The following is a 106,509-nucleotide window of genomic DNA, read 5'->3' on the forward strand; positions in this document are numbered from 1 at the left end:
GGCCCTCTGACCCTCGGGACAGGCGAGCGCTGCGGCGACGTGGTCCCCTACGCCTCCGCAGCACCTCCCCGCCCATCGAAGGTTCTCAACACCAAGTCGTGATCACATGTCAGCCGGGGCCACAGCGACACCTCGCCGACGCGGCCCACGCTCCGGACCACGGGGAACACGCTCACGTCCTGGCGGTCGACGAGGTCCCGGGTCAGCATCGCCAGGCGGATCTCCGGCCCCCCGCATGCGCGGGCCTGAGCCAGGCGCGCACAGCGAGATGCCATCGTGACCGCCTGCCGCCGACGCGCTGGAGGAGTACGTCGAAGATGCCCTCGGCGAGTTCCCAGTGGCGTGTGTCGAGGACGGCCCGCACGCGGCCGTCGCCGCCCGTGCCGGGTTGTTCGAGCGGCAGTTGCGGAGTCTCGGCGACGGCGGCGAACGCGTCCTCGACCGGGCCGTTGTCCGGAACCAGGAGACGGTCCTGGCCGTGCGTGATGATCTCGCGGGGCCCGTGGTCGCAGTCGGTGCTCACCACCGGGAGCCCGCAGCTCATGGCTTCCACGACGGACATGCCGGATGGTTCGCCCCTGCTCGGCACCACGGCGAGAGCGCCCTTGGCCCACTCGGGGTGCACGGCGCCACGTGATGGCCCGAGCCCACACCGACTCAGCCCCACGAAGGACTGCACGCTCTGAACAGGCCTTTCACCGATCCCCTTCCGCGTGACGGAAGGGCTATTGCGGCGCAGCAACGCGCTTCCGGACGATGCGACCACAGCAGACAGACGGGAGCCGCAACGATGCCGCACATGACCGCCTTCGCCAGGAACCAGTGGTACGTCGCCGCCTACAGCCATGAGGTCGGGCGCGAGCTGCTCGGCCGGACCATCCTCGGGGAGACGCTCGTCCTCTACCGCACGGAGGAGGAGGGGACGCCGGTCGTGCTGCACGACCGCTGTGTGCACCGCCGCTACCCGCTGTCCGAGGCCCCGACCCGGCTCGACGGCGACCGGATCGTGTGCGGGTACCACGGGTTCACGTACGACACGACCGGTACGTGTGTGTACGTGCCGGGGCAGAAACGCGTCCCGCGCACGGCGCGCGTCGCCTCGTACCCGGTCGTCGAGCAGGACTCCCTGATCTGGGTGTGGATCGGCGACCCGGCGCTCGCCGACCCGCAGAGCATCCCGCGGGCCAGGCACCTCGACTCCCCCGGCTGGGTCACCGTGCGCGGTATGGAGCCGATCGACGCCGACTACGGGCTCCTCGTCGACAACCTCCTGGATCTGTCTCACGAGACCTATCTGCACGGCGGTTACATCGGCACCCCCGAGGTCGCCGAGACGCCCATCACCACCGAGGTCGACGAGGGCGCCGGCATCGTCCGGGTCAGCCGGCACATGGACGACGCCGAGTGCCCGCCGTTCTACGCCCAGTCGACCGGCATCGAGGGCCGGATCACCCGCTGGCAGGACATCGAGTACCACGCGCCCTGCCTGTATCTGCTGCACAGCCGCGTCGCCCCGGTCGGTGTCGTGCCCGAGGCGGACGGCAGCGATCCGAACGGCTTCCACACGGAGGTCACGTACGCCATCACTCCGTCCGGCGACGGCAAGGTGTACGACTTCTGGGCCGTCTCGCGGGACTGGGCGACTGACGACGACGAGGTCACCGAGTACCTGCGCGCCAACAACCACACGGTCGTCATGCAGGACGTCACCGCTCTCAACCTGCTGCAGCGCACGCTCGGTACGGAGCGCTCCGGCTACCAGGAGCTGAGCATCAACATCGACACCGGCGGCCTGGCCGCCCGCCGCATCCTCGCCCGGCTGGTCGAGGAGGGCGCGAAGCCCGTGGAGAAGGTCCAGTGACGTCACCGACCGGCGAGATCTATCGCATCGACTGGCTGCCGGGCACCGACGTCCTGCACGGCACCTGCCACTGCGGTCGCGAGCACACCGCGCAGGACCCGGTGGAGATGTGGGAGTGGATGCTCGCCCACCCCCAAGGACACCACCCCCAAGGACACCAGCCCGAGGGACACCAGCCCCGAGGAAACAGCTCATGACCGTGTACGAAGCCGAACTCGTCGTCGCTGGGCGGGAGTTGGCCGCCGACGGCGTCCTCGCCCTCACTCTGCGCCACCCGCTGGGCGAGCAGCTCCCCGCCTGGGAGCCCGGCGCCCACATCGACGTCGTCCTCGGCCTGGAGCTGGAGCGGCAGTACTCGCTGTGCGGCGATCCGGCGGACCGTTCGGCATGGCGGATCGCGGTGCTGCGGGAGCCTGACGGGCGCGGCGGATCCGCCCATGTGCACGAGCAGTTGGGGCAGGGCGACAAGGTGCGGGTGCGCGGTCCGCGCAATCACTTCCGGCTGGAGCCCGCTGCCCGCTACCGCTTCGTCGCGGGCGGCATCGGCATCACTCCGATCCTGCCGATGCTGGCCGCGGCCGAGGCGGCGGGCGCGGAGTGGACCCTCCTGTACGGCGGGCGGACGCGCCGGTCCATGGCGTTCACCGAGGAGTTGGGGCGCTACGGCGACCGTGTCACCGTCGCCCCGCAGGAGGAGGTCGGGCTGCTGGACCTCGCCCCGGTGCTCGACGGCGTTCCCGACGGCACGCTCGTGTACTGCTGCGGTCCCGGTCCGCTGCTCGACGCGGTGGAGGAGCGCTGCCCGGCCGGGCTGCTGCATGTGGAGCGGTTCACGCCGAAGGAGCAGGAGGACGGCGAGAACACGGAGTTCGAGGTCGAGCTGGCGCAGAGCGGCAAGACCCTCATCGTCCCCGCCGACGCCTCCGTGCTCGACACGGTACGCGCAGCCGGTGTCGAGGTGCTGTTCTCCTGCACCGAGGGCACCTGCGGGACCTGCGAGACCGATGTCCTCGACGGCACTCCGGAACACCGGGACTCCGTCCTCACGGCCGAGGAGCAGGAGAGCGGCGAGACGATGATGATCTGCGTGTCCCGGTGTCGTGGGAAGCGGCTCGTGCTGGACCTGTGATCCTGAGGTCGGCCTCGATCCGGGCCACCGCGGCGAGCAGGTGCGGCAACAGGTCCTCACGCAGGGAATCCAGGGTGCGGCCGGCGTGCACCGCGATGTTCACGCCGGCCACCACCTCGCCGTCCGGTTCCCGCACCGGGGCCGCCACCGACCGCAGCCCCTCCTCCAGTTCCTGATCGACGATGGCGTATCCCTGACGGCGCACCCGGCGCAGTTCGGCGCGCAGCGCGTCCGGCGAGACCAGGGTGCGGGCGGTCAGGGGGCGCAGGTCCGTGCGGGCGAGGCGGGCCTCGATCTCCTCGTCCGAACGGTGGGCGAGGATGACCCGGCCCACCGAGGTGACGTGGGCCGGGAAGCGGGTGCCCACGGTGATGGACGCCGTCATGATGCGACGGGTCGGTACCCGTGCCACGTACACGATGTCGTCGCCGTCCAGGACGCACAGCGACGACGACTCCCGTACCCGGTCGACGAGTTGCTCCAGGTGCGGTTCGGCGATCTGCGGCAGGGTGACGCTGGACAGGTAGGAGTAGCCGAGTTCCAGCACGCGCGGGGTGAGACGGAAGAGGCGGCCGTCCTGGTGGACGTAGCCGAGGTCGGCGAGGGTCAGCAGCAGTCGGCGGGCGGCGGCGCGTGTCAGGTCGCAGGTCTGGGCGACCTCGCTGAGGGTGCGGGCGGGATGTTCGGCGTCGAAGCAGCGGATGACGGCGAGGCCGCGCTCGAAGGACCTCACGAAGTGCGGTGCGCGGGCTTCGGCGGACATCGCCACCTCCAGGAGTGTCAACAATGTTGTCGGCGAACCCTGGCGAACCCATTGACCGGATCCGTCAAGGCTTCTACCTTCCCGCTGAGCAAGTACGCGCACTACTGTGCGCCTTGCGCACAACCTGTCGGAACACCGTTGCACCGTTGTCTGTACAGGAGGAGCCATGCGTCGTCTGTCCGCCGGTCTCACCACCGGCGCCCTGCTACTGATCACGACGGCCTGCGGTACGTCCGACAGCGGTTCGACGGAGGCGGGCGCGTCGTCCGGCGGGGTCACCACCGTCAAGGTCGGTCTCATTCCGATCGTCGATGTCGCGCCGCTGTATCTCGGCCAGCAGAAGGGGTTCTTCGAAAAGCGGGGCCTGAAACTGGAGTTCACCGCCGCACAGGGCGGTGCGGCGATCGTGCCGGGTGTGGCGAGCGGTCAGTTCCAGTTCGGGTTCAGCAATGTGACGTCCCTGATGGTGGCTCAGTCCAACGGCGTGCCCGTGAAGGCCGTGGCCAACGGCATCGCGTCGACCGGTGTGCGGGGCAAGGACTTCAACGGCCTGATGGTCAAGAAGGACAGCCCGGTCAAGTCGGCGAAGCAGTTGGAGGGCAAGAAGGTTGCCATCAACACCCTGAAGAACATCAACGAGACGGCGGTCCGGCAGGCGGTACGCACGGCGGGCGGCGACCCGGACAAGGTGAAGCTCGTCGAGATGGCCTTCGACCAGATGCCCGCCGCTCTCGACAGCGGCCAGATCGACGCCGCGTGCGTGGTGGAGCCGGCGACCGCCACGATCCGGAGCCAGGGCGGCCGGGAGATCGCCTCGCCGCTGATCGACATCGCCCCGAAGCTCACGGTCGCGATGTACTTCACCTCGACGCGGTACGCGCAGCAGAACCCGGACGTGGTCAAGAAGTTCCAGGAGGCCACCGCCGAGTCCCTCACCTACGCCGAGGCCCACCCGGACGAGGCCCGGCAGATCGTCACGACGTACACCAAGATCCCGACGTCGGTGCTGGACCAGGTGATCCTGCCGAAGTGGCCGACCGAGGCGAACCGCCCCTCCATCGAGGCCCTGATGAAGCTCGGCGAGGAGGACGGCCTCTTCAAGAAGACGCCCGACCTGGACGCCCTGCTGCCGTGAGGGACGGGGACAAGTGAGGGACGCGGACATATGAGGGGCACGAACGTCGCGCTGGGCACCGCCGGGCTCGTGGCGTTCCTCGCCCTGGGCGAGGCGCTGCCGCGACTCGGCCTGGTCAAGGAGGCGTACTTCCCGCCGACCAGCCGTATCGCCGGCGCGCTCGCGGACGAGGTCGCCGACTCCACCTTCTGGACCGCGCTCGGTGACACCCTCACCGGCTGGGCGCTGGGCGTGGCCATCGCGTCCTGCGCCGGCATCGTGGTGGGCGTGGTCGTCTCGGTCGTCCCCCACTTGCGCGAGGCGACGGCCTCCACCATCGAGTTCCTCCGCCCGATCCCGTCCGTCGCCCTCATCCCGCTGGCGGTCCTGCTCTACGGCAGCGAACTGCGCTCGGTCCTCCTGCTCGTCGTCTACGCCGCCTTCTGGCAGGTGCTGATCCAGGTCCTGTACGGCGTCCAGGACGTCGACCCCGTCGCCGACGAGACGGCGCGGTCGTACGGCCTCGGCACCTGGGCGCGGATCCGGCATGTGCTGTGGCCGACCGCGCTGCCCTATGTGATGACCGGGGTGCGGCTGGCCGCGGCGGTCGCGCTGATCCTCGCCATCACCGCCGAACTCATCATCGGGGCACCGGGGTTGGGCAAGCGCATCGGGGTGGCGCAGGCCTCGCAGGCGGTGCCGGAGATGTATGCGCTGATCGTGGTGACCGGGCTGCTGGGGCTGCTGATCAACGTGGGCGCGCGCACGGTGGAGCGGCATGCGCTGGCCTGGCATCAGTCGGTGCGCGGGGAGGTGGCGGTGTGAGGCGTGTGCTGCTGCGGCTGGTCCTCGTGGTCGCGCTGCCTGCGGTGCTGGTCACGGTCTGGTGGGTGGGGTCGGCGGGCAGCACGGACGTGTACTGGCCTCCGCTGCGGACGATCCTGGAGACCTTCCCGGACGTGTGGACGGCCGAGCGGCTGCGCGCCGACGTGCTGCCCAGCGTCCTGCGGCTGGCAGGCGGTTACGCGCTGGCGGCCGTCGTCGGCGTGGCGCTCGGCACCGTCATCGGCTCCTACCGGCGGGTGCGGGCGGTGTGCGAGCCGGTGCTGGAGTTCCTGCGGGCGGTGCCGCCCCCGGTGCTGGTGCCGGTCATCATGCTGTTCGCGGGCATCGGCGACACGATGAAGGTCACGGTGATCGCGAGTGGCTGCGTTTGGCCGATCCTGCTCAACACCGTGGAGGGCGTGCGGGCGGTGGACCCGGTGATGACGGAGACGGCGCGGTCGTACGGCATCACGGGCGTGGCGCGCCTCAGGCATCTGGTGCTGCGCTCGGCGAGTCCGCAGATCTTCGCGGGCCTGCGCCAGGCGCTGTCCATCGGCATCATCCTGATGGTGATCAGCGAGATGTTCGCCGCCAGTAACGGGCTCGGCTTCACCATCGTCCAGTTCCAGCGCGGTTTCGCGATCCCCGACATGTGGACCGGCATCCTCGTGCTCGGTCTGCTCGGCTTCGTGCTGTCGGTCGTCTTCCAGTCGGTCGAGCGGCGGGTGCTCGGCTGGTACCACGGTCTGCGTGCCTCGACCCGGCGGTCGCCGTGAAACACGAGAAGGGGCGGTCCATGCTCGACGTACGGGGCCTGAAGAAGGTCTACGAGGGGTCGGGGCGGCGTGTGGAGGCGGTCCGCGACCTCACCTTCACCGTCGACGCCGGGGAACTGGTCTGTCTCGTCGGCCCGTCGGGCTGCGGCAAGACGACCCTGCTGAAGTGCATGGGCGGTCTGCTCGCGCCGACGAGCGGTGAAGTGCTCCTGGAGGGGCGCAGGGTGAGCGGGCCGCCGCCCGGGATGGCGTTCGTCTTCCAGGAGTACGGGCGCAGCCTGTTCCCCTGGATGCGAGTCGGCGAGAACGTCGAACTCCCCCTGAAGCAAAAGGACTTGGGCAAGGAGCGGCGCCGGGAACTGGTGCTGGACGCGCTGGAGTCCGTGGGGCTGGCGGATGCCGTGGGGGCGTACCCCTGGCAGCTGTCCGGCGGAATGCAGCAGCGTGTCGCCATCGCCCGCGCGCTGGCGTACGAACCCCGCGTGCTGCTGATGGACGAGCCGTTCGCGGCGGTGGACGCGCAGACGCGGGCCGATCTGGAGGATCTGGTCCGGGGGCTGTGGCGGGAGCGTGGCATCACGATCCTGTTCGTCACCCACGACATCGACGAGGCGGTGTACCTGGGCGAGCGGGTGATCGTCCTGTCCGCCTCCCCCACCGTCGTCCAGGAGCAGCTGAAGGTCGAACTCCCCGCCGAGCGCGACCAGTTGCACACCCGAGTGGACCCGCGCTTCGCCGAGCTGCGGACCCATGTGTACGAGCAGATCCAGGCGGCGAAGCGCGGGGTCGTGCGGGACGCGGTCACGAAGTCCGATACGCCTCCACCTCACTGAACTGGCCTGCGGGCCAGCCGGTGTTGGCGCTGACGGACAGCCGCAGATACCGCAGGCTGGTGGAGTCGGGCAGGGAGACGGTGGCCGTGTTGCCGGTGGCGCTCTCGCCCGAGCGGGTCCCCGAGTGGATCGCCCGCAAGCGGGGGCAGCTCGCCGGCCCTCGGCTGATCGGCTTCTATCTGACCCTGAGCCGGGCGCTGGACCACGCGGAGGACGACCCGCGGCTGGTGGAGCTGGCCGACGAACTGGCTGCCCACCTCACGCGGATGGCCGAGGAACAGGGCGAGAGCTACGTCGACGACACCGATCTCAAGCCCCCGCTCGTCCGGCTCATGGACGACTTGGCGTTCGACACCGTGCCCCCTGCCCGTCGGCTGATCGAGCTCTTGACGGAGCGAGGCTGGAGAGGCTGCCAGGCTTCAGCGCGTGGACCCGCGTCCGCGACCGCCTACTTCGCCGCCCACAGTCCCCGCACATGCCCCAGATGACGGGTCATGACCTCGTGTACGGCCTTCTCGTCGCGGGCGATCAGCGCGTCGAGGAGTTCGAGGTGCTCCTCGGCGGAGGCCAGCAGACGGCCGGCTTCGACGAGTGCGGTGAGGCCGTAGAGGCGGGAGCGTTTACGGAGGTCGCCGACGACCTCCACGAGGTGGGCGTTGCCGGCGAGGGCGAGCAGGCCGAGGTGGAAGCGGGTGTCGGCCTCGACGTAGGCGATGAGGTCGGCGGCGACGGCTGCCTGGACGATCTCCCGGGCGGCGGGGCGCAGCGCCTCCAGGGAGACCTTGTCGGCGGTCCTGGCCAGCTCCACCACCGTGGGGATCTCGACGAGGGCGCGGATGTGCTTGTACTCGTCGAGCTGTTTCTCGGACACGGCGGTGACCCGGAAGCCCTTGTTGGGGACGGTGTCGACCAGGCCCTCCTTGACCAGGTCGAGCATGGCCTCGCGCACCGGGGTCGCCGAGACGCCGAACCGCGCGGCGAGCGTCGGGGCGGAGTACACCTCGCCCGGGAGCAGTTCGCCGGCGATCAGCGCGGCCCGCAGGGCGTCGGCGACCCGCTCCCGGTAGCTGCTCTTCCTTCCGCCCAGGGAGGGCAGCGCCGGGGCGGCTGCGGTGGACGGGGCGCTGGTGCGCTGGGCGGCCATGGGTCTCCTAGCAGGGCGAACAGTGCATTGCCTAGTGCAATGTCACGCGTTACTCACCTCATTATCCTCGACGTTCGCCGGACGCTCACAGCACGAACCCGGCCGGGAACGGGTCGGACGGGTCGAGCAGGTACTGCGCGGTGCCGGTGATCCACGCGCGGCCGGTGAAGCTGGGCAGGACGGCGGGGTGTCCGGCGACTTCGGTGGTGTCCAGGAGCCGGCCGGTGAAGTGGGTGCCGATGAACGACTCGTTCACGAACTCGGTGTGCAGCGGGAGTTCACCGCGCGCGTGCAGCTGGGACATGCGCGCACTCGTGCCCGTGCCGCAGGGTGAGCGGTCGAACCAGCCGGGGTGGATCGCCATGGCGTGCCGGGAGTGACGAGCCGTGGCGCCGGGGGCGATCAGATGGACGTGGTGGCAGCCGCGGATGGACGGGTCCTCCGGGTGGACTGGTTCCTCCTCGGCGTTGATCGCCGCCATGAGGGAGAGGCCCGCCCGCAGGATGTCGTCCTTGCGGGAACGGTCGAAGGGCAGCCCGAACTGCTCCAGCGGCAGGATGGCGTAGAAGTTGCCGCCGTACGCCATGTCGTATGTCACCGTGCGCCCGTCGGGCAGTGCGATCTTGCGGTCGAGGGCGACCGCGAAGGACGGCACGTTGTGCAGGGTGACCGCCTTCGCCGCGCCGTCCTCCACCGCCACCTCGGCGACGACGAGGCCCGCCGGGGTGTCGAGCCGGATCGTGGTGACCGGCTCGACGACCTCGACCATGCCGGTCTCGACGAGCACGGTCGCCACGCCGATGGTGCCGTGCCCGCACATCGGCAGATAGCCGGAGACCTCGATGTAGATCACGCCCCAGTCGCAGTCGGGGCGGGTGGGCGGCTGCAGGACGGCGCCGCTCATCGCCGCGTGGCCGCGCGGCTCGTTCATCAGGAGCTGCTTGATGTGGTCGCGGTGCTCACGGAAGTACAGGCGCCGCTCGTTCATGGTCGCGCCGGGGATCGTGCCGATGCCGCCGGTGATGACGCGGGTGGGCATGCCCTCGGTGTGCGAGTCGACGGCGTGCAGGACGAGTTCGCTGCGCACGGTCCAGTCTCCTTTGCGATCAGCGCGGGTGCGGTTACGCGAGCCCGGCGGCGACGGCCTTCTCGGTGGCGGCACGGACGGCCGCCTCCTGCTCGGGCAGCAGCGGCACCCGCGGTGGACGGCAGCGTCCCCCGTGGCGGCCGACGATGTCCATCGAGAGCTTGATCGCCTGCACGAACTCGACCTTGGAGTCCCAGCGCAGCAGCGGATGCAACTGCTCGTACAGCTTCCTCGCCGTGCCCAGATCACCGCCGACGGCCGCGCGGTACAGCTCGACCGTGGACTTCGGCAGCGCGTTCGGATAGCCGGCCACCCACCCCTTCGCACCGGCGATCGCGAGCTCCAGCAGCACGTCGTCGGCACCGATCAGCAGATCCAGTTCCGGGGCGAGCTCGGCGAGTTGATAGGCGCGGCGGACGTCGCCGGAGAACTCCTTGACCGCGTGGACGTACCCCTCGCCGTGCAGCTTGGCGAGCAGTTCGGGCACGAGGTCGACCTTGGTGTCGATGGGGTTGTTGTACGCCACGACCGGCACGCCCGCCTCGGCGACCTCGGCGTAATGGGCGAGGACGGAACGCTCGTCGGCACGGTAGGCGTTGGGCGGCAGCAGCATCACGGCCCGACAGCCCGCGTCACGCGCCTGCTCGGCCCAGCGACGGGCCTCGCCGGAACCGTAGGCGGCGACGCCGGGCATCACCCGCGCCCCGCCGATCGCGGCGACGGCCGTCTCGACCACCTTGGCGCGCTCCTCGGAGGTGAGGACCTGGTACTCACCGAGCGAGCCGTTCGGTACGACACCGTCGCAGCCGTTCTCGACGAGCCAGGCGCAGTGCTCGGCGAACCTGCCGTGGTCGACGGAGAGGTCGTCGTCGAGCGGAAGGGCGGTGGCGACGAGGACACCTCGCCAGGGTCGGTTCTCGGTGGCGGTCATGTGAGATCCCCTCTTCATCGGGCGTGACATTAGGGCGTGACATCAGGGTGTGACATTTCACTGATGGCGGTCGGACTCGCCGGCCCGGGCCAGCACCCCGAGCGGCACCGGACGGGCGAACGGCCGCCGGGACGAGGTGAGTTCGCACCCGGCGACCCCCGCGACACCGGGTCCGCACACCCGCCCCTGGCACCACCCCATCCCGGCCCGCGTCAGCAGCTTCACGGTCCGCAGATCACCGGCGCCGAGCTCCGCCACGGCCTCCCGGATCACTCGGGCCGTGACCTCCTCGCAGCGGCACACGACGGTGTCGTCGGTGACCTGCTCGGTCCAGCGGGCGGGTGGGGCGTACAGGGAGTCGAGCGCGGTGGAGAACGCGCGCATCCGGGTGCGGACCCTGGCGGCCGCCGCCCAGGCGCCCGGGTCGGGTTCGGTCCCGCGCAGGCGCGCCGCGGCCGAGCGTCCGGCGATGTGGCCCTCGGCGAGGGAGAGGGCGGAGCCGCCGATGCCGGTGGTCTCGCCCGCGGCCCAGACGCCGGGCACGTCGGTGCGCTGTTCGGCGTCGACGCGCACGTCGAGTCCGTCGAGCCGACAGCCCAGAGTCTCGGCCAGGTCACTGTGCGGGAGCATGCCGTGGCCGACGGCGAGGGTGTCGCAGGGGATACGGCGCTCGCTGCCGGGCCTGACCCACCCGTCGCCGTCCAGCGCGGCGACGGTCACGGCTTCGAGCCGCTCGGTGCCGTGCGCCTCGACGACCGTGTGCCGGGCCAGGAGCCTCACCCGGCGGCGCAACAGCCGGGCGGCGTACCCGGCGCCCTCGGCGACCTTGCCGGGCTGCCCCGACAGTGCGCGGGAACGCCGTACGAAGTCCTTGGGGTCGGCGGACTCGACAAGGGCGGCCACCTCGACGCCGGCCGCGGCGAGTCCGGTCGCCACGGGGAGCAGCAGCGGCCCGGTCCCGGCGACCACGGCGGTGCGGCCGGAGACCGCGAGGGCGCCCTTGAGCATGGCCTGCGCGCCACCGGCGGTGACGACGCCGGGGAGTGTCCAGCCCGGAAACGGCAGCACCTTCTCGTAGCCGCCGGTGGCCAGGAGCACTGCGTCGGCGCTCACTTCGGCCGGCTCCTCCTGCTCGGGTCCGATGAGCGCGTGAACGACGAACCCCGGCCCGGACACCGCGCTGGACGCCGCCCCGGACGCCGAGTCCGGCCCCGGTTCCGTCCCCCGCTCGGGCCCCGTCCCCGGCCGCCCGGAACGGCGCTCGACGAGCCAGACATGATGCTCCGTCAAGTGCCGTACGACGCCTGCTCGTACGTACCCGTCCAGCCCGTCCCGCAGCCGCTCCCACGTCCGCCACTGGTGGTGCAGGGCCTGCGGCCGGCGGGCGCGCAGCCCGGCCGCGGGCTGACGGTAGAACTGCCCGCCCGCCTCCGCCGCCGAGTCGACCAGCGTGACCCGGACACCCCGGGCGGCGGCGGCCAGGGTCGCGGCGAGCCCCGCCGGCCCCGCGCCGATCACGGCGAGGTGGGGCACCGCCCCAGGGCTCGGGTCAGTCATCGTGACCAGTCCCCTCCTGTGTGCGGATGGTGTCGCCCGGGTGCAATGGCACAAGGCAGGCCCGTTGGTTCGGGCGGTCGTTGACGGTGACGAGACAGTCGAAGCAGACGCCGATGCCACAGAAGACGCCACGTGGCCGCCCCTCGCCCCGGGTGCTGCGCCACGAGGTGACTCCGGCCGCCCAGAGCGCGGCGGCGACCGTCTGGCCGGGCCGTGCCTCGATCTCACGGTCGTCCAGGGTGACGGTGAACGCGGGGCCCGGCCGGGCCTCGGCCAGCTCCACGGGGCCTCCGCGAGATCCGGGGAGTCTGGGGGATCCGGAGGATCTGGGCGACCTCACACGGCCTCCTCGGCGAAACGGTCGGGGCGGAACGGGGCCAGGTCCAGATCGGGGGTCTTGGCCGTGAGCGCCTGTGCGATCAGGTGCCCGGTCCCGGTGGCGAGCCCGATGCCCGCGCCCTCGTGACCGCAGGCGTGGTACAGCCCGGGAATGCGGGAGTCCGGCCCGACGGCGGGGAGGTGGTCGGGCAGATACGGGCGGAAGCCGAGGTAGGACCGCATCGCGCGCACCCGGTCCAGGAACGGGAACAGCCGGGTCGCCCCCGCTGCCAGCGCCCGTACGACCGGCAGCGAGAACGTCCGGTCGAACCCGACCCGCTCCCGGCTGGCCCCGATGAGGATCGGCCCCGCCGCCGTGCCCTCGACCACCGGCGAGGTCTGCAACGCGGCCGAGTCGCTGGCCACGTCGGCCACATAGTCGGCGGCGTACACCTTGTGACGGACCCGGCGGGGCAGGGGTTCGGTGACGAGGACGAACCCGCGTCTGGGCAGGACGGGCAGGTGCACACCCGCGAGTGCGGCGAGCTCGCCGCCCCAGGTGCCGGCCGCGTTGACGACCGCGGGGGCGTGGATGTCGCCCTTGTCCGTGCGGACCCCGCGCACACTGCCGTCCGGCGCGCGCAGAACGTCCGTCACCGTCCGCCCGGTGAACAGACGGGCGCCCGAGGCGCGGAGAAGGTGGGCGGCGGCCAGGGTGGGCATGACCTGGCAGTCCTGCGGATAGTGGACGCCGCCCGGCAGCCCCGGGGCCAGGTGCGGTTCGAGGTCGTAGAGCCCGTCGCCCGCGACCGACTCGGCGACGACCCCCGCAGCGCGCTGCCCCGCGGCCAACCGCTCCAGCGCGGCGAGCCCCCCGGGCGACGAGGCGACGACCACTCCCCCTTTGGCCTCGTACTCGACGGCCTCCCCGAACTCCCGCGCCAACTCACCCCACAGTCGGCCGGACAGCAGCGCGAGATCGAGCTCGGGTCCGGGCTCCTTGTCGGAGACGAGGAGGTTGCCCTCACCGGCCCCGGTGGTGCCGCCGGCCACGGGTCCACGGTCGACAAGGATCACGTCGAGGCCCGCGCGGCCCGCGTACAGGGCACAGGCCGCACCCACCATTCCGGCTCCGACGACGACGACATCGCAGGTCAGTCGCTTGCTCACACCAGTACTATGTCACATGTCTCTGTTTCGGGGAATGAGGCGAACGTGGCACTCACAGCAAGAGAGACCAGAGGACGAAGCGGCGGCACGGCGGTACTGACGGGACGCCGTCGACGACCTGAACGCCGACGGTGCCCCGATCAGGCCTCGGGGGCGGGCACGACCCTCAGATGGTTCGCGCCACGTCGCGCCCTACGGACCCTGGGCACCCTGGGCCGGTCACGACGCACCTCGCGCAGCACCAGCGTCAGCCGGGTGCAGCCGAGCTCCTGAAGGGTCCTGGGCGTCTCGTCGACGAGGCGGCACTCGGTCGCCCCCACGCGCGGATCGGGGTGCAGCAACGGACGTACGGCACCGTCCTGCACGACGGCCCGTTCGCCGACCGCGCGGATCCAGTGCGGAAGGCCCTGCCGGTAGGCGGCCTCCATGATCGGGTCCTGGGCGATGTCGCGGCGGATGGCCTGCAGTCCGTGGTCGTGGCCGTCCCGCTCCAGGGCGGCCGCGAAGTGGGCGAGCATCGGCAGGCACCAGCTGGACTCGTGCTCGCCGAGGACGGTGCTCGCATCCGGATGGAAGAGCACGAAACGGAGGAAGTTGTCGCCGGGCATGGCCGTCGGATGCGGGCTCATGCCGCGGAAAAGTGACGCGAAAGCGGTGTTCGCCAGAACGACGTCCCAGCGGTGATCGAGGACGACGGAGGGGAAGGGCACGGCCTCCAGGAGAGTGGCGTAGTCCCGGAGATACGCCTGGGCCTCGCAGCTCTCGGGGACGGGTCGCGGCTCGAACCGCTGCCCACCTGCCTGATATGCCATCGGGAGGTCACCCCTCTTGCCTATGCGGCCTTCACGCGGCGCCTTGATCCTGCTGCCCGGGTCCGAGCCATGTCAACTATCGTGGCATTCCACGGCTGTTGACGGCTGAAATTGGCCACAGTTGTGGCGAGACCTGGATGTAAGTTCGAACCAGCGGGTAATCTCCACCAAGTTCACGGCAACCGCTTGTGAGAAGCCTGTGAGAGACGTAGGAGATCTGTCGGTGACGGATGGCTTCGAGGGTCCGAGCGCCATGCCGACGGCCGTGCTGCCGGCCGTCGTCGCTCGCGTCACCGCGCTCGCCGACCGGCTCGGCGTGCCGCACGCGGAGGTCTTCGACACCGGCCGCCTGTCCGTGGCCTCCGGCGTACCGGAGCCCGTGGTCAAGGCCCTGCTGAGCGGCCGCCCGGCGGGTGAGCGCGACGTACAGGCCCGCTTCCTGCAGCGCCTGGATCTCCTGCGCCGCACTCGTCTCAAGCCGAACGGCCGCAAGTACACCCAGCAGGAGATCGCCGACGGCGCGGCCATGTCCCGCCAGCAGGCAGGCGCTCTCATCAACGGCGACCGGCGCCCCACCATGGAGCACTGCGACGCCATCCAGCGCTTCTTCCGGGTGCACGCGGGGTTCCTCACGGCCGAGGACCCCGAGGCACTCGCGAGCGCCCTCCAACGCACCGAGCAGGACCTCCTCCAGAAGCTGGCGGAACGCGAGGCGGCCCAGTCCGCCGAAGACCCGCTGGAGAAGCTCCTCCAGGATCACGGCGTGCGCGGCATCGCCTGGCGGGCCGCCCAACTGCCCACCGACCAGCACCGTGACAAGGTCGCCGAGTGGCTGGACATGCTCCTGGAGAGCGTCAAGCGGCCCGAGTCGTGATGCGGGGAGAACGGGAGACCTGTGGGCATCGGTAGGGAAATGCGCCGCCTGTGCGGCGAGTTGGTCGCGGAACTGACGTTGGTCGCACCCGCGCCGCCCGAGAAGCTGTACGGCGCCCTGTGCGACGCGATGAGCAGACGCCGCGGCCGTCCCGTCCACTTCCGTACGGCCGCCTTCCCGGCCGGTACCGCCAGTGGGCTGTGGCTCGACATGGCCGACCAGGACCTGGTCGTGATCGAGGAGCGCACCGCGCCCGGCCACCAGTTGGTGATCCTCGGCCATGAGCTGTGGCACATGAAGGCCGGCCACTGCAGCCACAGCATCGAGGGCGCCACGGTGGCGGCCCGTCTCCTGGACGACGAGGCCGACCTGCGGTCTACGGTCCTGAAGGTCGCCGCCCGCAGCCACTTCGACCAGGCCGAGGAGAAGGAGGCCGAGGCCTTCGGCCTCCTTCTGGCCAGCAAGTGCCGCGCCTGGCTGGCGGTTTCGTCGGCAAGGGGCCAGCGGGACCACCTGGCGGGCCGGATCGAGGCGTCACTGGGCTACCTCGGACCACAGGGCTGACCTCGGGCACGGCAGCTCAAGTACCGGACGCGCCTCGGGTCATGTCGCGCTGCGCTCGCTCGCCTCACGCAGATCCCGCTCCACCGCGCGGTTGCGGGCCGTGTCGGGCTGCCCTGCCGCCGTGCCGGGCCGGCCCGCCCGCAGCAGCTCACTCCAGGTCTCGCGGCTCCAGTCGGCGGGGGCCGTGCCACTGGTGAACTCCTCGACCAGGGCGACGAACCGGGCCGGGTCGCTGTGGAACGGGAAATGCCCGGCCCCCTCGAAGATCTCCAGCCGGCTGCCCGGCATGGCCTCGTGCGCCCCGTACGCGTGCCGCACCGGAACCACGCTGTCCCGGTCCCCCCACAGCAGCATCGTCGGCATGCCCTCGGTCAGATAGCAGCGGTCCAGCATGGTGACCACCTGTCCGCGCCAGTCGACGACCGCCCTGAGCGTGCGGATGAAGGCGTTGCGCGAGGTCTCGTCGGGCAGCGCGTCGACGAGGGTGAGCAGTTCCGGCGCGTCCTGGCCGAGATCGGTGTCCAGCAGCCGCATCAGCCGCACCGCCAGCCCGACTTGCAGCCGCATGCCGGGCAGCCGCAGTGCCGAAAGCATGAGATGGGCGCCGGGCAGCGAGACCAGCCGCAGCACCGGGTTGACCTCACGGCCCACGCCGCCCGCGCTGACCAGGATGAGCCGCTCCGTGCGCTCGGGGAACTGGTAGGCGAACTGCATCGCCACTCCCCCGCCCAGGGAGTGCCCGACCAGCGTCGCCGACTCGATGCCGAGCGTGGTGAGCAGATCGCGCACACCGTTGGCGTACGCGGCCACCGAGTAGTCGGCGCGCGGCTTGTCCGAGGCGCCGTGGCCGAGGAGGTCGGGGGCGATCACCGTATGCGTGCGGGCGAGGTCGGGGATCAGCTCGGCCCAGGTGTCGGAGGAGTCGCCGATGCCGTGGATCAGCACCAGCGCCGGCCCTTCGCCGGCCATCCGGAACGCGCGCCGGTAGCCGTGTACGACGCGGTACCGCAACGCGAGTTCTCCGTCACCCACCGGGCGCAGCCGTACGGCGCGTGCCTGGTGCGCTCCTGGGACGTCGGCCACGTCACTCGCCCCCGTTCCTGTTCCCGTTTCCTGGCCGCGAGCGCGGCCGAAAGGCCTTCCTTCCAGCGTAGGACGGCTTTCCCACAAGGGATTTCAAGGAGGTTTCACCTCCGCTAAGCGGGCGAACGGACGTGTGCCCGGGCCCGATTGTCAGTGGTGGACGGCAAGCTGGTGGTACGCCCTCATGTGCGGGGCGTGACGTGACTACGCCGACTTGGGGAGAGCCGACCGATGCCCACCGCCGTACTGACCGACCGCGAGCGCACCGCCGTACAGGCCTATCTGCGGCTGTTGCACACCGTACGAGCCGCGTTCGACGGTCCTCCCGGCTCCCGCCGGCCTCCCGTCGTCCCGCCCTCCGTCCTCGCCGAGGCGGAACAGGCGTTGCAGGACGCGGGCCTGAGCGGCAACGAGGAGGAGTTCTTCCGGCTGCTGCAGAACTGGTGCCCCGCGGAGCCGTGACGGCATGGAGGGCTCAGGTGTGCGGCACGCAGACCGCCGTGGCCACCAGCCCCCGCTGGACCGTCCACCGTCCCTCGAAGACGTCGACCCGGTGGTCGCCCACCCACGGGCCCGGTACGAGGAGCCGGGCCCGGAGGCCTCCACTGTGCTGCTCGCCGGGGTCGGCGAAGAGGTCGATGTCGGCCTCGGTGAAGTCGAGCCACTTCCCGGTGAGGGGGAACCACGCCTTGTAGACGGACTCCTTGGCGCTGAACAGGAGCCGGTCCCAGTGGATGCCCGGGTGGTCCCCGGCCAGGCGGCACAGCCGGTCCGTCTCGGCGGGCAGGGCGACGGCGGGCAGGACGCCGTCCGGGAGCTTCTGGTGGGGTTCGGCGTCGATGCCGAGGGAGGCGAGGTCGGCGGCGCGGACCAGGGCGGCGGCGCTGTAGCCGTCGCAGTGGGTCATGCTGCCGACGAGACCGGACGGCCAGCCCGGGGCGCCGCGTTCACCGGGCAGGATCGGCTGCGGGGGCACGCCGAGCTTCTCCATGGCGCGGCGGGCGCAGGAGCGGACGACGGCGAACTCCCGGCGGCGCTTGTCGACGGCCTGGGCGACGACGGCCTCTTCCTCCGGGTACAGGGGCGTCACGGCGAGCTCGTCGTCGCCGTACGCCTCGACGGTGACGACGGAGTCCGGCAGCAGTTCCTCGATCAACGCGCCCCGTCCTCCTTGGGCAGAATCCGGCGCAGCCGACCCGGCGGGTCCGGTCGCTTGCGCCACTCGCGGGGGTACCCCACCGACACCTCCTCGAAGCGGACGCCCTCGTGCCAGGTGGTCCGCGGGATGTGGAGGTGCCCGTACACCATGGTCTCCACGCGGAACCGGCGGTGCCAGTCCGCGGTGAGCCGGGTGCCGCACCACATGGCGAACTCGGGGTACCACAGGACCTCGGTGGGGTGCCGGTCGAGCGGGTAGTGGTTGACGAGGACGGTGGGCAGGTCCTCGGGCAGTGCGGCGAGGCGGCGCTCGGTCTCGGCGACCCGGGCCGCGCACCAGGCCTCGCGGGACGGGTACGGGTCGGGGTGCAGCAGGTACTCGTCGTTGCAGACGACGCCGGTCCCGTGCGCGTACTCCAGTCCCTCCTCCTTGGTGGTGCAGCCGGAGGGGAGGAAGGAGTAGTCGTAGAGCAGGAACAGCGGTGCCACGGCGACGGGGCCGCCGGGGCCGTCCCAGACGGGGTAGGGGTCCTCGGGGGTGATCACACCGAGCTCCCGGCACAGGTCGACCAGGTGCTCGTAGCGGGCGACGCCGCGCAGGGTGGTCGTGTCCTTCGGGTGGGTCCACAGTTCGTGGTTGCCGGGTGCCCACAGGACCTTGCGGAAGCGGCCGGCGAGGGTCTTCAGGGCCCAGCGGATGTCGGCGACGGTCTCCGCCACGTCTCCGGCGACGAGCAGCCAGTCGTCGTCCGAGCCGGGGCGCATGCGTTCGACGAGGGCGCGGTTCTCCTCGTAGCCGATGTGCAGGTCGCTGATGGCCAGCAGCTGTCCGGTACCGGCGACCTTCGACGTCACCCTCGCCCCTTTCCGATCATCCGAATCACTCCACGAGAACACAGGTTGCGTTCACCGTACAAGAGTGGATCACGTCGTCGTCGCGGGGCTGGCGGGAGTGGTCAGGAATGATCCGCAATTCCGTAACACGTACGTTGCACGCGGCACCCCATGAAAGCCGTATGATCGCCCCAACACCACCGCTTTGAAAGCCCCTTCGCACGGGGCGCTTTGGTGTCCCTCCATTCACCCTGCCCGGGCACGGGCCTGCTTTGCCCTGCCCGCGAACCCGAAAGGACGGCCCTGCATGGTCTCTCGCGTACGCGTCTGGCTCAACCGCACGTACGCGGAGAACGTGTTCTTCATGGATCAGCTGCGGAGAAATCCCAGCGATCGGGCGGTCGAGATCCATGCGACGCACGGGGACGCCGACTCGCCCGTGCTGGCCGCCGCCGACACCGCCGAGCTGGAGCCGGAGGGTCTGTCCCCGGCCGGGTATGTGGAGTACGCGCTCGACCAGTGCCAGCGCCGTGGGATCGATGTCTTCGTGCCCCGGATGCACCAGTCGGCGATCGTCGCGCACCGCGCGGAGTTCGAGGCGGTCGGTACGGCCCTGCTGGCGCCACCGCCGGAGGCCGTGGCGGTCTTCCACGACAAGGTGATCGCGTACGAGGCCATGCAGGCGATCGGGGTGCCGGTGCCGCCGTGGTGGCGGGTGCGTACCGCCGACGAGCTCGTGGCCGCCGTCGAGGAGTTGGAGGCGGGCGGGCACAAGGCGTGCTTCAAGCCGGCGTCCGGCGCGGGTGGGGTGGGCTTCCGTATGATCACGCGCTCCCCCTTCTCGCTCATGCACCTCACCGGGTTCCCGACGCCGTATGTGCAGCTGGATCTGGTGCTGGACGCGTTGCGGCAGGCCGAGGAGCCGGTTGACTGGCTGGTGATGCCACGCCTTGAGCAGCCGGAGGTGTCGGTGGACTGCCTCACCGGTCCCGACAACCGGGTGCGGCTGGCGATCGGCCGGATCAAGAACGGCCGGCGGCGCGGGTTCACGTTGCAGGAGCAGTGGCTGGAGCCGGCGCGGCGGATCGCCGAGGGGTTCGGGCTGCACTATCTGTCCAACATCCAGTTCCGGATGTTCGGGGAGACGCCGGTGCTGATGGATGTCAACACGCGGCCGGCCGGCGGGTTGCACCAGCTGTCGTTGTGCGGGGTCAATGTGCCGTGGCTGGCCGTCCAGTTGGCGCTCGGTGAGGATCCGGGAGTGGTGGCTCCGCCGTTCCTGGGGCAGGACTACACGGTGGTCTCGGGACCGCGGCCGGTGCGGCCGGTGTCGCTGCCGCACCAGCGGACCGAGGGATCGGAGGCGTTGCTGCCCGCCGTTCCGGCGCCGGTCGCGTCCGTTGGGGTTTCGGCGCAGGTACTGCCGCTCTAGGCGATCTGCCGGGTGCGGGTGGCGCGTGGCGCGTCGCGCCCACGCGGCGGAGCCGCATATCGACACAGCCCCGCACCCCTTGGGGTGTTGACCAATCCCGGCGTCCGGTCTTGACACCGGGATTGGTCCATACCAACTTGGTTGCGCACCGTTTCGCATGTCTCTGCACTCCCGAACCACCCCACATCCTCAGGGAGATCGCGTGCGCACCTCACCCTTCAGACGTTCCAGACGTCGCATCCTCGCTCTGCTCGGCTCCGCCGCTCTCGCGTTCGCCGGAGCCGTCGCTCTTCCCGGTACCGCTCACGCGGCCAACGTCCTGTCCAACGCCGGCTTCGAGTCGGGCGGGCTCTCCCCCTGGTCCTGCACCGGCAACCTCGGCTCGATCGTCTCCTCCCCCGTGCACGGTGGGTCCAAGGCCCTTGCAGGGGCGGTGAGTTCGAGCGACATCGCCAAGTGCAGTCAGACCGTCTCGGTCCGGCCGAACACCACGTACACACTCGGCGGCTGGGTGCGCGGATCCTACGTCTACCTCGGCGTGGACGGCGGTGCCTCCACCTGGACGTCGTCCCCGTCGGCGTACGGTCAGCTGTCCCTGTCCTTCACGACCGGCGCAGCACAGACCAGCGCCACCGTCTACGTCCACGGCTGGTACGCCCAGGGCACCTACTACGCCGACGACATCAGCCTCGACGGCCCCGGCGGCGGCGGTTCGGACAGTCAGGCGCCGAGTGTGCCGGGCAGCCTGCGGTCCACCGGCAAGACCTCGTCGAGCGTGTCGCTGGCGTGGAACGCCTCGACGGACAACGTCGGCGTGACGGCGTACGACATCTACCAGGGGTCGAGCAAGGTGCTCAGTGTCTCCGGTACGAGTGCCACGGTCAGCGGGCTGTCCCCGAGCACGGGTTACACGTTCACGGTGAAGGCGCGCGACGCGGCCGGGAATGTCTCGGCGGCCTCCAACGCCGTCACGGTGACGACGGACGCGGGCGGCGGTGGCGGTACCGGCTTCAAGCAGGCCGCGCCCTATCTGTACCTGGGCTGGGGCGACCCGCCGAGCGCTCCCTCGGTGATGAGTGCGACCGGGATCAAGTGGTACACGATGGCGTTCATCCTGTCCTCCGGCGGCTGCAACCCCGCCTGGGACGGGTCGCGTCCGCTGACCGGCGGGAACGACCAGAGCGTCATCAACTCGATCCGCTCCGCGGGCGGTGACATCGTGCCGTCGATCGGTGGCTGGAGCGGCAACAAGCTCGGGCCGAACTGTTCGAGCGCCGATGCCCTGGCGGGGGCGTACCAGAAGGTCATCGACGCGTACGGGCTCAAGGCGATCGACGTCGACATCGAGAACACCGACGAGTTCGAGAACGCGACCGTGCAGGACCGGATCCTGAACGCCCTGAAGATCGTCAAGGCGAACAACCCGGGGCTGCGGACCATCCTCACCTTCGGCACCTCGACGACCGGGCCGACCTACTGGGGCAACCGGCTCATCGAGCAGGCCAAAGCGCTCAACGCCGGCATCGACGTGTTCACGATCATGCCGTTCGACTTCGGCGGCGGCGCCGACATGTACGGCAACACCGTGAACGCGACGGACGGGCTGAAGAACAAGCTGAAGGCCACCTTCGGGTGGGACGACGCCACGGCCTACGCCCATGTCGGCATCTCCGGCATGAACGGCCTGTCCGATCAGCAGGAACTCACCTCGCCCGCGATCTGGACCCAGATCCGCGACTGGGCGAACTCCCGGCACATCGCCCGCCTCGCCTTCTGGTCGGTCAACCGTGACCGGCCGTGTCCGGGCGGCGGCGTGACGAGCAACTGTTCCGGGATCAGCCAGAGCAACTGGCAGTTCACGTCGATCACAGCTGGGTTCACCGGCTGAGTGGTCCTCTGCTGTCCCCCGGTCGACGGCGGCCGGGGGACTCGCTCGTCGGGTGTCTTCGGGGGGTCTCGCTCAGTAGGTCTCGCTGCCCGGCGGAAAGTAGTACGTGCGCAGGAAGTCCCGCACGCACAGCGCGGCGAACGCCGAGGAGAGGAACTTCCAGTTGTCCCACTGCCGGGCGTCGCCGTAGTCGCTGATGCCGCGGAAGATCAGCCAGCGGCGCTCGCCGACGGCCCGGACGAATCCGAAGGCCTCCATGTCGGCGGCGCAGATGGTGTTGTCGAAGCGCTCCCTGAGGCCGTTGAGGAACTTGCCGTCCCGCAGGACGTTCTCGCCCGAGGCGATGGTGACGTTGGTGCTGTGCACCTCGGGCACATGGGCGAGGTCCACCGCCTCCGGCAGCAGCTGGCGGGGCAGGCCGCGCAGGAACTGGGTCACCGAGCGCCCGAAGTCCGTGCGACGGGGGTTGTAATAGTAGAGCCCGTAGCCGTAGGCGTCGGTGCCCTGACCGTAGGCCGGGCGTGGCTGCCAGACGTCCGGGCTCGCGAGCCGGCCCGGCTCGTAGTAGTGCACGCTGTGGGTCGCCACCACGTCTCCGAGCCGCACCTTGCCCTGCACTCCGGCCGCCGTGCCGACCAGGAACACGGCCTCGGGGGCGCACCGTTCGACAAGGGCCCGGGTGGGGGCGGCCACCTCCACGTTCCCGGCTCGGGCTGCCGCCGTGACCACGACGGACAGCGGCCGGTCGGGCCGGTGCCGGCTGGACACCTCGGTGAAGTAGAAGCGCTGCCCGCCCGGTCCGGTGTCGAAGAGGCCGTCGTCCAGGCCGAAGACCTCAAGGACGGCCTCCAGTTCCTCGCGGATGACGACCACGATGCCGATGTCGGCCGCCGTGACCGCCTCGGACGCCGTGGGCACGCCCTGCCAGGGCCTGGCCGGGTCCGGCGGCAGGAAGGACTCCACGACCAGCCGGTCGAGGACCGTCTTGCGTTCCGGCGGCAGGCTCAGCGACCTGCGGGCGTAGTCGGCGATCAGCAGGCTGCGCTTCAGCTGGCCGCGCCCGTCGGGGGCGCTGCTCATCGGCTCCCAGTCCCTGCGGCGGGTGTACAGCAGGTGGACGAGCGTCCGGCACGCCTCCTCGGCCGTCTCCGTCCGTGCGCCGGCCGCCTCCCGTGGCCCGTCCCGTTCGGTCATCGGGTGCTCCTCGCCGCCCTGATCCGGTAGAGGGAGTGGACGGGCAGACCGTCCAGGTCCTGCTCCTCGGAGAAGTCGATCACCGGTACGTACGCGCGTGGCTCGATGCCCCAGTGGTCGAGGACGTCCACCATCGTGCGGGCCGTGGTGCCCGAGGCCCGGAACTCGTCGAGGAGTACGACCGGGTCGCCGCGGCCCTTCAGATGGCTGAGCTGCTTCTGCCACAGCTGGCCGTGGGCCTTGTCCAGGACCATCTGGGTCTCGTCGTGTTCCGGGTCCGTGCTGTGGTCCAGCACCTCGCCGGGGATGGTGATCACCATCGGCCGGTCCCCCATCAGGTCGGACAGCCGGGCGACCAGTGTCTTGATGGGGGGCTCGTCTGGGCAGACGATGACGACCCCGGGCGGCACGCCGAGCATCTCGAACAGCGACATGATCTTGGTGGCCAGCCAGTTGCCGTGCTCGGCGAACACCGACTCCAAGTCGGGCGCGTAGTGGAACCGGTGCCCGAACGGCGGCGGGGTGTTCTTCTCCGAACCCCATCGCGACCGCAGGAAGATGTCCCAGACGTCGTAGCTGCGCAGCGTGTGGCCGCGGTCCCGGAGGGGGTCGGTGTGCGGCAGGCCGATGGCGCACTGCTCGCAGTCCTCACGGCGTTTCATGCTCCGCTCCCGCGAGGCCTCGCTGTACACGGGCAGCGACGACTTCGCGAGGGTCAGCTGCGAGCTGGAGTCGGTGATGAGGACGGCCCAGGCCCGCGGCGCGAGCCGGACGCCCTGTCCGCGCAGGGTGTCCACGATGCCCTCGTAGGTGCGGGTGCGGTCGACGACGGAGAAGAACGGCACCACGGTCCCGTCGATCTCGTCGGCGGGCAGCGGGCGGATCCCGGTGGCGTCGAAGATCCGGCCCTCCCTGTCGCATCTGCCGAAGCCGCAGCCCCGGGCGGCGGCGATGCCCGCGATGGCCTCGTGCAGCCCCATCTGGTCGTCCCGGCTCAGCAGGAACAGCTTGGTGCCCTCGGCGGCGGCCCAGGGCACGATCACCCGCTCCAGCCAGGATCCGGCGAGTCGGCTGATCTCGGGGACCGCGTTCTCGACGTGGAAGAAGTACCGCCGGCAGAAGTCTCCCGGCCTGCGGCGGCTCACCCCGTAGTGCCCCAGCCGGCGCACGATCTTGGCCGACAGCGGGGACCGCTCGGGCGCCAGCCTCGCCCGCAGGCCCTTGTACTCGGTGGCGAACACCGGCCCGGGGTCCGGTCCCTGGCCGCGGATCACCTCGCGGCGTCCGTCGTTGGCGAGCACGAGCAGCAGCCGGGACGGCCCGTCCGCGCTCTCCAGGGAGCGCAGCTCGATCCAGAAGGTGGAGGACTCCGGCGGCATCATGGGCACCGTGATCACCAGCGAGCGCTGCGGATGGGCCTTGAACCACTCGCCGGTCAGCCGGGCGACGTCGTACAGCAGTGGCTCGCCCAGCAATTGGTACGGGTTGTCCCCCATGTCGACGATGAGCAGGTGCGGGCCCTCGTCGGCGGGCAGTGCCCGGGCGAGGTAGTCGCGGCTCTCGGACATCGGGGAGTAGAGCTCCTCCGGCCTGACGTAGACGGTCCGTTCGGTCGTCGGCGTCGCCACCTCGGTCCCGGTGAGGCGCTGGCCCAGCCAGCGGTACAGACTGACGCGTTCCTCGGGCACCGACTCGGGTATCTCCCGGCCCACCGCGATCTTCCGCGCGGTGATCCGTATGCCGGGCTCAGGCATCGTGCACCGGCAGCTGTACGGAGAACAGGCACCCGTTCTGCGGCGGGACCCCGGAGGCCAGGTCGACCTCGTAGCGGGAGCCGGCGCCTTCGGCGGCCCTGATCCGCAGGCGGTGCCGGCCGGAGTCGATGCGCAGGCTGCCCTGGAACGTGTCCACAGCGCACTTGTAGAGCGTGTACATACGATGGCTTCCTTCCCCGTCCCCGACCGCGCCCCGGTCGCGCGGATTGCTCGCGATCAGGCTCGCCAGGAGCATCTCGGCGTCGCCGCCGTCCTGCCGTGGCGGTTGCTGAGCGTGGTACGTCTCCTCGGCGTCGCGCCCCTCGCGGCGCACGACGAACCTGTCCGTCCCGCGTGGACCCGTCCAGATCTGTTTGCTGAGCATGTCCGCGCGCAGCCCGCCGTCGTCCCACTCGCTGATCGTGAGGGTGCCGGTGCCGCCGGCCGTGCCGGGCAGTTCGAGCTGGGCTCCGATGACGGCCGTCTGGGCGCCGGTCCGCTGCAGCGCGCCGGACACCAGCTCCTGCACCAGGACGCGCAGTACGTCGGCGGCCGGGCCGCACAGGATGTGCTCAAGGAGCCGGCTGAGCGCGTGCCCGCCCCAGTGCGCGACCTCGCTCTCCAGCATGTGCCGGCGGGTCAGGCTGTCCTTGAGTTCGTAGGGGCGCAGTCCGAAGCACTGCTGGGAGGTGAGGTAGGCGTGCACCGAGGAACGGGGGCTGTCGGCCGCGCCGGACAGCGGGTCGGTGGGCCATGCCTCACCGAAGTAGGCGTAGTCCTCGGGGACCACGAGGAGCCGGAACGGCATGCCGGTGACGGCGGAGACGGCGGTCGGGAACCGCCATTGGCGCAGCTGGTGGCGGGGCGCCGGCCCGGCGGGTAAGCGAAAGCAGGTCTCCAGCCGTTTGCGGTCCCGCGCCGCCACCGCGGACAGCAGCTGCTGCAGGGCGACCACGTCGAAGGACTCCGCCTCGGTGAGGTCGACCAGAACCGTTCTGGCGGACAGCCCGAAGGAGGCCATCTCCACGAGGGCCGCGTCCACCGTGGGCGTCGAGACATGTCCACCGACGCGCAGGCTCGGCATGTTCCGTGCGCGTGGTGCTCCCCGTTGTGCCATGCCGCCTCCCGGAACGGGTGACGCCGAGTGACAGAAATCCGGCTGTCGGTCACGTTGAGGGTCCAGCCTCGGCGACGCGGCTGGCAAGCCCCGTGCACCGGGCAATTGCCACGCGGCGCGCGCTCCGCATTCCGGTCAAATCACCGGCCCGCCAAGTCGGTTGAGATTTTTTCACGGAGAGGTGTATCAGGCGGTCGGGGGCGCGCTCATAAGAGTGAAGGACAACGGGGGACGCAGAAATACAACGGGGGACACACGGGGGAGCAACCGAGGAGGACGGGGGGACCAACGGGGGAGCAACGGGGGAAACGCACCAGCCACGGGGGAATGCACGGGGGCTTCGGATCGGCCGGCGCTGTCACGGGGGCAGCAGTCGGCCGGTCCGAAGGTGCGTGTGGGGTCAGAAACGCCCTGCGCCGCGGTACAGCTCCAGCTCACCGTCCAGTTCGACGGCGAGCACCGTGGCATGCGGGTCGAGGTCCGGGGCGGCGGGCGGCTCGATCCACAGCACGCCCGGCGTCTCGTGCAGTCCGCCGGTGATGCGGTGGGCGAGTTCGGTGCCGCTGCCGAGCACCGTGACCCGGCGTACCGAACCGAGCAGTCCGCGTACGTTGATCTCGGCGCGGGGGGCGTCGAAGAGGATCAGGTACAGGGTGCGGCGGTCCTTGGAGAGGGTGCTCGGGCCGTAGTGGTGCCCGGCCGGGAGGCCGCGCCCGGTGCCGTACACCGCCTCCGCGTGCCGGGCGATCCAGGCGCCGAGCCCCTCCAGTCGCTCGGCCTGTTCGGCCGGGATCGTGCCGTCCTCGCGCGGGCCGACGCTGAGCAGCAGGTTGCCGCCTCCGCCGATCGTCTCGGTGAAGTAGCGGATCAGCTGGTCGACCGACTTGTGGTTGTGGTCGTGGTGCTGGTGGCCCCAGGAGTCGTTGATGGTCAGGCACAGCTCCCAGGGGCCCTCGGGCGGGACGACGGGGGCGCCCTGCTCGGGTGTCGCGTAGTCGCCCTCGCTGAGCATGCGGGCGTTGAAGACGACGTCCGGCACCTCGGAGCGGATCAGCGCGGCCAGTTCGGGGATGCGCCACTGCTCCTCACTGCGGTCCCACTCGCCGTCGAACCACAGCAGGTCCGGCTTGTAGCGGGCCGTCAACTCCCGTATCTGACCGTCCCGGTAGGCGAGGAAGCGGTCCCAGGCGGCCAGGTCCTCGAACTCCACGGCGACTTCGGAGTACCGGTTGTCCTCCAGCTCCGGCGGGCGGCCGGGCTTGCGGGTGGAGGCGTAGTCGGGGTGGCTCCAGTCCGAGTGGGAGTAGTACAGGCCGACCTTGAGGCCCTGCTCGCGCAGGGCGTCGGCGTAACCGGCGATCAGGTCGCGGCCCACGTTCAGGTCGCCGTGGGCGGAGTCCCAGAGGGCGACGCCGTCGTGGTGGCGGCTGGTCAGGACGGCGTACCTGGCGCCGGCCCGCGCGAAGAGCTTCGCCCAGTCGCGCGGGTCGTAGCGGTCGGCGGTGAAACGGTCGAACTGGGACATGTACGCGTCGTACGGAACGATGTCGTCGTAGAACGACCAGGACTCCTGGACGCCGTCGACGGCGTAGATCCCCCAGTGGATGAAGATCCCCAACTTGGCGTCGGTGAACCAGGGTTGCATCGGCACCGGCTCAGCTCCCCTCGGCGCGCCGCAGGCGGAGGGTGAGGACCTGGAAGGGGCGCAGGGTCACGGTCACGCCGCCGTCACCGGTGAGATCCGCCCTCTCCTCCTCCAGCGGGCGCTCCAGCAGGTCGGTGACCTGGGCGCCGCCGAGCGGGAAGCCGGTGCGCAGGACGCCGGTCGCACGGCCGCCGCGGGACTCGTAGAGACGTACGACGACGTCGCCGGACCGGTCGTCGGCCAGCTTGACCGCCTCGACGGTCACGCCGTCGCCGTCCACGGAGACGACCGGCTCGGGCGCGCCCGCCGCGTCCGCGACCCGCAGCGGGAGGTTGAGGGCGTAGCCCTCGGCGACGGCGTCCGCGATGCTCGCGCCGGGGAGGAGCGAGTAGGTGAAGCGGTGCTTGCCCTGGTCGGCCTCGGGGTCCGGGACGCGCGGGGCGCGGACCAGGCTGAGGCTGACCCTGGTGGTGGTACCGCCGTCCTCGCGGACCGTACGGGAGACGTCGTGGCCGTAAGTCGAGTCGTTGATGACCGCGACGCCGTAGCCGGGCTCGGCGATGTGCACCCAGCGGTGGCCGGAGACCTCGAAGCGGGCCGCCTCCCAGCTGGTGTTGGTGTGGGTGGGGCGCTGGATGTGGCCGAACTGGATCTCGGCGGAGGAGTGCGGGGCGCGGAGGTCCACCGGGAAGCCTGCCTTGAGGATCTTCTCGGCCTCGTGCCAGTCGATCTCGGTCTCGAAATCGATCCGGGGGCTGCCGGCGCGCAGGGTGATCGTCTGAGTGAGCTTCGAGCCCTTGCCGAAGGTGCGCTCGACGCGGATCGCCGCGACGAGCGGGCTCTGCTCGACGACCGTGACGGACTCGGCGTCCAGCAGGTCGGTGAAGCGGTTCTTGTAGTGCTTGTCGATGTCCCAGGCGTCCCAGTAGTTGGGGAGGTCGGTGTGCAGACGGAGCAGGTTGCCCCGGTCGGCGAGGACTTCACGGTCGGCCCGCAGGTCCCGTACCGAGGCCAGGGTGCCGTCCTGCGCCACCTCGACCCGGATCAGGCCGTTGTCGAGGATCCGTCCGGAGACCGTCACCGGCTGGGCGGGCTCGGCCGCCGCGAGGGGCGCGCTGCCGTTCGCGGGCACCTCCACGTACGCGGGTGCGCCCTCGGACGTACGGACCACCTCGGCGCGGCCGAACGGGCTCGTGTTGAAGACCCGGGCCTCTCCCCCGCCCAGCGCGGCGACCGCCTCGGCCGTCAGCGCCTCCAGTTCCTCGGCGACACGGGCGTACTCGGCCTCCGCCTCGCGGTGCACCCAGGCGATCGAGGAGCCCGGCAGGATGTCGTGGAACTGGTGCAGCAGGACCGTCTTCCACAGCCGGTCCAGCTTCTCGTACGGGTAGGCGTAGCCCGGCGCGTGCAGGGCGGCGGTCGTCGCCCACAGCTCGGCCTCGCGCAGCCGGTGTTCGCTGCGCCGGTTGCCCTGTTTGGTGCGGGCCTGTGAGGTGTACGTCGCCCGGTGCAGCTCCAGGTAGAGCTCGCCGACCCAGACGGGGGCGTCCTCGTACTCCGCGCGGGCCTGGGCGAAGAACTCGTCGGGGTGTTCGATGACGACCTTGGGCGAGCCCTCCAGGTCGGCCAGCCGGCGCGCCCGCTCCATGATCTCGCGGGTGGGGCCGCCACCGCCGTCGCCCCAGCCGAAGGGGGCGAGGGAGCGCGTGCCGCCGCCCTTCTCCGAGTAGTTGCGGACGGCGCGGTCCATCTCCTCGCCGCTGAAGCGGGCGTTGTAGGTGTCGATGGGCGGGAAGTGGGTGAAGATGCGGGTGCCGTCGATGCCCTCCCACCAGAAGGTGTGGTGGGGGAACTTGTTGGTCTGGTTCCAGGAGATCTTCTGGGTCAGGAACCATTCGTTGCCGGCGAGCTTGGCGAGCTGCGGATAGGCCGCGGTGTAGCCGAAGGAGTCGGGCAGCCAAACGCCCTTGGTCTCGACGCCGAAGTGCTCGATGAAGAACCGCTTGCCGTGGATCAGCTGGCGGGCGATGGCCTCGCCACCGGGCAGGTTGCCGTCGGCCTCGACCCACATGCCGCCGACCGGCGCCCACTGGCCCTTCTTCACCGACTCCTGGATGCGGGCCCACACGTGCGGGTAGTTGTCGCGCACCCACTCGTACTGCTGGGCCTGTGAGCAGGCGAAGATGAAGTCGTCGTACTCGTCCGCGAGGGACGTCACGTTGGAGAAGGTGCGGGACGTCTTGCGCTTGGTCTCGCGGATGGGCCACAGCCAGGCCGAGTCGATGTGGGCGTGGCCGACACCGGAGACCGTGTGCGCGCTGGCGTGCGCGGGGCGGGCCAGGACGGGGGCCAGGACCTCGCGTACGGCGGTGGCGCTGCCGGAGATGTCGTCCAGGTCCAGGGTGTCCATGGCCTTGTCGAGGGTGTGCATGATCTCGTGGCGGCGGGGCTCGTGCTCACCGAGGTGGACCATGAGCCCGCGCAGCACCTGGAGGTCCAGGTCGAGGTGCCAGACCTCCTCGTCCAGGACGGCCAGGTCGGCGCGCCGGAAGGTGTACAGCGGCTTGTCGCCCGCCGTGCGGACGTCGCCGAGCGGGGTGGGCGCCGCGAAGTCGTTCGCCAGGATGTCGGGGTTGGAGGCGGCCTCGACCAGGTAGTCGATCTCCTCGCCGCCGGAGACCGGGTTGCCGATCGGCACGTACTGGTTGAGCGGGTTGACCGCCTTCAGCGGACGGCCGTCGGGCAGGTGGACCAGGGCCTCGGCCTGGTTGCCGGGCCAGTCACCGACGAAGCCGAGGTCGATGACCGCCTCGACGCGCCGCCCGGCCCACTCCGCGGGCACCCGGCCGCGCATCCGGAACCAGGTCGTGCCCCAGGGCGGGCCCCACGGGGTGTCCATCGCGAAGGGCGCGTAGCGGGCGGCCGCGGCCTCCTCGAAGGGGACCGGCTCACCCGGCGCCTGCCACGCCTCGACCTCGAAGGGCACGGTGGCCGAGTAGATCGCGGGCTTGATGCGCTGGTTGTGGAGGCGCTCGACGCGCTCTTCGATCCGGCGGCGTTCGTCGTGCATCAGGTTCTCCAGGGAGGGAGCAAGCGGAGGGGAAGCGAGCGGCGACTGGGAGGGAAGCCGGGTGGGGAAGCGCTTTCCGGCGCGAATGCTACTTAAGGTACGCGAGGCCGGGATGCACCCCGGTGTAGCCGTCGACCAGTCTGCGGGCGACGCCCACCGAGTCGACCAGCGGGTGCAGCGCGAAGGCCTTCACGGCCGTCGTACGGGAGCCGGACTCGGCGGCGGCCAGCACCTCGCGCTCGACCGCCTTGACCGAGCAGACGAGGCCGGTGGCGTGGTCGGGCAGCGGGGCGACGGCGACCGGGTGGGCTCCGTTGGCGTCGACCAGGCAGGGCACCTCGATGACGGCGTCGGTGTCGAGGACGGACAGGGTGGCCTGGTTGCGGACGTTGAGGATCAGGGTGGTGCGCTCGTCTCGGGCGATGGCCCGCATCAGGGCGAGCGCCACCTTCTCATAGCCGCCGGACAGGTCGTCGGCGTCGCGCTCGCCGGCGCCGGCCGTCTCCCGGTTCTCGGACATGTAGGTGGCCTCGCGCTCGGCGCGGGTGCGGTCCCAGACCTCCAGCGCGGAGACGTCGGAGCGGCGGGCCTCGTCGTAGAAGGCGGCCTGCTGGTCGCGCAGGAAGGCGCCGCGGGTCTTCTCGGCCTCCTGGTAGGCGCGGACGGCTTCGCGGTTGAAGTAGTAGTAGTGCAGGTATTCGTTGGGGATGGCGCCGAGCGAGCGGAGCCAGTCGACACCGAAGAGCTTGCCCTCCTCGAAGGAGCCGAGCAGGTCGGGGTCGGCGAGCAGGCGCGGGAGCTTGTCCCGGCCGGCGACACGCAGGCCGCGGACCCAGCCGAGGTGGTTGAGGCCGACGTAGTCGATCCACGCCTCGCCGGGGTTCTTCACGCCGAGCACGCGGGCGATACGGCGGCCTAGGCCGACCGGCGAGTCGCAGATGCCGATGACGCGGTCGCCGAGGTGGCGGGACATGGCCTCGGTGACCAGGCCCGCGGGGTTGGTGAAGTTGATGACCCAGGCGTCCGGCGCGAGGCGCGCCACCCGCTGGGCGATGTCGACGGCGACCGGGACCGTGCGCAGGCCGTAGGCGATGCCGCCCGCGCCGACCGTCTCCTGGCCGAGGACGCCCTCGGCGAGCGCGACCCGCTCGTCGTTCGCCCGGCCTTCGAGGCCGCCGACGCGGATCGCGGAGAACACGAAGTCGGCGCCGCGCAGGGCCTCGTCGAGGTCAGTGGTGGCCGTCACCACGGGCGCGTCGGGCACCCCGGCCGCCTGCTCGGCGAGCACCCGGGTCACCGCGGAGAGTCGCCCGGCGTCCAGGTCGTGCAGCACGACTTGGGTGACCCGGCCCTCGGCGCGGTCCGTCAGGAGCGCCCCGTACACCAGCGGCACCCGGAACCCGCCGCCGCCCAGAATCGTCAGTTTCACGCCTGCACCTTTCCTGCCACGACGACCTCGACGCCCGCCTCCTCCAGGGAGGACCGCGTCGCCCCGTCGACGGGCGCGTTCGTCACCACCACGTCCAGGTCCTCCGGGCCGCAGACCTTCGCCATGCCCGTGCCCGGGAACTTCGCCGCGTCGGCGAGCAGCACGACCTTCTCGCCGGCCTTGATCATGGCCCGCTTGACCGGCACCTCGACGACCGTCGTGTCCATCACCTGCCCGCCCGGCCGCACTCCACTGGTGCCCAGGAACAGCCAGTCGGCATGCAGCTGGCGCAGATTGTCCTCGGTGAGGAAGCCGACCAGGGAGCGGTACTCGCGGCGGACCATGCCGCCGAGCAGCACCAGTTCGATGCCCTCGTCGTCGGCGAGCTCCTCGTAGACCACCAGGTTGCTGGTGATCACGGTGAGGCGGCGGCCGTGCAGCTGGCGGGCCAGCCGGAAGGCGGTGGTGCCGATGTCGAGCAGCACCGACTGACCGTCCTCGATCATCGCGGCGGCGTGCGCGGCTATCGCGTCCTTCTCGGGCACGCGCATCTCGGCGACCTCGGCGAAGGGCTGGTCGCCCTCCTCCACGACCGCACCGCCGTGCACCCGCGTGAGCAGGCCGTCCTCCTCCAGTTTGAGCAGGTCACGCCTGATCGTGGCGGGGCTCACACCCAGCTGCTCGGAGAGATCGGTCACGGCCGCGGGGCCGCCGGAGCGCAGGGCCCGCAGGATGAGTTGGTGTCGTCGTTCTGCCAGCACGACGTGAACACTACTCGTCATCTTCAATCATCGCCATGCTCATTTCTGCTCAGGTATTGACCAATCTCGCGGAGCGGCGCACGATTCCGGTCATCGAAAATGACGAGTTTTGACGAGAGGGTGCACGCGTGGACGACGACAGGCCCGATGTGCTCCTGACCGGGCTGCTCTTCTACGACCTCGTCCTCACGGGGCTCGGGAAACCGCCGACACCGGGTGAGGAGATCTGGACCGGCGGGATGGGCTGCGGTCCGGGCGGCATCGCGAACCTCGCGGTGGCCGCCGCCCGCTTCGGCCTGAGGACCTCGCTGGCCACGGTGTTCGGCGACGACCTGTACGGCGAGTACTGCCGGGACGTCCTGTGCGACCAGGAGGACATCGACCTCTCGCTCTCCCGCACCGCGGACGGCTGGCCCACCCCCGTCACCGTCTCCCTGGCCCACGGCCACGACCGGGCCCTCGTCACCCACGGCCAGGAGCCCCCGTACTCGCAGGACGTGCTGATGGGCGACCCGCCCGAGGCGCGCACCGCCCTCGTACACATCGAGGCCGAGCCCCGCGAGTGGCTCGCCAAGGCCGCCGCGAACGGCACCCACATCTACGCCGACGTCGGCTGGGACCCCACCCAGCAGTGGTCCACCGACCTGCTCGACCAGCTCCGCCTGTGCCATGCCTTCCTCCCCAACGAGACCGAGGCCATGGCCTACACCCGCACCGACAGCGCGGTCGCGGCCCTCGGCACGCTCAGCGAGCTCGTGCCGGTGGCCGTGGTGACACGCGGCGGTGACGGCGCGGTCGCCGTCGACCAGACGACCGGCGAGTACGCGCAGGTGCCCGCCCTGGACGTCGACGTCCTCGACGCGACGGGCGCCGGGGACGTGTTCGGGGCCAGCTTCGTCGCGGCCTCGCTCGGCGGCTGGCCGCTGGAGGAGCGGCTGAGGTTCGCCGTGCTGGCGGCCGGTCTGTCCGTCGGACGGCACGGCGGTGCCCTCGCGGCCCCCGGCTGGTACGGCGTCGACCGCTGGTGGCGCTCCCTGACCGACCCCGAGCTGCGCCGGACGTACGGCTTCCTCGCGGACCGGCTGCCCGCGGATCCCGGTCCCCCGGTCGCGTACGCCCCGGTCACCCCGCCCGCACGGCAGCCCTGACTCCCCCCCCCCACTTGCCCCTCTCATGCGAAGTCCCGAACAGATCCGAAAGGCGGTGGGAGCTGTGCGGCTCTCACGAAGAGGCCTGCTGCGCGCGGGCCTGGCCGGTACGGCCGCCACGGCGCTCGGCGGCCTGGCGTCCGGCTGCGCCGTACCGACCGGCTCGACCGGCCGGAACATGGTCCTGTGGTACTGGAGCGGCGGCCTGAGCGACACGGTCGTCAAGAACGCCAAGGCGCGTTACGGCAGCTCCGTGGAGCTCGACGCCATCCAGATCGGCGGCCAGTACCGCTCGAAGCTCATCACCACCATCACCGGCCGGGCCCACATCCCCGACATCGCGGGGCTCAAGGGCGAGGACATGGCCGCCTATCTGCCGAACGCGGACCAGTTCATCGATCTGCGGACGCTGGGAGCCGAGAAGTACAGGAGCCGGTACCTGTCCTGGAAGTGGGACCAGGGCATCGCCGACGACGGCACGATGGTCGGCTTCCCGATCGACTGCGGGCCGGTCGCGCACTACTACCAGTTCGAGATCTTCCGCAAGGCAGGGCTTCCCTACGAACCGGCCGACGTGTCCAAGGAGTTGAACACCTGGGAGAAGTTCTTCGACGCGGGTGAGCAGCTCAGGAAGCGGATCCCGGGGACCATGCTCCTCACCGACGTGAACTCCGTCTTCGAGAACGTCGTACAGCAGGGTTCCAAGCGGTACGTCGACAAGGACCGCCACTTCATCGGCGACCAGGAACACGTGCGCCAGGCCTGGGCACTCGCCGTGGAGGCCAAGCGGCGCGGGATCGTCTCGGATCTGGTCAGCGGTACCCCGGACCAGCTGTCGGCCAAGCAGGACGGCAAGCTGCCCAGCGAACTGGGCGCGTCCTGGGCGGCCTTCGACATCAAGAACGGCGTGCCGAAGGCCAAGGGCCGGTACCGGGTCGCCGACATGCCCGTGCGGCCCGCCAACAACGGCGGCTCGTTCCTGTCGATCACCAAGGCGTGCCGGGAACCCGAGCAGGCCTTCGAGATCATCACCTGGATCCTCAACGCGGCCAACCAGGCGCAGGGTTATGTCGACGCGGGCCTCTTCCCCTCCACGCCCGCCTCGTACGGCCTGAAGCAGATGCAGGAACCGGACGACTTCTTCGGCGGCCAGGTCACGACCGACGTCTTCGGGCCCGCCGCGCAGAAGATCGCGGTCGCCTACAACAGCCCGTACGACGTCGCGCTCGGGCAGCCCCTCAAGGACGAGATCAAGAACGTCGGCGTCCTCGGCAAGGACCCAGAGAAGGCCTGGAGTGACGCCATGAGCAAGTGCCGTCGCATCGCGAAGCACCTGGGGGTGAGCTACTGATGGCCGTCCTGGAGCAGACCCCGCCCGCGGTGGCACAGCCCTCGCCCACGCAGCCCAAGAAGGGCTGGCGCAAGTACTGGCACCTCTACGCCGCCATCTCCCCCTTCTACCTGATCTTCCTCGGATTCGGCCTGTTCCCGGTCGGCTTCTCGCTCTATCTGTCCCTCCACCGCTGGGACGGCCTCGGCTCGATGGAGTGGGCCGGGCTCTCGCAGTACCAGTACCTGCTGAGCGACAGCGACTTCTGGAACTCGATCGGCAACACGATCATCATCTGGGCGCTGGCCACCTTCCCCATGATCTTCCTGGCGATGGTGACGGCCGTGATGCTCAACTCGGCGGTCCGGTTCAAGGGCCTGTACCGGGTCGCGTACTTCCTGCCGAACGTCACCTCGGTCGTCGCGATCGCCATCGTCTTCGGCTCGATCTTCTCGACCAACTCCGGCCTGGTGAACGCCGTCCTCAACGCGGTGGGGCTCGACCAGGTGGCCTGGCTGAACACTCCGTGGGGCATCAAGGTCACCATCGCGGCGCTGATGACCTGGCAGTGGACCGGCTACAACGCCATCATCTTCCTCGCCGGACTCCAGACCATCCCGAGCGACCTGTACGAGGCGGCGCGGATGGACGGGGCCGGCCCGATCCAGACCTTCTCGCGGATCACGCTCCCGCTGCTGCGCCCCACCCTGCTGTTCGTGCTCGTCGTCTCCACGGTCACCGGCCTGCAGAGCTTCTCCGAACCGCAGGTCCTGCTCCAGACCTCGTCCAACGACTCGACGTTCGCGGGCGGTCCGGGCCACTCGGGTCAGACGATGGTCCTCTACTTCTTCCAGCAGACCTTCGACAACAACGACTTCGGGTACGGAGCCGCGGTGGCCTGGGGCATCTTCCTGGTCGTCGTGCTCTTCTCGATCATCAACTGGCGCCTCGTGCAGCGCCGGGGCGAGTAGGAAGGGCCCATCATGTCTTCCATCAAGGGGTCCCGCCGCAGAGGGATCGCGCTGCACCTCCCGCTGATCATCGGCACGCTGTTCTCGGCCTTCCCGTTCTACTGGGCCGTGATCATGTCGACGCACAGCTCGTCGGAGATCTTCTCCTACCCGCCGAAGCTGCTGCCGGGCACGCACTTCCTGGAGAACCTCCGAGGCCTCTTCGACGCCGTCGACTTCTTCGGGTCGATGTGGAACTCGCTGCTGGTCGCCGTGTCGGTGACCTTCCTGGTCCTGCTCTTCGACTCCCTCGCCGCCTTCGTCTTCGCCAAGTTCGAGTTCCCGGGCAAGAACGTGCTGTTCGGGCTGCTCATGGTCATCTTCATGGTGCCGGCGCAGCTGTCGGTCATCCCGCAGTTCGTCCTCATGGCGAAGATCGGCTGGATCGGCTCGATGACCGCGCTGATCGTGCCGGCCGCGGCCAACGCCTTCGGCATCTTCTGGATGCGCCAGTACATGAAGACGGCCATCCACGACGAACTGCTGGACGCCTCCAAGCTCGACGGTGCGAACTTCCTGCGCCAGTACTGGCACGTGGCGCTTCCGGTGGTCCGCCCCGGCCTCGCCTTCCTCGGCATCTTCACCTTCATGGGCCAGTGGAACGACTTCGCCTGGCCCCTGATCGCCCTCACCAACCCGGACAACGTGACCCTCCAGGTCGCGCTGTCCCAGCTCAACGGCACCCACGGCACCACCGACTACGGCATCGTGATGACCGGCGCCCTGCTCGCCCTCATCCCGCTGCTGATCGTCTTCGCGATCGGCGCCCGCCAGATCATCGGCGACCTCGCGAAGGGGGCCGTCCGCGGATGACGAGCGACCCTTTGCTCGCCCTGCGCCCCTGGGAGGCACCCGAGGTGACCTCCTGGGGACGACTCCCCATGAACGCCGTCGACCGGCGCCCCGGAGCACTCCCCCTGGACGGCGACTGGCGCTTCCAGCTGCTGTCCGCTCCGGACGCGCCGGTCGGCGGTCCCTGGTCGACGACGCACGTCCCCGGCGTCTGGACCCTGCAGGGCACGGACGACCTGCCGCAGTACACCAACGTCCGCATGCCCTTCCCCGACTTCCCGCCGCGCTCCCCTTCGGCGAATCCGACAGGCGTGTACGAGCGTGAGGTGGACGTCCCCGCCGACTGGGCCGGACGCCGGATCGTGCTCCAGGTCGGGGCCGCCGAGAGCGTGCTGCTGGTGCACGTGGACGGACGGCCCGTCGGCATCTCCAAGGACTCCCACCTCGCCGCCGAGTTCGACCTGACGGGACTGCTGCGCCCCGGCGGGCGGGCCACCGTACGGCTGACCGTGGTGAAGTGGTCGGACGCCTCGCACATCGAGGACCAGGACCAGTGGTGGCACGGCGGCGTCACGCGGTCGGTGCTGCTGTACGCGACGGACCCGCTGCATCTCGCGGACGTGACCGTGCGGGCCCGGTACAGCGGTGAGCTGCGCGTCGACTGCCGGGTGCGGGACGCGGGCGGTGCGCTGCCGGAGGGCTGGTACCTCACCGGTGACCTGGACGGAAAGCCGCTCGCGCAGGACGCGGAGTTCGACCGCGCGAACGTCGACGACGAGCGCGTCTCCGACTTCCTCGGCGAGGCCCGGCTGCTGACCAGCGTCCCCGAAGTCCGCACCTGGAACGCGGAGACGCCCGAGCTGTACGACCTCGCGGTCCGCCTGCACCGCGCCGACGGCACGGTCGCCGACACCTCCCGCCACCGGATCGGCTTCCGCGACGTCGAGATCGTCGGCCGGGACCTGCTGGTCAACGGCGAGCGCGTGTTCATCCGGGGCGTCAACCGGCACGACTTCCATCCACTGACCGGGCGGACGGTGTCGTACGACGACATGCGCGCCGATCTGGTGCTGCTGAAGCGGTTCGGCTTCAACGCGATCCGCACCGCCCATTACCCGGGCGACCCGACGCTGTACGACCTCGCCGACGAACTCGGCTTCTACGTCGTCGACGAGGCGGACATCGAGTCCCACGACCACGCGCATGAGATCGCCGACGACCCGCGCTATCTGAACGCCTTCGTGGACCGTGTCTCGCGGATGGTGCTGCGCGACAAGAACCACCCGTCGGTCATCGTCTGGTCGCTGGGCAACGAGTCCGACTACGGCGCCAACCACGACGCGGCGGCCGGCTGGCTGCGCCGGCACGACCCGACCCGGCCGATCCAGTACGAGGGCGCCGCCAAGCTCGGCTGGGCGGACCCGGATCTGGCCTCCGACATCGCCTGCCCGATGTACGCGCCGCTGGAGGACTGCGTCGCCCACGCGCTCTCCGGCGAGCAGACCAAACCGCTCATCCAGTGCGAGTACTCGCATGCCATGGGCAACAGCAACGGCACGCTGGCCGACCACTGGGCTGCCATCGAGGCCACCCCAGGTCTTCAGGGCGGGTTCATCTGGGAGTTCTGGGACCACGGAATTCTTCAACGCGTGAGCGACGGAAGACCGGCCGGGCGTGGGGGCGCCGGGCTCCATGACAACGGTGTCACCGCGCCCGGGTACCGATGGGCGTACGGCGGCGACTTCGGCGAGCCCCTGCATGACGGCGCCTTCATCGCGGACGGCGTGGTGTTTCCCGACCGCACGCCCAAGCCGGCGATGTACGAGCACCGGGAGATCGCGGCGCCGGTGCGCATCGAGTGCTACCGGCACGAGGGCATCGTGCTCGGCAACCACCAGCACTTCCGCGGCCTGGACTGGCTGGCCGGCGAGTGGCGGCTGGAACTCGCCGACGGCACGACGCTGACCGCACCGGCCGAACTGCCCGGCCTGTGCCCGGGCGAGACGGCCGCCGTACCGCTGCCCTTCGAGGTGCCGCGCGACGGCGGCGAGGCCTGGCTGACGCTGCGGGTGACGGTGGCCGAGGACCAGCCGTGGGCGCCGCGCGGCACCGAGGTGTGCGTACCGCAGGTGCGGCTGCGCGGGCCGGCGCCGGTCCAGGACACTCCGGTGGAGCGGCGGGTCCGGACCGACGACGAGGGTCTCCTCGTCCACCCGCTGCTGACGGCCGCGCCCACGCTCTCACTGTGGCGGGCGCCCACCGACAACGACGAGTTGGGCGGCATGGCCGGGCGCTGGCGGAGCTGGGGGCTCGACGCACTGGTGCGCAAGGTCGTGGCGGTGCGTGAGGACGCCGAGCGAAGCGAGATGGGGGTCCCCCCGGCCGAAGGCTGGGGGAGTGTGCGGGTGGAGGCCGAGTACGCGGGCACGACCGGTGTCGTACGGCACCGGCAGGTGCTCACGCCCGTCGAGGGCGGCGTCCGGGTCGAGGAGGAGGCCGAGCTGCCGGAGGCGTTCGACGACGTGGCGCGGGTCGGCACGGTCTTCGAGACGGTCGCCGGACTCGACCTGCTGGAGTGGTTCGGGCAGGGCCCCTGGGAGTCGTACCCCGATCGCGGTGCGGGCGCGCCGGTCGGCCATCACCGCGTCCCCGTCGAGGAGTTGTTCACCCCCTATCTGCGTCCGCAGGAGAGCGGCGGCCGGCACGGCGTGCGGCGGTTCACGCTGTCGGCGCCGGACGCCACCGGGCTCTCCGTCACGTTGGACGAACCGCGCCAGGTCTCCGTGACCCGCTACCGCGCCGAGGACCTGACCGCCGCCGCGCACCACGACGAACTGGTGCCGCGGCCCGGCTGTGTGGTGCACATCGACGCCGCGCACCGGGGACTCGGCACGGCGTCGTGCGGCCCCGACACCTTCCCCTCCTATCGCGTCGCACCGGGCATCCACCGCTGGAGCTGGACCCTGCGCGTTCTCTGACTCCCCCCACGTCTCCTCTCCCCTGTCACCCTTCACGGAGCACACGTGTGCACTTCGCATGACCATGCCCAGGGCGAGGCCGCGCAGGCCGGCGCCGGACGACGCGGTTTCCTCCGGGCCACCGCGCTGCTCGGCGCCGCCGCGACGGCCTCGGTCGCCGTCCCGTCGATGGCCGAGGCCGCGCCCGCCGAGGCCGTGTCCACCGACTGGCGGCCCGACTCGAACAGCCGTCGCTTCACGCTCGCCGTGATGCCCGACACCCAGTACCTCTTCGACGGGCCGAGCATCAACGCCGCCCCGGTCCAGGCGTCCCTGCGCTATCTGCTGGAACACGGCCGGGACGAGAACATCGTGTTCCTGTCCCACCTCGGGGACCTCACCGAGAACGGCGCGAAGAACGAGTTCGCCGCGGTCGGCGAGGCGTTCGAGCTGCTCGACCGGCGCGGCGTCGGCTACAGCGTCCTGGCCGGCAACCACGACGTGAAGTCGTCCACGGACGACCAGCGTGGCCCGACGCCGTACCTGGACACGTTCGGACCCCGCCGCTTCCGGGGCAAGTCCACCTTCGGGGGCGCCTCTTCGGACGGCTACAACACCTACCACCTGTTCCGGGCGGCCGGCCGCGAGTGGATGGTGCTCGCGCTGGACTGGCGGCTGTCGGCGCAGGGCTACTCCTGGGCGAAGGACGTCCTGGCCCGGCATCCGAAGACGCCCGTCATCCTCACCACGCACGAACTGGTCGTCGAGGACGACACGCTGTCGTCCTACGGTCAGCAGCTGTGGGACCAGCTGGTCAAGGACCACGACCAGATCTTCCTCACCCTCAACGGCCACTACTGGCCGGCGGGCCGGGCGGTCCGCAAGAACGCGGCGGGCAACGAGGTCCACCTCCACCTGACGAACTACCAGAACCGCTACTTCGGCGGCGCGGCGATGATCCGCCTCTACCACTTCGACCTCGACCGCGGCGTCATCGACGTCGAGACGGTCTCCCCGTGGATCCTGGGCCGGGCCACCAAGGGCCTCAACGAGCTGGAGCGGCAGGAGATCGAGCTCAGCGGCGACGCCGACCGGTTCTCGGTCGACATCGACTTCGCGGACCGCTTCTCCGGCTTCGACCCGGTGCCGGCCCGCCCGGCGCGCCCCGCCTCGCAGATGCTGATCCGGGGCACGGCCGCCTACTGGCGCTTCGACTCCGCCGTCTCCGGCACCGTCCGCGACCTGTCCGGCCGGGGCAACGACCTCACCGTCGTCTCGGTGGGCGGTGGCAAGCTCGGCTGGTCGGACGACCACCACCCCGACCAGCCGGGACACGGCAGCCTGGAGTTCACCGGCTTCAAGTCGCCGCTGAAGGGGGCGTATCTGCGCACGGTCGACGGTGCCCCGCTCAACTCGGCCACCTTCAGGAACGGTTACACCATCGAGGCGTTCTACCGGCTCCCCGCCGACTGGGACGCCTCCCACCACGCCTGGGCCGGACTGGTGGGCCGTACGGGCACGGGCGGCGCCGCCGGCAAGACCGACGGCGACCCCGACGAGCCGCTCGCCACGCTGTCCCTGTCCGACGGGCCCGGCCCGCAGTGGGCGGTGCGGCCGCTCAACCAGCAGGGCATCGCCACCAACTGGGGCGACGAGACCGCGCGGGAGACCTGGTGGCACGTCGCCGTCGTCAACGACGGCCGGCACACCACGATGTACGTCCAGGGCTGCCCCGTCGCCCGCAACCCGCACGCCACCGCGATCGGCCTCACCTCGGTCGGCCTGCCGTGGCTGCTCGGCGGCTATGAGTACGGCGGCAGGATCGACCAGATCCTGCACGGCCGCCTCGGCGACGTCCGCATCGTCGAACGGGCGCTGCCCGTCACGTCCTTCATGACTCACTGACCCCTGCCGAGGATGACCATGACCGAGCAGCAGCTGCCCACCTGGGCCGATCCCTCCGTCTCCCCCGCCGACCTCGACCCGCAGGGCGTCTCCAGACGCGGACTCCTGCGCCGCGCGGGCCTGTTCGGCGCCGCCTTCGCGCTGGGCGGCGCGGCCGTGCCCGCGGCGGCGTCGTCCGCCTCGGCCGCGTCCGACCGGCGGCCGGGCGGCGACGACCCCCGCCTCGCCTACCTCGTCGGCGACCACCACATCCACAGCGTGTACAGCCACGATGCCAAGTACACGTTCTCCCAGCTGGCCGCCGCGGGCGCCAAGTACGGCCTGGACTGGATGGTGTTCACCGAGCACTCCAACTTCGGGCACGCCAAGTACGGCGCCCGACTGGAGCACGAGGAGATCCTCAGTGCGCGGGCCGAGAACCCGCGCCAGCTGATCTTCCAGGGCCTGGAGTGGTACATCCCGGCCGCCGAGCACTGCACGGTCTTCACGGCGCCCGGCCCGAACGAGGTCGATGTGCTCACGAGGTTCGAGAGCGCCTACGACGGCAAGCTGCTCGGCTACACCGAGGGCGCCGCCGGGGCCGCGGACACCGCCCGCAACGAGGCGCACGCCGTCAAGGCCATCCAGTGGCTGGCCGAACAGCGCCGCACCGGCCAGGTCGACGACGTGCTCGTGCTCGCCAACCACCCGCTGCGCCTGGGCATCGACTCCCCGCACGAGATGCGGGCCTGGCGGGACGCGGCCCCCGAGATCATGATCGGCATGGAGGGCGCGCCCGGCGCCCAGGGCGCGGCGATCCCCGGCTGGCGCGGCGCGACGTCGATGCGCGGCGAGTACGAGAACAAGCCGTCGGCGCAGTCCTGGCCGGGCTACCCGGCGGAGGCGTTCCTGACCTACGGCGGCTTCGACTGGGCGACCGCGACGGTCGGCGGTCTGTGGGACTCGATGCTGGCCGAGGGCAGGCTGTTCTCGATCACCACCAACTCCGACGCCCACCGCATCGTCTTCGACACCTGGAAGAACGGCGACTGGCCGGCCGGGCAGAACTTCGACAACACCGGCAGGCTCCCCGACCCGGTCGACACCACGTCCCCGCAGCCGGGCAGCGACTTCTGGCCGGGCCAGTTCAGCCGGACGCACGTCGGTGTGACCCGGTACGGGTACCGGGCGGTGATGGCGGGCCTGCGCGCGGGCCGGGTCTGGCTCGACCACGGGCATCTGCTGGACGGCCTCGACGTGCGCCTCAAGCGGGACTGCGACTTCGGCCGGGGCGTCACTTTGGGCGGCAGGCTGCGGGTGCGCAAGGGCGAGAAGCTCACGCTGTACGTGACGGTCACGACCGCGTCCCGTCCCAACGCCCAGGGAATCGTCCCGGAGTTGGCGCACGTGGACGTCATCCGGGGCGCGGTGCGCGGTCCGGTGGCGGACCGGGACGTCTGGAGGGCGCCCGACACGAAGGTCGTGCAGACGAGGGACGTGAGCGGCCGCAAGGGGACGTACACCCTGCGCATCCCGCTGACCGCCGGAAGCGAGCCGTTCTACGTGCGGCTGCGCGGCAGCGACGGCAAGCGGCACGGTGCGGGCTACCTCGGCGCGTCGGTGGACCCGCACGGCCCGATCCCGCACGAGCCCGGGAACGGTGACCCGTGGGCGGACACGTGGTTCTACTCGAACCCCGTGTTCGTCGACGTGACAGGCGCCTGACGAAGCGTCATCTCCTCATCCTGGCCTGGACAGGGCCTGGCCAGGGCCTGGCGAGCCGCGCGGACGGCACCCTGCTGTACCGCGGGCTCGCCACCGTCTCGCCCGACGGGCAGTGGCTGGCGTCGGGCGAGTGGGGGGGGGGAGCAGCGAAGACTCCTGGTCTTCCCCGCTCCCCCCTGCCGCAACGCAGCGTGTGCACGGGCACCTTCGAGACGGCCGTCGACTCCTACGAACAGAGCTGAGGGCAGGTCAGGCGTAGAACCGCGACAGGCTCTGCAGGACGGCGGCGGGCTTTCCGGCGCCGTCGATCTCTATCGTGCCGTCGACGGTGATCTGGACCCCGCCCGGTACGTCCTCGACCTCCGCCAGCCTTCCGACCAGCCGGATGCGGGAGCCGACCTTGACCGGCGAGGGGAAACGCACCTTGTTCAGGCCGTAGTTGACCTTGGTGGTGACGCCCTGGACGTCGAGCAGCTCGGTGAACAGGGGGATGAAGAGGGAGAGGGTGAGGTAGCCGTGGGCGATGGGAGCGCCGAAGGGGCCCTCGCCGGCCTTCTCGGGGTCCACGTGGATCCACTGGTGGTCGCCCGTGGCGTCGGCGAAGGTGTTGATCCGCTCCTGGGTGACCTCGATCCACTCACTGGCGCCGAGGTCGCCGCCGGCGAGCTTCTTCAGTTCGTCGAGGCCGTTCACGGTGATGCTCATGCGGTTCCTTACTTGCTGCCGTACCGGGTACGGACACGGGACTTGAGGAGTTTCCCGGAGGCCGTGCGCGGGAGTTCGTCCGCGAGGACCACCGACTTGGGGATCTTGTACTTGGCGAGGCGGCCGGAGAGGGACGCGAGGATCTCGTCCGGGTCGGGGGTGGTTCCCTCGCGGGGGACGACGACGGCGCGCGGCACCTCGCCCCACTTGTCGTCGGGCACCCCGATCACCGCGCACTCGGCGATGTCCGGGTGGGCGAGGAGCAGGTCCTCGATCTCGGCGGGGTAGATGTTCTCGCCGCCGGAGATGATCATGTCCTTGATGCGGTCGACGATGTAGATGTAGCCGTCCTCGTCGACACGGGCCGCGTCCCCGCTGCGGAACCAGCCGTCCACGAAGGAGGCGGCCGTCTCCTCGGGCAGCCCCCAGTAGCCGCGCATCACGCTGGGCCCGCGCACCAGCACCTCACCGTTCTCCCCCGGCACGACCTGGCCGAGGTCGGGTCCGACGACCCGTACGTCGCTGAAGAAGTGCGGGACGCCGGCCGAGCCCGCCTTGCTGACCGAGTGCTCCCCGTCGAGGAAGAGCACCCCGAGCGCCTCGGTCATGCCGTAGCCCTGCAGGAAGGTCAGACCGCGGGTCTGGTAGGCCTCGATGAGCGGCGTCGGCACCGGGGCGCCGCCGCAGCTGAGCATGCGCAGACTGGACAGGTCCGCGGCCGCCCAGTGCGGATGGCGGGCGACCTGTTCGAACATCGCCGGCACCCCGAACATGTAGGTGATCCGGTGCCGTTCGATCAGCTCCAGGGTCCCGCCGGGGTCGAAGGCCTCGACGAGGACACAGGTGCCGCCCTTGAGCAGTACGGGCAGGGTGAGCACGGTGAGGCCCGCGATGTGGAACAGCGGGGCCGAGACCAGGGCCCGCTCGTCGGCGTGGAGGTCCTTGTCGATCAGGAAGTTGACGGCGTTCCAGGTGGCGTTGGCATGCGTCAGCATCGCGCCCTTGGGGCGGCCCGTCGTCCCGGAGGTGTACAGGATGAGGCAGGTGTCGTCGGCCGCGACGGGCTCGTCGATCGGCTCGTCCACGGCGCCCGCGACCGCGTCGTCGTACTCGGCGCCGACCTCCAGATACGTACGGACGTCGGTGTGGCCCGGCAGCCCGGCGACGAGTCCCGCGTGCGAGGGGCCGTAGACGAGGGCCTTGGCGCCGGAGTCGGCGAGCTGGTAGGCGATCTCGGGCCCGGCGAGGCGGGTGTTGAGCGGGACGAAGACCGCGCCGAGCGTGCCGGCCGCGAACAGGGTCTCCAGGAAGGAGGGGTGGTTCGGGCCGAGGTAGGCGATGCGGTCGCCGCGCCGGACGCCGCGCTCGCGCAGGGCGTGTGCGAGGCGGGTGGTGCGGTCGTACAGCGTGGCGTAGTCGACGGACGTCCCGCCGTGGATCAGGGCCGTGCGATGCGGGGTCTTGCGGGCCCGGCGTGCGGGCCACGACCCCAGTCCCTCGTTGCGCATGTCACGCCCCTTACGGTTTCGTCAGCCCGAGCAGCCGGGCGGCGTTCTCCTTGAGGATCTTCGGCCTGACCTCGTCCTTGATCGACAGCTTCGCGAAGTCGGCGAGCCAGCGGTCGGGGGTGAGGACGGGGAAGTCGGAGCCGAAGAGGACCTTGTCCTTGAGCAGGGTGTTCGCGTACTGCACCAGCTGGGGCGGGAAGTACTTCGGCGACCAACCGGAGAGGTCGATGTGCACGCCGGGCTTGTGCGTGGCGACGGCGAGGGCCTCGTCCTGCCAGGGGAAGGACGGGTGCGCCAGGATGATCTTCAGATGCGGGAAGTCGGCCGCCACGTCGTCCACGTGCAGGGGGTTGGAGTACTTCAGGCGGATCCCGCCGCCTCCCGGCACTCCCGCCCCGATACCCGTCTGACCGGTGTGGAACAGGGCGATGGTGCCGGTCTCCTCGATCACCTCGTAGAGGTCGTACGCCACCGAGCGGTCGTTGGGGAAGAAGCCCTGGATGCTGGGGTGGAACTTGAAGCCCTTCACCCCGTACTCCTCGACCAGGCGCCGGGCCTGCTTCACTCCCGCCCGGCCGCGGAAGGGGTCGATGGACGCGAAGGGGATGAGGACGTCCGCGTTGGCGGCGGCCGCCTCGGCGACCTCCTCGTTGGGGACCGGGGGTGTACCGGTCGCGGACTCGGCGTCGACCGTGAAGATCACGGCGGCCATCTTCCGTTCGCGGTAGTGCGCAGCGGTCTCCTCCAAAGTCGGCTTCCGCTTGCCCTCGACCTTGAAGTAGGCGGAGGAGGCGTCGTGCAGATCGTCGTCCAGGGAGGAGTGGCCCTTGGAGGAGACCTCCGCGTGGGTGTGGACGTCGATCGCGACGAGTTCGTCGAGGTTCAGCGAGGGGGCCATCACGCCTCCGGGAACTTGGGCGCCGGAACGCCTACCGACTGGAGTTCGGCGCCGACCGAGGTGGGCCAGACGTCCGCCAGCGCCTCGGGGCTCCAGCCGCCGTCCGCGAACGCCGCCGCGATCTCCTGCGGATGCGACCAGAGTGCCACCTTGTCGCCGCCGATGCCGATGGCCTGACCGGTGATGCCCCGGGCCGCCTCGGAGGCGAGGAACGGCACGAGGGCCGCGCAGTCCTCGGGGGTGCCGAAGCCCTCTCCCTTGCGCAGGAAGTCGGGCAGCGGCTCGCCGTTCTTCATGGCCTCGATGTGCGGGGCGAAGGCGGGGATGGTCTCGGTCATGGCGGTCGCGGCGACCGGCACGATCGCGTTGACGGTGATGTTCGCGCGGCCGAGCTCCATCGACCAGGTGCGGGCGAAGGCGGCGATGCCTGCCTTGGCGGCGGAGTAGTTCGTCTGCCCGAAGTTGCCGCGCTGCCCGGCCGGCGAGCCGACCAGGATCAGGGTGCCGCCCTCGCCCTGCTCGCGCATCCGGACGGCGGCGGCGCGGGCGCAGGTGAAGGTGCCCTTGAGGTGGGTGGCGATCACCGCGTCGAAGTCGTCGTCGGTCATCTTCCACAGCACCTTGTCGCGCAGGATGCCGGCGTTGGTGACCAGGACGTCGAGCCGCCCGAACTCCTCGACCGCGCGGTTCACCAGCCGGTCCGCGGCCTCGGTGGTGCCGACCGGGACGACCTCGGCGACGGCCGTGCCGCCCGCCTCGGCGATGGACTTCACGGCCGCCTCGGCCACGGCCTCGTCGACGTCGTTGACGACCACGGAGGCGCCGTGGGCGGCCAGGGCGTGCGCGTAGGCGAGGCCGAGGCCCCGGCCGCTGCCGGTGACGACGGCGGCCTTGCCGGTGAGATCGATGCTGGGCACGGGCGGGTCCCTTCACATGGGGGGGCGGATCACATGGGGGGTCGGACTGGGTGCGACTTCGAGATCGAAGTTAAGAGCAATAATTGTCGACGTCAATAGTTGTTGGAGACCCGAAGGTGCGTCATGCTGGAATCACCGGAGCGCACCACCCCGCAGAGAACCGAGACCAGGGAGTCCGCCATCACCGGCCAGCACACGAAGAACCCGAACCCGATCGACGCGGACGAGCCGTGGATGCGGGGCCTGCACGCGGACACCGGCTATCTGCTGTACCGCCTCGGCCTGCGCTCGGGTCAGTTGTTCAACACCTTCCTGCAGGAGTCGGGGCTGCGGCTGCGCCACTACGCGGTGCTGCGCTTCCTCGCCGGCTCCGAGGGCGCCCTGCAGCGCGAGCTCAGCGCCCGGCTCGGCTATGACCCGAGCGCGATCGTCGGCCTGGTCGACGACCTGGAGAAGCAGGGTTTCGCCGAGCGCCGCCCCTCCCCCGACGACCGCCGCAGCCGGATCGTCGTCCTGACCGAGGACGGCAGTGCCTTTCTGCGCGACACCGACGAGGCGGGCCTGCGCGTGACGAACGACCTGCTGGGCCCGCTCGACGCGGCCGAGCGGCAGACGCTGCACACGCTGCTGCTGCGGATCGCGGAGGACGGGCTCGGCTGAGGACGCCATGACCACCCGCTCCGCGCCCGAACGGCTGCTGTCCGTGCTCGGGGCCTTCGACCTCGCCCATCCGTCGCTCAGCCTGACGGACATCGGCCGGCGCGCCGGGCTGAGCCTGAGCACCGCGCACCGTCTGGTGGCCGCCCTGACGGAGTGGGGCGCCCTGGAACGGGACGACTCCGGCCTCTACCACGTCGGGCTACGGCTGTGGGAGCTCGCGGCGCTGGCCCCGCGCGGGCTCGCCCTGCGGCAGGTCGCGCTGCCGTATCTGGAGGACCTGTACGAAGCGACGCACGAAAACGTGCAGTTGGCGGTACAGGACGGGCCCGAGGTCGTCTACATCGAGTGGCTGTCGGGACGCTCGGCGGTCGGCGTGCACATCCGCGTCGGCGCGCGCTGGCCCCTGCACGCCACCGGGGTCGGGCTCGCGCTGCTCGCACACAGCGCCCCCGACGCCCAGGAGGAGTACTGCGCCAGACCGCTCGCCTCCTTCACGCCGTACACAGTCACCGACCCGGCCCGGCTGCGCCGCATGCTGGCCGAGGTGCGCCGCACCGGGGTCGCGGTGAGCAGCCGCCAGGTCACCGACGACGCACTGTCGGTCGCCGCCCCGGTGCGCGGGCCGGGCGGGGCGGTCGTCGCCGCCGTATCCGTGGTCGTGCCGCAGGCCGATGCGCAGGTGCCGGTGCTGGTGCCGGCGGTGAGGCTGGCGGCGCGGGGGATTTCGCGGGGGCTGGGGTGGCAGCCGGAGACGCGGACCTAGGGGATCGTTGCTGCGGGCCGCGGATATCCCTCTCGTCGGTGAGGACGGGCGTGAGGTGGCTCGCGATACTGAAAGGGCCCTTGCCCCGAGGAGCCGCCCGTGTCCGCTCGTTCCTGGATCTCCCCCGTAGCCGAGCGCCTGCGCACGACCAACCCGTACGTCGTCGACTCGGCGCTCGCCGCGCTGGTGCTGTTCGCCGTCTCGCTCCAGTGGATCTTCCCCGACGAGGGCGACGACCGCCTGACCTGGCAGGGCTGGCTGATCGGCGCCGCGACGGCACTGCCGCTGCTGTGGCGGCGCAAGGCCCCCTTCGTGACCGCGTGCGCGGTGTCGGTGGCCACCCCGGCCCAGGCGGTCTACCACGCGCCGCCACCCGACGTGATGTACGGCGGCATGGTCGCCCTGTACACGATCGCCACCCTCGGCAAGCCCTGGCAGCGGCGCGCGATGCTGGCCGGCTGGCTGGCCGGGGTCTCCCTCACGATGATGCACAAGGAGGACCCGCAGCCCTTCGAGTACGCCTTCCAGCTGCTCAGCGTGGTCTGCGCGTACGGCTTCGGCGTGCTCGCCCGGGTGCAGCGGGCCTACACCGCCGAACTGGAGGACCGGGCCCGGCGCCTGGAACGGGAGCGGGCCGCCGACACCGCGCGGGCCATCGCGCAGGAGCGCTCCCGGATCGCCCGGGACATGCACGACATCCTCGCGCACGCGGTGAGCCTGATGGTGGTGCAGGCCGAGGCCGGTCCGGTGGTGGTGCGCAGCGACCCGGCGCGCGCGGAGGCCTCCTTCGACGCGATCGCGGCGGCCGGGCGGGACGCGATGGCGCAGCTGCGCCGGATCCTCGGCGTGCTCAAGGAGCCGCAGGCGGGCGACGGTTCCCGGCGGTTGCCGCAGCCGGGCGTGGCCGAGCTGCCCGGCCTGGTCCGCCAGGTCGGCGAGTCCACCGGTCTGCACGTGGAGCTGCACACTTCCGGCACACCCCGCCCGCTGCCCCCGGACACCGAGGTCGCCGTCTTCCGTGTGGTCCAGGAGTCCCTCACCAACACCGTCAAGCACGCGCACGCCACCTCCGCTACCGTCGAACTCGACTGGACGGAAGGCGAGTTGACAGTGACGGTGACCGATGACGGACGGGGGCCGGTGACCGGCCAGGGCGGGCACGGGCTGATCGGCATCCGGGAGCGGGCCGCCGCGTGCGGGGGCAGCGCGCAGGCAGGGCGCGGACCGGAGGGCGGCTTCCGGGTGGTCGTACGGCTGCCCGCGGCCGTCGACCGGGAGGCGGCCCTGGGATGAGCATCCGGGTGGTCGTCGCCGACGACCAGGAACTGGTGCGGGCCGGGTTCAGCATGATCCTGGAGGCGCAGCCGGACATCGAGGTGGTCGCCGAGGCCGGGGACGGGGCCGAGGCGGTCGCGGCGGTGCAGCGGCACACGCCCGACGTGCTGCTCCTCGACATCCGGATGCCGGTCATGGACGGCCTGGACGCGGCACGGCGGGTGTGCGGGCAGTCGAGCTGCAAGGTGGTCATGCTGACCACGTTCGACCTGGACGAGTACGTGTACGAGGCGCTGTGCGCCGGAGCCAGCGGTTTCCTGCTGAAGGACGTGCGGCGCGACGACCTGGTGCACGCCGTACGGGTCGTCGCGGCCGGGGACTCCCTGCTCGCGCCGACGGTGACTCGGCGACTGGTCGCGGACCTCGTGCGGCGCCGCCGTCAGGAGGCCGCGGCCGAGGTCACCCCGCAGCGGCTGGACGTGCTGACGGCACGCGAGGTGGAGACGCTGCGGCTGCTGGCGCGCGGGCTGTCCAACGCGGAGATCGCCACGACCCTGTTCGTCAGCGAGCACACGGTGAAGACCCATGTCAGCAACGTGCTGAGCAAGCTCGCTCTGAGGGACCGGGTGCAGGCGGTGATCTGCGCCTACGAGAGCGGGCTCGTGACTCCCGGATCCCCCTAAGGCCCTGTCGTCAAATCCCGTCTGCCCGGCGACGCCTGGCACGCACTCCCCCAGAGGGGGGACCCCAGCCGCGTTGCCGAACCTCGCACGGGGGGACCCCCATCGCCGCCGGGCCCGCCCCCCGGGCGGACGACGGGAATTTGACGACAGGGCCCAGCGAGGGAGATCGAGCCACCTCTCCCCCGAGCGACGGAGGCCGCAAACCGCTCCCACCGGCGATCCGGTGACCACCCCCGCGGCATGAGTCTGGGGGCGATGGCAATCCACCGTCCTGCCGGGAGGGACCGTGCTCTCCACGCTCGCCCGGGCGGCGACCCGCCGCCCGCTCACCGTCATCGCCCTCTGGGTGCTCTTCCTGCTGCTCGGCTTCGGTCTCGGGACGGGCGTCTTCAGCCGCCTCTCGGACAACGTGGCCGACATCCCGGGCACCGAGTCCGAGGCCGCCGCGCAGTACCTCGACCGCACCGACCCGACCGGCGAGTCGATCACCGGCGTGGTCGAGGGCGCCGCCGTCTCCGACCCCGCCCTGCGGGCCCAGGTCGAGCGGGCCGTCGCCGACGTGCGGGCCGTCGCCGGAGTGGCCGCCGTGCCCGACCCGTACGCCACCCGTGGCCTGACCGCCGAGGACGGGCGGGCCCTGATCATCCCGGTCACCCTCGAAGGCGGCCTGGACGACGAGGCCGAGGAGACGGCCGTGGACGCGGCGGCCGACCGGATCCGGCAGATCGACGCGCCCGAAGTACACGTCAGCGGCGGCCCGTTGCTCGGCACCCAGATCGCCGAGCGGGCACAGGAGGACGTACGGAACGCGGAGTTGATCTCACTGCCGGTCGTGCTCGCCCTGCTGCTGGTGGTGTTCGGCGGGCTGCGCGCGGCGACGCTGCCGCTGGTGATCGCGATCAGCGGCATCGCGGGGGCCTTCCTCGCACTGTTCCTGTTCAGCGGGGTCACCGACATCTCGGTGTACGCGATCCAGGTGACCACGATGCTGGGGCTCGGGCTCGCCGTGGACTACGCCCTGTTGATGGTGGTCCGCTTCCGCGAGGAGCGGCGGAACACCGAGGACGTGGCGGTGGCCGTGCAGCGCACGGTCGCGGCGGCCGGCCGTACCGTGCTCTTCTCCGGGCTGACGGTCGCGGTCAGTCTGACCGGACTGCTCGTGTTCCCGAGCGTGTTCCTGCGCAGCATGGGCCTGGCGGTGGCCGCCGTGGTGGTCGTCGACATGCTGGCCGCGCTGACGCTGCTGCCCGCGCTGCTGGCGAGGTTCGGAGGCAGGATCGCCCCGGCGAAGAATCGGCCGGAGGCCGAGGAGGGCCGCGTCTTCGCCCGCCTGGCCCGCTTCTCGGCCCGCCGCCGGGTCGCCGTGGTGGCCGCCGTCGTCCCCGTCCTGCTGGTCCTGGCGCTGCCCGTCACCGGCATGACGATCAACCTCGGCGACGCCGAGCAACTGCCGTCGAGCACCGAGGCACGGCAGTTGTACGACACCGTGGACGCCCACTTCCCGCCCGGGACCGGTGTCTCCCCCATCACCGTGGTCCTCGGGCCCGGCACGGACGCCGCGACCGCCGACCGGATCGGGGCCCTGTCCCCGACGGCCGAGTCCCGCGAACTGCCGGGCGGCACAACCGTCGTCAGCATCCGGCCGCCGGGCAGTGTGGACGGCAAGGAGGCCACCGACCTGGTCGAGCGGATACGGGATGTCCGCGCCGATGAGCCCGTCGAGGTCACCGGACCGGCCGCCCGTCTGGTCGACTTCCGGCAGATGCTCGCCGAGCGGGCGCCCTGGGCCGCGGTCACCGTCCTGGCCGGCATCTTCGCCCTGCTGTTCGCCTTCACCGGCTCGCTGCTGATCCCGCTGCGCACCATCCTCACCACCCTGCTCAGCCTGGGCGCCGCGCTAGGTGTGGTGGTGTGGGTCTTCCAGGACGGCCACCTGGCCGGACTGCTGGGCGGGGAGGGACTCGACGCGCTGAGCCTGACCGCGCCGCCGCTGATCGTGGCGATCGCCTTCGGACTGGCCATGGACTACGAACTGTTCATCCTGGCCCGGATGCGCGAGGCCCGGCAGCTCACCGGGGACGACCAGGAAGCCGTGGTCACCGGCCTGCGCCGCTCCGGCCGCGTCGTCACCTGCGCTGCGCTGCTTCTCGCGGTGGTCTTCGGCGCCTTCATGACGGGCGGCTTCGCACCGATCCTCCAGATCGGCCTGGGGCTCACACTGGCCGTGCTGATCGACGCGACGGTCGTACGGATGCTGCTGGTCCCGGCGACGATGGCCCTGCTCGGCCGCCGCGCCTGGTGGGCACCGAAACCGCTGCGCCGGGTGCACGACCGGTTCGGGTTGCGGGAGGAGACTCCGATACCCGCACCACCCGTGACGACGAAGGCCTGACGCCTCCCGGACACCGGCACCGGTACGTGACCGGTGCCGGTGCCTAGAGGCTCACGGTCATCTCCACGGCCACGTCGTCGCCCGACCCCAGCCGCCCCCGCACCGCCTTCTTCAGCGGCAGCAGATAGCCGCCGTCCTTGGGAAAGAGCGACGTCTCGAAGGCGACCTCACCGATCCTGACCTCGACCGGGATCACACCCCAGCCGTAGGTGGCCATCGCGGCCACCTCCCGGATGTCGGCGGACTCCTCGTCCGGCACCCGGACGAAGTAGTACGGCGCCGGGCCGCGCCATTCGATCACCGGGCCGGTGAAGACGAGTTCCATGCGATCGGGGCCCCTTCTCTCGCGCTCACGCCTTCATAGAGTGAACTTCCTCGTGACGCAAGGGATTTCTCTGCTTCACCTCTTGACGACCGGAACGACGGAGAGCACATTGGCGACACTTTGAGAGCGCTCTCAGACGCACGTGCACCCACTCCCGCTCCGTACACCGAGAGGCAGCACCCCATGAGTGACCCCTCCGGCATACACCGCAGACGCCGCTCCCCCCGGCGCGTGGTGCTCGCCGTACTCGGCACGCTCGGCCTGATGGCAGCGGCCGCCACCGCGGCCGTCCCCTCCGCGAACGCCGCCGCGCCGCCACCCCCGTCGGGCTGGACGCAGGTCTTCCTGGACGACTTCAACGGCGCCGCGAACACCGGCGTCAACACCTCCAACTGGCAGTACGACATCGGCACCTCGTATCCGGGCGGCCCCGCCAACTGGGGCACCGGCGAGGTCGAGACGATGACGAACAGCACCGGCAACGTCTCGCTCGACGGCAACGGCAACCTGCGCATCACCCCGCTGCGCGACTCCGCCGGCAGATGGACCTCGGGCCGTATCGAGACCGTGCGCACCGACTTCCAGCCCCCGGCGGGCGGCAAGCTGCGCATCGAGGGCCGCATCCAGATGCCGAACGTCACCGGCACCGCCGCCGAGGGCTATTGGCCGGCGTTCTGGACGCTGGGCGCGCCCTACCGCGGCAACTACCAGAACTGGCCGAGCGTCGGCGAGCTGGACATCATGGAGAACGTCCAGGGCATGAACCGGGTGTGGGCCACGATGCACTGCGGCACCAACCCGGGCGGCCCGTGCAACGAGACCACGGGCCTCGGCAGCTACACCGCCTGCCCCGGCTCGACGTGCCAGTCGGGCTTCCACACCTACACGATGGAGTGGGACCGCTCGGTGAGCCCCGAGACGATCCGCTTCTACGTCGACGGCACCCAGTTCCACTCGGTCAACGCGGGCCAGATGGACGCGGCGACCTGGTCCAACGCCACCAACCACGGCTTCTTCATCATCCTGAACGTGGCGATGGGCGGCGCCTTCCCGGACGCGCTTGGCGGCGGCCTGGACGGCGACACGCAGCCCGGTCACCCCATGGTCGTGGACTACGTCCAGGTGCTGTCCAGTGGGAGCGGTACCACGCCCCCGCCGACGGGCAACCGTGACGCCTACAGCGCCATCCAGGCCGAGTCGTTCGACAGCCAGGGCGGCGTGAGCACCGAGTCCACCGCGGACTCGGGCGGCGGACAGAACATCGGTGCCGTCGCAAACGGTGACTGGGCGCTGTACCGGGGTGTCGACTTCGGTTCCTCGGCGGCCACTCAGTTCGCCGCCCGGGTTGCGAGCGGTGCGGCCGGCGGCGTCAGCGGTCTGGTGGAGGTGCGCCTGGACAGCCGTAGCAACGCGCCCGTCGGCAGCTTCGCGGTGGCCAACACCGGGGGCTGGCAGTCGTGGCGGACGATCCCGGCGAACATCAGCGGGGTGACCGGCACGCATGACGTGTATCTGACCTTCAGCAGCGGTCAGCCTGCGGACTTCGTGAACGTGAACTGGTTCAACTTCGGCCGCTAGGCGCGTTGCTGGGGAGCCGTGATGGGCCGTCGCTCGTCTGCGGGTTCGTTGTGGCTGGTCGCGCCCACGCGGCGGAGCCGCACATTGATACAGCCCCGCGCCCCTCAAGGGGCGCGGGCCCCGGCGCCTGTGTGTTCAGCTGCGGCGTCGGAGTGTCCGGATCGCCTTTGGGAGGGCGGTGCCGAGGAGGAGGGCTGTCAGGGGGAGGACTATGTCGCCCCAGGTGTCCCGGATGGGGCGGTAGGTGGAGGTGCCGTTGCGGATCTCGATGTAGCCGAGGGGCTTGGCCTCGACGCCTCCCCCGCCGCCTCCGCCGTCGCCGGCCTTGCCGCCCCCGCCGCCGTCGGCCGCGCGTCCGGCTCCCCCGCCGAGGCCGAAGGCGACCTTGGCCACGGGTATGACGGTGACGCCGTCGGTGGTGACGGGTTCGCCGTAGACGGCGGTGACCGTGGCGCTGCTGCCGAGCCTTTCGGCGAGGCGCTCCAGGAGGGTGACGGAGGCGTGGGCCGCTGTGATGTCCGGGTCCGGCAGGTGCACCGGTGCGACCTCTTCTTTGTCTTCTTTCTGTTCTTTGTGGGTGGTCATGCAGGTTTCGTAGACACATGGGATCCCCCTGTCAAGGGAGCCCGTCGGTTCACGCCGCTGTCTCGACCGGCAGGTCGGCCAGTCGCCACTCCAGCATCCCGTCGGTGAGGCGTACGGCGCGGCGGCCGCGGTCCCGCAGGAGGCGTACGGCGTCGTGGGCCAGGACGCAGTAGGCGCCGCGACAGTAGGCGACCACCTCGGTGTCGTGCGGCAACTCGGCGATGCGGTCGGCGAGTTGGTCGACGGGGAGGGAAAGGGCGCCCGGGATGTGTCCGGCGGCGTACTCCTCGGCGGGGCGTACGTCCAGGACGACGATCTCGCCGGCCGCCGCACGGGAGAGGAGTTCCTCGCGGTCGACCGCTGTCGTGTCGTCGGTGCCGAGGTAGGCGGTGCGGGCGGGTTCGACGGCGGGCTGGTGGGTCCGGGCGACCTGGCGGAGCAGGGCGTAGAGGGCGGCGACGTCGTCGCCGGCCAGGCGGTAGTGGATGCGGACGCCGTCGCGGCGGGTGGCGACCAGGCCGGCCTGTCTGAGGGTCTGGAGGTGCGCCGAGGCGGTGGTCAGGTTCAGGCCGGCGGCCTTGGCGAGGGCGTCGACGGTGCGCTCGCCCTGGGCCAGCAGATCGAGCAGTTCCAGGCGTTTTCCGCTGCTCAGCGCCTTGCCGGTGCGGGCGAAGGCGTCGTACAGGGCGGCTTTGCGCGTTGCGTCTCCCATGGCATCCTCCATAATTCCATGGAATATTGTAAGTGAAGGGTGGGCGGATGGGCCACCCGGCTCGTACCGTGGCAGTGGAGGACCCCATGGGCTTCGCCGACGATCATCTGATTCCGCTGGTCGACACCGGCCTCGGCAACAGCGCCTATCTCGTCGACCTGGGCGACGGCCGCGCCCTGGCGGTGGACGCGAGCCGTGATCTGCGGGCCCTGCGCGCCGAGGCCGGGCGGCGGGGGCTGACCGTCGCCTTCGCCGCCGACACGCATCTGCACGCCGACTTCCTCACCGGCGCGCTCCAGCTCGCCGCCGACGACGGGGCGACGGTGCTGGCCTCCGCCGCCGGGCGGCGCGCCTTCGAGCACCGGGCCCTGTCGGACGGCGACGAGGTGGACCTGGGCGGCCTGACCCTGCGCGCGCTGGCCACCCCCGGTCACACGGACGAGCACCTGTCGTTCCTGCTCCTGGACGGCGCACGGGAGTTGGGGGTCTTCACCGGCGGTTCGCTGATCGTCGGCTCGGCCGCCCGCACCGATCTGCTGGGCGCCGCCCGCGCGCAGGAGCTCGCCCGCGCCCAGTACCGCTCCCTGCGGCGGCTGGCCGAGCTCCCGGACGGGACGGCCGTCTGGCCCACGCACGGCGCCGGTTCCTTCTGCTCCGCCCCGCCGGGCGCCGAGCGCACCACGACCATCGGCGCCCAGAAGCGGGCCAACGCCCTGCTCGCCGCGCCGGACGAGGACAGCTTCGTACGGGAACTGCTCGGCAGCCTCGGGTCCTACCCCGCGTACTTCGACCGGCTGGCCGAGGTCAACCGGCTGGGTCCTGCGGTCCTCGGCGCGACGCCCGCGCTACCCGCGCTGCCGCCCGCCGAAGTGCGTCGGCTGCTCGGCGAGGGTGCGCAGATCGTCGATGTCCGACGCGTCCGGGACTTCGCCGCCGGTCACATACCCGGCGCCCTCTCGGTCCATCTGCGGGACCAGTTCGCCACCTGGCTGGGCTGGCTGCTGCCCGGCGACAGCCCGCTCGTCTTCGTCACGGCGCCCGGCCAGGATCTCGCCGAACTCACCTGGCAGGCCCTGAAGATCGGGTACGAGCGGCTGTGCGGGCACCTGACCATGGACGCCTGGACGGCCGACGGCGGCGCCCAGGAGACCGTCGACCTCGTGGCGGCCGACCGCGTCGGCGACCGCCGCGTGCTCGACGTGCGCCAGCGGTCCGAGTGGGACTCCGGGCACATTCCCGGCGCCGTCGGCATCGAGCTGGGCGATCTGGAAGGCCGTACGGACGAGGCGCCGTCGAGCGCCCTGGTGCACTGCGCCCACGGGGAGCGGGCGATGACCGCCGCCAGCCTCCTGCAGCGCACCGGCCACCATGACGTCGCCGTCCTCAAGGGCGGCCCCGACGACTGGGCCCGGGTCACCGGCCACCGCCTCCAGGAGGGTGCGTGACCCCGCACGCCGACGCCCGGGCCGTACGGCTCGGGCTGCGCGCCAACCTGGCCCAGTTCGCTCTGCTCGTCCTCGTCAACGCGCTGGTCGGCGGCATGCTCGGCCAGGAGCGCACGGTGCTGCCGCTGCTCGCCGACCAGGTCTTCCGGCTGTCCGCCTACACGGCCGCCCTCACCTACATCCTGGCGTTCGGCGCGACGAAGGCGGTGACCAACTTCTTCGCGGGCACCCTCTGCGACCGGTACGGCCGCAGACCGGTGCTGATCGCCGGGTGGCTGGTCGCGCTGCCCGTGCCGGCGATGCTGGCGTGGGGTCCGTCCTGGGGATGGATCGTCGCCGCGAACGTCCTGCTGGGTGTCAACCAGGGCCTGACCTGGTCCACCACGGTCATCATGAAGATCGACCTGGCCGGCCCGGAGCGGCGGGGCCTGGCGATGGGCCTCAACGAGGCCGCCGGATACGGCGCGGTGGCGGCCACGGCGATGGCCACGGGCGCGATCGCCGAGCACGCCGGGCTGCGCCCCGAGCCGTTCCTGCTGGGCGCCGCGTATCTCGTCGTAGGCCTGGGCCTGTCCGTGTTCGCCGTCCGCGAGACCCGCGGGCACGCCCGCGCGGAGGCCGCGCTGCATCCCGTACAGGCGCCGGAGGAACGGGAGTTGACGACGGCCCGGATCGCCCGCCGCACCAGTCTGACCGACAAGGCGCTCTCGGCCGCCAGCCAGGCGGGCCTGGTCAACAACCTCAACGACGCGCTCGCCTGGGGCGTCTTCCCGCTGCTGTTCGCCGCGCATGGTTTGTCGGTGGCGGAGATCGGCGTGCTGGCGGCGCTGTATCCGGCGGTGTGGGGTGCGGGCCAGTTGGTCACCGGCTGGTGGTCGGACCACATCGGCCGGAAACCGCTGATCACGGCGGGCATGCTGCTCCAGGCGGCCGCGATCGGCCTGGTCGCCGAGGGGACCACGTTCACGGTGTGGGCCGTCGCTCAGATCCTTCTCGGTATCGGAACGGCGCTGGTCTATCCGACGCTGCTCGCAGTCATCGGCGATGTCGCCCATCCGGCCTGGCGGGCCCGCGCGGTCGGCGTGTACCGCCTGTGGCGCGACGGGGGCTTCGCGGTCGGGGCGCTGCTCTCGGGAGTCCTGGCCGACACGTACGGGCTGACCCCGGCGATCTGGACGGTCGCGGCACTGACGGCCGCTTCGGGCCTGGTGGTGGCGGTGCGCATGTACGAGACGCGGGGTTCGGTGACGCCCCGGACCGAAGCGGCGCCTTAGGCCAGGTCCAGGTCGGCACGGAACAGGTCGTGGTCCGAGGCCTCGGTCTGATGCACGGCGTGCTCAAGCGGGGCGATGCCGCGCAGGAACACGTAGTCGAACTTGGTCTGCCAGTCGGTGGTCGTCTCGCAGGTGCCGGTCTGCGAGGAACGGCACTGGGGGTCCGCGTCCGTGGCCAGTGCCCACATCCCGTCGAGTTCGGGGGCGTCGGGCACGGCGTTGAAGTCGCCGAGGACGATCGCGCGGTCCTGCCGGGCGACTTCCTTGGCGAGTACGCCGACCTGCCGTGCTCGGACCGCCTCTTGACGTCGATGGGCGAGGTGCGTGTTGAAGACGCGGACGGACTGTCCGCCCACCTTGGTGGTGACCGCCATGTACCCGCGGTCCTCGGATCCGCCGTCGGGGTATTCCGCGGCCACATGGCCGGTCATCGGTGCCGCCGAGAGGATGGCCTGGCCGTAGGCCCCGGGATTCCACGGCACTCCCCCGCAGCGGCCCCAATTCCGCAGAACCGTCCCGTACTCGACGTGGTAGACGAGCCCGTGCAGGTTCTCCAGATGGTCCCGGATCCTCTCGACGTCCCGCACGCACGCTTCCTGCAGGCCGATGACCTGGGGCGCGTACCGGGCGATCTCCGCCGCCCGGTCGACGTTGCTCGTCTCGCAGGGGTTGCAGATGTTCCACGTCATGACCCGGTTCGGTACGACGTCCTTGACGGCTTCGACGGACCGTGACCGGCCGAAGAGGGGACCCCCCGGTGTACTGGGGCCGACCAGCACCACGCAGGCCACGATCACGGCGCCCGCGAGCAATCGCGTGCCACTTCCGAGCACCATCGCCTCCTCACCGCGGACGACGTCCGCCGCCTCCAGGCACGAGATTATGGGACGGGGCTGTCGGCGCCGCGTGAGGGCGGCCGGATCCCGGCGGCCTCGGGCGTCAGCGAAGCTCCGCACGGAACGCCGCCGGTGTCGTCTCGGTGTGCTGGTGAAAGAACTTGGAGAAGTTCGCGGCGTCCGGGAACCCGATCGCCGCTCCCACCCGCCCGATCGGCAGGTCCGTGTGGGCGAGCAGCCGCTTCGCCTCCAGGACCACCCGCTTGTCGATGAACCCCTTGGGGGTCTCGCCGGTGGCGGCGCGGACCGCGCGGACGAGGGTGCGGCGCGAGTAGCCGAGTTGGTCGGCATAGGCGCTGACGCTGTGGTTGGTGGCGAAGCCCTGCTCCACCGCGTCCCGGAACAGGGTGAACGTCGTGTCGCCCTGCCGGCGCGCGGCCTCCGCCGAGCTCGCGGCGAGATGAGCCAGGCGCAGCAGGAACGCCGTCAGCGAGTGGCGCAGGACGGCGGTGTGCAGGCTCAGGGGGAGGGTCGTCGTGTCCTCGTACTCGCTTCGGAGTTGGGCCAGCGACGACCGCAGAGCGCTGAGCTGGGCCTCGTCGGGGCGGAGCAGGGGTGGGAGGTCGTAGCGGTAGAGGCCGGTGGCCTCGACCGTGGCGCGCGGCAGGAAACCCGGCTGCATGGCCAGGACGATCCCCCGGTACTCGCTCGTCCGTGAGAAGCGATGGACCTGGCCGGGGCGGATCCACAGCAGGTCGCCGACGCCCGCCTCGTACTCCGTGAAGTCGATCATGTGGCGTACGGGGCCCGCACCGAAGAGCATCACGACGTGGAAGTCGATGCGGTGCACGCGTTCGAGCGGCGCCTCGTCGGCGTGCCAGGTGTGACCGGTGCCGCCCATCGGGCCGATCTGCATGCCGACGCCGCCGACGCTCAGCTCGACGGGAAAGGGGAAGGTCCTGATCCCTCCGTCGCCGGCTTCGACCCTTGTGTCCACCATGTCCGTCTCGCGCCGTCTCAGTCGTGCGTGGCCCGCGCTCAGCCGTGCGCCGCGCTCCTCGCCGTGTCCCACTTTCACCACAGCCTGACACACGTGGACCTTCCCTCGTAAAAGTCAGACTTTTACTTTTGAACGCGTTGGACCAGCCACTTCGCTCCGATCGAGGACTTTTTGAAGATGAGCACGCAGACACCGGACAGCTTCGAATGGACCGAACTCGACCGGCGTGCCGTCGACACGGCCCGCCTTCTCGCGGCCGATGCCGTGCAGAAGGTCGGCAACGGGCACCCGGGCACCGCGATGAGCCTCGCCCCGGCCGCGTACACGATCTTTCAGAAGGTGATGCGTCACGATCCCGCCGATCCCGAGTGGACCGGACGGGATCGTTTCGTTCTCTCCCCCGGCCACACCTCGCTGACCCTCTACACCCAACTGTTCCTCGCCGGGTACGAGCTGGAGCTCGACGACCTCAAGGCCTTCCGGACGCACGGTTCGAAGACGCCGGGTCACCCCGAGTACGGGCACACCGCGGGCGTGGAGACCACCACCGGCCCGCTCGGGCAGGGCGTCGCCAACGCCGTCGGCATGGCGATGGCCGCCCGCTACGAGCGCGGTCTGTTCGACCCGGAGGCGCCGGAGGGCGAGTCCCCGTTCGACCACACCATCTGGGCGATCGTCTCCGACGGCGACCTGGAGGAGGGCGTCTCCGCCGAGGCCTCCTCGCTGGCCGGCCACCAGAAGCTCGGCAACCTGGTCTTCCTGTACGACGACAACCACATCTCCATCGAGGGCGACACGGCGACGGCGTTCTCCGAGGACGTGCTGAAGCGGTACGAGGCGTACGGCTGGCACGTGCAGCGGATCGAGCCCGCGCTGGGCGGCGACATCGACGTCGCCGAGCTGTACGGGGCGCTGCGGGCGGCGCAGGCCGAGACCGAGCGGCCCTCCATCATCGCGATGCGCACGATCATCGCCTGGCCCGCCCCCAACGCGCAGAACACCGAGGCCTCCCACGGCTCCGCCCTCGGCGCCGAGGAGATCGCCGCCACCAAGCGCATCCTCGGCTTCGACCCGGAGCGGTCCTTCGAGGTCGCCGACGAGGTCCTCGCGCACAGCCGCCGTGCCCTGGACCGGGGCGCCGAGGCGCACGCCGCCTGGGACAAGCAGCTCGGCATCTGGCGCGCCGCCAACCCCGAGCGCGCCCAGCTGTTCGACCGGATCGTCGCCGGTCAGCTGCCCGAGGGCTGGGAGTCCTCGATCCCGGTGTTCGAGGAGGGCAAGTCGGTCGCCACCCGCGCCGCCTCCGGCAAGGTGCTCCAGGCACTCGGCCCGGTCGTCCCCGAGCTGTGGGGCGGCTCGGCCGACCTGGCCGGCTCCAACAACACCACCATCGACAAGACGAGTTCGTTCCTGCCGAAGGGCAACCCGCTGCCGGAGGCCGACCCGTACGGCCGCACCGTCCACTTCGGCATCCGCGAGTTCTCGATGGCCGCGGAGATGAACGGCATCGCGCTGCACGGCAACACCCGTGTCTACGGCGGCACCTTCCTGGTGTTCTCCGACTACATGCGCAACGCCGTGCGCATGTCCGCGCTGATGCAGCTGCCGGTGACGTACGTCTGGACGCACGACTCCGTGGGCCTCGGCGAGGACGGCCCGACCCACCAGCCGGTCGAGCATCTGGCCGCCCTGCGCGCCATCCCGGGACTGAACATCGTCCGCCCCGCCGACGCCAACGAGACGGCTATCGTCTGGGCCGAGATCCTCAAGCGGCACTCCACCGACCCCGCCCCGCACGGCCTCGCGCTCACCCGCCAGGGTGTGCCGACGTACGCGCCCAACCCGGATGCGGCGAAGGGCGGTTACGTCCTTCGGGACTCGTCCACCGGGACGCCCGAGGTCGTTCTCATCGCGACCGGCTCCGAGGTTCAGCTCGCCGTCGCCGCGCGGGAGCGGCTGGAGGCCGAGGGGATCGGCACCCGGGTGGTGTCGATGCCGTCCGTGGAGTGGTTCGAGGAGCAGCCGCGCGAGTACCGCGAGAGCGTGCTGCCGCCCGCCGTGAAGGCGCGGGTCGCCGTCGAGGCCGGGATCGGGCTGACCTGGTACCGGTTCGTGGGCGACGCCGGACGCATCGTCTCCCTGGAGCACTTCGGCGCCTCGGCCGACGCGAAGACCCTGTTCGCCGAGTACGGCTTCACCCCCGAGAACGTGGCCGCCGCCGCCCGGGCTGCATTGAATTCGACTACGAGGCTTGCCGCCGCCCGCGGTTGACCTGAACGCAGAAAGAAGATGATCACTGTGACCACCGAAGCAACCGCGACCTCGGGCACGCTGAAGCGCCTCGCCGACGAGGGCGTATCGATCTGGCTGGACGACCTGTCGCGCAGGCGGATCGAGTCCGGCAACCTCGCCGAACTCGTCGCGGACAAGAACGTCGTGGGCGTCACCACCAACCCGTCCATCTTCCAGGCCGCCATCGGCTCCGGCGAGGGCTACGAGGAGCAGCTCGCCGACCTCGCCGTGCGGGGCGTCACGGTCGACGAGGCCGTGCGCATGATGACCACCGCCGACGTGCGGGCCGCCGCCGACATCCTGCGGCCCGTGTACGACGCGACCGGCGGCCGGGACGGCCGGGTCTCCATCGAGGTCGACCCGCGGCTCGCGCACCACACGGCGGCCACGATCGCCGAGGCCAAGCAGCTGGCCTGGCTGGTCGACCGCCCCAACGTGATGATCAAGATCCCGGCGACCAAGGCCGGCCTGCCCGCCATCACCGAGGTCATCGGCCAGGGCATCAGCGTCAACGTCACGCTGATCTTCTCCCTGGAGCGCTACCGCGAGGTCATGGACGCCTACCTCTCCGGCCTGGAGAAGGCCGCGGCGCAGGGCCTGGACCTGTCCGGCATCCACTCCGTGGCGTCCTTCTTCGTCTCCCGCGTCGACAGCGAGATCGACAAGCGACTGACCGGGATCGGCACGGACGAGGCCCTCGCGCTCAAGGGGAGGGCCGCGCTCGCCAACGCCCGCCTGGCCTACGAGGCCTACGAGGATGGGTTCGGCTCTGCCGACAATTCGACACGCGAGGGCGCCCGCTGGACCGCCCTCGCCGGCGCCAAGGCCAACAAGCAGCGCCCGCTGTGGGCCTCGACCGGTGTCAAGGACCCGGCGTACAAGTCCACCCTGTACGTGGACGAGCTGGTCGCGCCGGGCACGGTCAACACGATGCCCGAGGCCACGCTGAACGCCACCGCCGACCACGGGGAGATCACCGGCGACACGGTGACCGGCGGCTACGCGCAGGCCCGCGCCGACCTGGCCGCCGTGGAGGGGCTGGGTATCTCGTACGACGAGGTCGTCACCCGGTTGGAGGACGAGGGCGTCGCCAAGTTCGAGGTCGCGTGGCAGGACCTGTTGAAGGCCGTTGCGAAGTCGCTCGGCAGCAAGGGAGCTGACGCAGCATGACCCCCGACTGGGACAACCCCCTGCGCGATGCGCGCGACCGCCGTCTCCCGCGGATCGCGGGCCCGTCCGGGCTCGTCATCTTCGGCGTCACCGGCGACCTGTCCCGCAAGAAGCTGATGCCGGCGGTGTACGACCTCGCCAACCGCGGGATGCTGCCGCCGGGCTTCTCGCTCGTCGGTTTCGCCCGCCGGGACTGGGAGGACGAGGACTTCGCGCAGATCGTGCACGACTCGGTGCGCGAGCACGCCCGTACGGAGTTCCGCGAGGAGGTCTGGCAACAGCTCTCCGAGGGCATGCGGTTCATCCCGGGCGACTTCGACGACGACACGGCGTTCGACCAGCTGCGCCGGACGGTCCAGGAGCTGGACAAGGCGCGCGGCACGAGCGGCAACTACGCCTTCTACCTCTCCGTACCGCCGAAGTTCTTCCCGAAGGTCGTCCAGCAGCTGAAGAAGCACGGTCTGGCGGACGCCCCCGAGGGTTCCTGGCGGCGGGCCGTCATCGAGAAGCCGTTCGGGCGCGACCTCGCGAGCGCCCGGGAGCTGAACGCGATCGTGCACGACGTCTTCGACCCGGAGCAGGTCTTCCGGATCGACCACTATCTGGGCAAGGAGACCGTCCAGAACATCCTGGCGCTGCGGTTCGCGAACCAGATGTTCGAGCCGATCTGGAACCGGTCCTACGTCGACCATGTGCAGATCACGATGGCCGAGGACATCGGCATCGGTGGCCGTGCGGGCTACTACGACGGCATCGGCTCGGCCCGTGATGTCATCCAGAACCACCTCCTCCAGCTGATGGCGCTCACCGCGATGGAGGAGCCGGCGGCCTTCGACGCCGGGTCGCTGCTCACCGAGAAGCTGAAGGTGCTCAAGGCGGTCAAGCTGCCGGAGAACCTCGGCGAGCACACCGTGCGCGGACAGTACGCGGGCGGCTGGCAGGGTGGCGAGCAGGTTCTCGGGTACCTGGACGAGGACGGCATCGACCCCGGGTCGAAGACCGACACGTACGCCGCCGTCAAGCTGAACGTCGACAACCGGCGCTGGGCGGGCGTGCCGTTCTATCTGCGCACCGGCAAGCGGCTCGGACGGCGGGTGACGGAGATCGCCGTCGTCTTCCAGCGGGCGCCGCACTCCCCGTTCGACTCCACCGCCACCGAGGAACTCGGCCAGAACGCCATCGTCATCCGCGTCCAGCCGGACGAGGGCGTGACGGTGCGGTTCGGCTCCAAGGTGCCGGGCACCTCGATGGAGATCCGGGACGTGACGATGGACTTCGCCTACGGCGAGTCGTTCACGGAGTCCAGCCCGGAGGCCTACGAGCGGCTCATCCTGGATGTCCTGCTCGGGGACGCCAATCTGTTCCCCCGTCACCAGGAAGTGGAAGAGTCCTGGAAGATCCTCGACCCGATCGAGGACTACTGGGACCGGCACGGCAAACCGGCGCGGTACGCGTCCGGCAGCTGGGGACCCGAGGAAGCCGACGAGATGCTCGCACGAGACGGACGGAGCTGGCGCAGGCCATGAAGATCGACCTGAGCGACACCACGGCAAGCAAGATCAACAAGGCGCTGGTGCAGGGCCGCCGCGCGATCGGCACGCCGGCCGTGGGCATGGTCCTGACGATGGTGATCGTCACGGACGAGGAGAACGCGTACGACTCGATCAAGGCGGCCGAGGAGGCCTCGCACGAGCACCCCTCGCGCACCCTGGTCGTCATCAAGCGGCACGCCCGGACCCCGCGCGACCGCACCCGCTCCCACCTCGACGCCGAGGTCCGGGTGGGCGCCGACGCCGGCACCGGCGAGACGGTGATCCTGCGGATGTACGGCGAGGTCTCCGACCACGCCGACTCGGTGGTGCTGCCGCTGCTGCTGCCGGACGCGCCGGTCGTGGTGTGGTGGCCGGTGGAAGCGCCGGAGAACCCCTCGAAGGATCCGCTGGGCGCGCTGGCCCAGCGCCGGATCACCGATCTGTACACCACCGAGACCCCGCTGGCGGACCTGGAGGTGCGCGCCCGCTCCTACGCGCCCGGCGACACCGACCTCGCCTGGACCCGGCTCACCCCGTGGCGTTCGATGCTGGCCGCGGCCCTGGACCAGGCGCGGGTGCCGATCGTCTCGGCGGTCGTGGAGGCCGAGGCCGACAACCCGGCCGCCGAACTGCTGGCCCGCTGGCTGGAGGCCCGGCTGCACGTCACCGCCGAGCGGGTCGTCACCGCCGGACCGGTCGTCACGGGTGTGCGGCTGGGCACCGAGAACGGCGAGATCGTCATCGACCGTCCCGAGGGCCCGCTGGCCACGCTGTCCCTGCCGGGCCAGCCGTCCCGCACCCTCGCGCTGAAGGTCCGCACCACCTCCGAACTCATCGCCGAGGAGCTGCGGCGCCTCGACCAGGACGAGATGTACGCCGTCGCCCTGCGGGGCGAGGCCACCAAGGAGACCCCCGACCATGTCTGACCCGCTGTCCGACACCCCCAGGCTCACCCGGCGCCCCGAGTGGACGGCCCTCGAAGACCACCGCGCGGACACGCTGCGGCGCCCGCGGCTGCGTGAGCTGTTCGCGGCCGACCCCTCACGCGCCGAGCGGTACGTGGTACGCGTCGGCGATCTGCGCATCGACTACTCCAAGCACCTGATCAACGACGAGACCCTTGCCCTGCTGCAGGAACTCGCCGCCGCCACCGACGTGTTCGGGCTGCGTGACGCGATGTTCCGCGGCGAGCGGATCAACGTCACCGAGGACCGGGCGGTGCTGCACACCGCGCTGCGGGCGCCGGCCGACGCGGTGATCGAGGTGGACGGCGAGAACGTCGTGCCCAAGGTGCACGCGGTGCTGGACAAGATGAGCGACTTCGCCGAGCGGGTCCGCTCGGGTGCGTGGACCGGCCACACGGGCCGCCGTATCCGCAACGTCGTCAACATCGGCATCGGCGGCTCCGACCTCGGCCCCGCCATGGCGTACGAGGCGCTTCGCCCGTTCACCGCACGGGAGTTGACGTTCCGGTTCGTCTCCAACGTCGACGGTGCCGACCTGCACGAGGCGGTGCGGGACCTGGATCCGGCGGAGACGCTGTTCATCGTCGCGTCCAAGACGTTCACCACCATCGAGACGATCACCAACGCCACGTCGGCCCGCTCCTGGCTGCTGGCCGGGCTCGGCGGCGAGGACAAGGCGGTCGCCAGGCACTTCGTGGCGCTGTCGACCAACGCCGAGAAGGTCACGGACTTCGGCATCGACCCGGACAACATGTTCGAGTTCTGGGACTGGGTCGGCGGGCGGTACTCGTACGACTCGGCGATCGGGCTCTCGCTGATGATCGCCATCGGCCCGGACCGTTTCCGGGAGATGCTCGACGGCTTCCGCAGCGTCGACGAGCACTTCAAGAGCGCGCCCGCCGAGGCCAACGCCCCGCTGATCATGGGCCTGTTGGGCATCTGGTACGGCAACTTCTGCAGCGCCGAGTCGCATGCGGTGCTGCCGTACTCGCACTACCTGTCGAAGTTCACGGCGTATCTGCAGCAGCTGGACATGGAGTCCAACGGCAAGTCGGTGGACCGTGACGGGCACGTCGTCGGCTGGGAGACCGGTCCCGTGGTGTGGGGCACGCCCGGCACCAACGGGCAGCACGCCTACTACCAGCTGATCCACCAGGGCACCCGGCTCATCCCGGCCGACCTGATCGGCTTCGCCCGCCCGGTCGACGAGCTGAGCGACGAACTCAAGGCGCAGCACGACCTGTTGATGGCGAACCTCTTCGCCCAGGGGCAGGCGCTCGCCTTCGGCAAGACCGCGGACGAGGTCCGCGCGGAGGGCGTGCCCGAGGAGCAGGTCCCGCACCGCACCTTCCAGGGCAACCACCCCACCACCACGATCCTCGCCCGCGAGCTGACCCCGTCGGTCCTCGGCCAGCTGGTCGCCCTCTACGAGCACAAGGTGTTCGTGCAGGGCGCCGTCTGGAACATCGACTCCTTCGACCAGTGGGGCGTCGAGCTGGGCAAGGTCCTCGCCAAGCGGGTCGAGCCCGCGCTGACCGAAGGCGCGGACGTCCCGGGTCTCGATGCCTCCACCGCCGCTCTCGTGGCCGCCTACCGTGAACTCAAGGAAGTGAATCTGACATGACAGCCATGCAGTTGGGCCTCATCGGTCTCGGCAAGATGGGCGGCAACATGCGCGAGCGGATCCGCCGCGCCGGCCACACCGTCATCGGCTACGACCGCAACCCCGAGGTCTCCGACGTCAAGAGCCTCGAAGAGCTGGTCCAGCAGCTCGACGCGCCGCGCACGGTGTGGGTGATGGTCCCGGCCGGCACCGCCACCCAGGGCGTCGTCGACGAGCTCAAGGACCTGCTGTCCCCGGGCGACACGGTGGTCGACGGCGGCAACTCCCGCTGGACGGACGACGAGAAGCACGCCGCCGAACTCGGCATCAAGGGCATCGGCTTCGTCGACGCGGGCGTCTCCGGCGGTGTGTGGGGCCTGCAGAACGGCTACGCGCTGATGGTCGGCGGCAACAAGGAGCACGTGGAGCGGCTCCAGCCGATCTTCGATGCGCTCAAGCCGGAGGGGCCGTACGGCTATGTCCACGCCGGCCGGGTCGGTGCCGGGCACTTCTCGAAGATGGTCCACAACGGCATCGAGTACGCCATGATGCAGGCCTACGCCGAGGGCTGGGAACTCCTTGAGAAGGTCAACTCGGTGGACAACGTCCGCGAGGTGTTCCGCTCCTGGCAGGAGGGCACCGTCATCCGCTCCTGGCTGCTGGACCTGGCGGTGAACGCCCTCGACGAGGACGAGCACCTGGGCAAGCTGCGCGGCTACGCGGAGGACTCCGGTGAGGGCCGGTGGACCGTCGAGGCGGCCATCGACAACGCCGTACCGTTGCCCGCGATCACCGCCTCCCTCTTCGCCCGGTTCGCGTCCCGCCAGGACGACTCCCCGCAGATGAAGATGATCGCGGCGCTGCGCAACCAGTTCGGCGGCCACGCCGTCGAGTCGAAGTAGCCCACCGTGGGGGATCTCCTACTGGTCCGCCACGGGGAGACGGAGTGGAGCAGGTCGGGACAGCACACCAGCTGGACCGACCTGCCCCTCACCGGAACCGGCGAGCAACAGGCCAAGTCCCTGTCCCCGCTCCTGTCCGGCCGGACCTTCGCCCTGGCCCTCACCAGCCCACTGCACCGCGCGCTGCGCACCGCCGAACTGGCGGGCGTGGCAGGGGTCGTACCCGACCCGGACCTGCATGAGTGGGACTACGGCGGCTACGAGGGCGTCACCACCGTCGACATCCACCGCACCCGCCCCGACTGGTACCTGTGGACCGACGGCGTGGCTCCCGGCCCGGCCGACCACCCCGGTGAGTCACCTGCCGAGGTGGGCGCACGCGCCGACCGGGTGCTGTCCCGGGTCGAGTCGGCCCTTCCCGACGGCGACGTCATCCTCGTGGCCCACGGCCACTTCCTGCGTGTCGTCACGGCCCGCCGGCTGGGGCTGGCCCCGGCGGACGGGCGGCTGTTCCAGCTGGCGACGGGCACGGTGAGCCGTCTGTCGACGGAACATGGCCGGGCCGTGATCGCGGAGTGGAACGCCAGGCCCTGAATTCCTCGGCCCGGGCTACAGCACGTCTCCGAACTCGCTCAACACCCCTGGTGGGGCAAGCGCGTTGACGTAGTGGCCCGGGCCGTGGTCGTCGAAGGAGTACTTGAAGGGGATCGTGCGGGTCAGGGCGAGGCGGGTGGCGAAGAAGGCGAGCGGGGCCACCACCGCCAGGCCGGCCAGGCTGTCCATCTGCGGGTAGTGCAGGTCCGGTTCCGTCACCTCCCGCCAGCCCTCGTCGCGGCAGCGCAGCAGTGGTCGTACGGATCGGCGGGCGCCCTCCGTGGCGCGGACCGCCAGGTCGCCCCACCCGCCGGTCGCGACGGTGCGCAGAGCGTCGGTCGGCAGGTTGAGGGCCTCGACGGCCGTGTCCGTGGCCGACGTGAGGAGGGCGTCGGTGAGGCCGTGCCGTCGGCGGTAGTGGAACTCGCGGCCGAAGGGGGCGTACGGGCCGACCGGGCGTGGGGGCAGGGCGGGGACGACGTCCCGGTCGAAGATGTAGCGGATGAGGCGGTCGCGCAGGATGTGCGTCCCGTTCGGGCCGGGCGCCTCGGCGCAGGCGCGGGCCAGGTCGGGGCCGCCGATCATGGGCTGGCCGAAGGTGTAGACGCCCCTGAGCCTGTCGGTGATGTGCCGGTAGCGGGGCTCGTGGACGAGGGTCACCGCCATCAGCGCGGCCATGGCGCCGCCGAGGCTGTGGCCGGTGATGTACAGGGCCTCCAGGCCGCCGCCGCGGGCGCCGGGTTCGTCGGGGATGACGGACTCGCCGCGCAGGGCACCTTCCAGGGCCCGGACGACGAGGTGGCGGGTGGCGCGGACGTTGCGGTAGAAGCCGGCGTGGACCTCGTGCCGGCGGCCCTGAAGTTCGACGGTGAGCATCTCCGGCCGTACGTCGGCGTCGGTGAGGATGCTGATGATGTCCTCGGGCTGGGTGCCGCGGTAGGCGAGGATCGCGACCCGGCGGTCCTTGTCCTGGATCAGATAGGCGGCGGACGCGATGTACATGGCGTCCACGCGCTGCTCGAACACCCGGCAGTCGTTCTCCTCCAGCCCGAGCCTGGCCATGATCACGGACAGGGTCTCCGGGTCGCTCTGGTGCTGGAATCCGGCGTACGCGTATGCCGAGCAGGTCGCCATGACGTGCGGGACGACGCCGTCGGGGTCGGGCTGGCGCGCGTCCTCGACGAGCCGGTCCACCAGGTCTGGGTAGACCGGGAAGTCGCTCGGGTCGGTGGGTGGCTTGGCCGGGCGCAAGGCGGCGAAGCTGGGCCCTTTGACGTATGCGTCCCGCATGTGGGACCTCCCCCGGAACGTCGACGGGTGGTGAGCACACCACCCGCCGCCAGGGCCGTCAATGGAGAGGGCGTCAAGGGGGCGTCGGGGAGGTGTCGTTCCCCGGCCAGCCGCGGATGCGGCCGGATGGGGTTGCTGGGATGCTGGGGTGTGGCGGGATGGACGCCCGATGCCGGCCTGTCTTCAGTCGCCCGTTTGACGTGCTCAAAGACCACTCCGCACCTAATTGTTCACATCGGGAACAAGTAGGAGCACATCGGCGCGAACCCTCGCTGCGGGGGTGGTGTGCCGTGGGTAGCGTGCTGGCCCCCAGCCCCCGTACGCATCCGTACGCATCCGTACGAAAGAAGACCACCGATGGCCGAGTCCGGGCAGCACGAGCAGCGCTACGAACGGTACGAAGGCGGCAGTCCAGAGGCGGAACGGCAGATGTTCGAGCAGCTGGCCCGCGAGCTGATGAAGGTGCAGGTCAGGAATCGGCGGGCCGGCGGCGGCGACATCGCACGGGCCTTCCACGCGAAGGCTCCGGTGGCCGTGGAGAACGCCCGGCTGCGCTTCCACGACGACCTCCCGGCGGCGCTGCGTGTGGGGTTCGCCCAGCCCGGCGCCGAGTATCCGGTGACGGTACGGCTGTCCAACGCGAGCGGTATCCGGCAGGGCGACGGCTCGCCCGATCTGCGCGGTGCGGCCGTGCGGGTGCGGGTGTCGCAGGAGGAGAACCACGATCTGCTGGCGACCAGTTATCCGGTGTCGCATGCTGCGAACGCCCGGGAGTTCGTGGCGTTCGCCAAGGCGATGGCGGGCGCCCGCAGCCCGTTGCAGAAGGCGTTCGGGCTGTTCGTGAAGCTGCCGCTGGCCGTGGGGCTCAGGACCGCGGTCCGGATGCGGCGCAATGTGCAGGCGGCGACCCGGCACACCGTCAACTCGCTTGCCAACGAGACGTACTGGAGCCGCGGCGCGATGCTGTGGGGTGAGGCGGGGCCGGTGCGGTTCCTGTTCCGTCCCACGCCGGGCAGCCCGCCCGCGCCCGCCCCGGACCGCCGGGACCCGGATTTCCTGCATCGTGAGTTCGCGCGCCGGCTGGCGCAGACCGACGTCCACTACGACCTGTGTGTGCAGCGGTTCGTGGACGAGCGGCGCACCCCGGTCGAGAACGCCGCGGTGGAGTGGAGGGACGCGACGTCGCCCGCGCTGCCCGTGGCCAGGCTCACCGTCCCCCGCCAGGACCTGGACACCGCGGAGGCACGGGCGATCGCCCGCCGGATCGAGGACCTCGCCTTCAATCCGTGGTACACGACCGAGGAGTTCCGGCCGCTCGGCAACATCAACCGGGCCCGCAAGGCCGCCTACCAGGCATCGAGTGGGCACCGGCTCGGCCTGCGGTTCCTCACCGAGGAACCGGTGCGCAACAAGGTCCTGGGCCGCCCGATGGAGGCCGTGTTCGCGCTGCTGAACCGGTATGTGCCCTGGCACCGGCTGCCGTTGCAGCTGAGCCTGCTGAACCTGGTGTTCCTGCGCAAGGTGCTGCGCCGGCTGAACCTGATCGACACCGAGCCGCACGAGGCGCCGCCGCGCGCCCAGCGGGTGCCCGAGCCGATCCCGGAGCGGCTGCGCGGCGAGCGGTCGTACGACGGCACGTACAACGATCTGTCGCTGCCGCGGATGGGCGCCGTCGGCTCGGCCTTCGGCCGCAATCTGAAGCCCGCCTACCGTCCCGACCTCTTCGACGTCCCGAACCCGGTCACGGTCAGCCGGCAGCTGCTGTACCGGGAGAGCTTCCTGCCCGCGACCTCGCTGAACGTGCTGGCCGCGGCCTGGATCCAGTTCCAGGTGCACGACTGGGTCAACCACCGCCGCCACAAGCCCGGCGAGCGCGCCGTCGAGGTGCCGCTGCCGCCCGGCAGCGGGCCGTGGCACAACACGCCCGGCGGGCCCGGCGAGAACGTGATGCGGTTCGCGGAGAACGAGGGGCTGGAGGTGCCGGGCCGCCCGCCGATCCTGTTCGGCAACACCGCCTCCCACTGGTGGGACGGCTCCGAGGTGTACGGCGGCGACGAGCAGACCGCCCGCTTCCTGCGCGAGGCCGAGGGCCGTGCCGAACTCCGCCTGGAGGACGGCCACTTGCCGTCCGGGCCGGGCGGCGGCATTCCGCTGACCGGCTTCAGCGACAACTGGTGGATGGGCCTGAGCTCGATGCACACGTTGTTCGCGCGCGAGCACAACGCGGTGTGTGCCGCGCTGCGCGCCGAGTATCCGACGATGAGCGAGGAGCGGATCTACCAGACGGCCCGTCTGGTGGTGTCGGCGCTGATCGCGAAGATCCACACGGTGGAGTGGACACCGGCGATCCTCGCCACCGAGGCGATCGACCTGGCCCTGCACACCAACTGGGAGGGGCCGCCGAGCAATTGGCTGAACCAGCTGGGCCTGTGGCTGTTCGAGGCGCACTCGCTGACCGGCATCCCGAAGACCCTGCCGGATCATCACACTGCCCCGTACTCCCTCACCGAGGACTTCGTCACCGTCTACCGGATGCACCCGCTCATCCCGGACGACTTCGAGCTGCGCGAGCACCACTTCGGTCAGCGTCTGGAGACGGTGGGCTTCCTGGACATCCAGGGCGGCGCGGCGGAGTCCCGTATCCGCAAGACGGGTCTGGCGAACACCCTGTACTCGTTCGGCATCGCCCACCCCGGGGCGATCACCCTGCACAACTTCCCGCGCTCGCTGCAGCAGTTCGAGCGGGACGGCGAGATCATCGACCTGTCGGTGGTGGACCTGGTACGGACCCGGCGGCGTGGCGTCCCCCGCTACAACGACTTCCGTGAGGGGCTGCACAAGCCGCGCATCCGCTCCTTCGAGGAACTGACCGAGAACGCCGAGACGCTGGCCCGGCTGAAGGAGGTCTACCGGTCGGTCGACGAGATCGACACCGTCGTAGGCCTGTTCGGGGAGAACCCGCCGGCCGGGTTCGGCTTCAGCGACACCGCGTTCCGCATCTTCATCCTGATGGCCAGTCGACGTCTGCAGTCCGACCGCTTCCTCAACGTCGACTACCGGCCCGAGGTCTACACCCCGCTGGGCATCGACTGGGTCGAACGGGGCGGCATGAACTCCGTGATCCTGCGGCACTGCCCGGAACTGGCGGCACTGCTGCCGCGCGGGGCGAGCGCGTTCGCGCCCTGGCGGACCGTGCGGCCGACGGAGGGGCCGTCCTGACCAGTACGGCGGCGAGTTGACAGGTTCGACGGCCGGCGTCAGAGTCCCGGCTGATGGAGATCAACGATCTGACGCCGGCCGAACTGCGCGTATGGCACGCCTTCCCACGCGGGGAAGTCGTGGACTTCCGCCCCGAAGCCGAGGAGGACACGGCAACCGGAGGCGGCTGGGGCCCGGAACGCACGCTGCGCGCATCGGTGCTGAAGGCTTTACTCGTCAGCGCGCCCCAGGAGGACGGCGAGATCGCCGCACTCAGAGTCCTGGGCGCCCGGATCACCGGCGCACTCGACCTCACCCACGGCATCGTCGGACACCCGATCCGGCTGGCCCACTGCTACTTCACCGACCCGCCCGACCTCTACGACGCCCAGCTGCGCAGGCTCAGTCTGCGCGGCTCCGTGCTGCCCGCACTGGACCTCGGCGGCGTGCGGGTGGAGGGCGTGGTGCGGTTGACGGACTGCCGGATACGCGGGCCTGTGCACCTGAACGGGGCCCAGATCTCGGGTGCCCTGTTCATGGAGCGTGCCGAACTCACCGCACGGGACGCCGAGGAGCCCGTGCTCAAGCTAACCCAGGCGTCGATCGGCGACGAGTTGTCGGCGACCGGGCTGAGAGCGACGGGCGAGGTACGGCTCAACGGCGCGCACGTCTCGGGCTCGATCAACCTGGACGGGGCGCGGCTCAGCCGCCCCGGCCAGGTGGCCCTGGACGCGGTGACACTGGGTGTGGACGGCGACGTCCTGCTGCGGCGCGTGCACGTCGACGGCTGGATAGGGCTGCGGGGCGCCCGCATCGCGGGACGCCTCGATCTGTCCTACGCACGCCTGTCCAACCCGGGCGACATGACGCTGCGGGCCACCAGTTGCACCGTCGGAGAACTGTGGCTGCGCAGGGGCGATCCACTGGACGGCGGTCTCAACCTGCGCCGGGCCCAGATGGACGTCCTGTTCGTGGAGCCGGAGAAGCTGCCGGACAGGGTCCGTCTCGACGGCCTCGGCTACACGACCCTCACCCCGCACGAGCCCGCCGAGCGCCGCCTGCCCATGCTGGAGCGCGAGATCGACGGCTATGTCCCCCATGTCTACGAGCAGTTGACCGCGGTGTACCGCCGCATCGGTGACGACAACGCGGCCCGGCTCGTCCAGCTCGCCAAGCAACGTCGGCAGCGCACCACCCTGCCCTGGTACGGCCGTCTGTGGGGGCACGTCCAGGACGCCACCGTCGGCTACGGCTTCCGCCCGATGCGCGCACTGGGCTGGCTGCTGTCCCTGCTCGCCGTCGGCTCCCTCTCGTTCGCGCTGCACGCGCCCCCGCCGCTGAAGGCGGACGAGGCACCGGACTTCAACCCGGTCTTCTACACGCTCGACCTGCTGCTGCCGGTGATCTCCTTCGGCCAGGAGCCGGCGTTCGCCCCGGAGGGCGGCCAGCAATGGCTGTCGTACGTCCTCGTCCTCACCGGCTGGATCCTGGCCACGACCGTCATCGCCGGCGTGACCCGGACCGTCAGCCGTCAGTAGGCCCGGTCACCGCACCGGCCGCCCGGCGTGCTGGGCGGCCAGCCGCACCGGCGCGTTCTGGGCGCCGTAACCCCGGTAGCCGTCCCGCTGCACGAGCTCGAAGAAGACCCGGCCGACCGTCACGGTGTAGCAGTGCCGGAACTCGCCGTGTGCGTCACGGTCGTAGAGGATGCCCAGTTCGCGGTACGTCTCCAGCTCGCCGTCCGCGAACTCGTGCCGTGCCGCCAGGTCGTCGTAGTAGTTGGCCGGGATCGGCAGCAGCCGTCCGCCCGCCTTCCGGAAACGGCGTGCGGCGGCGACCACGTCGTCCGTGGCCAGCGCGATGTGCTGCGCGTGCACGGTGTCGTCGGTCGGCGCGGCGCCGACGCTCAGGGCGATCCGCACGCTGCCGTCGGCGTTGGTGACGGCGCGGCTGCGCATCAGGCCGTACGGGTCGGCGACGTCCACGCTCTCCTGGGCGTGCAGGCCAAGGACGCTGCGGTGGAAGAGGGTCGCCTCGTCGTAGTGGTGCCAGGGCTGGGTGAGCGCGAGATGGTCGATGCGGTGCACTCCGGGGATCGCCGGCTCGTGCTCCACGTCCGTGAAGTCGGCACGCCAGTCGGGGAGTTGGGGCTGCGCGTCCGCGGCGCAGAAGAACAGTTCCGTGCCGTCGGGTGCCGCGACCGCGTCCAGCGCGGCGTCCTGCGGGGCGCGGCGCCGGGGCAGTACCGGCGCCAGCAGGGCCTCGGCGCGGCGGGTCGCTCCGGCCGGGTCCGGTGACTCAAGGCCGATGGCGGCGAGTCCGGTGCCGTCCCGACGTGCGGCGCCCGCGGTGTTGACCAGGATGCGGGCCTCGCCCTGCTGCCAGAGGTCGACCGGCTTGCTGCGGTGCCGGGCCGTGCGGGCGAAGCCCAGGGCGCCGAGCAGCGCCGAGACGGGTTCCGCGTCGGGGGTGACCAGCTCGGCGAAGGCGACGCCGGTGGGGACGACGGGGGCGGGCGGGGCGGCGATCCCGACCGTCTCCTGCAGCACGAGCAGCGAGCGATGCGCGTCCACGGCGGTCGGGCCGGCCTCGGCCTGGCGGAAGACGTCGTTGAACACTTCCAGGGAGAGCGGGCCGTCGTATCCGGTGTGCAGTACCCGGCGCACGAGATCCGCCACATCGAAGCCGCCCTGCCCCGGGAAGCAGCGGTAGTGCCGGCTCCACTGCAGGACGTCCATCGCGAGCAGCGGGGCGTCGGCGAGCTGAAGGAAGAAGATCTTCTCGCCGGGGATGTCCGCGATGCCGTCGAGATCCTCGGGCGCGGAGCCGCGGGACAGGATGTGGAAGCTGTCCAGGCAGGTCCCGAGCGCGGGATGGTCGGCGGCCTCGACGATGCGCCAGGCATGGGCGTAGGTACTGACGTGCCGCCCCCAGGCCAGCGCCTCGTACGCCACCCGGATCCCGAACCCCTGGGCCAGATCGGCGAGTTGACGCAGATGGTAGGCGGCGAGCGCGTCGTCGTCCACGGCGAGCGGATGGACGCTGGAGCAGACGAGGACGGTGTCCGCACCGAGCCTGCCCATCAGCTCGAACTTGTGCCGGGCGCGCCGCAGATTGCGGGCGAACTCGTCGGCGGGCACGGCCTCGATGTCCCGCATGGGTTGATAGAGGTCGACGGTGAGCCCGAGATCGGCACACCGGGCGCGGATCTCCTCAGGGGTGAGAGGGCTGGCGAGAAGGTCATTCTCGAAGATCTCGACGCCGCCGAACCCGGCCCGGGAGGCGGCGGTCAGCTTCTCGGTGAGAGATCCGCTGAGGGAGACGGTGGCGATGGATGTACGCATGGTCGAGCCCCTTCAAGGTGCCGTTACTACAGCGCCCCGTCAGGGGCGCGGGACTGTGTCGATTTGCGGCTCCGCCGCGTGGGCGCGACCAGCCACGAACGGCCCGCAGCGAACACACCGGCTAACCCGCCGAGCTCTCCACGACCCCGGCCATCTCAGCAATGTCCGCCAGCATTCGCCCACTGTCAGGCTCACGACCGGTGAACAGCCGAAACGCATCCGCAGCCTGGAAAACAGCCATCCCGCCCCCGTCCAGAGCGGCGCAGCCCACCGCCCGGGCGGCCCGCAGCAGCTCCGTCTCCAGCGGCCGATAGACCACCTCGGCAACCCACAACCCGGGATGAAGCAGTTCCGCGGCGAAGGGCAGACCCGGGTGGGCGGCCATGCCGGTAGGGGTGGCATGCACGATGCCGTCGGCCGAGCCGAGCAACTGGGCCAGCTGATCCGGCGCCGCGGCGGCGGCACGCCCCGCGCCGAAGTGCCGGTTCAACGCCCCGGCGAGACCCACCGCCCGGTCGCCAAGCGCGTCGACGACAGTCACCCGCTCCGCGCCGAGCGTCAGCACGGCATGCGCGACGGCCGCCCCCGCTCCCCCGGCCCCCAGCTGCACGACCCGTTCCAGCGGAGCTTCCGGCAGCCCGCGCGCGAACGACGCGGCGAAGCCGGTGACGTCCGTGTTGTGGCCGACGGCCCGGCCGTCCTCGAAGACGACGGTGTTGACCGCGCCCAGCGCCTCGGCCTGCGGGGCGAGCGCGTCGAGGTGCTCGATGACGAGCTGCTTGCAGGGGTGGGTGATGTTGAGCCCGTCGAAGCCCAGGTCACGGGCGGCCCGCACCAGGTCGCCCACCGCCTCGGGCGGGACGCCGAGCATGTCGATGTCGATGAGCCGGTACAGATAGCGCAGCCCCTGCCGGTCGGCCTCCCGCTCGTGCAGCGCCGGGCTGAGCGAGGGGCCGATGCCGGAACCGATCAGCCCGACGAGATACGAGTCCTTGGCGCCCTTGACCACCGGGAGACCTCCTGAGCGGCTCACTAATGTACGAACTGGTGAGTTAGTCATAGCAGGCGGCACGGAGCTTGGGAAGACCTGCCCCGGCACACGGAACGGCGGGGCTTCTACAATCACCGGCACGCGGGTGGGCCACCGGGGCGCACTCGCCCTCGCCGAAGGAAGCCGATGACCAGCGTCGAAGAGCCGGCACGCGCGAACGGGCGGACCCGTGACGCCGCCCGCACCAGGGCCGAGATCCTCGACGTGGCGACGCAGGAGTTCGCCCGTGCCGGATACGACGGCGCCCGGGTGGACGAGATCGCCGCCCGCACCCGCACCACGAAGCGGATGATCTACTACTACTTCGGCGGCAAGGAGCAGCTGTTCACGGCCGTCCTTGAGCGGGCGTACGGCGTGATCCGGGAGGCCGAGCAGGAGCTCGACGTCGAGCATCTGGACCCGGTCGCAGCCATCCGCCGCCTGGCCGAGCTGACCTTCGACCACCATGAACAGCACCCCGACTTCATCCGCCTGGTCAGCATCGAGAACATCCACGGGGCCGAGCACATCGCCGCCTCCGAGAAGCTCGGCAGGATCGGCTCGCCGGCCCTGGACGTGATCCGCCGGATCCTGGAGTCGGGACAGCGGTCCGGCCTGTTCACGGCCGACGTCGACGCCGTCGACCTGCACGCGATGATCAGCTCCTTCTGCTTCTTCCGGGTCTCCAACCGGCACACCTTCGGCGCCCTGTTCGGCCGCGACCTGGTCGATCCGGCGCAGCGGGAGCACTACCGCGCGATGCTCGGCGACATGGTGATCGCCTATCTGACCGCGGAGCGCGCGGCGGACTGAAGCGGCGGACCAAGTCGTACGGCGTCACCTCTTGACACCCGGGAAACGTGGGCGCAACATCCGTAGCCACCGCTACTAACTACCCAGTGGGTTAATTAGCCGGGATCCGGCCCTTCCCCTTCCTCGCCTTCTTCCTCGCCTTCTCACGTTTCCGCTCACTCCGCCTATGTTGGAGTCCCCTCGAAGGAGCACGCCGTGTCCGTCCCCGTCCCCCAAGCCCCGCCCGGGCAGCCGAGGAAAGCCGCCACCGCCGCCTGGATCGGCAGCGCCCTTGAGTACTACGACTTCTTCATCTACGGCAGCGCGGCGGCGCTGATCTTCCCCGAGGTCTTCTTCGACGAGTCCGACCCGGCGACGGCCACCCTGCTGTCGCTGGCCACGTTCGGTGTGGCGTACGCGGCCCGGCCGATCGGCGCGCTGTTCCTCGGTCACTTCGGCGACCGTATGGGCCGTAAGAAGATCATGGTCTTCACGCTGATCCTGATGGGCATCTCGACGTTCCTGATCGGCTGTCTGCCCACCCGCGACCAGGTCGGCACCCTCGCGCCCGTCCTGCTGGTGCTGTGCCGGGTGCTCCAGGGCATCTCGGCGGCCGGCGAGCAGGCCAGCGCCAACTCGATGACGCTGGAACACGCGCCACCGCATCGGCGCGGCTTCTTCACCAGCTTCACGCTGAGCGGCACACAGGGCGGGCAGCTACTGGCGACGCTGGTCTTCATCCCGGTCGCCGCGCTGCCGGAGGAGCAGCTGCTGTCGTGGGGCTGGCGGGTGCCGTTCTGGATGAGCGTGGCGGTCGCCGTCGTCGGCTACGTCATCCGCCGCAAGCTTGAGGAGACGCCGGCCTTCGAGCAGCAGGCCGCCACCGAGGGCGTCGCCAAGCTGCCGCTCGCGGTGCTGATGCGGGAGCACTGGGCGGATGTGCTGCGGGTGATCGGCGGCGCGCTGATCGCCTCGGTCAGCACGATCTTCACGGTGTGGGCGCTGTCGTACGCCACCAGCGACTCGGTCGGGATGAGCAAGTCGTCGATGCTGTGGGTGGGCGCCTTCGCCAACCTGGTCGCCCTCGCCGCGATCCCGCTGTGGGCCACGCTGTCGGACCGTATCGGCCGCCGCCCGGTGTATCTGATCGGCGCCGCCGGCAGCGCGGTGATGATGTTCCTCTACCTGTGGTCGATCTCCACCGGCTCCTACCCGCTGACCCTGCTGCTCGGCGTCGTCACCTTCGGTGTGGTCTACAGCGCCGCGAACGGCGTGTGGCCCTCCTTCTACGGCGAGATGTTCTCCACCCGGGTCCGGCTGTCCGGCATGGCCATCGGCACCCAGATCGGCTTCGCGGTCGCCGGTTTCGCGGTCACCTTCGCCGCGCAGATCGCGGGCCCGAACGGCGACGACTGGTCCGCGGTGGCCCTCTTCACGGCGGCCCTGTGCGTGCCGCCGGTCGTGGCCGCGCTGTCCGCCCGCGAGACGGCGAAGATCCCGACGGAACAGCTGGGCGAGCGGGCGGCGGGGCAGGCCCCGCAGCCGGCAAAGGTGACCGCCTGACTGTCAGCGGGTCCCCGGACGCCAAGAGGGCTCCGGGGACCCGGGCACCGAACAGCCCACCGCGGTGTCGCGCCCCTCAAGGGGCGTGGGGCTGTATCAATATGCGGCTCCGCCGCGTGGGCGCGACCAGCCCCCACCGGCCCGCAGGTGAATCACTGCGCTTCCGGCGGAGCGCTCAGCAGCTCCGTCCAGGTCTCGGCGACCCGGTCCAGCGAGAAGCCCTCCCGAACCTGGGTGCGGGCCAGGTCACCGGCGGAGCGCCAGTCGTCCTCCGCCAGCGAGGCGATCGCCTCCGCCATCGCCCCGGGGCTGTCATGGATCCACCGCCGGTCGTAGATCTCGTCCGCGCCGGGCCACGGCAGCAGCGAGGGTACGGCGCCGGAGGCCATGCCCTCGGCGGGCGCGAGGTGGAAGCTCTCGTCGTCGCTGGTGGACAGCACATGCCCGACCCGCCGCAGCCAGCCCGCCACGTCCGGCCCGAACGAGTCGAAGACGACGGCCCCTTCGAGCAGTGGTGAGGTCTGCATCCGGCGCAGCACGGCTTCGTAGTGGGCGCGCTCCTCGGGCTTGTTCCAGATCCACCAGTACTCCCACGGCGGCTTGGACTTGACCGACAGATGCCAGCGCGGGTCGTGGGCGCGCAGCGCCTCCAGGACGTCGAGACCGAGGTCGAGGCGTTTACGGCTGGGCGCGATGCCGATCATGCCGAGGCGGTGCTCGGCGCCCGGTGCCTTGGGGCGGTCGAGCTGGTCGGTGTCGACCCAGTTGGGGACGACGACGATCTTCGAGGCGGGCCAGCCGGTGTGCTCCCGGGTGCGGCGGGCGTAGTAGGGGCTGACGCACACCACCCGGTCGACGGCGTCGATGTCGACCTGGCGGGGCCACGGGGCGTCCAGCTCGAAACGGTGCAGCCGTACGACGAGCCGGCTGCCGCGCCGCTTGTGACGGCTGTACCAGACGGCGGCGGGGCCGCACCATTCGACGACCACCACGTCCGCCCAGTCGGCGAGTTCACGACTCGCGTCCGGGTCGTGGCGGGCGAGCGCGGGCCATGCGTCGACCCGTACGTCGAGGCCGGGAGTCGAGCGGAAGTGGTCGAGCAGCCGGGTGAGGAACTTCAGGTCGTGCCCGGCGACGCCCACGCGCAGCGGCCGCTGACGCCTCATCACCTCGACGGGTGCGGCGGGGAAGGCCCGGTCGAGGTGGGTGCGCCAGCGGGCGGCCGCTCCGTCCAGGGTGTACTGGCGGGCGGCGGCGCGGCAGCGGTCGGCCGCGAGGCGCCGCGCTTCCGGCTCACGCACGGCCCGCGCCACGGCTTCGACGGCGTCGTCGAGTCCGGCGCGTCCGGGCACGAACAGCGGATAGTCGGTGCCCAGCAGCGCCTCGTGTGCCGGGGTGCGGTTGAGGACCACGGGCAGGTTCAGCGCCCCGAACTCCAGCACCTTGGTGGACAGTTCGAGGCTGGAGTCGAGCACCGGGTCCCGCCAGCCGAGGCCCAGGTCGCAGTCGGCGGCGATGCGCATGGCCTCCGCACGGGGCTGTCCGCCGTGGTGGTGGACGCCGGGCGAGCCGGCCAGGGCCCGCGCCATGTCCGCCCGGAAGTCGGGGTGGGACGCGTCGTCGTGGATCTTGTCGCCGACGGTGTGCAGTTCGGCGGGGATGCCCCGTTCGGCGAGCAGCTGCGGCAGCCGGGTCATGGGCAGGGTGTTCCAGCGGGGCGCGAACTTGCCGGTGTAGACGAGCCGCAGCGGGTCGTGCGGTCCGTCCCGGTCGGGCATTTCGAAGTCCGGCTCGGGCACGGCGGGCGGACTGAGCACACACTTGCCGCAGGCCTCGGGCACCCAGGTCTCCAGGAAGCAGCGCAACTCCTCGGTCTGGCACAGGAGTCGGTGCGACGCCTCGGCGATCCGGGTGAGTTCCGCGCGGGCCGACTCGGTCATCTCGGCGGCCGACTGCGGGATGTCGGTGAGATAGGCCCAGATCCGCCCGTCGAAGGTGCCGTCGGCGACCACTCGCGAGACCAGTCGCCGGCCGCGCAGCACCAGCAGATCGCAGGGGTCGTCCTCGTCGAGCCGGGTGAGCACCTGTGCCGCCTGCACCGGCGACATCGGCCGGTCGGCCAGACCCGGCAGCCACCGCTCCTCGTGCGGGCGCACCAGGGTGACTCCGGACAGCTCGGCCAGCGGATCGGTCAACCGGCCGGTGCGGACGGGGGACTTGAGGACGAGTCGGCTCTCGCAGCCCGCCCGCGACAGGGCCTGCACCGTCGACTGGGCCCACACGGCGGAGCCGTCGATGAGGTTGAGGTCGACGTCGCCGTAGACGAGGGCCCGCAGCGTACGGCTCATGACGGCTCCTTCCCGCGCACGGCGAACAGACGGTGCCCCCGGCCGGCCCAACTGTCCGGCGCCGTACCGGACATGTGCAGCGCCCGGCGCGTCAGCAGGGGGCGCAGCGACGGTACGAAGACGTAGTCGTCGGCGGCCGGTGTGTGGCCCACGGCGTCGGCGCCGGAGTACTCCTGGGCGCACATCAGGTCCAGCAGCAGGGTGTCGGGCCGGTCCTCGGTGAGGTCCGTCCAGTCGGCGACCCAGGGTGCCAGGGGCTGCCCCTGCCGTACGGTCACCCCGGCGGCGGCGAGTTCGTCGAGCCCCGCCGGGTCGGGCACGACGACCTCGGCCGGGCGGTGCAGCTGGCCGAGCACCTGGCCGACGAGCCGGGCGACCTCGGTACGGTCCCGGGGCGCGGCCAGCACCGCGACGCGCCGCTCGTCCAGCGGATCAGGAGCGCCGGACAGCTTCGCCAGCCGCCCCAGTCGTACCCGGGTGCTGTCCTCCCGGAACACCTCGCGCAGCCGTTCCCGGCCCTCGGTCGCCGGGTCGAGCCGGGCGAGCCGTACGCCGGTGTCGGCGTCGACGACGGCGTCCCAGGCGAACCGGGCCAGCCCGGGTGCGGCGGAGGCGGGAGCGTCCCGCCACAGTACGGCCGACCGGCCCAACACCCTTGCCTCGGCGAGCAGTTCGGCCAGAGTTCGGTCCAGGTCGGGGGCCAGCCCGGTGCCCGTGAGCCACCAGGGGCCGTCGCCCGTGCAGGCGCTCAGCTGTACGAGGAGCACGTCGGGGTCGGTGCGTTGCAGGAGCAGTCGCCCGTCGTGCGGCAGCAGCCGGTTGACGACCACCTCGGCGGCGAAGTCCTCGGCGGTGGCGGTGGTGAGCACTCCGGCGACGACGAGGCGGTCACGGGGCACCGAGGTCAGGGCCCGATGGGCGAGGTGGAAGCGGTCGTTGACGGGCGCGTCCGGCTCGGCCTGAGGCTTCGCCGCCCCGCCGGACACCTGCCCGGCGGACCGACGCCGGCCGCGCCACAGCCCGTACAGCTCCCCCGGCAGCCGCGCCGCCCGCCGCTTCGGCGACCGCGCCGCCGCCACCAGCGCCTTCCCCACCCTGAGCGACGTCGATCCCTCCAGCATGCGCACCCGCGCCTGGAGCACCTCCACCCGCTCCCGCGCCGACCGCAGCGCCGCGGTGACCTGCTCCTTCTCCCGTACGGCGGCGGCGAGCCGGTCGGCGAGCCCGTCCTGCCCGGCGGCGGCCCGGGTCCGCTCCGCCTCCTCGACGCTCGCTTCCAGATCCAGCACCCGCGCGCGCAGGGACCGGGAGGCGAGGTCGGCGAAGACGTACTCGTCGGCGATCCGCAGCGCCGTGGCGTGACCGTCGGACGGGACCGGCCGGCCGAAGAAGTCGTGCGGCGGCAGCAGTTCGTCGGTGCGCGCGATGACCGCGCCCGCGTGCAGCTGGACATAGTCGAGAGGCGCCGCGCGCAGAACCTGGCAGCGGTGGGCGACCAGGTCGTCGAGGAGCCGGTGATAGGGGAGCTCGGAGCCACGGTGACCGAACACGATCAGCCCGCGCGCACCGGGCCTCAGCCGCGCCAGTACGGCACGACAGTCGTCCTCACCGCCGTGCAGCCCGGCGTCGGGGCCGTAGGAGAGAAGCGCCAGCTCCCCCTCGACGACGGGCTGTTCGTCGCCCTCGCCTTCGTCACGCAGGGTGACGCCGGGCGGCAGATGCAGATACGGCTCCAGACGGAGGCGGCCCCGGGTCGTGTCCACCACCGTCGTGACGCCGTCGAGGTGCGGATGGAGCAGGTCGGTCAGACGCATCAGCGGGTCCTCGTGAAGACGTGGAAGCCGACCCGGTCCTCCCGGAAGCCGTACGGGCTGGAGAGGATGTGCCGCAACCCCAGCGGCTCCAGTTCGGCACGGTAGGCGGCGATCGGGCGGTACACGACGAGGGCGTCGCGGTTCAGGGGCTCGGCGGCGACCTCGTCGGGGGCGTGGCCGGGGGCGTGGTCGGTCGGGACCTGGGTCGCGACGTCGGTGACGATCAGGCGGCCGGCGACCCGGACCAGGGAGGCCAGGTTGCGCAGTGCGGCCCGCCACTCCTCGTCGTCGGGCACATGGAACAGGACGTCCACGCAGACAACGATGTCGTACGGCCAGGGACTGCGCCACTCGTCGAGAGCGGCGACGGCACAGCGCGGACCGCCGCCCTCGGCGCGGGCGTGCTCGATCGCGTGCGGGCTGGTGTCGAAGGCGTCGACCCGATGCCCGCAGCGGGCCAGAGCCCGGGCGAAGTACCCCTTGCCGCAGCCTGCGTCCAGCACGAACAACGGGGCGGCCGGGCTGGACAGGTCGCCGATGAGGGAGAGCAGCGTGCCCAGTCGCCGGGCGTAGAAGATCTCGTTGGCGGTACGGTCCAGCCCGAGGTGCGCGCCGGAGGCGAGCTCGTCGTGGTCGGCGTGGCGGGTGTCCCAGTACGTGCGGGTGCTGTTGGCATACGTACCGGTGCTGTCGGCGTACGTGCCGGTGCTGTCGGCATACGTACCGGTGCTGTCGGCGTACGTGCGCGTGTCCTCAGCCATGGCGCTCCAGCCACCCCGTGATGACGTGGGCGATCCGGCCGCCCGCCCGGCCGTCCCACAGGGGCGGCCCCTCCGTGTGCGGTGCTCCTCCGCCCTCCAGCACCTTACGCAGAGCGGGCACCAACTCCCCGTGCGTGACGAGCCTGTTGGTGCCATGGGTGACCGTGACCGGGCGTTCGGTCGTCGTACGCAGGGTCAGACACGGGACGCCCAGCACGGTCGTCTCCTCCTGGACGCCGCCCGAGTCGGTGATCACCGCGGCGGCCCCGCGCACGAGGCTCATGAACTCGACGTAGCCGAGCGGATCGAGCAGATGGACGCCCGGTGCGTCCGCGAGCCCCGCCGCCCGCAGCGCCTGCCTGCCACGCGGGTGCAGCGGTACGACCAGGTCGAGATGGCGGGCGGCCTCGGCCAGGGCACGGGCGGCGGCCGCGGCGGCCTCCGGGTCGTCGACGTTGGCGGGCCGGTGCAGGGTGACGACGCCGTAGCGCTCGGGGAGCCGGTGGGCCGCGCGGGCGGCCGCCGGGTCGAAGTGCTCCATATGGGTGAGCAGGGTGTCGATCATCGGGTTCCCGACGAAGTGCGTCCGCTCGGCGGCGATCCCCTCACGGGCGAGATGCCCGACGGCCTCGGGGCTCGTGACGAACAGCAGCTCCGCCAGCTGGTCGACCAGACGCCGGTTCACCTCCTCCGGCATGGCCATGTCGAAGCTGCGCAGCCCCGCCTCGACATGTGCCACCGGGACACCCAGTTTGGCGGCGACGAGGGCCGCGGCCAGCGTTGAGTTCACATCGCCGTACACCGTGACCAGGGCGGGGGCGCGGGCGGTCAGTTCGGCCTCCAGGGCCATCAGGAGGTCGGCGGTCTGGCGGGCGTGGGTGCCGGAGCCCACGCTCAGGTCGGTGTCGGGTTCGGGCAGGCCGAGTTGCCGGAAGAAGACGTCCGACATCCGGGCGTCGTAATGCTGGCCGGTGTGGACGAGCACCTGGTCGCAGCCTGCCGCGGCGAGGGCGCTGACGACCGGTGCGGCCTTGACGAAGTTGGGGCGGGTGCCTACGACGTGGAGTACGCAGCCGTTCATGGACCATTCTCCTGGCTCGGTCGCCTACGGGGCGCTACATGCCGGTGTTGAGAGACCGACCGTGCTCGGCCCTTCGGGCCTCCGCGCGCTTGACCTCTCAACACCTGCTCGCCCCTTCGGCTCCCTCGCGGCCGGTGTCGTCGGGACAGTGGCTGTTGGTGGGCCGTTGCCCGGCGTTCGGGGTTGGTGGGCCGTTGTCGGCGGGGCGACTTACCTTGGCGATATGTCACAGAATGTTCCTCTTGCCCTCAGTCTGGCTGTCTCCGTCGCCCTTGGCGAGCTGCGCCAGGACCCCCTGCGAGCCGCCCTGCTCGCCGTACGCCTGCTGCCGGAGCGTGCCCGGCGTGGGTTGCGGCCGCTCGAACTGCGGCTTGCCGGGCGGGCGCGTGCCGCGGGGCCGGTCGCCACGCCCTCCGCCGTCCGGGTGCCCGCGCCGGTCGGGCGGCCGTTCCGTCCCGTGCCGGGCCGGGTGCTCCATCTGGTCACCAACGGGCTGCCGTTCCGGCATGCCGGCTACACCGTGCGCACGCAGAAGCTGGCCGAGGCGCAGTCGGCGGCGGGACTGGACCCGCATGTCGTGACCCGGATCGGCTTTCCCGTGACGCAGGGGGTGCTGGACGCCCGCCCGTCGCAGCAGGTGGCCGGGGTGCCACAGCACCGGCTGCTGCCGTTCCGGCTGCCGTACGGACAGGCCCCGGCACTGGCGCGCAACGCCGAACTGGCCGCGCGGCTGGTGGAGCGGCTGCGTCCCGCCGTACTGCATGCCGCGACCGACCACGGCAACGGGCGCGTGGCGCTGGCCCTGCGGGAGACGTACGGGCTGCCGGTGGTCTACGAGGTGCGGGGCTTCCTGGAGGAGACCTGGCTGACCCAGGCGCCGGGTCGTAGCCGGGAGGACGAGACGTACCGGGTCCGGCGCGAACTGGAGACGCACTGCATGCGCGAGGCCGATCTGGTGCTGACGCTGGGTGAGGCGATGAAGGGCGAGATCGTGGCGCGCGGGGTGCCCGAGGAGCGGGTGCTCATCGTGCCGAACGCCGTGGACGACGCCTTCCTGGCCCCGCTGCCGGACGGGGCGCCCGTGCGGGACCGGCTCGGGATCGCGCCGGACGAGTTCGTCGTCGGCACGGTCGGCAGCCTCACTCCGCACGAGGGGATCGGCACATTGCTCCATGCGGGTGAAGAGCTGCGTCGGCGTGGTGTTCCGCTGCGGTTGCTGATCGTCGGGGACGGGCCCGAGCGCCCCGCCCTTGAGGCGCTGGCCGGCCGGCTGGGCCTGGACGACGGGGTCGTACTGTTCACCGGGCGGGTGCCGCACAACCAAGTCCGGGACTACTACGCGGTGTTGGACGTGTTCGCGGTGCCGCGCACCGACGAGCGCGTCTGCCGGCTGGTGACCCCGCTGAAGCCGGTGGAGGCGATGGCGAGCGGCGTACCCGTGGCCGCGAGCGATCTCACCGCGCTACGAGAACTGGTCGAACCGGAGGTTAACGGACGACTAATTCCCAACAAATCGCCAAAATCCTGGGCTGATGAACTTGAATCGCTCATTTACAGTCAAAAGCGGCGGACAGAGTGGGGAGCAGCCGCCCGCGCGATGGTCGCGCGTGACCGCACCTGGAAGCGGGTCGCCGCCACCACTCGTGAGGCGTACGGCGCCCTTGGATGCCTTGAGGCGGGGTGAGTCCCTATGCAGGACGACCAGACCGAACCGCTCGGGGAAGCGAGCGAACCGCTCGGAGAACCCCTCGGAGAAGCAGAACGGCCCGATCACGTGGAACTCGCGGTGATCGGGCTGGGATACGTCGGACTGCCGCTCGCACGCGAGGCGGCGTCGATCGGCCTCAGGGTCGTCGGGCTGGACCGTGACCCCAGGATCGTGGAGGCGCTCAACACCGGGCACTCCCATGTCGACGACGTCTCCGACGAGGACGTCCGCCGGATGCTGACGGCAGGCTTCGCGGCCTGCACGGACGACGCCTGTCTGGCCCGCGCGCAGACGGTGGTGATCTGTGTGCCGACCCCGCTCAGCGAGGACGGCGGGCCCGATCTGAGCGCGGTGAGGTCCGCCGTGCGCACGGTGGCGGGCCGACTGCGGCCCGGGCAGCTCGTCGTACTGGAGTCGACCACCTATCCGGGCACCACGGAGGAGGTCGTGCGGCCGCTCCTGGAGGAGTCCGGGTTCAAGGTCGGCTCGGACTTCGCGCTCGCCTTCTCACCGGAGCGCATCGACCCGGGCAACACCACACACGGCCTGCGCACCACACCCAAGGTGGTCGGCGGCTGCACCCCGTCGTGCGCGGCGCGTGCGGCGGCCTTCTACGGCAAGCTCGTCGACACCGTCGTGCAGGCGAAGGGCACCCGCGAGGCCGAGATGGCCAAGCTGCTGGAGAACACCTACCGGCATGTGAACATCGCCCTGGTCAACGAACTGGCGGTGATCAGCCACGAGTTGCGTGTCGACCTGTGGGACGCGATCCGCTGCGCCGGCACCAAGCCGTTCGGCTTCCAGGCGTTCCGGCCCAGTCCCGGCGTCGGCGGGCACTGCATACCCATCGACCCCAACTACCTGTCGTACAAGGTGCGTTCGTCCCTCGGCTACGAGTTCCGGTTCGTCGAACTCGCCCAGGAGATCAACCGCCGGATGCCGGAGTACGTCGTGCGCCGCGCCCAGGACCTCCTCAACACCGCCGGCCGGCCGTTGCACGGCTCCCGGGTGCTGCTGCTCGGGGTCACCTACAAGCCGGACGTGGCGGACCAGCGGGAGTCGCCCGCGGTGCCGGTGGCGCGGCTGCTGCGGGAGCGGGAGGCCGAGGTCTCCTTCCACGATCCGCATGTGCGGCTGTGGTCTGTGGACGGTGCGGGCGTCCCGCGCGTCGACGACGTCACGCAGGCCGCGCGCGAGCACGACCTGACGATCCTGCTCCAGGACCACTCGGCCTACGACCTGCCGGCCCTCGGCGACGCGGCCCGGCTGCTGTTCGACACACGTGGTCGGATCTTCCGGCCCGACGTCGAGGTGTTGTAGGTCCGCGCCCATGTGAGGCCGTCGTACTCGGGGCAGTCGAAAGGTGCGTGCTCTGATGCGGATACTCGTCGTCACCGTCGTCCATCACCCCGAGGACGCCCGGATCCTGCACCGGGAGATCGCCGCGCTGCGGGAACGCGGGCACCGGGTCGTGTACGCCGCGCCGTTCGCGTCCCGCGAGGTGACACCACGGCGGTACGTCGAGGGCGTCGACCTGCCCCGGGCCGCCGGCCGGGACCGCCGGACGGCACTGCGCGCGGCCCGTAGCCTGCTCGCCGAGCGCGGGCCTCAGGCGGACGTCGTCCTGCTGCACGACCCGGAGTTGCTGCTCGCCCTGCCCGGCACACTGCGCCGTTGGCGGCGCGGCGGGCGGGTTCCGGTCACCGTGTGGGACGTGCACGAGGACACGGCGGCCGCACTGGTGATGAAGCGCTGGCTGCCGAGGCCGCTCCGGCCGCCGCTTCGCCTTGCCGTGCGGGCGGCGGAACGGCTGGCGGAGCGGCATCTGCGGCTGCTGCTCGCCGAGGACGCCTACCAGCAGCGCTTCCGCCGCCCGCACCCCGTCGTCACGAACCTCACCACGGTGCCGCCGGACCGGCCCGAGCCGCCGGGCGACGACCGGGTCGTCTACCTCGGGCACCTCTCCCGGGCGCGGGGCGCGCTGGAACTCATCGAGACGGCACGGCTGCTGGCACCGGACATCCACGTCGAGGTGATCGGCGCGGCGGACCCCGAGGTGCGGGGCGCGCTCACCGAGGCCGACCGGGACGGCGTACTGCGCTGGCACGGCTATCTGCCCAACGACCGCGCCCTCGCCCTGCTCTCCGGCGCCCTGGCCGGCCTCTCCCTCCTCCATGACCAGCCCAACTACCGCCATTCGCGGCCGACGAAGGCCGTGGAGTACATGGCCCACGGCGTTCCCCTCGTCACCACGCCCACCCCGCTCGCGGCCGGCCTGGTCGAGCGCTACGGCTGCGGCCTCGTCGTGCCGTACGGCGACCCGGCCACGGCGGCGGAGGCCGTACGGCGTCTGCGCGCCGACCCGGAGATGCGTCTGCGCGCGGCCACGCGGGGCTGGGAAGCGGCCCTGGCCCACCTCAACTGGGCCGACCGGGCGACCGAGTTCGTGATGTGCCTGGAAACCTGGGTGAAGGAGGCGACCGGCGCATCGAACGCCGGATCCGCCGCTACGGTCGCGGATGCCGCGGCTCGTACAGGCTGACCTCGCCGCCGCCCGGCAACAGGAAGCCGGTCACCCTGCCCCAGGCGGCTTCCTGCACCGGCCGGGTGAATTCCACGCCCTTGCCGGTGAGCTCCGCGGTCGTCGTGTCGAGGTCGTCGCACATCAGCATCAGTTCGTGCCCCGGCTCACCCTCCGCCGGATGGCACGCGACCTCTGTCGGCGGTGCCCCGAAGATGAGCCAACCGTGTCCGGCGTCGACGTGCGGCCAGCCGAGGACGTCCCGGAAGAAAGCGCGGTCCGCCTGGGCGTCGCGCGTGTGGATCACCACATGTGCCCCATTGATCACGGGCGGAGGCTAGGCCCGTCTCCCGGGCGACGGCAAGCGCGGCGCGCTGCCCGTCACGCCGATGCCGCGCCCACGCAGAACTCGTTGCCTTCCGGGTCGGCCATCACGATGTGGTGACCGTCGAACTGCGCCAAGAGGCCGGCACCCGCTTTCACCAGCCGCTCGGACTCGGCGCGGATGCGGGCCCACCGCTCGTCGGGGCTGCCGTGGCCCGGCACCCGGATGTCGATGTGGAGCCGGTTCTTGGCCGTCTTCGGCTCGGGCACCTTCAGTATGGACAGACGGGGGCCGACGCCGTCAGGATCGCAGAGCCAGGCTCCGTCGTCCGCGGAGTCGTCCTCGGGCAGATCGAACTGCGCGAGCCACTCCTCGCGCGTCGCGAAGGGCGGGGGCGGCGGTTCGTCGACATACCCGAGGGCCGTCTTCCAGAATGTGGCGAGGCGCTGTGCGTCCGCGCAGTCAAGCGTGAGATCGAATACGGCTGCCATACCAGGACCGTACTGCCCACCACTGACAACCACCCCGGCTCACGGACCCGCGCAGGGCACCCACGCCCCGTTGACAGGTGACGTTTCACGCAAGAACATCGGCCGCGACGAGCACAAAAGAACAGTACTGCGGCACAGCGACCCCACGACCCCATGGTTCTCCCGTCTCTCGCAGAAGGACGTGAGTGGTGCGCATCCCTTCCCGCAAGTTCGGCTCTCTGCTGGCCGCCACACTCACGGCGGCCCTCCTGCCGGCGACCGCCCTCGGCACCCCCGCACCGGAGTCGCACACCAGGGTCTCGGAGTCGCGCGACGCGGTGACCCTCAGCTCCCGCGGCTACTCGGTCTCCGTGCGCACCGACGGCCAACTGGCCCTGACCACCCGAAGATCGGACCGCACGGTACTGACCACCGGCTCCGAAGCCCTCCGCTTCCACAGCGGCGGCACCTGGCAGCACGCCACACGGCTCACCGACTGGCGCTGGCAGAACGGTGTACTCACCCTGACCGCGGACACGACCCTCCCGGGCGCACACGTCGAGGCCCGCCTGACACCCGCCTCCGACCGCTACCTGCTCGAATGGGACGTCAAGGGCGTCAAGGCCACCGAACTCGGCCTGACCTACGACCTCTCCTCCGCCGGCCACTGGTACGGCCACGGCGAGACCGCCACCCCCGCCGGCGGCCCGTACACCGACCAGCCCTGGCCGCTGGACGCTGGGCGGGTCGACCAGGAGGACTTCAGCGCGGCGTCGTACCAGATGGTCGACCCGTTCTGGTTCACGGCGAGTTCTGCCGGCCTGTACATCGACACCGGCGACACCATGGACGTGTCCCTCAACGCGGGCGGCGACGGGCTCGGCCGCTTCACGGTCGAGTCGGGGGCGACGTACAGGGCGACGGTCTTCGTCGAGTCGACCCCGCGTGCCGTCTACCGCGACTACATCGGCGTCGTCGGCAGGCCGCGCCAGAGCGACGCGACCTACGAGCAGTACGCCAAGCCGCTGTGGAACTCCTGGGCGCAGTTCTACACGAAGGTCGACCAGGGCAAGATCCTGGACTACGCGACCGACCTGCACGACAACGGACTTGACGGCCACACCGTCCAGCTCGACGACAAGTGGGAGTCGAACTACGGCAACATGACCTTCGACCCGAAGGCCTACCCGGACCCCAGGGCCATGTCCGACCGGATCCACGACCTCGGCTACGACTTCGGCCTCTGGGTCACCCTGTGGATCAACCTGGACTCCGCCAACTACCGGTACGCGGCCGACCACGACTATCTGCTGCGGGACGCCGCCGACCCCGCCAAGCCCTGCACGGTCACCTGGTGGAACGGCACGGCGGGCATCGTCGACCTGGCCAACCCCGAGGCGAAGGCCTGGTACCGGAGCAATCTGCGGAAGCTGATGGACACCTACCGGGTCGACGGCCTGAAGTTCGACACCCGCTTCTTCGACGACCACTGCGCCGGACGCGACGGCAACACCCGCACCGACTACCAGCGCCTCGGCTCCGAACTCGCCGACGCCTACGACCTCCAGGGCGCCGGCATCCGCGTGCACTGGGGCAGGCCCGCGCACGAGTCGGGCTTCGTCATCCGGCAGATCGACAAGGGCACCGGCTGGAACTCCCTCAAGGCGTCCGTCACCCAGAACCTCGCCCTGTCCACCATCGGCTACCCGTTCATCGAGACCGACATGATCGGCGGCTCCCTCGGCCAGCCCGCGCCGACGAAGGAGGTACTGGTGCGCTGGGCGCAGTCGGCGTCGTACATGCCGCTGATGTACGCCTCCACGTCCCCCGTGGACACGATCGACCCGACGACCGGCCAGAAGGTCGACTACGACGACGAGACCGTCGCCCTGTACCGGGCGGCGACGGCCCGCCACGAACGGCTGGCGCCCTACATCTGGGACCAGGTGCGCGACACGCTCAGGACCGGGGATCCGATCGTGCGCCCGCTGTTCTTCGACTTCCCTCAGGACAGGGCGGGTTACACGATCGACGACCAGTGGATGCTCGGCCCGGCGGTGCTGGCGGCACCCAATCTCACGTCCTCGCCGTCACGGGACATCCACCTGCCGCCCGGCACGTGGTACGACGTCAACCGCGGTACGACGATCAAGGGCCCGGCGACCCTCAGGTCGTACCCGACCCCGCTGTCCGTCACGCCCGCCTTCGTGAACCTGCGCGCCGAGGGCGCCGATGAGGCGCTGCGGGCGCTGCGCTAGCCAAGGAGGGGCGCTTCGCGCGTACCGGCCGGATTCAGGGGCGGCCGGCACGCGCGAAGCGGGCGCCGACAACCTGATCGGCATCCCCGAGCCCGACGGCCCCGCCCGCCTCGAACCGCTCGCGCTGCCGGGCACGGTCTGCTCCCGCCCGTGTCTGCGCACCGTCCGCACCATCGGCAGTGGATCAACCCTGGCGGCGGGCACGGGAGGTGACGTGGATCAGCGGTTGCCGCCCTTCGGAATCCCGTACACCCGCTCCACCCGCAACCGCAGCACCAGCCTGCCGTCGCGGACCATCGCCGTCCGGAAGTCCGCCCAGTCGGGATGCTCGCCCAGGACGTCCCGGTAGAGCCGGACGAGTTCCTCGACCGTGGCGTCGTACGGGTCCTTCGCTACCGGCGAGAGGTCGGCCGTGCCCTCGGCGACGGTGTATGCCCAGCGGTCGGCGCTCGTGACGTGGTACGACGCCCTGGGGTCGCGGCGCAGGTTGCGGGTCTTGGCGCGGTCGTCGGTGATCGAGACGCGGATGATCCGCTCGTCGGGGTAGTAGGCGTGACCGACGTTCGACAGCTGCGGCCGGCCGTCGCGCTTGAGGGTGACCAGCACCCCGCCGTGGCCCTCGGAGAGCAGCGCGAGCAGTGCGTTCTGGGTGGCGTCCTCAGTCATATCTGGATCAACCCTGACGAGCGGCCCGTGCATTCCCCCGCAGTCCCCTGCCTTCCCTCCTCCCCGGCAAGCTCAGTAGACAGTGTCTACTCGATCATGGTAGACAGCGTCTATGCCTTCTGTGCAGGAATCCGAACCAGGGCTGCGGGCCCGACTGGTCGACGTCGGTGTGGATCTCGTGACCCGGGAGGGCGCCCAGGCCCTCACCCTGCGGGAGATCGCCCGTCGGGCAGGTGTCTCGCACGGCGCCCCGCGCCGCTACTTCCCCACCCACCTGGAGCTGCTGTCGGCCATCGCGCGCCGCGGCTTCGAGGATCTCGCCCGCCGGGCGACGGCCGCCGTCGGCGACGGTACGGCGACTCCACGGGCGCAACTGACCGTGCTGGGGCGCGTCTATCTGGAGTTCGCACTCGGCTACCGCGGCATGTATGAGCTGATGTTCCGTCACGATCTGCTGGAGAGCGGTCACTTGGGACTGCGGGACACCAGCCTCCCCCTCTTCGGCCGGCTCGTGGACCTCGTCGGCCGGGCTCGCCCCGACGCCGACGCCCGACTCGTCGCGGGTGCGCTGTGGGCCAACCTGCACGGAGTCGCCCAGCTGTGGGGCTGGGGCAGTCTTCAACTCGCCACGGGCGCCGACGACTTCGTACCTGTGCTGCGGTCCGTCCTGGACGCGCACCTCGGGCCGGAGGGCGAGTGAATCCTCGGCTCACCCTCGCGAGCAGTATCGCCGGGGCCGTGCTCGTCGCGCTGGACGGGACCGTGCTCACCGTCGCGCAGCCGACCCTGCAACGCGATCTCGGCGCCTCCTTCGCCCAGGTCCAGTGGACCAGCACCGGCTATCTCATCGCGGTGGCCGGCCTGTTGGTGTTCGCCGGGCGGCTCGGCGACCGGTACGGGCACCACCGGGTCTTCGGCATCGGCATGCTCGGCTTCGGGGCCGCGTCGGCGGGTGTCGCGCTGGCGCCCGGCGTCGGCTGGGTGATCGCGCTGCGGATCGTGCAGGGGGTGTTCGGGGCGCTGCTGCAACCGGCCACGCTCGGGATGCTGCGGGCCGCGTTCCCGCCCGACCGGCTGCGGGCGCCGATCGCCGTACGGACCGCCGCGATCGGGGTGGCCGCCGCTGCCGGGCCGGTCATGGGCGGTGCGCTGGTGGCGGGGCCGGGGTGGCGGGCCGTGTTTCTGCTGAACGTCGTCCCCGCCGTCGTCTTCGGCCTGCTCGCCCTCGCCGTACGACCCCCTCGCGACACCTCCCCCGCCCGCCTCGACCTGCCCGGCGCCGTCCTGCTCGCGGTGACCTTGGCCTGTCTGGTCCACGCCCTCGTCGCCCTGCCGGGGTGGGCCCTGACGGCCGCGACCGCCGCGGTCACCGGTGCCGTCCTCGTCCGGCACGAGCGCCGTACCGCGAGCCCTCTGCTGCCGCCCGACGTCATCGGCTCGGCCGTGGTCGGCTCGGCGCTCGGCATGCTGGTGGCCGCGTCGGCGGCGCTGTCCGGCGCCCTGTTCGTCGGCACGTTCCTGTTGCAGGACGCGCTCGGCATGAACCCCTTCCAGATGGCCCTCGTCAGTCTGCCGCTGGCCCTGCTGATGGTGCTCGCGGCGGCCTCGTGCCCGGTACTGCTGCGCCGGGCCGGTGCCCGCCGTACGACCGTGGTGGCGATGGCACTTCTCGCACTGGGCATCCACGCCCTGTCCCTCGCCTCGGCCACCCCTGCCCTGTGCGCGGCGTTCGCGCTGGTGGGGGCCGGGTTCGGCACGGTGATGGTGGCGGCGACCCATGTCGTCGTACGGGAGGCCGCGGTCGAGTCGGCCGGGGTGGCGGGCGGGCTGCAGCAGACCGCGATGAACGTGGGGCCCGTGCTGGGAGTGGCCGTCGCGACCGCGCTCACGGGGACGGGCGGCGGTCCCGGACTGCCGATGACCGCCCTCGCAGCCGTGGCGCTGGCCGGTGCGGTGCCGGGCCGTGCCCTCCCGGGACCGCATACCGCCGCCACGGACGATCATGGGCAATCGAAGGACCGTACACGTGTTCCTGCGGGACGATGAGGTCAGAGGCCGTTCCGGCGGGGTAGGCCGGAGCGCATCCTCGTCGTACGCATTCGGAGGAGAGCGATGGCACTGCTGACACAAGAGGTCGAGCCGGGTGAGGTCGGGCTGGACGCGAAGGCGCTGGACCGCCTCGACCAGCACTTCGCCCACTACGTCGACGAGGGGCGACTGCCCGGCTACCTGGTGTCCGTCGCCCGCGGTGGACGCGTCGCCCACCTCACCGCGCACGGCCACCGCGACCGCGCGGCCGGGCTGCCCGTCGAGGCGGACACGCTGTGGCGGCTCTACTCCATGACCAAGCCGGTCACCTCGGTCGCCGCGCTGCTGCTGGTGGAGGAGGGCAAGCTGTCGCTCGACGACCCGGTCGGCCGCCATCTGCCCGCCTTCGCCGAGCCCCGGGTGTACGTCAGCGGATCCGGCGCCGACACGGTGACCCGCCCCGCCCACGGCCCGATAACCGTCCGGCACCTGATGACACACACCGCCGGGCTGACGTTCGCCTTCTACCACACGCATCCCGTCGACGCCCTGTACCGCGACGCCAACCTGGAGTCGGCGGTGCTGCCGGGCTCCGACCTCGCCGAGACGGTCGGCGTGTACGCGAGCCTGCCGCTGCAGTTCGAGCCAGGCACACAGTGGAACTACTCGGTCGCCAGCAACGTCCTGGGCCGGATCATCGAGGTCGTGTCCGGGCAGCCGCTGGACGAGTTCTTCGCCGAGCGGCTCTTCGGGCCGCTCGGGATGACCGACGCCGGGCTCTTCGTGCGCGACGAACTGCTGGGCAAGCTGGCCGAGATGTACGGCGAGACCGAGGACGGCGGCATCGAGCCGATCCCGGGGCTCCCGCTGCGGGGCCGGCCCCGCTTCCTGTCCGGCAGCGGCGGGTTGGCGGCATCCGCACACGACGTCCACCGCTTCATGGAGCTGCTGCGACGCCGGGGCGAGCTCGACGGCGTCCGTCTGCTGTCGCCGCGGACCGTGGACCTGATGACGTCCAACCAGCTCCCGGGCGGCGTCGACCTGCGTACCTTCGGCAGCCGCCCCGCGCATGACGAGTCCGGCAACGACGGTCTCGGCTTCGGCCTCGGAGTCTCCGTGGTGATCGACCCGACCCGTACGAAAGCTCCGGCCGGCCTCGGGACCTACGGCTGGAGCGGGGTCGCGACCACCACGTTCTGGGTCGACCCGAGCCGTGATCTGACAGTGCAGTTCATGACGCAGGTACGGCCGCGGACCTCGCACACGATGTTCCAGGACCTGAAGCGGCTCGTGCACGAGGCCGTGACCGAGGACTGACGGTGCAGGACTGAGGCCGTGCGGCGGTCTACTGGTCCACGCGCAGGCTGAACTCCACTCCCTCCAGCGCCAGTTCGCGCAGCCACTCCTCCGAGCGGGCCGCGGTCTCGGCGGCGCGGTTCAGGCCCGCCGGCAGGGAGCCGTCCAGGATGTGACGCACGCCGAGGGCGAGAGGGCGGGACACACAGCGGGCCATCGCGCTCTCCTCCTCGTCGCCCACCAGGTCGAGGAGGTAGCCGCCGGACCAGCTCCGCCCTTCCGCACCGCGCACGTCCAGCGACACGACGAGGACGACGCGGTCGCGGTCGGCGTCCGTGGTGGGGTGGGCGGCCGCCAACTTCCCCGCCAGGGCGGCGATTCGGGCGTCGTCACCGGCCTTCAGCTCCTCGAAGACGGCGTCCCAGGCGCGCAGCCAGCCCTCCAGGCGCAGGGTGCCGCGCACGAAGGTCTGCGTCTTCCAGGCAGGCGGCAGCCCGTACTGCTCGACGAACGGAACGCTGTCACGGTTGGGGTACACCTCGAAGGTCTCCCCGTCGACGACATGCCGCCGGGTCACCTCCCACGGCCGCTCGGCGACGGTCTCGGCACCGTCCTGCAGGTAACGCGCCGGTGCCCGCAGGGCGTTGAGGACCCCGGCAGGGGCCCAGCTGAAGCGGTACCTGAAGTCGTTCGGAACGGCGGGGACACCGCCGCAGTAGGACGTCAGGCTGTACGAGGCCGCTGCGTCGTCGCCCACGGCCTCCCTGGCGCGGCCGACCAGACTGTGGGCGAAGAGGTGGTCGATGCCCGGGTCCAGGCCGGCCTCGGTGAGGACGACGAGCCCGGCCGCGGCGGCCGCGGGCACCTGGTCGAGCACCGCGTCCGACACATAGCTGGAGCAGGCGAAGTGGGCCTCCCGCCGGACGCAGGCCGCCAGGATCCCGGCGTGCTCGGGCGCGGGCAGCATCGATACGACGATGTCGCCGGGCGCCAGTTCGGCCGTGAGCGCGGGAAGCGTGAACGCGCGGGGCTCGGCGCGTGCGGTGAGCCCCAGCCGTTGCAGGGCCTCGGCGGCTCGGCTCTCGGTGCGGTGCCACAGCCGTACCCGGTCGGCCGCGCCGCACAGCCGGGCCAGGCCGCTGCCGGTGGAGAGTCCGGCGCCGACCCAGTGGACGGTGCCGGACGCGGGAACCCGTGCCGGGCTGTCAGTCATGGTGGAACTCCCCTTCTGCGATGTCGAGTTCACGGGAGGCCTGGCGGAACCGGTCGATGCAGCGCCCCCACGGGCCGCCCGTCTCGAATTCCAGCAGCTGGGGCAGGAGCGCCGAGGAGAAGTCGGTGCTGGACTCGCGGGGCAGCAGTGAGGGGAGGTTGTCGATGGCGATCAGGTCGAGCGGGGGGTCTTCGCGCAGTCGGCGGACGGGGGCGGTCCAGTCGGTGGTGCGGTCGTAGATCGGGAGGACGTTCAGCGGGGAACCGACGTCGACGGTGACGTCGCACAGGGTGCGGAGCGCCCGGGCGGGGTCGTTCAGGTCCTGCTCGCGGAGGAAGGGCGGGACGGGCGTTGTGGCGAGGACGGCGTTCACGACCACGTCGTGCGCGAGGAGGACGGGGCGGTCCAGGTCGCGGGTCTCTTCGAGGTCCCAGGGTGTCGCCTCGACCCCGGCGGTCAGCAGCGCGAGGCGCGCGCCGCGACCGCTGCGGCCCAGGGCGCCGATCACCAGCGCGGTGAACTCCGGTTCCCCCGGGGCCGGTTGGAGGAGGGCGTCCAGTTCGTCCTTCGAGGTGGGGGTGAGCGGTGCGACGAGCCTGCCCCGGTGCTGGAGGACGGCCAGGGCGGCGCCCAGGTAGCCGGCCCAGAAGCCGAACGCGGCGAGGCGGCGGCCGCTGTCGTCCACCAGGTACTCCAGGTCGAGCAGCGCCCCTCCCCCGGCCGCGAACCGGTGGAGCAGGTCCTTGGCGCCGGGCTGCTGCTTGTAGGCATGCCCGAAGTAGATGTGGCGGTGCGTCAGTTCGGCCGGATCGTCGGGGAGTTCCTTCAGTCCGAGGACGACGGTGTCCGCCGGGGCCGACACCCACGAGCCGCTCAGGGCGATGCGGCAGCCGACCGCCTCGTACTCCTCGGCGGGGAAGATCCGCTGCGCGGACTCCTCGACGGTCAGTGTCACCCCGCTCTCGACCAGCCGTCGTGCGTCCAACGGCACGATCGGTGTGCGTCGCTCGGTGGAACGGACCTCGTGGCGCAGCCACAGATGGAGCTCGGTCATACGCGGTTGGCCTCCGGGCGCGGGGCGTCGGCCGCGAACCGGCCGGCGCTGAGCGGGCTGACGTCCACGAAGGGTACGCGGCCGAGGTACAGGTCGCGGACGACCTCGCCGACGGCCGGGCCCTGGAGAAAGCCGTGGCCGGAGAAGCCGGTCGCGTACAGGAACCGGGACACGGAAGTCGCCTCGCCGATCAGCGCGTTGTGGTCCGGGGTGATCTCGTACAGGCCCGCCCAGCCGCCCGTGCGGCGCAGGTCGAGCAGGGCGGGGGCGCGGTGCTCCATGGCGGCGGCCAGGCGGGGGATCCAGCGGTCGTGGGTGTCGGTGGCGAAGCCGGGCCGTTCGTCGGGGTCGGACATGCCGAGGAGGAGGCCGGGGCCCTCGCTGTGGAAGTAGAGGCTGGTGGTGAAGTCGATGGTCATGGGCAGGTGCGGCGGCAGTCCCTCGACAGGTTCGGTGACCGCGATCTGGCGGCGCAGCGGCACCACGGGCAGTTCCACGCCGGCCATCGCACCGACGGCCCGCGACCAGGCGCCGGCCGCGCAGATCACCGTGTCGGTGGTGATCCGGCCGATGGTCGTGGTCACGGCGGTGATCCGGTCGCCGTGCAGTTCGATGCCGGTGACGTCGGTGTGCCGTAAGATCCGCGCGCCGTACTCGCGGGCGGCGGACGCGTAGCCGTGGACGACGGCTTCGGGGGTGCAGTGGCCGTCGTCCGGGGAGAACGCGGCGGCCAGCAGTCCGTCGGTGGTGATCAGCGGGGACAGTCGCCGCGCCTCGGCGGGGTCGATCATCCGGCTCGGTACGCCGAGGGAGTTCTGCAGCCGGACGCTCGCCTCGAAGCCGGCGACGTCCTCGGGGGTCGAGAGCAGGAACAGATAGCCGACCCGGTGCAGGCCGATGTCGTACCCGGTCTCCTCCTCGAACCGTCCGAACGCCTCCAGACTGCGTGCCCCGAGCCGGATGTTGAGCTCGTCGGAGAACTGTGCGCGCACTCCGCCGGCCGCCTTGGAGGTGGACCCGGAGGCCAGTTCGTCGCGCTCGACGAGGAGGACGTCCCGTACGCCGGCGCGGGCGAGGTGGTAGGCGATGCTGGTGCCCATCACGCCGCCTCCGATGATGACGACGTTCGCGTGCGTGTTCACGGGCCCACCTTCCTGGCGGCCTCGACCACGGCCCATGCAGCGGCCGCGTCCTGGATGCCGAGGCCGACGCTGTTGTAGTAGACGATGTCCCCGGGTCCGGATCTCGGGAAGCTCTGCCCGGTGAGGACGGCGCCGAGCCCGACCAGGTCCTCGGGGGCCAGCAGCCCTTCGCGCAGGGCGTCCACCACGGGCCCGGCGTGCTCGGCCGCGGTCACCGGGTCGTCGACGACGACGCTCGCCGCGTGCAGCAGCACATCCGCGTCCACCTCCCGGCGCCCGGGCTCGAACGACCCGACGCTGACCACCGTGGCCCCGGGCGCCAGCCACTCCCCGCGCACCACGGGCGTCGTGCTGAGCGTGCAGGCCGCGACCAGCGACGCCCCGGTGACGGCCTCCTGCGGGGTGCCGGCCGGCCGGACGGTCAGGCCCAGTTCGGCCGTGAGCTGCTCCGCGGCCCTGGCACGTCTGCGCGCGGTCGGACTCCACAGCCGTACGGACTTCACCTCGCGCACCCGGGCGACGGCCCGGGCGTGGGCGAGGGCCTGGGTGCCTGAGCCGAGGAGGGCGAGGTCCGCGCTGTCGGGGGTGGCCAGGGCGTCGATCGCGACGGCGCTCGCGGCCGCCGTGCGCAGCGTCGTGATCGCCGTGCCGTCCATGACCGCGGCCAGGCGGCCCGTCACCGGGTCGAGCACGGTGATGACGGCGTGGATCGTGGGCAGGCCGGACGCCGCGTTGCCCGGGTTGACGCTGCCGATCTTCGCGACGGCGCCGGTGTCCGCCGACAGCCGGGACACATACGCGAAGACGACACTGTCGTCGAAGCGGCTCGGGTGCATGATCTTCCCGGGCAGGTCGGCCGCGTCGGCGCCGAGCGCCGTGAATGCCGCGCGTTGCGAGGCGATCGCCGCGTCCAGGCCCAGCAGGCCCGTCACCTGTTCTCCGGAGAGGAAGAGGACGTCGTCGGTCATTCCCTCTTCCTGTCCGGACGAGCCTCGCGGCAATCAGGACAGGTGCGCGACCGCGTCCAGATGGGGCAGGTGGTGATCGAGGCGTTCCCGCTTGGTGCGCAGGTAGGTGATGTTGTTCTCGCACGGCGGGATCAGCAGCGGAACCGTCTCGGCGACCTGGATGCCGTGCCGCAGCAGTGCCTCGCGCTTGCGCGGGTTGTTGGACATCAGGCGGACGCTCTGCACGCCCAGGTCGTGCAGCATCTCGGCGGCGACGCCGTAGTCGCGGGCGTCCACCGGCAGTCCGAGCGCGAGGTTGGCCTCGACGGTGTCCAGGCCCTCCGCCTGCAGGGCCATCGCGCGCAGCTTGGCGAGCAGGCCGATGCCGCGGCCCTCGTGGCCCCGCAGATAGACGACTATGCCGGAGCCCTCGGCGACGACCGCGCGCAGCGCGGAGGCGAGCTGGTCGCCGCACTCGCAGTGCTGGGAGCCGAAGGCGTCGCCGGTGAGGCACTCGGAGTGCAGCCGGGTGAGCACGCCCTCGGTGCCGATCTCGCCGTAGACGAGGGCCACTTGTTCGTCGCCGCGGTCGTGGTCGAGGTAACCGATCGCCCGGAATTCCCCGTACACGGTGGGCAGCGGGGCATTCACCACGCGTTCCACGCCGGAACGCTGCGTCCGCTGTGCGGACTTCTTGCCGAGTACGCCAACGTTTTCTGTCATGATTCTTCAGTTCCTATGCAGAGACGAAAGGCCGGAAAAAGATGAGTGATTCGCAGACGCGGCCGACGGCGCACTCGCTGGTGCCGGCGGACACCACCGAGGACGTACGGGCCCGAGGCGCGGGCGTCTCACGACAGGTCGCGGTCCTCCCCGTCGGGAGCTTCGAGCAGCACGGTCCGTTCCTTCCACTGGCGACCGACACGCTCGTGGCCTGCGCAATCGCGCGCGAGATCGCAGCGGTGCACCCGGTGCACCTCCTTCCACCGGTGACGATCTCCTGCTCGCACGAGCACGCGGCCTGGCCGGGGACCGTCAGCATCTCCTCGGTGACCCTTCATGCGGTGATACGGGACATAGCGGCTTCGCTCCGCCGGTCGGGCGTCGACGTCCTGGTGCTGGTCAACGGGCACGGCGGAAACTACGTACTGGGCAATGTCGTTCAGGAGTCCTCCGCGCGCGGCGAGCGAATGGCGCTGTTCCCGGCCCCGGAGGACTGGGAGGCCGCCCGGGAACGGGCGGGGGTAGAGACCTCGCTGCTCACCGACATGCACGCGGGGGAAATTGAGACCTCCATCCTTCTGCACACTCATCCCGAATTGATCCGACCCGGTTATGAGACTTCCGATTTCGTGGCGGACGACCGCCGTCATCTCCTGACCCTCGGTATGTCCGGCTATACCGATTCGGGTGTCATAGGCCGTCCGTCGCTGGGTTCCGCGGAAAAGGGGAAGCGGCTGCTGGCGAGCCTCGCGGATTCCTTCGGCGCGTATGTGTCACTGCTGACCTCCGCGGACGATTCCGTAGCGGACACGGGAGACGCACGAAAATAGTCGCCGGGTTCCGGGTCCGCCACGGTGCGGGCGGATCCGGCACCCGCGCGCAGCCCGGTGTACCAGCGGGCGACCAGGACGAGGGCGCCGGGCAGGGCGGCCACGAGGCTGAGCACGCCGTACACGACGGCGACGGCCAGCCCCATGTCGGCGCCCAGGCCCACGGCGCCGAACGCCCAGGCGGTGACGCCCTCGCGGGGGCCGAAGCCGCCGATGTTCAGGGGCAGTCCCATGGCGAGCAGGGCGAGCACGGCGAGCGGCAGCAGGACGGCCACGGAGGCGGTGGTGCCGGCGATCCTCGCGGCGAGCACGAACATCGCGATGTGACCGGCGAGGACGACGACGGAGGAGACGGCGACGCCGGGCCCGTTGCGGCGGGACAGCAGGGCTTCCCGAGCCTCGGCGAGCGTGGTGCGCAGGGCCGTCGGGTTCGACCGGTCCCGGCGGGAGGGCGCCCGGTTCATGCGCACGGCGGCCACGACGGCGAGCGCGCCCACCGCCGCGAACAGCAGGACGGGCGTGAGGTCCCGGGCCTGGTTCAGCACCGGGGACGGCATGGTCAGCAGGACTCCGGCGCCGACGGCGGTGAGGGCGACCTGGCCGGCCGTCCGCTCCAGCACGACCGCGCGGACCCCGCGGCCCAGGTCACCGGCGCTCTGCCCGTGCCGCACCGCCCGGTGCACATCGCCGAGGACGCCGCCGGGCAGGGCCGCGTTGAGGAACAGGGCACGGTAGTAGTCGGCGACGGCCGGCCGCAGCGGCAGCCGGATCCGCAGCGCGCGCGCCACCAACTGCCAGCGCCACGCGCTGAACACGGTGGTGACAAGCCCGATCCCGAGCGCCGCGCACAACGCCGTCCCGTCGATCCGCCGCAGCCCGTCGAGGAACACACCGGTACCGAGCCGCCAGAACAGCACCACCAGGATGGCGACCCCGACGGCCGTGCCCAGGTGGGTGCGGACGGCAGGGGTGTTGAGGCGGGACAGGACGTTACGCAGTCGGTTGCCGGGGGACTTGGGGGTGGCCGTTTCCGAGCGGGGCTCGGACACGACGACGCCGGCGCGGGAGGACCCGACGGCTGTGGCTTCGGGGACTGCGGCATCCGTGCGGACCGTCAAGGCCGGGGCGCCGGACGCGATCACGCACCCTGCAGGAGCGGCCTCGCCCGCATCCACACCCGTACCCACCGCGGAGGAATCGACGGCGGCCACACCCGCAAGGGCCGGGGCGCCGGCCCCGATCACGCACACCGCCGGTGCCGCCTCACCCGCATCCACACCCGTACCCACCGCCGAGGAATCGACGGCGGCCACACCCGCAAGGGCCGGGGCGCCGGCCCCGATCACGCACACCGCCGGTGCCGCCTCACCCGCATCCACACCCGCACGTGCCTTCGGAACCGCCTCGGACGCGACGGTGTCCGCGGACACGGCCGGGCTCTCGACGACCACGGCACCCGCGTGAACCGCCGGAGCCGCCACGGCGGCAGCGGCGTCCGGGTGTGTCGGCGAGGCCTCGGGGCCG

Annotated in this window: 90 protein-coding genes and 1 pseudogene; 47 read left to right on the forward strand and 44 right to left on the reverse strand. The window is 71.1% G+C overall.

Translation table 11 applies throughout. The features are described 5' to 3' along the window. Positions 1 to 202 precede the first annotated feature (202 nt). The gene (locus POF73_RS46060; RefSeq protein ID WP_443049664.1) at positions 203 to 625 is read right to left on the reverse strand and encodes a glycosyltransferase; all 423 of its coding nucleotides are present in this window, start codon (positions 623 to 625) and stop codon (positions 203 to 205) included. 165 nt (positions 626 to 790) lie between these two features. Between POF73_RS46060 and POF73_RS30530 the strand changes: the two genes are divergently transcribed. Genes POF73_RS30530 through POF73_RS30540 form a run of 3 tightly spaced genes read left to right on the forward strand, consistent with a single transcriptional unit; the run spans position 791 to position 2,990 of the window. Next, positions 791 to 1,861 carry an aromatic ring-hydroxylating dioxygenase subunit alpha gene (locus tag POF73_RS30530; RefSeq protein ID WP_272121938.1) on the forward strand — a complete coding sequence of 357 codons (1,071 nt, stop codon included), beginning with the start codon at positions 791 to 793 and terminating at the stop codon, positions 1,859 to 1,861. Beyond that, positions 1,858 to 2,058, forward strand: coding sequence for a hypothetical protein (locus POF73_RS30535; protein WP_272121940.1), 201 nt, complete (start codon positions 1,858 to 1,860; stop codon positions 2,056 to 2,058). Before POF73_RS30530 ends, POF73_RS30535 begins: the two co-directional genes overlap by 4 nt. Then, positions 2,055 to 2,990, forward strand: coding sequence for a PDR/VanB family oxidoreductase (locus POF73_RS30540; RefSeq protein ID WP_272121942.1), 936 nt, complete (start codon positions 2,055 to 2,057; stop codon positions 2,988 to 2,990). Before POF73_RS30535 ends, POF73_RS30540 begins: the two co-directional genes overlap by 4 nt. On the opposite strand, the gene POF73_RS30545 is transcribed toward POF73_RS30540, so the two are convergent. After that, on the reverse strand, positions 2,905 to 3,753 hold the full coding sequence (locus POF73_RS30545; protein ID WP_272121944.1) for an IclR family transcriptional regulator domain-containing protein: 849 nt from the start codon (positions 3,751 to 3,753) through the stop codon (positions 2,905 to 2,907). The two genes, POF73_RS30540 and POF73_RS30545, sit on opposite strands and share 86 nt — an antisense overlap. A 166-nt stretch (positions 3,754 to 3,919) precedes the next feature. Here POF73_RS30545 and POF73_RS30550 point away from each other — a divergent pair, with 166 nt between their 5' ends. Genes POF73_RS30550 through POF73_RS30570 form a run of 5 tightly spaced genes read left to right on the forward strand, consistent with a single transcriptional unit; the run spans position 3,920 to position 7,789 of the window. Further along, a complete protein-coding gene (locus POF73_RS30550) occupies positions 3,920 to 4,888 on the forward strand; it encodes an ABC transporter substrate-binding protein (RefSeq protein WP_272121946.1) in 969 nt (322 codons plus the stop codon). 30 nt (positions 4,889 to 4,918) lie between these two features. Then, on the forward strand, positions 4,919 to 5,692 hold the full coding sequence (locus tag POF73_RS30555; RefSeq protein WP_272121947.1) for an ABC transporter permease: 774 nt from the start codon (positions 4,919 to 4,921) through the stop codon (positions 5,690 to 5,692). Next, complete coding sequence (locus POF73_RS30560; protein ID WP_272121949.1) at positions 5,689 to 6,468, forward strand: ABC transporter permease; 780 nt, start codon at positions 5,689 to 5,691, stop codon at positions 6,466 to 6,468. Before POF73_RS30555 ends, POF73_RS30560 begins: the two co-directional genes overlap by 4 nt. A 20-nt stretch (positions 6,469 to 6,488) precedes the next feature. Next, complete coding sequence (locus POF73_RS30565; protein WP_272121952.1) at positions 6,489 to 7,301, forward strand: ABC transporter ATP-binding protein; 813 nt, start codon at positions 6,489 to 6,491, stop codon at positions 7,299 to 7,301. A 59-nt stretch (positions 7,302 to 7,360) separates the two neighbouring features. Then, a complete protein-coding gene (locus POF73_RS30570; protein ID WP_272122119.1) occupies positions 7,361 to 7,789 on the forward strand; it encodes a hypothetical protein in 429 nt (142 codons plus the stop codon). Here the strand turns inward: POF73_RS30570 and POF73_RS30575 are convergent. The 7 genes from POF73_RS30575 to POF73_RS30605 form a co-directional block, all read right to left on the reverse strand. After that, positions 7,750 to 8,445, reverse strand: a complete 696-nt coding sequence (locus POF73_RS30575) for a GntR family transcriptional regulator (protein WP_272121954.1) — start codon at positions 8,443 to 8,445, stop codon at positions 7,750 to 7,752. The genes POF73_RS30570 and POF73_RS30575 overlap by 40 nt on opposite strands. Positions 8,446 to 8,530: 85 nt before the next feature. Next, complete coding sequence (locus POF73_RS30580) at positions 8,531 to 9,532, reverse strand: proline racemase family protein (protein ID WP_272121956.1); 1,002 nt, start codon at positions 9,530 to 9,532, stop codon at positions 8,531 to 8,533. A gap of 34 nt (positions 9,533 to 9,566) precedes the next feature. Beyond that, positions 9,567 to 10,463, reverse strand: a complete 897-nt coding sequence (locus tag POF73_RS30585; RefSeq protein WP_272121957.1) for a dihydrodipicolinate synthase family protein — start codon at positions 10,461 to 10,463, stop codon at positions 9,567 to 9,569. Between the two features lie 57 nt (positions 10,464 to 10,520). Further along, a complete protein-coding gene (locus tag POF73_RS30590) occupies positions 10,521 to 12,020 on the reverse strand; it encodes an FAD/NAD(P)-dependent oxidoreductase (RefSeq protein WP_272121959.1) in 1,500 nt (499 codons plus the stop codon). Further along, positions 12,013 to 12,303 carry a (2Fe-2S)-binding protein gene (locus POF73_RS30595; RefSeq protein WP_272121961.1) on the reverse strand — a complete coding sequence of 97 codons (291 nt, stop codon included), beginning with the start codon at positions 12,301 to 12,303 and terminating at the stop codon, positions 12,013 to 12,015. The genes POF73_RS30590 and POF73_RS30595 overlap by 8 nt, the downstream gene beginning before the upstream one ends. 53 nt (positions 12,304 to 12,356) lie before the next feature. After that, positions 12,357 to 13,508, reverse strand: coding sequence for an NAD(P)/FAD-dependent oxidoreductase (locus POF73_RS30600; protein ID WP_272121963.1), 1,152 nt, complete (start codon positions 13,506 to 13,508; stop codon positions 12,357 to 12,359). A gap of 140 nt (positions 13,509 to 13,648) precedes the next feature. After that, the gene (locus POF73_RS30605) at positions 13,649 to 14,320 is read right to left on the reverse strand and encodes an MmyB family transcriptional regulator (RefSeq protein ID WP_272121965.1); all 672 of its coding nucleotides are present in this window, start codon (positions 14,318 to 14,320) and stop codon (positions 13,649 to 13,651) included. 223 nt (positions 14,321 to 14,543) lie between these two features. Between POF73_RS30605 and POF73_RS30610 the strand changes: the two genes are divergently transcribed. Both POF73_RS30610 and POF73_RS30615 read left to right on the forward strand, forming a co-directional pair. Next, positions 14,544 to 15,194 (forward strand): helix-turn-helix domain-containing protein, encoded by a 651-nt coding sequence (locus POF73_RS30610; protein ID WP_272121967.1) that lies wholly within the window; start codon positions 14,544 to 14,546, stop codon positions 15,192 to 15,194. 39 nt (positions 15,195 to 15,233) lie between these two features. Then, positions 15,234 to 15,758, forward strand: coding sequence for a toxin-antitoxin system, toxin component (locus tag POF73_RS30615; protein ID WP_272122108.1), 525 nt, complete (start codon positions 15,234 to 15,236; stop codon positions 15,756 to 15,758). 39 nt (positions 15,759 to 15,797) lie between these two features. On the opposite strand, the gene POF73_RS30620 is transcribed toward POF73_RS30615, so the two are convergent. Further along, entirely contained in the window at positions 15,798 to 16,841 is a 1,044-nt protein-coding gene (locus POF73_RS30620) for an alpha/beta fold hydrolase (protein ID WP_272121969.1), read from the reverse strand. A 231-nt stretch (positions 16,842 to 17,072) separates the two neighbouring features. Between POF73_RS30620 and POF73_RS30625 the strand changes: the two genes are divergently transcribed. Continuing rightward, positions 17,073 to 17,303 (forward strand): hypothetical protein, encoded by a 231-nt coding sequence (locus tag POF73_RS30625; protein WP_272121971.1) that lies wholly within the window; start codon positions 17,073 to 17,075, stop codon positions 17,301 to 17,303. A gap of 13 nt (positions 17,304 to 17,316) precedes the next feature. On the opposite strand, the gene POF73_RS30630 is transcribed toward POF73_RS30625, so the two are convergent. Then, positions 17,317 to 17,997, reverse strand: coding sequence for a 4'-phosphopantetheinyl transferase family protein (locus tag POF73_RS30630; RefSeq protein ID WP_272121973.1), 681 nt, complete (start codon positions 17,995 to 17,997; stop codon positions 17,317 to 17,319). Then, positions 17,994 to 18,854: a metallophosphoesterase family protein gene (locus POF73_RS30635; RefSeq protein WP_272121975.1), complete on the reverse strand. Its 861-nt coding sequence runs from the start codon at positions 18,852 to 18,854 to the stop codon at positions 17,994 to 17,996. Before POF73_RS30635 ends, POF73_RS30630 begins: the two co-directional genes overlap by 4 nt. A 286-nt stretch (positions 18,855 to 19,140) precedes the next feature. Here POF73_RS30635 and POF73_RS30640 point away from each other — a divergent pair, with 286 nt between their 5' ends. Next, on the forward strand, positions 19,141 to 20,265 hold the full coding sequence (locus POF73_RS30640) for an ATP-grasp domain-containing protein (RefSeq protein WP_272121977.1): 1,125 nt from the start codon (positions 19,141 to 19,143) through the stop codon (positions 20,263 to 20,265). 157 nt (positions 20,266 to 20,422) lie between these two features. Further along, on the forward strand, positions 20,423 to 22,153 hold the full coding sequence (locus POF73_RS30645; protein ID WP_272121979.1) for a carbohydrate binding domain-containing protein: 1,731 nt from the start codon (positions 20,423 to 20,425) through the stop codon (positions 22,151 to 22,153). 72 nt (positions 22,154 to 22,225) lie between these two features. Here the strand turns inward: POF73_RS30645 and POF73_RS30650 are convergent, their stop codons facing one another. The 7 genes from POF73_RS30650 to POF73_RS30680 all read right to left on the reverse strand — a co-directional run bounded on the left by POF73_RS30650 (position 22,226) and on the right by POF73_RS30680 (position 33,123). Further along, a complete protein-coding gene (locus tag POF73_RS30650) occupies positions 22,226 to 23,347 on the reverse strand; it encodes a 5'-methylthioadenosine/S-adenosylhomocysteine nucleosidase family protein (protein WP_272121981.1) in 1,122 nt (373 codons plus the stop codon). Next, positions 23,344 to 25,101 (reverse strand): hypothetical protein, encoded by a 1,758-nt coding sequence (locus tag POF73_RS30655; protein WP_272121983.1) that lies wholly within the window; start codon positions 25,099 to 25,101, stop codon positions 23,344 to 23,346. The genes POF73_RS30650 and POF73_RS30655 overlap by 4 nt, the downstream gene beginning before the upstream one ends. Further along, on the reverse strand, positions 25,094 to 26,218 hold the full coding sequence (locus POF73_RS30660) for a hypothetical protein (protein ID WP_272121985.1): 1,125 nt from the start codon (positions 26,216 to 26,218) through the stop codon (positions 25,094 to 25,096). Before POF73_RS30660 ends, POF73_RS30655 begins: the two co-directional genes overlap by 8 nt. A 400-nt stretch (positions 26,219 to 26,618) precedes the next feature. Beyond that, positions 26,619 to 27,869, reverse strand: a complete 1,251-nt coding sequence (locus POF73_RS30665; RefSeq protein WP_272121987.1) for an alpha-L-fucosidase — start codon at positions 27,867 to 27,869, stop codon at positions 26,619 to 26,621. Between the two features lie 4 nt (positions 27,870 to 27,873). Continuing rightward, positions 27,874 to 30,933: an alpha-mannosidase gene (locus POF73_RS30670; protein WP_272121989.1), complete on the reverse strand. Its 3,060-nt coding sequence runs from the start codon at positions 30,931 to 30,933 to the stop codon at positions 27,874 to 27,876. Between the two features lie 88 nt (positions 30,934 to 31,021). Then, the gene (locus POF73_RS30675; protein ID WP_272121991.1) at positions 31,022 to 32,362 is read right to left on the reverse strand and encodes a 6-phospho-beta-glucosidase; all 1,341 of its coding nucleotides are present in this window, start codon (positions 32,360 to 32,362) and stop codon (positions 31,022 to 31,024) included. After that, entirely contained in the window at positions 32,359 to 33,123 is a 765-nt protein-coding gene (locus tag POF73_RS30680; RefSeq protein ID WP_272121993.1) for a DeoR/GlpR family DNA-binding transcription regulator, read from the reverse strand. Before POF73_RS30680 ends, POF73_RS30675 begins: the two co-directional genes overlap by 4 nt. A gap of 128 nt (positions 33,124 to 33,251) precedes the next feature. Here POF73_RS30680 and POF73_RS30685 point away from each other — a divergent pair, with 128 nt between their 5' ends. The 7 genes from POF73_RS30685 to POF73_RS30715 all read left to right on the forward strand — a co-directional run bounded on the left by POF73_RS30685 (position 33,252) and on the right by POF73_RS30715 (position 43,969). Continuing rightward, positions 33,252 to 34,271: a carbohydrate kinase family protein gene (locus POF73_RS30685; RefSeq protein WP_272121996.1), complete on the forward strand. Its 1,020-nt coding sequence runs from the start codon at positions 33,252 to 33,254 to the stop codon at positions 34,269 to 34,271. A gap of 64 nt (positions 34,272 to 34,335) precedes the next feature. After that, positions 34,336 to 35,622, forward strand: a complete 1,287-nt coding sequence (locus POF73_RS30690; RefSeq protein WP_272121999.1) for an ABC transporter substrate-binding protein — start codon at positions 34,336 to 34,338, stop codon at positions 35,620 to 35,622. Then, positions 35,622 to 36,572, forward strand: coding sequence for a carbohydrate ABC transporter permease (locus POF73_RS30695; protein WP_272122001.1), 951 nt, complete (start codon positions 35,622 to 35,624; stop codon positions 36,570 to 36,572). The genes POF73_RS30690 and POF73_RS30695 overlap by 1 nt, the downstream gene beginning before the upstream one ends. A 12-nt stretch (positions 36,573 to 36,584) precedes the next feature. Then, positions 36,585 to 37,424 carry a carbohydrate ABC transporter permease gene (locus POF73_RS30700; protein WP_272122003.1) on the forward strand — a complete coding sequence of 280 codons (840 nt, stop codon included), beginning with the start codon at positions 36,585 to 36,587 and terminating at the stop codon, positions 37,422 to 37,424. Beyond that, the gene (locus tag POF73_RS30705; RefSeq protein ID WP_272122005.1) at positions 37,421 to 40,381 is read left to right on the forward strand and encodes a glycoside hydrolase family 2 TIM barrel-domain containing protein; all 2,961 of its coding nucleotides are present in this window, start codon (positions 37,421 to 37,423) and stop codon (positions 40,379 to 40,381) included. Before POF73_RS30700 ends, POF73_RS30705 begins: the two co-directional genes overlap by 4 nt. Before the next feature lie 45 nt (positions 40,382 to 40,426). Continuing rightward, the gene (locus POF73_RS30710) at positions 40,427 to 42,265 is read left to right on the forward strand and encodes a LamG-like jellyroll fold domain-containing protein (RefSeq protein ID WP_272122007.1); all 1,839 of its coding nucleotides are present in this window, start codon (positions 40,427 to 40,429) and stop codon (positions 42,263 to 42,265) included. Between the two features lie 18 nt (positions 42,266 to 42,283). Then, positions 42,284 to 43,969: a PHP domain-containing protein gene (locus POF73_RS30715; protein ID WP_272122009.1), complete on the forward strand. Its 1,686-nt coding sequence runs from the start codon at positions 42,284 to 42,286 to the stop codon at positions 43,967 to 43,969. Positions 43,970 to 44,218: 249 nt separating this feature from the next. Here the strand turns inward: POF73_RS30715 and POF73_RS30720 are convergent, their stop codons facing one another. From POF73_RS30720 to POF73_RS30735, 4 genes are read right to left on the reverse strand one after another with little or no spacing between them, the layout of a single operon-like run. Continuing rightward, positions 44,219 to 44,674 carry a MaoC family dehydratase gene (locus POF73_RS30720; protein ID WP_272122011.1) on the reverse strand — a complete coding sequence of 152 codons (456 nt, stop codon included), beginning with the start codon at positions 44,672 to 44,674 and terminating at the stop codon, positions 44,219 to 44,221. Between the two features lie 8 nt (positions 44,675 to 44,682). Beyond that, complete coding sequence (locus POF73_RS30725) at positions 44,683 to 46,182, reverse strand: acyl-CoA synthetase (protein WP_272122014.1); 1,500 nt, start codon at positions 46,180 to 46,182, stop codon at positions 44,683 to 44,685. Positions 46,183 to 46,192: 10 nt separating this feature from the next. Continuing rightward, positions 46,193 to 47,068: an amidohydrolase family protein gene (locus POF73_RS30730; protein WP_272122111.1), complete on the reverse strand. Its 876-nt coding sequence runs from the start codon at positions 47,066 to 47,068 to the stop codon at positions 46,193 to 46,195. An 11-nt stretch (positions 47,069 to 47,079) separates the two neighbouring features. Beyond that, positions 47,080 to 47,997, reverse strand: coding sequence for an SDR family NAD(P)-dependent oxidoreductase (locus POF73_RS30735; RefSeq protein WP_272122016.1), 918 nt, complete (start codon positions 47,995 to 47,997; stop codon positions 47,080 to 47,082). 123 nt (positions 47,998 to 48,120) lie between these two features. Here POF73_RS30735 and POF73_RS30740 point away from each other — a divergent pair, with 123 nt between their 5' ends. The 5 genes from POF73_RS30740 (at position 48,121) to POF73_RS30760 (ending at position 53,770) form a co-directional block, all read left to right on the forward strand. After that, complete coding sequence (locus POF73_RS30740) at positions 48,121 to 48,657, forward strand: MarR family winged helix-turn-helix transcriptional regulator (protein WP_272122018.1); 537 nt, start codon at positions 48,121 to 48,123, stop codon at positions 48,655 to 48,657. Positions 48,658 to 48,664: 7 nt separating this feature from the next. Beyond that, on the forward strand, positions 48,665 to 49,420 hold the full coding sequence (locus POF73_RS30745; RefSeq protein ID WP_272122020.1) for an IclR family transcriptional regulator: 756 nt from the start codon (positions 48,665 to 48,667) through the stop codon (positions 49,418 to 49,420). 99 nt (positions 49,421 to 49,519) lie between these two features. Further along, complete coding sequence (locus POF73_RS30750) at positions 49,520 to 50,713, forward strand: sensor histidine kinase (protein ID WP_272122022.1); 1,194 nt, start codon at positions 49,520 to 49,522, stop codon at positions 50,711 to 50,713. Further along, positions 50,710 to 51,378 carry a response regulator gene (locus tag POF73_RS30755; protein WP_272122024.1) on the forward strand — a complete coding sequence of 223 codons (669 nt, stop codon included), beginning with the start codon at positions 50,710 to 50,712 and terminating at the stop codon, positions 51,376 to 51,378. Before POF73_RS30750 ends, POF73_RS30755 begins: the two co-directional genes overlap by 4 nt. Positions 51,379 to 51,664: 286 nt before the next feature. Then, positions 51,665 to 53,770, forward strand: a complete 2,106-nt coding sequence (locus POF73_RS30760) for an MMPL family transporter (RefSeq protein WP_272122025.1) — start codon at positions 51,665 to 51,667, stop codon at positions 53,768 to 53,770. 43 nt (positions 53,771 to 53,813) lie between these two features. Here POF73_RS30760 and POF73_RS30765 read toward each other — a convergent pair whose 3' ends face one another. After that, a complete protein-coding gene (locus POF73_RS30765; RefSeq protein ID WP_272122027.1) occupies positions 53,814 to 54,095 on the reverse strand; it encodes a DUF1905 domain-containing protein in 282 nt (93 codons plus the stop codon). Positions 54,096 to 54,278: 183 nt separating this feature from the next. Between POF73_RS30765 and POF73_RS30770 the strand changes: the two genes are divergently transcribed. Next, positions 54,279 to 55,673 (forward strand): glycoside hydrolase family 16 protein, encoded by a 1,395-nt coding sequence (locus POF73_RS30770; RefSeq protein WP_272122029.1) that lies wholly within the window; start codon positions 54,279 to 54,281, stop codon positions 55,671 to 55,673. A 135-nt stretch (positions 55,674 to 55,808) separates the two neighbouring features. Here the strand turns inward: POF73_RS30770 and POF73_RS30775 are convergent, their stop codons facing one another. Next, a complete protein-coding gene (locus tag POF73_RS30775; RefSeq protein ID WP_272122031.1) occupies positions 55,809 to 56,258 on the reverse strand; it encodes a spore germination protein GerW family protein in 450 nt (149 codons plus the stop codon). A gap of 49 nt (positions 56,259 to 56,307) precedes the next feature. Beyond that, positions 56,308 to 56,970 (reverse strand): ArsR/SmtB family transcription factor, encoded by a 663-nt coding sequence (locus POF73_RS30780; RefSeq protein ID WP_272122033.1) that lies wholly within the window; start codon positions 56,968 to 56,970, stop codon positions 56,308 to 56,310. A gap of 86 nt (positions 56,971 to 57,056) precedes the next feature. On the opposite strand from POF73_RS30780, the gene POF73_RS30785 reads away from it, so the two are divergent. Then, entirely contained in the window at positions 57,057 to 58,415 is a 1,359-nt protein-coding gene (locus POF73_RS30785) for an MBL fold metallo-hydrolase (RefSeq protein WP_272122036.1), read from the forward strand. Continuing rightward, positions 58,412 to 59,689 (forward strand): MFS transporter, encoded by a 1,278-nt coding sequence (locus POF73_RS30790; RefSeq protein WP_272122038.1) that lies wholly within the window; start codon positions 58,412 to 58,414, stop codon positions 59,687 to 59,689. The genes POF73_RS30785 and POF73_RS30790 overlap by 4 nt, the downstream gene beginning before the upstream one ends. On the opposite strand, the gene POF73_RS30795 is transcribed toward POF73_RS30790, so the two are convergent. Both POF73_RS30795 and POF73_RS30800 read right to left on the reverse strand, forming a co-directional pair. Then, entirely contained in the window at positions 59,686 to 60,525 is an 840-nt protein-coding gene (locus POF73_RS30795; protein WP_272122040.1) for an endonuclease/exonuclease/phosphatase family protein, read from the reverse strand. The genes POF73_RS30790 and POF73_RS30795 overlap by 4 nt on opposite strands. A 103-nt stretch (positions 60,526 to 60,628) precedes the next feature. Next, a complete protein-coding gene (locus POF73_RS30800) occupies positions 60,629 to 61,525 on the reverse strand; it encodes a helix-turn-helix domain-containing protein (protein ID WP_272122042.1) in 897 nt (298 codons plus the stop codon). A 177-nt stretch (positions 61,526 to 61,702) separates the two neighbouring features. Here POF73_RS30800 and tkt point away from each other — a divergent pair, with 177 nt between their 5' ends. From tkt to POF73_RS30835, 7 genes are read left to right on the forward strand one after another with little or no spacing between them, the layout of a single operon-like run. Further along, complete coding sequence (gene tkt, locus POF73_RS30805; protein ID WP_272122044.1) at positions 61,703 to 63,796, forward strand: transketolase; 2,094 nt, start codon at positions 61,703 to 61,705, stop codon at positions 63,794 to 63,796. 18 nt (positions 63,797 to 63,814) lie between these two features. Next, positions 63,815 to 64,987, forward strand: coding sequence for a transaldolase (gene tal, locus POF73_RS30810; RefSeq protein WP_272122046.1), 1,173 nt, complete (start codon positions 63,815 to 63,817; stop codon positions 64,985 to 64,987). Next, a complete protein-coding gene (zwf, locus tag POF73_RS30815) occupies positions 64,984 to 66,513 on the forward strand; it encodes a glucose-6-phosphate dehydrogenase (protein WP_272122048.1) in 1,530 nt (509 codons plus the stop codon). The genes tal and zwf overlap by 4 nt, the downstream gene beginning before the upstream one ends. Then, a complete protein-coding gene (opcA, locus tag POF73_RS30820; protein ID WP_272122050.1) occupies positions 66,510 to 67,445 on the forward strand; it encodes a glucose-6-phosphate dehydrogenase assembly protein OpcA in 936 nt (311 codons plus the stop codon). The genes zwf and opcA overlap by 4 nt, the downstream gene beginning before the upstream one ends. Before the next feature lie 4 nt (positions 67,446 to 67,449). Next, the gene (gene pgi, locus POF73_RS30825) at positions 67,450 to 69,108 is read left to right on the forward strand and encodes a glucose-6-phosphate isomerase (RefSeq protein ID WP_272122113.1); all 1,659 of its coding nucleotides are present in this window, start codon (positions 67,450 to 67,452) and stop codon (positions 69,106 to 69,108) included. A gap of 5 nt (positions 69,109 to 69,113) precedes the next feature. After that, positions 69,114 to 69,989, forward strand: coding sequence for a phosphogluconate dehydrogenase (NAD(+)-dependent, decarboxylating) (gene gnd / locus POF73_RS30830; protein ID WP_272122115.1), 876 nt, complete (start codon positions 69,114 to 69,116; stop codon positions 69,987 to 69,989). A 6-nt stretch (positions 69,990 to 69,995) separates the two neighbouring features. After that, a complete protein-coding gene (locus POF73_RS30835) occupies positions 69,996 to 70,583 on the forward strand; it encodes a histidine phosphatase family protein (RefSeq protein WP_272122052.1) in 588 nt (195 codons plus the stop codon). Between the two features lie 15 nt (positions 70,584 to 70,598). Here the strand turns inward: POF73_RS30835 and POF73_RS30840 are convergent, their stop codons facing one another. Beyond that, the gene (locus POF73_RS30840; protein ID WP_272122056.1) at positions 70,599 to 71,873 is read right to left on the reverse strand and encodes a lipase family protein; all 1,275 of its coding nucleotides are present in this window, start codon (positions 71,871 to 71,873) and stop codon (positions 70,599 to 70,601) included. A 357-nt stretch (positions 71,874 to 72,230) separates the two neighbouring features. On the opposite strand from POF73_RS30840, the gene POF73_RS30845 reads away from it, so the two are divergent. Together POF73_RS30845 and POF73_RS30850 are read left to right on the forward strand one after the other, a co-directional pair. Beyond that, positions 72,231 to 75,092, forward strand: a complete 2,862-nt coding sequence (locus POF73_RS30845; RefSeq protein WP_272122058.1) for a peroxidase family protein — start codon at positions 72,231 to 72,233, stop codon at positions 75,090 to 75,092. Between the two features lie 53 nt (positions 75,093 to 75,145). Next, a complete protein-coding gene (locus POF73_RS30850; protein WP_272122060.1) occupies positions 75,146 to 76,609 on the forward strand; it encodes a membrane-associated oxidoreductase in 1,464 nt (487 codons plus the stop codon). Positions 76,610 to 76,615: 6 nt separating this feature from the next. Here POF73_RS30850 and POF73_RS30855 read toward each other — a convergent pair whose 3' ends face one another. Further along, positions 76,616 to 78,415, reverse strand: a complete 1,800-nt coding sequence (locus POF73_RS30855; RefSeq protein WP_272122062.1) for a bifunctional sugar phosphate isomerase/epimerase/4-hydroxyphenylpyruvate dioxygenase family protein — start codon at positions 78,413 to 78,415, stop codon at positions 76,616 to 76,618. Between the two features lie 121 nt (positions 78,416 to 78,536). Further along, entirely contained in the window at positions 78,537 to 79,424 is an 888-nt protein-coding gene (locus tag POF73_RS30860; RefSeq protein WP_272122064.1) for a shikimate dehydrogenase, read from the reverse strand. Between the two features lie 168 nt (positions 79,425 to 79,592). Here POF73_RS30860 and POF73_RS30865 point away from each other — a divergent pair, with 168 nt between their 5' ends. Both POF73_RS30865 and POF73_RS30870 read left to right on the forward strand, forming a co-directional pair. Then, positions 79,593 to 80,258 (forward strand): TetR/AcrR family transcriptional regulator, encoded by a 666-nt coding sequence (locus POF73_RS30865; RefSeq protein WP_272122066.1) that lies wholly within the window; start codon positions 79,593 to 79,595, stop codon positions 80,256 to 80,258. Between the two features lie 195 nt (positions 80,259 to 80,453). Next, positions 80,454 to 81,800: an MFS transporter gene (locus POF73_RS30870; protein ID WP_272122068.1), complete on the forward strand. Its 1,347-nt coding sequence runs from the start codon at positions 80,454 to 80,456 to the stop codon at positions 81,798 to 81,800. A 152-nt stretch (positions 81,801 to 81,952) separates the two neighbouring features. On the opposite strand, the gene POF73_RS30875 is transcribed toward POF73_RS30870, so the two are convergent. The 4 genes from POF73_RS30875 to wecB are packed head-to-tail and all read right to left on the reverse strand — an operon-like array spanning position 81,953 to position 87,804. After that, a complete protein-coding gene (locus POF73_RS30875; RefSeq protein WP_272122070.1) occupies positions 81,953 to 84,148 on the reverse strand; it encodes a glycosyltransferase in 2,196 nt (731 codons plus the stop codon). Continuing rightward, positions 84,145 to 85,962 carry a hypothetical protein gene (locus POF73_RS30880; RefSeq protein ID WP_272122072.1) on the reverse strand — a complete coding sequence of 606 codons (1,818 nt, stop codon included), beginning with the start codon at positions 85,960 to 85,962 and terminating at the stop codon, positions 84,145 to 84,147. The genes POF73_RS30875 and POF73_RS30880 overlap by 4 nt, the downstream gene beginning before the upstream one ends. Then, entirely contained in the window at positions 85,962 to 86,723 is a 762-nt protein-coding gene (locus POF73_RS30885; RefSeq protein WP_272122074.1) for a class I SAM-dependent methyltransferase, read from the reverse strand. The genes POF73_RS30880 and POF73_RS30885 overlap by 1 nt, the downstream gene beginning before the upstream one ends. Then, a complete protein-coding gene (gene wecB / locus POF73_RS30890) occupies positions 86,716 to 87,804 on the reverse strand; it encodes a non-hydrolyzing UDP-N-acetylglucosamine 2-epimerase (RefSeq protein ID WP_272122076.1) in 1,089 nt (362 codons plus the stop codon). Before wecB ends, POF73_RS30885 begins: the two co-directional genes overlap by 8 nt. Before the next feature lie 223 nt (positions 87,805 to 88,027). On the opposite strand from wecB, the gene POF73_RS30895 reads away from it, so the two are divergent. The 3 genes from POF73_RS30895 to POF73_RS30905 are packed head-to-tail and all read left to right on the forward strand — an operon-like array spanning position 88,028 to position 92,054. Beyond that, on the forward strand, positions 88,028 to 89,488 hold the full coding sequence (locus POF73_RS30895; RefSeq protein WP_272122078.1) for a glycosyltransferase family 4 protein: 1,461 nt from the start codon (positions 88,028 to 88,030) through the stop codon (positions 89,486 to 89,488). Between the two features lie 6 nt (positions 89,489 to 89,494). Continuing rightward, positions 89,495 to 90,832, forward strand: a complete 1,338-nt coding sequence (locus tag POF73_RS30900) for a nucleotide sugar dehydrogenase (RefSeq protein WP_272122080.1) — start codon at positions 89,495 to 89,497, stop codon at positions 90,830 to 90,832. Positions 90,833 to 90,887: 55 nt separating this feature from the next. Further along, positions 90,888 to 92,054 (forward strand): glycosyltransferase family protein, encoded by a 1,167-nt coding sequence (locus tag POF73_RS30905; protein ID WP_272122082.1) that lies wholly within the window; start codon positions 90,888 to 90,890, stop codon positions 92,052 to 92,054. On the opposite strand, the gene POF73_RS30910 is transcribed toward POF73_RS30905, so the two are convergent. Both POF73_RS30910 and POF73_RS30915 read right to left on the reverse strand, forming a co-directional pair. Continuing rightward, positions 92,020 to 92,361, reverse strand: coding sequence for a VOC family protein (locus POF73_RS30910; protein ID WP_272122084.1), 342 nt, complete (start codon positions 92,359 to 92,361; stop codon positions 92,020 to 92,022). The genes POF73_RS30905 and POF73_RS30910 overlap by 35 nt on opposite strands. Before the next feature lie 53 nt (positions 92,362 to 92,414). Beyond that, the gene (locus POF73_RS30915; protein WP_272122086.1) at positions 92,415 to 92,849 is read right to left on the reverse strand and encodes a VOC family protein; all 435 of its coding nucleotides are present in this window, start codon (positions 92,847 to 92,849) and stop codon (positions 92,415 to 92,417) included. A 188-nt stretch (positions 92,850 to 93,037) separates the two neighbouring features. Here POF73_RS30915 and POF73_RS30920 point away from each other — a divergent pair, with 188 nt between their 5' ends. After that, positions 93,038 to 95,086, forward strand: a complete 2,049-nt coding sequence (locus tag POF73_RS30920) for a glycoside hydrolase family 31 protein (RefSeq protein WP_272122088.1) — start codon at positions 93,038 to 93,040, stop codon at positions 95,084 to 95,086. 219 nt (positions 95,087 to 95,305) lie between these two features. Here POF73_RS30920 and POF73_RS30925 read toward each other — a convergent pair whose 3' ends face one another. Continuing rightward, on the reverse strand, positions 95,306 to 95,752 hold the full coding sequence (locus POF73_RS30925; protein ID WP_272122090.1) for a PPOX class F420-dependent oxidoreductase: 447 nt from the start codon (positions 95,750 to 95,752) through the stop codon (positions 95,306 to 95,308). A gap of 112 nt (positions 95,753 to 95,864) precedes the next feature. Here POF73_RS30925 and POF73_RS30930 point away from each other — a divergent pair, with 112 nt between their 5' ends. From POF73_RS30930 to POF73_RS30940, 3 genes are all read left to right on the forward strand, one after another. Continuing rightward, entirely contained in the window at positions 95,865 to 96,452 is a 588-nt protein-coding gene (locus POF73_RS30930) for a TetR/AcrR family transcriptional regulator (RefSeq protein WP_272122092.1), read from the forward strand. After that, positions 96,449 to 97,798, forward strand: coding sequence for an MFS transporter (locus POF73_RS30935; RefSeq protein WP_272122094.1), 1,350 nt, complete (start codon positions 96,449 to 96,451; stop codon positions 97,796 to 97,798). Before POF73_RS30930 ends, POF73_RS30935 begins: the two co-directional genes overlap by 4 nt. Positions 97,799 to 97,864: 66 nt before the next feature. Then, on the forward strand, positions 97,865 to 99,097 hold the full coding sequence (locus tag POF73_RS30940) for a serine hydrolase domain-containing protein (protein ID WP_272122096.1): 1,233 nt from the start codon (positions 97,865 to 97,867) through the stop codon (positions 99,095 to 99,097). A 28-nt stretch (positions 99,098 to 99,125) separates the two neighbouring features. On the opposite strand, the gene POF73_RS30945 is transcribed toward POF73_RS30940, so the two are convergent. The 5 genes from POF73_RS30945 to ribA are packed head-to-tail and all read right to left on the reverse strand — an operon-like array spanning position 99,126 to position 104,155. Next, positions 99,126 to 100,289 (reverse strand): saccharopine dehydrogenase family protein, encoded by a 1,164-nt coding sequence (locus tag POF73_RS30945; protein ID WP_272122098.1) that lies wholly within the window; start codon positions 100,287 to 100,289, stop codon positions 99,126 to 99,128. Further along, positions 100,282 to 101,343, reverse strand: a complete 1,062-nt coding sequence (locus tag POF73_RS30950) for a saccharopine dehydrogenase (protein ID WP_272122100.1) — start codon at positions 101,341 to 101,343, stop codon at positions 100,282 to 100,284. Before POF73_RS30950 ends, POF73_RS30945 begins: the two co-directional genes overlap by 8 nt. Then, on the reverse strand, positions 101,340 to 102,485 hold the full coding sequence (locus POF73_RS30955; RefSeq protein WP_272122102.1) for an NAD(P)/FAD-dependent oxidoreductase: 1,146 nt from the start codon (positions 102,483 to 102,485) through the stop codon (positions 101,340 to 101,342). Before POF73_RS30955 ends, POF73_RS30950 begins: the two co-directional genes overlap by 4 nt. Further along, positions 102,482 to 103,453, reverse strand: coding sequence for an ornithine cyclodeaminase family protein (locus POF73_RS30960; RefSeq protein ID WP_272122104.1), 972 nt, complete (start codon positions 103,451 to 103,453; stop codon positions 102,482 to 102,484). Before POF73_RS30960 ends, POF73_RS30955 begins: the two co-directional genes overlap by 4 nt. A 33-nt stretch (positions 103,454 to 103,486) precedes the next feature. Next, the gene (gene ribA / locus POF73_RS30965) at positions 103,487 to 104,155 is read right to left on the reverse strand and encodes a GTP cyclohydrolase II (protein WP_272122106.1); all 669 of its coding nucleotides are present in this window, start codon (positions 104,153 to 104,155) and stop codon (positions 103,487 to 103,489) included. 41 nt (positions 104,156 to 104,196) lie between these two features. Between ribA and POF73_RS30970 the strand changes: the two genes are divergently transcribed. Next, on the forward strand, positions 104,197 to 104,985 hold the full coding sequence (locus POF73_RS30970; RefSeq protein WP_334313631.1) for a creatininase family protein: 789 nt from the start codon (positions 104,197 to 104,199) through the stop codon (positions 104,983 to 104,985). Positions 104,986 to 105,131: 146 nt separating this feature from the next. On the opposite strand, the pseudogene POF73_RS46065 reads toward POF73_RS30970, so the two are convergent. Next, positions 105,132 to 106,466, reverse strand: a pseudogene (locus tag POF73_RS46065) (lysylphosphatidylglycerol synthase domain-containing protein); the annotation flags it as partial. Positions 106,467 to 106,509: the final 43 nt, after the last annotated feature.

Source organism: Streptomyces sp. HD (assembly GCF_028369295.1).
Classification (GTDB): domain Bacteria; phylum Actinomycetota; class Actinomycetes; order Streptomycetales; family Streptomycetaceae; genus Streptomyces.

What these genes read in the sequence shown, in the direction of transcription:
- POF73_RS30530 (WP_272121938.1), top strand. Translation starts at nt 791, where the DNA reads ATGCCGCACATGACCGCCTTCGCCAGGAACCAGTGGTACGTCGCCGCC.
- POF73_RS30540 (WP_272121942.1), top strand. Translation starts at nt 2,055, where the DNA reads ATGACCGTGTACGAAGCCGAACTCGTCGTCGCTGGGCGGGAGTTGGCC.
- POF73_RS30545 (WP_272121944.1), bottom strand. Translation starts at nt 3,753, where the DNA reads ATGTCCGCCGAAGCCCGCGCACCGCACTTCGTGAGGTCCTTCGAGCGC.
- POF73_RS30550 (WP_272121946.1), top strand. Translation starts at nt 3,920, where the DNA reads ATGCGTCGTCTGTCCGCCGGTCTCACCACCGGCGCCCTGCTACTGATC.
- POF73_RS30555 (WP_272121947.1), top strand. Translation starts at nt 4,919, where the DNA reads ATGAGGGGCACGAACGTCGCGCTGGGCACCGCCGGGCTCGTGGCGTTC.
- POF73_RS30565 (WP_272121952.1), top strand. Translation starts at nt 6,489, where the DNA reads ATGCTCGACGTACGGGGCCTGAAGAAGGTCTACGAGGGGTCGGGGCGG.
- POF73_RS30575 (WP_272121954.1), bottom strand. Translation starts at nt 8,445, where the DNA reads ATGGCCGCCCAGCGCACCAGCGCCCCGTCCACCGCAGCCGCCCCGGCG.
- POF73_RS30585 (WP_272121957.1), bottom strand. Translation starts at nt 10,463, where the DNA reads ATGACCGCCACCGAGAACCGACCCTGGCGAGGTGTCCTCGTCGCCACC.
- POF73_RS30590 (WP_272121959.1), bottom strand. Translation starts at nt 12,020, where the DNA reads ATGACTGACCCGAGCCCTGGGGCGGTGCCCCACCTCGCCGTGATCGGC.
- POF73_RS30605 (WP_272121965.1), bottom strand. Translation starts at nt 14,320, where the DNA reads ATGGCATATCAGGCAGGTGGGCAGCGGTTCGAGCCGCGACCCGTCCCC.
- POF73_RS30615 (WP_272122108.1), top strand. Translation starts at nt 15,234, where the DNA reads ATGCGCCGCCTGTGCGGCGAGTTGGTCGCGGAACTGACGTTGGTCGCA.
- POF73_RS30625 (WP_272121971.1), top strand. Translation starts at nt 17,073, where the DNA reads ATGCCCACCGCCGTACTGACCGACCGCGAGCGCACCGCCGTACAGGCC.
- POF73_RS30640 (WP_272121977.1), top strand. Translation starts at nt 19,141, where the DNA reads ATGGTCTCTCGCGTACGCGTCTGGCTCAACCGCACGTACGCGGAGAAC.
- POF73_RS30645 (WP_272121979.1), top strand. Translation starts at nt 20,423, where the DNA reads ATGTCTCTGCACTCCCGAACCACCCCACATCCTCAGGGAGATCGCGTG.
- POF73_RS30650 (WP_272121981.1), bottom strand. Translation starts at nt 23,347, where the DNA reads ATGACCGAACGGGACGGGCCACGGGAGGCGGCCGGCGCACGGACGGAG.
- POF73_RS30655 (WP_272121983.1), bottom strand. Translation starts at nt 25,101, where the DNA reads ATGCCTGAGCCCGGCATACGGATCACCGCGCGGAAGATCGCGGTGGGC.
- POF73_RS30660 (WP_272121985.1), bottom strand. Translation starts at nt 26,218, where the DNA reads ATGGCACAACGGGGAGCACCACGCGCACGGAACATGCCGAGCCTGCGC.
- POF73_RS30670 (WP_272121989.1), bottom strand. Translation starts at nt 30,933, where the DNA reads ATGCACGACGAACGCCGCCGGATCGAAGAGCGCGTCGAGCGCCTCCAC.
- POF73_RS30695 (WP_272122001.1), top strand. Translation starts at nt 35,622, where the DNA reads ATGGCCGTCCTGGAGCAGACCCCGCCCGCGGTGGCACAGCCCTCGCCC.
- POF73_RS30700 (WP_272122003.1), top strand. Translation starts at nt 36,585, where the DNA reads ATGTCTTCCATCAAGGGGTCCCGCCGCAGAGGGATCGCGCTGCACCTC.
- POF73_RS30705 (WP_272122005.1), top strand. Translation starts at nt 37,421, where the DNA reads ATGACGAGCGACCCTTTGCTCGCCCTGCGCCCCTGGGAGGCACCCGAG.
- POF73_RS30715 (WP_272122009.1), top strand. Translation starts at nt 42,284, where the DNA reads ATGACCGAGCAGCAGCTGCCCACCTGGGCCGATCCCTCCGTCTCCCCC.
- POF73_RS30720 (WP_272122011.1), bottom strand. Translation starts at nt 44,674, where the DNA reads ATGAGCATCACCGTGAACGGCCTCGACGAACTGAAGAAGCTCGCCGGC.
- POF73_RS30725 (WP_272122014.1), bottom strand. Translation starts at nt 46,182, where the DNA reads ATGCGCAACGAGGGACTGGGGTCGTGGCCCGCACGCCGGGCCCGCAAG.
- POF73_RS30740 (WP_272122018.1), top strand. Translation starts at nt 48,121, where the DNA reads ATGCTGGAATCACCGGAGCGCACCACCCCGCAGAGAACCGAGACCAGG.
- POF73_RS30745 (WP_272122020.1), top strand. Translation starts at nt 48,665, where the DNA reads ATGACCACCCGCTCCGCGCCCGAACGGCTGCTGTCCGTGCTCGGGGCC.
- POF73_RS30755 (WP_272122024.1), top strand. Translation starts at nt 50,710, where the DNA reads ATGAGCATCCGGGTGGTCGTCGCCGACGACCAGGAACTGGTGCGGGCC.
- POF73_RS30765 (WP_272122027.1), bottom strand. Translation starts at nt 54,095, where the DNA reads ATGGAACTCGTCTTCACCGGCCCGGTGATCGAATGGCGCGGCCCGGCG.
- POF73_RS30770 (WP_272122029.1), top strand. Translation starts at nt 54,279, where the DNA reads ATGAGTGACCCCTCCGGCATACACCGCAGACGCCGCTCCCCCCGGCGC.
- POF73_RS30775 (WP_272122031.1), bottom strand. Translation starts at nt 56,258, where the DNA reads ATGACCACCCACAAAGAACAGAAAGAAGACAAAGAAGAGGTCGCACCG.
- POF73_RS30780 (WP_272122033.1), bottom strand. Translation starts at nt 56,970, where the DNA reads ATGGGAGACGCAACGCGCAAAGCCGCCCTGTACGACGCCTTCGCCCGC.
- POF73_RS30785 (WP_272122036.1), top strand. Translation starts at nt 57,057, where the DNA reads ATGGGCTTCGCCGACGATCATCTGATTCCGCTGGTCGACACCGGCCTC.
- POF73_RS30795 (WP_272122040.1), bottom strand. Translation starts at nt 60,525, where the DNA reads ATGGTGCTCGGAAGTGGCACGCGATTGCTCGCGGGCGCCGTGATCGTG.
- POF73_RS30800 (WP_272122042.1), bottom strand. Translation starts at nt 61,525, where the DNA reads ATGGTGGACACAAGGGTCGAAGCCGGCGACGGAGGGATCAGGACCTTC.
- tkt (WP_272122044.1), top strand. Translation starts at nt 61,703, where the DNA reads ATGAGCACGCAGACACCGGACAGCTTCGAATGGACCGAACTCGACCGG.
- tal (WP_272122046.1), top strand. Translation starts at nt 63,815, where the DNA reads ATGATCACTGTGACCACCGAAGCAACCGCGACCTCGGGCACGCTGAAG.
- zwf (WP_272122048.1), top strand. Translation starts at nt 64,984, where the DNA reads ATGACCCCCGACTGGGACAACCCCCTGCGCGATGCGCGCGACCGCCGT.
- opcA (WP_272122050.1), top strand. Translation starts at nt 66,510, where the DNA reads ATGAAGATCGACCTGAGCGACACCACGGCAAGCAAGATCAACAAGGCG.
- gnd (WP_272122115.1), top strand. Translation starts at nt 69,114, where the DNA reads ATGCAGTTGGGCCTCATCGGTCTCGGCAAGATGGGCGGCAACATGCGC.
- POF73_RS30840 (WP_272122056.1), bottom strand. Translation starts at nt 71,873, where the DNA reads ATGCGGGACGCATACGTCAAAGGGCCCAGCTTCGCCGCCTTGCGCCCG.
- POF73_RS30845 (WP_272122058.1), top strand. Translation starts at nt 72,231, where the DNA reads ATGGCCGAGTCCGGGCAGCACGAGCAGCGCTACGAACGGTACGAAGGC.
- POF73_RS30850 (WP_272122060.1), top strand. Translation starts at nt 75,146, where the DNA reads ATGGAGATCAACGATCTGACGCCGGCCGAACTGCGCGTATGGCACGCC.
- POF73_RS30855 (WP_272122062.1), bottom strand. Translation starts at nt 78,415, where the DNA reads ATGCGTACATCCATCGCCACCGTCTCCCTCAGCGGATCTCTCACCGAG.
- POF73_RS30865 (WP_272122066.1), top strand. Translation starts at nt 79,593, where the DNA reads ATGACCAGCGTCGAAGAGCCGGCACGCGCGAACGGGCGGACCCGTGAC.
- POF73_RS30875 (WP_272122070.1), bottom strand. Translation starts at nt 84,148, where the DNA reads ATGAGCCGTACGCTGCGGGCCCTCGTCTACGGCGACGTCGACCTCAAC.
- POF73_RS30880 (WP_272122072.1), bottom strand. Translation starts at nt 85,962, where the DNA reads ATGCGTCTGACCGACCTGCTCCATCCGCACCTCGACGGCGTCACGACG.
- POF73_RS30885 (WP_272122074.1), bottom strand. Translation starts at nt 86,723, where the DNA reads ATGGCTGAGGACACGCGCACGTACGCCGACAGCACCGGTACGTATGCC.
- wecB (WP_272122076.1), bottom strand. Translation starts at nt 87,804, where the DNA reads ATGAACGGCTGCGTACTCCACGTCGTAGGCACCCGCCCCAACTTCGTC.
- POF73_RS30895 (WP_272122078.1), top strand. Translation starts at nt 88,028, where the DNA reads ATGTCACAGAATGTTCCTCTTGCCCTCAGTCTGGCTGTCTCCGTCGCC.
- POF73_RS30900 (WP_272122080.1), top strand. Translation starts at nt 89,495, where the DNA reads ATGCAGGACGACCAGACCGAACCGCTCGGGGAAGCGAGCGAACCGCTC.
- POF73_RS30905 (WP_272122082.1), top strand. Translation starts at nt 90,888, where the DNA reads ATGCGGATACTCGTCGTCACCGTCGTCCATCACCCCGAGGACGCCCGG.
- POF73_RS30915 (WP_272122086.1), bottom strand. Translation starts at nt 92,849, where the DNA reads ATGGCAGCCGTATTCGATCTCACGCTTGACTGCGCGGACGCACAGCGC.
- POF73_RS30925 (WP_272122090.1), bottom strand. Translation starts at nt 95,752, where the DNA reads ATGACTGAGGACGCCACCCAGAACGCACTGCTCGCGCTGCTCTCCGAG.
- POF73_RS30930 (WP_272122092.1), top strand. Translation starts at nt 95,865, where the DNA reads ATGCCTTCTGTGCAGGAATCCGAACCAGGGCTGCGGGCCCGACTGGTC.
- POF73_RS30940 (WP_272122096.1), top strand. Translation starts at nt 97,865, where the DNA reads ATGGCACTGCTGACACAAGAGGTCGAGCCGGGTGAGGTCGGGCTGGAC.
- POF73_RS30945 (WP_272122098.1), bottom strand. Translation starts at nt 100,289, where the DNA reads ATGACTGACAGCCCGGCACGGGTTCCCGCGTCCGGCACCGTCCACTGG.
- POF73_RS30950 (WP_272122100.1), bottom strand. Translation starts at nt 101,343, where the DNA reads ATGACCGAGCTCCATCTGTGGCTGCGCCACGAGGTCCGTTCCACCGAG.
- POF73_RS30960 (WP_272122104.1), bottom strand. Translation starts at nt 103,453, where the DNA reads ATGACCGACGACGTCCTCTTCCTCTCCGGAGAACAGGTGACGGGCCTG.
- ribA (WP_272122106.1), bottom strand. Translation starts at nt 104,155, where the DNA reads ATGACAGAAAACGTTGGCGTACTCGGCAAGAAGTCCGCACAGCGGACG.
- POF73_RS30970 (WP_334313631.1), top strand. Translation starts at nt 104,197, where the DNA reads ATGAGTGATTCGCAGACGCGGCCGACGGCGCACTCGCTGGTGCCGGCG.